This is a genomic window from Bdellovibrio bacteriovorus (assembly GCF_001592755.1).
Classification (GTDB): domain Bacteria; phylum Bdellovibrionota; class Bdellovibrionia; order Bdellovibrionales; family Bdellovibrionaceae; genus Bdellovibrio; species Bdellovibrio bacteriovorus_E.
Genome location: NZ_LUKF01000016.1, coordinates 1 through 115,343 on the forward strand (window position 1 = coordinate 1; position 115,343 = coordinate 115,343).

General features: G+C 45.8%; 111 protein-coding genes, 1 tRNA gene and 1 pseudogene. 50 read left to right on the forward strand and 63 right to left on the reverse strand.

Going from position 1 to position 115,343, the window contains the following annotated elements; all coding sequences use genetic code 11:
• Window positions 1-245 precede the first annotated feature (245 nt).
• The 12 genes from AZI85_RS17655 (at window position 246) to AZI85_RS09735 (ending at window position 14,302) form a co-directional block, all read left to right on the forward strand.
• On the forward strand, window positions 246-3,302 hold the full coding sequence (locus AZI85_RS17655; RefSeq protein ID WP_063243891.1) for a hypothetical protein: 3,057 nt from the start codon (window positions 246-248) through the stop codon (window positions 3,300-3,302).
• Window positions 3,303-3,321: 19 nt separating this feature from the next.
• The gene (locus tag AZI85_RS09685) at window positions 3,322-5,679 is read left to right on the forward strand and encodes a phage tail protein (protein ID WP_063243892.1); all 2,358 of its coding nucleotides are present in this window, start codon (window positions 3,322-3,324) and stop codon (window positions 5,677-5,679) included.
• 96 nt (window positions 5,680-5,775) lie between these two features.
• A complete protein-coding gene (locus AZI85_RS09690) occupies window positions 5,776-6,561 on the forward strand; it encodes an N-acetylmuramoyl-L-alanine amidase family protein (protein ID WP_063244329.1) in 786 nt (261 codons plus the stop codon).
• 24 nt (window positions 6,562-6,585) lie between these two features.
• Entirely contained in the window at window positions 6,586-7,317 is a 732-nt protein-coding gene (gene rph, locus AZI85_RS09695) for a ribonuclease PH (protein ID WP_063243893.1), read from the forward strand.
• A 1-nt stretch (window position 7,318) separates the two neighbouring features.
• Window positions 7,319-7,912 carry an RdgB/HAM1 family non-canonical purine NTP pyrophosphatase gene (rdgB, locus tag AZI85_RS09700; protein WP_063243894.1) on the forward strand — a complete coding sequence of 198 codons (594 nt, stop codon included), beginning with the start codon at window positions 7,319-7,321 and terminating at the stop codon, window positions 7,910-7,912.
• A gap of 183 nt (window positions 7,913-8,095) precedes the next feature.
• A complete protein-coding gene (locus AZI85_RS09705; protein WP_063243895.1) occupies window positions 8,096-8,698 on the forward strand; it encodes a hypothetical protein in 603 nt (200 codons plus the stop codon).
• Window positions 8,699-8,700: 2 nt separating this feature from the next.
• Window positions 8,701-9,228, forward strand: coding sequence for a hypothetical protein (locus AZI85_RS09710; protein WP_063243896.1), 528 nt, complete (start codon window positions 8,701-8,703; stop codon window positions 9,226-9,228).
• A gap of 132 nt (window positions 9,229-9,360) precedes the next feature.
• A complete protein-coding gene (locus tag AZI85_RS09715) occupies window positions 9,361-10,305 on the forward strand; it encodes a ribose-phosphate diphosphokinase (protein WP_172795332.1) in 945 nt (314 codons plus the stop codon).
• 67 nt (window positions 10,306-10,372) lie between these two features.
• Entirely contained in the window at window positions 10,373-11,020 is a 648-nt protein-coding gene (locus AZI85_RS09720; protein ID WP_063243897.1) for a 50S ribosomal protein L25, read from the forward strand.
• A gap of 72 nt (window positions 11,021-11,092) precedes the next feature.
• A complete protein-coding gene (gene pth, locus AZI85_RS09725; RefSeq protein WP_063243898.1) occupies window positions 11,093-11,656 on the forward strand; it encodes an aminoacyl-tRNA hydrolase in 564 nt (187 codons plus the stop codon).
• A gap of 43 nt (window positions 11,657-11,699) precedes the next feature.
• Window positions 11,700-12,800: a redox-regulated ATPase YchF gene (ychF, locus tag AZI85_RS09730; RefSeq protein ID WP_063243899.1), complete on the forward strand. Its 1,101-nt coding sequence runs from the start codon at window positions 11,700-11,702 to the stop codon at window positions 12,798-12,800.
• A 41-nt stretch (window positions 12,801-12,841) separates the two neighbouring features.
• Window positions 12,842-14,302 carry an amidase gene (locus tag AZI85_RS09735; RefSeq protein WP_063243900.1) on the forward strand — a complete coding sequence of 487 codons (1,461 nt, stop codon included), beginning with the start codon at window positions 12,842-12,844 and terminating at the stop codon, window positions 14,300-14,302.
• A 72-nt stretch (window positions 14,303-14,374) separates the two neighbouring features.
• Here the strand turns inward: AZI85_RS09735 and AZI85_RS09740 are convergent, their stop codons facing one another.
• The 3 genes from AZI85_RS09740 to AZI85_RS09750 form a co-directional block, all read right to left on the reverse strand.
• The gene (locus AZI85_RS09740; RefSeq protein ID WP_063243901.1) at window positions 14,375-15,199 is read right to left on the reverse strand and encodes an ABC transporter permease; all 825 of its coding nucleotides are present in this window, start codon (window positions 15,197-15,199) and stop codon (window positions 14,375-14,377) included.
• A complete protein-coding gene (locus AZI85_RS09745; protein WP_253720935.1) occupies window positions 15,196-16,041 on the reverse strand; it encodes an ABC transporter permease in 846 nt (281 codons plus the stop codon). The genes AZI85_RS09740 and AZI85_RS09745 overlap by 4 nt, the downstream gene beginning before the upstream one ends.
• An 83-nt stretch (window positions 16,042-16,124) precedes the next feature.
• Window positions 16,125-18,494, reverse strand: a complete 2,370-nt coding sequence (locus AZI85_RS09750; protein ID WP_063243902.1) for a transglycosylase SLT domain-containing protein — start codon at window positions 18,492-18,494, stop codon at window positions 16,125-16,127.
• 46 nt (window positions 18,495-18,540) lie between these two features.
• Between AZI85_RS09750 and radA the strand changes: the two genes are divergently transcribed.
• A complete protein-coding gene (gene radA, locus AZI85_RS09755) occupies window positions 18,541-19,932 on the forward strand; it encodes a DNA repair protein RadA (RefSeq protein ID WP_063243903.1) in 1,392 nt (463 codons plus the stop codon).
• Between the two features lie 15 nt (window positions 19,933-19,947).
• Window positions 19,948-20,340, forward strand: a complete 393-nt coding sequence (locus AZI85_RS09760; protein ID WP_063243904.1) for a Crp/Fnr family transcriptional regulator — start codon at window positions 19,948-19,950, stop codon at window positions 20,338-20,340.
• 53 nt (window positions 20,341-20,393) lie between these two features.
• On the opposite strand, the gene AZI85_RS09765 is transcribed toward AZI85_RS09760, so the two are convergent.
• From AZI85_RS09765 to glpK, 3 genes are all read right to left on the reverse strand, one after another.
• A complete protein-coding gene (locus AZI85_RS09765) occupies window positions 20,394-21,164 on the reverse strand; it encodes a beta-sandwich domain-containing protein (RefSeq protein ID WP_063243905.1) in 771 nt (256 codons plus the stop codon).
• Between the two features lie 83 nt (window positions 21,165-21,247).
• Window positions 21,248-21,967: a flagellar brake protein gene (locus AZI85_RS09770; protein WP_063243906.1), complete on the reverse strand. Its 720-nt coding sequence runs from the start codon at window positions 21,965-21,967 to the stop codon at window positions 21,248-21,250.
• A complete protein-coding gene (gene glpK / locus AZI85_RS09775) occupies window positions 21,967-23,451 on the reverse strand; it encodes a glycerol kinase GlpK (RefSeq protein WP_063243907.1) in 1,485 nt (494 codons plus the stop codon). Before glpK ends, AZI85_RS09770 begins: the two co-directional genes overlap by 1 nt.
• 35 nt (window positions 23,452-23,486) lie before the next feature.
• On the opposite strand from glpK, the gene AZI85_RS09780 reads away from it, so the two are divergent.
• Window positions 23,487-24,257, forward strand: coding sequence for a lysophospholipid acyltransferase family protein (locus AZI85_RS09780; protein ID WP_063243908.1), 771 nt, complete (start codon window positions 23,487-23,489; stop codon window positions 24,255-24,257).
• Here the strand turns inward: AZI85_RS09780 and AZI85_RS09785 are convergent.
• The 12 genes from AZI85_RS09785 to gpmA all read right to left on the reverse strand — a co-directional run bounded on the left by AZI85_RS09785 (window position 24,254) and on the right by gpmA (window position 35,392).
• Window positions 24,254-24,976 (reverse strand): phosphatase PAP2 family protein, encoded by a 723-nt coding sequence (locus tag AZI85_RS09785; RefSeq protein WP_063243909.1) that lies wholly within the window; start codon window positions 24,974-24,976, stop codon window positions 24,254-24,256. The genes AZI85_RS09780 and AZI85_RS09785 overlap by 4 nt on opposite strands.
• Window positions 24,976-25,536, reverse strand: a complete 561-nt coding sequence (locus AZI85_RS09790) for a phosphatase PAP2 family protein (RefSeq protein ID WP_063243910.1) — start codon at window positions 25,534-25,536, stop codon at window positions 24,976-24,978. Before AZI85_RS09790 ends, AZI85_RS09785 begins: the two co-directional genes overlap by 1 nt.
• A gap of 9 nt (window positions 25,537-25,545) precedes the next feature.
• Window positions 25,546-26,196, reverse strand: coding sequence for a hypothetical protein (locus tag AZI85_RS09795; RefSeq protein WP_063243911.1), 651 nt, complete (start codon window positions 26,194-26,196; stop codon window positions 25,546-25,548).
• Complete coding sequence (locus AZI85_RS09800) at window positions 26,197-26,820, reverse strand: DUF3943 domain-containing protein (RefSeq protein WP_063244331.1); 624 nt, start codon at window positions 26,818-26,820, stop codon at window positions 26,197-26,199. It abuts the gene before it with no gap.
• Between the two features lie 238 nt (window positions 26,821-27,058).
• Window positions 27,059-27,244, reverse strand: coding sequence for a hypothetical protein (locus tag AZI85_RS09805; protein ID WP_063243912.1), 186 nt, complete (start codon window positions 27,242-27,244; stop codon window positions 27,059-27,061).
• 13 nt (window positions 27,245-27,257) lie between these two features.
• Window positions 27,258-27,689, reverse strand: coding sequence for a hypothetical protein (locus AZI85_RS09810; protein WP_063243913.1), 432 nt, complete (start codon window positions 27,687-27,689; stop codon window positions 27,258-27,260).
• A gap of 103 nt (window positions 27,690-27,792) precedes the next feature.
• Window positions 27,793-29,034, reverse strand: coding sequence for an imidazolonepropionase (gene hutI, locus AZI85_RS09815; RefSeq protein WP_063243914.1), 1,242 nt, complete (start codon window positions 29,032-29,034; stop codon window positions 27,793-27,795).
• A gap of 92 nt (window positions 29,035-29,126) precedes the next feature.
• Window positions 29,127-30,269, reverse strand: coding sequence for an EF-hand domain-containing protein (locus tag AZI85_RS09820; protein WP_253720936.1), 1,143 nt, complete (start codon window positions 30,267-30,269; stop codon window positions 29,127-29,129).
• 35 nt (window positions 30,270-30,304) lie between these two features.
• Window positions 30,305-31,270, reverse strand: a complete 966-nt coding sequence (locus tag AZI85_RS09825; RefSeq protein ID WP_081110973.1) for a prepilin-type N-terminal cleavage/methylation domain-containing protein — start codon at window positions 31,268-31,270, stop codon at window positions 30,305-30,307.
• Window positions 31,267-31,758, reverse strand: coding sequence for a hypothetical protein (locus tag AZI85_RS09830; RefSeq protein WP_063243915.1), 492 nt, complete (start codon window positions 31,756-31,758; stop codon window positions 31,267-31,269). The genes AZI85_RS09825 and AZI85_RS09830 overlap by 4 nt, the downstream gene beginning before the upstream one ends.
• Window positions 31,755-34,508 (reverse strand): hypothetical protein, encoded by a 2,754-nt coding sequence (locus AZI85_RS09835; protein ID WP_063243916.1) that lies wholly within the window; start codon window positions 34,506-34,508, stop codon window positions 31,755-31,757. Before AZI85_RS09835 ends, AZI85_RS09830 begins: the two co-directional genes overlap by 4 nt.
• A 137-nt stretch (window positions 34,509-34,645) precedes the next feature.
• Window positions 34,646-35,392, reverse strand: a complete 747-nt coding sequence (gene gpmA / locus AZI85_RS09840; protein ID WP_063204622.1) for a 2,3-diphosphoglycerate-dependent phosphoglycerate mutase — start codon at window positions 35,390-35,392, stop codon at window positions 34,646-34,648.
• A 152-nt stretch (window positions 35,393-35,544) separates the two neighbouring features.
• On the opposite strand from gpmA, the gene AZI85_RS09845 reads away from it, so the two are divergent.
• The 4 genes from AZI85_RS09845 to lpdA all read left to right on the forward strand — a co-directional run bounded on the left by AZI85_RS09845 (window position 35,545) and on the right by lpdA (window position 42,002).
• Window positions 35,545-38,256: a 2-oxoglutarate dehydrogenase E1 component gene (locus AZI85_RS09845; protein ID WP_063243917.1), complete on the forward strand. Its 2,712-nt coding sequence runs from the start codon at window positions 35,545-35,547 to the stop codon at window positions 38,254-38,256.
• 22 nt (window positions 38,257-38,278) lie between these two features.
• Complete coding sequence (odhB, locus tag AZI85_RS09850) at window positions 38,279-39,544, forward strand: 2-oxoglutarate dehydrogenase complex dihydrolipoyllysine-residue succinyltransferase (RefSeq protein ID WP_063243918.1); 1,266 nt, start codon at window positions 38,279-38,281, stop codon at window positions 39,542-39,544.
• Window positions 39,545-39,636: 92 nt separating this feature from the next.
• A complete protein-coding gene (locus tag AZI85_RS09855) occupies window positions 39,637-40,266 on the forward strand; it encodes a hypothetical protein (protein ID WP_063243919.1) in 630 nt (209 codons plus the stop codon).
• 326 nt (window positions 40,267-40,592) lie between these two features.
• On the forward strand, window positions 40,593-42,002 hold the full coding sequence (gene lpdA / locus AZI85_RS09860) for a dihydrolipoyl dehydrogenase (protein WP_063243920.1): 1,410 nt from the start codon (window positions 40,593-40,595) through the stop codon (window positions 42,000-42,002).
• A 55-nt stretch (window positions 42,003-42,057) separates the two neighbouring features.
• Here the strand turns inward: lpdA and AZI85_RS09865 are convergent, their stop codons facing one another.
• Window positions 42,058-42,489: a hypothetical protein gene (locus AZI85_RS09865; RefSeq protein ID WP_253720937.1), complete on the reverse strand. Its 432-nt coding sequence runs from the start codon at window positions 42,487-42,489 to the stop codon at window positions 42,058-42,060.
• A gap of 109 nt (window positions 42,490-42,598) precedes the next feature.
• Between AZI85_RS09865 and AZI85_RS09870 the strand changes: the two genes are divergently transcribed.
• The gene (locus tag AZI85_RS09870; RefSeq protein WP_063243921.1) at window positions 42,599-43,132 is read left to right on the forward strand and encodes a hypothetical protein; all 534 of its coding nucleotides are present in this window, start codon (window positions 42,599-42,601) and stop codon (window positions 43,130-43,132) included.
• Window positions 43,133-43,199: 67 nt separating this feature from the next.
• Here the strand turns inward: AZI85_RS09870 and AZI85_RS09875 are convergent, their stop codons facing one another.
• From AZI85_RS09875 to AZI85_RS09895, 5 genes are all read right to left on the reverse strand, one after another.
• Window positions 43,200-43,616 (reverse strand): hypothetical protein, encoded by a 417-nt coding sequence (locus AZI85_RS09875; protein WP_063204628.1) that lies wholly within the window; start codon window positions 43,614-43,616, stop codon window positions 43,200-43,202.
• A complete protein-coding gene (locus AZI85_RS09880; protein ID WP_063243922.1) occupies window positions 43,586-45,016 on the reverse strand; it encodes a hypothetical protein in 1,431 nt (476 codons plus the stop codon). The genes AZI85_RS09875 and AZI85_RS09880 overlap by 31 nt, the downstream gene beginning before the upstream one ends.
• Before the next feature lie 121 nt (window positions 45,017-45,137).
• Window positions 45,138-45,692 carry a hypothetical protein gene (locus AZI85_RS09885; protein WP_063243923.1) on the reverse strand — a complete coding sequence of 185 codons (555 nt, stop codon included), beginning with the start codon at window positions 45,690-45,692 and terminating at the stop codon, window positions 45,138-45,140.
• Window positions 45,689-46,702 carry a hypothetical protein gene (locus AZI85_RS09890; protein WP_063243924.1) on the reverse strand — a complete coding sequence of 338 codons (1,014 nt, stop codon included), beginning with the start codon at window positions 46,700-46,702 and terminating at the stop codon, window positions 45,689-45,691. The genes AZI85_RS09885 and AZI85_RS09890 overlap by 4 nt, the downstream gene beginning before the upstream one ends.
• Entirely contained in the window at window positions 46,693-47,346 is a 654-nt protein-coding gene (locus AZI85_RS09895; protein ID WP_063243925.1) for a hypothetical protein, read from the reverse strand. Before AZI85_RS09895 ends, AZI85_RS09890 begins: the two co-directional genes overlap by 10 nt.
• Before the next feature lie 204 nt (window positions 47,347-47,550).
• Between AZI85_RS09895 and AZI85_RS09900 the strand changes: the two genes are divergently transcribed.
• From AZI85_RS09900 to AZI85_RS09910, 3 genes are all read left to right on the forward strand, one after another.
• Window positions 47,551-48,858, forward strand: coding sequence for a hypothetical protein (locus AZI85_RS09900; protein WP_063243926.1), 1,308 nt, complete (start codon window positions 47,551-47,553; stop codon window positions 48,856-48,858).
• Between the two features lie 9 nt (window positions 48,859-48,867).
• Window positions 48,868-49,575 (forward strand): hypothetical protein, encoded by a 708-nt coding sequence (locus AZI85_RS09905; protein ID WP_063243927.1) that lies wholly within the window; start codon window positions 48,868-48,870, stop codon window positions 49,573-49,575.
• 145 nt (window positions 49,576-49,720) lie between these two features.
• Window positions 49,721-50,101 (forward strand): hypothetical protein, encoded by a 381-nt coding sequence (locus AZI85_RS09910; RefSeq protein WP_253720938.1) that lies wholly within the window; start codon window positions 49,721-49,723, stop codon window positions 50,099-50,101.
• Here the strand turns inward: AZI85_RS09910 and AZI85_RS09915 are convergent.
• Genes AZI85_RS09915 through AZI85_RS09925 form a run of 3 tightly spaced genes read right to left on the reverse strand, consistent with a single transcriptional unit; the run spans window position 50,098 to window position 52,730 of the window.
• The gene (locus AZI85_RS09915) at window positions 50,098-50,898 is read right to left on the reverse strand and encodes an ABC transporter ATP-binding protein (RefSeq protein WP_063243929.1); all 801 of its coding nucleotides are present in this window, start codon (window positions 50,896-50,898) and stop codon (window positions 50,098-50,100) included. The genes AZI85_RS09910 and AZI85_RS09915 overlap by 4 nt on opposite strands.
• Entirely contained in the window at window positions 50,895-51,713 is an 819-nt protein-coding gene (locus AZI85_RS09920) for an ABC transporter permease (RefSeq protein ID WP_063243930.1), read from the reverse strand. The genes AZI85_RS09915 and AZI85_RS09920 overlap by 4 nt, the downstream gene beginning before the upstream one ends.
• 6 nt (window positions 51,714-51,719) lie before the next feature.
• A complete protein-coding gene (locus AZI85_RS09925; RefSeq protein WP_063243931.1) occupies window positions 51,720-52,730 on the reverse strand; it encodes an ABC transporter substrate-binding protein in 1,011 nt (336 codons plus the stop codon).
• A 197-nt stretch (window positions 52,731-52,927) separates the two neighbouring features.
• Here AZI85_RS09925 and AZI85_RS09930 point away from each other — a divergent pair, with 197 nt between their 5' ends.
• Window positions 52,928-53,284 (forward strand): hypothetical protein, encoded by a 357-nt coding sequence (locus AZI85_RS09930; RefSeq protein ID WP_063243932.1) that lies wholly within the window; start codon window positions 52,928-52,930, stop codon window positions 53,282-53,284.
• Between the two features lie 58 nt (window positions 53,285-53,342).
• Here AZI85_RS09930 and hutU read toward each other — a convergent pair whose 3' ends face one another.
• The 3 genes from hutU to AZI85_RS09945 form a co-directional block, all read right to left on the reverse strand.
• Complete coding sequence (hutU, locus tag AZI85_RS09935; protein WP_063243933.1) at window positions 53,343-54,989, reverse strand: urocanate hydratase; 1,647 nt, start codon at window positions 54,987-54,989, stop codon at window positions 53,343-53,345.
• Window positions 54,990-55,024: 35 nt separating this feature from the next.
• Window positions 55,025-56,560, reverse strand: coding sequence for a histidine ammonia-lyase (hutH, locus tag AZI85_RS09940; RefSeq protein ID WP_063204641.1), 1,536 nt, complete (start codon window positions 56,558-56,560; stop codon window positions 55,025-55,027).
• A gap of 298 nt (window positions 56,561-56,858) precedes the next feature.
• Complete coding sequence (locus AZI85_RS09945) at window positions 56,859-57,380, reverse strand: outer membrane beta-barrel protein (RefSeq protein WP_063243934.1); 522 nt, start codon at window positions 57,378-57,380, stop codon at window positions 56,859-56,861.
• Window positions 57,381-57,524: 144 nt separating this feature from the next.
• Here AZI85_RS09945 and AZI85_RS09950 point away from each other — a divergent pair, with 144 nt between their 5' ends.
• Window positions 57,525-58,022: an NUDIX domain-containing protein gene (locus tag AZI85_RS09950; protein WP_063243935.1), complete on the forward strand. Its 498-nt coding sequence runs from the start codon at window positions 57,525-57,527 to the stop codon at window positions 58,020-58,022.
• A 44-nt stretch (window positions 58,023-58,066) separates the two neighbouring features.
• On the opposite strand, the gene rpe is transcribed toward AZI85_RS09950, so the two are convergent.
• The 4 genes from rpe to lptG are packed head-to-tail and all read right to left on the reverse strand — an operon-like array spanning window position 58,067 to window position 61,383.
• Window positions 58,067-58,693: a ribulose-phosphate 3-epimerase gene (gene rpe / locus AZI85_RS09955; protein ID WP_063243936.1), complete on the reverse strand. Its 627-nt coding sequence runs from the start codon at window positions 58,691-58,693 to the stop codon at window positions 58,067-58,069.
• A gap of 1 nt (window position 58,694) precedes the next feature.
• The gene (gene fmt, locus AZI85_RS09960) at window positions 58,695-59,642 is read right to left on the reverse strand and encodes a methionyl-tRNA formyltransferase (protein ID WP_063243937.1); all 948 of its coding nucleotides are present in this window, start codon (window positions 59,640-59,642) and stop codon (window positions 58,695-58,697) included.
• Window positions 59,639-60,277, reverse strand: a complete 639-nt coding sequence (gene def, locus AZI85_RS09965) for a peptide deformylase (RefSeq protein ID WP_063243938.1) — start codon at window positions 60,275-60,277, stop codon at window positions 59,639-59,641. Before def ends, fmt begins: the two co-directional genes overlap by 4 nt.
• Window positions 60,278-60,303: 26 nt before the next feature.
• Window positions 60,304-61,383 carry an LPS export ABC transporter permease LptG gene (gene lptG, locus AZI85_RS09970; RefSeq protein WP_063243939.1) on the reverse strand — a complete coding sequence of 360 codons (1,080 nt, stop codon included), beginning with the start codon at window positions 61,381-61,383 and terminating at the stop codon, window positions 60,304-60,306.
• 35 nt (window positions 61,384-61,418) lie between these two features.
• Between lptG and AZI85_RS09975 the strand changes: the two genes are divergently transcribed.
• Genes AZI85_RS09975 through AZI85_RS09995 form a run of 5 tightly spaced genes read left to right on the forward strand, consistent with a single transcriptional unit; the run spans window position 61,419 to window position 65,240 of the window.
• Entirely contained in the window at window positions 61,419-62,519 is a 1,101-nt protein-coding gene (locus AZI85_RS09975; RefSeq protein WP_081110974.1) for a response regulator, read from the forward strand.
• A 48-nt stretch (window positions 62,520-62,567) separates the two neighbouring features.
• Window positions 62,568-63,392, forward strand: a complete 825-nt coding sequence (gene nadC, locus AZI85_RS09980) for a carboxylating nicotinate-nucleotide diphosphorylase (protein ID WP_063243941.1) — start codon at window positions 62,568-62,570, stop codon at window positions 63,390-63,392.
• A complete protein-coding gene (locus AZI85_RS09985; RefSeq protein ID WP_253720941.1) occupies window positions 63,392-64,141 on the forward strand; it encodes a biotin--[acetyl-CoA-carboxylase] ligase in 750 nt (249 codons plus the stop codon). Before nadC ends, AZI85_RS09985 begins: the two co-directional genes overlap by 1 nt.
• Window positions 64,142-64,150: 9 nt before the next feature.
• The gene (locus tag AZI85_RS09990) at window positions 64,151-64,699 is read left to right on the forward strand and encodes a thioredoxin family protein (protein ID WP_063243943.1); all 549 of its coding nucleotides are present in this window, start codon (window positions 64,151-64,153) and stop codon (window positions 64,697-64,699) included.
• Window positions 64,700-64,703: 4 nt separating this feature from the next.
• The gene (locus AZI85_RS09995; RefSeq protein ID WP_063243944.1) at window positions 64,704-65,240 is read left to right on the forward strand and encodes an AraC family transcriptional regulator; all 537 of its coding nucleotides are present in this window, start codon (window positions 64,704-64,706) and stop codon (window positions 65,238-65,240) included.
• A 129-nt stretch (window positions 65,241-65,369) separates the two neighbouring features.
• Here AZI85_RS09995 and AZI85_RS10000 read toward each other — a convergent pair whose 3' ends face one another.
• Window positions 65,370-66,074, reverse strand: a complete 705-nt coding sequence (locus AZI85_RS10000; protein ID WP_063243945.1) for an SIMPL domain-containing protein — start codon at window positions 66,072-66,074, stop codon at window positions 65,370-65,372.
• A 144-nt stretch (window positions 66,075-66,218) separates the two neighbouring features.
• Between AZI85_RS10000 and AZI85_RS10005 the strand changes: the two genes are divergently transcribed.
• Window positions 66,219-66,872: an OmpA family protein gene (locus tag AZI85_RS10005; protein WP_063243946.1), complete on the forward strand. Its 654-nt coding sequence runs from the start codon at window positions 66,219-66,221 to the stop codon at window positions 66,870-66,872.
• Between the two features lie 44 nt (window positions 66,873-66,916).
• On the opposite strand, the gene AZI85_RS10010 is transcribed toward AZI85_RS10005, so the two are convergent.
• A complete protein-coding gene (locus AZI85_RS10010) occupies window positions 66,917-67,492 on the reverse strand; it encodes a hypothetical protein (protein ID WP_063243947.1) in 576 nt (191 codons plus the stop codon).
• Window positions 67,493-67,672: 180 nt separating this feature from the next.
• Between AZI85_RS10010 and AZI85_RS10015 the strand changes: the two genes are divergently transcribed.
• The 5 genes from AZI85_RS10015 to AZI85_RS10035 all read left to right on the forward strand — a co-directional run bounded on the left by AZI85_RS10015 (window position 67,673) and on the right by AZI85_RS10035 (window position 72,505).
• Window positions 67,673-68,158, forward strand: coding sequence for a hypothetical protein (locus tag AZI85_RS10015; protein ID WP_063243948.1), 486 nt, complete (start codon window positions 67,673-67,675; stop codon window positions 68,156-68,158).
• Between the two features lie 78 nt (window positions 68,159-68,236).
• Window positions 68,237-69,847: an FAD-dependent oxidoreductase gene (locus AZI85_RS10020; protein ID WP_063244335.1), complete on the forward strand. Its 1,611-nt coding sequence runs from the start codon at window positions 68,237-68,239 to the stop codon at window positions 69,845-69,847.
• A 74-nt stretch (window positions 69,848-69,921) separates the two neighbouring features.
• Window positions 69,922-71,121, forward strand: coding sequence for a hypothetical protein (locus AZI85_RS10025; RefSeq protein WP_063243949.1), 1,200 nt, complete (start codon window positions 69,922-69,924; stop codon window positions 71,119-71,121).
• A 2-nt stretch (window positions 71,122-71,123) separates the two neighbouring features.
• Window positions 71,124-71,618 carry a hypothetical protein gene (locus AZI85_RS10030; protein ID WP_063243950.1) on the forward strand — a complete coding sequence of 165 codons (495 nt, stop codon included), beginning with the start codon at window positions 71,124-71,126 and terminating at the stop codon, window positions 71,616-71,618.
• A gap of 71 nt (window positions 71,619-71,689) precedes the next feature.
• The gene (locus tag AZI85_RS10035) at window positions 71,690-72,505 is read left to right on the forward strand and encodes a substrate-binding periplasmic protein (protein ID WP_063243951.1); all 816 of its coding nucleotides are present in this window, start codon (window positions 71,690-71,692) and stop codon (window positions 72,503-72,505) included.
• On the opposite strand, the gene AZI85_RS10040 is transcribed toward AZI85_RS10035, so the two are convergent.
• From AZI85_RS10040 to AZI85_RS10060, 5 genes are all read right to left on the reverse strand, one after another.
• Window positions 72,502-72,987, reverse strand: a complete 486-nt coding sequence (locus AZI85_RS10040) for a hypothetical protein (protein WP_063243952.1) — start codon at window positions 72,985-72,987, stop codon at window positions 72,502-72,504. The genes AZI85_RS10035 and AZI85_RS10040 overlap by 4 nt on opposite strands.
• 78 nt (window positions 72,988-73,065) lie before the next feature.
• Window positions 73,066-74,181 carry a hypothetical protein gene (locus AZI85_RS10045; protein WP_063243953.1) on the reverse strand — a complete coding sequence of 372 codons (1,116 nt, stop codon included), beginning with the start codon at window positions 74,179-74,181 and terminating at the stop codon, window positions 73,066-73,068.
• A gap of 142 nt (window positions 74,182-74,323) precedes the next feature.
• Window positions 74,324-75,430: an esterase-like activity of phytase family protein gene (locus AZI85_RS10050; protein WP_063243954.1), complete on the reverse strand. Its 1,107-nt coding sequence runs from the start codon at window positions 75,428-75,430 to the stop codon at window positions 74,324-74,326.
• 13 nt (window positions 75,431-75,443) lie between these two features.
• A complete protein-coding gene (locus AZI85_RS10055; protein ID WP_063243955.1) occupies window positions 75,444-76,352 on the reverse strand; it encodes an ADP-ribosylglycohydrolase family protein in 909 nt (302 codons plus the stop codon).
• A 96-nt stretch (window positions 76,353-76,448) separates the two neighbouring features.
• Window positions 76,449-78,710: an aconitate hydratase gene (locus tag AZI85_RS10060; RefSeq protein ID WP_063243956.1), complete on the reverse strand. Its 2,262-nt coding sequence runs from the start codon at window positions 78,708-78,710 to the stop codon at window positions 76,449-76,451.
• A gap of 86 nt (window positions 78,711-78,796) precedes the next feature.
• Between AZI85_RS10060 and cobB the strand changes: the two genes are divergently transcribed.
• The gene (cobB, locus tag AZI85_RS10065; protein WP_063243957.1) at window positions 78,797-79,504 is read left to right on the forward strand and encodes a Sir2 family NAD+-dependent deacetylase; all 708 of its coding nucleotides are present in this window, start codon (window positions 78,797-78,799) and stop codon (window positions 79,502-79,504) included.
• A gap of 143 nt (window positions 79,505-79,647) precedes the next feature.
• On the forward strand, window positions 79,648-80,790 hold the full coding sequence (locus AZI85_RS10070; protein WP_063243958.1) for a hypothetical protein: 1,143 nt from the start codon (window positions 79,648-79,650) through the stop codon (window positions 80,788-80,790).
• Between the two features lie 76 nt (window positions 80,791-80,866).
• On the opposite strand, the gene AZI85_RS10075 is transcribed toward AZI85_RS10070, so the two are convergent.
• Both AZI85_RS10075 and msrB read right to left on the reverse strand, forming a co-directional pair.
• Window positions 80,867-81,196 (reverse strand): hypothetical protein, encoded by a 330-nt coding sequence (locus AZI85_RS10075; protein WP_155723984.1) that lies wholly within the window; start codon window positions 81,194-81,196, stop codon window positions 80,867-80,869.
• 108 nt (window positions 81,197-81,304) lie between these two features.
• Window positions 81,305-81,781: pseudogene (gene msrB, locus AZI85_RS10080) on the reverse strand (peptide-methionine (R)-S-oxide reductase MsrB); the annotation flags it as partial.
• 138 nt (window positions 81,782-81,919) lie between these two features.
• On the opposite strand from msrB, the gene AZI85_RS10085 reads away from it, so the two are divergent.
• On the forward strand, window positions 81,920-82,459 hold the full coding sequence (locus tag AZI85_RS10085) for a hypothetical protein (protein WP_155723986.1): 540 nt from the start codon (window positions 81,920-81,922) through the stop codon (window positions 82,457-82,459).
• Between the two features lie 113 nt (window positions 82,460-82,572).
• Window positions 82,573-85,245 (forward strand): tail fiber domain-containing protein, encoded by a 2,673-nt coding sequence (locus tag AZI85_RS10090; protein WP_063243961.1) that lies wholly within the window; start codon window positions 82,573-82,575, stop codon window positions 85,243-85,245.
• 22 nt (window positions 85,246-85,267) lie between these two features.
• On the opposite strand, the gene AZI85_RS10095 is transcribed toward AZI85_RS10090, so the two are convergent.
• The 7 genes from AZI85_RS10095 to AZI85_RS10125 are packed head-to-tail and all read right to left on the reverse strand — an operon-like array spanning window position 85,268 to window position 92,757.
• Window positions 85,268-87,232, reverse strand: a complete 1,965-nt coding sequence (locus AZI85_RS10095) for a BatD family protein (protein ID WP_063243962.1) — start codon at window positions 87,230-87,232, stop codon at window positions 85,268-85,270.
• Window positions 87,216-87,956 carry a tetratricopeptide repeat protein gene (locus tag AZI85_RS10100; protein WP_155723988.1) on the reverse strand — a complete coding sequence of 247 codons (741 nt, stop codon included), beginning with the start codon at window positions 87,954-87,956 and terminating at the stop codon, window positions 87,216-87,218. Before AZI85_RS10100 ends, AZI85_RS10095 begins: the two co-directional genes overlap by 17 nt.
• Window positions 87,953-89,017 (reverse strand): vWA domain-containing protein, encoded by a 1,065-nt coding sequence (locus tag AZI85_RS10105; protein ID WP_063243963.1) that lies wholly within the window; start codon window positions 89,015-89,017, stop codon window positions 87,953-87,955. The genes AZI85_RS10100 and AZI85_RS10105 overlap by 4 nt, the downstream gene beginning before the upstream one ends.
• Entirely contained in the window at window positions 89,017-90,027 is a 1,011-nt protein-coding gene (locus tag AZI85_RS10110) for a vWA domain-containing protein (RefSeq protein WP_063243964.1), read from the reverse strand. Before AZI85_RS10110 ends, AZI85_RS10105 begins: the two co-directional genes overlap by 1 nt.
• Complete coding sequence (locus tag AZI85_RS10115; RefSeq protein WP_063243965.1) at window positions 90,024-90,914, reverse strand: hypothetical protein; 891 nt, start codon at window positions 90,912-90,914, stop codon at window positions 90,024-90,026. Before AZI85_RS10115 ends, AZI85_RS10110 begins: the two co-directional genes overlap by 4 nt.
• Window positions 90,914-91,783 (reverse strand): DUF58 domain-containing protein, encoded by an 870-nt coding sequence (locus tag AZI85_RS10120; RefSeq protein WP_063243966.1) that lies wholly within the window; start codon window positions 91,781-91,783, stop codon window positions 90,914-90,916. Before AZI85_RS10120 ends, AZI85_RS10115 begins: the two co-directional genes overlap by 1 nt.
• Window positions 91,783-92,757, reverse strand: a complete 975-nt coding sequence (locus AZI85_RS10125) for an AAA family ATPase (protein WP_063244337.1) — start codon at window positions 92,755-92,757, stop codon at window positions 91,783-91,785. Before AZI85_RS10125 ends, AZI85_RS10120 begins: the two co-directional genes overlap by 1 nt.
• Window positions 92,758-92,901: 144 nt before the next feature.
• On the opposite strand from AZI85_RS10125, the gene AZI85_RS10130 reads away from it, so the two are divergent.
• The 5 genes from AZI85_RS10130 (at window position 92,902) to AZI85_RS10150 (ending at window position 96,390) form a co-directional block, all read left to right on the forward strand.
• Window positions 92,902-93,714, forward strand: a complete 813-nt coding sequence (locus AZI85_RS10130) for a M56 family metallopeptidase (RefSeq protein ID WP_063243967.1) — start codon at window positions 92,902-92,904, stop codon at window positions 93,712-93,714.
• A 48-nt stretch (window positions 93,715-93,762) separates the two neighbouring features.
• Entirely contained in the window at window positions 93,763-94,011 is a 249-nt protein-coding gene (locus AZI85_RS10135) for a DUF1844 domain-containing protein (RefSeq protein WP_063204676.1), read from the forward strand.
• Between the two features lie 12 nt (window positions 94,012-94,023).
• Window positions 94,024-95,457: a trypsin-like peptidase domain-containing protein gene (locus AZI85_RS10140; protein WP_063243968.1), complete on the forward strand. Its 1,434-nt coding sequence runs from the start codon at window positions 94,024-94,026 to the stop codon at window positions 95,455-95,457.
• A gap of 293 nt (window positions 95,458-95,750) precedes the next feature.
• Window positions 95,751-96,074 (forward strand): septation regulator SpoVG, encoded by a 324-nt coding sequence (spoVG, locus tag AZI85_RS10145; RefSeq protein ID WP_041872822.1) that lies wholly within the window; start codon window positions 95,751-95,753, stop codon window positions 96,072-96,074.
• Window positions 96,075-96,314: 240 nt separating this feature from the next.
• A tRNA-Gln gene (locus AZI85_RS10150) sits at window positions 96,315-96,390 on the forward strand.
• 37 nt (window positions 96,391-96,427) lie between these two features.
• Here the strand turns inward: AZI85_RS10150 and AZI85_RS10155 are convergent.
• The 4 genes from AZI85_RS10155 to AZI85_RS10170 all read right to left on the reverse strand — a co-directional run bounded on the left by AZI85_RS10155 (window position 96,428) and on the right by AZI85_RS10170 (window position 100,925).
• Window positions 96,428-98,146: an ATP-dependent nuclease gene (locus tag AZI85_RS10155; RefSeq protein ID WP_063243969.1), complete on the reverse strand. Its 1,719-nt coding sequence runs from the start codon at window positions 98,144-98,146 to the stop codon at window positions 96,428-96,430.
• 261 nt (window positions 98,147-98,407) lie between these two features.
• Window positions 98,408-98,770, reverse strand: a complete 363-nt coding sequence (locus tag AZI85_RS10160) for a hypothetical protein (protein WP_063243970.1) — start codon at window positions 98,768-98,770, stop codon at window positions 98,408-98,410.
• 88 nt (window positions 98,771-98,858) lie between these two features.
• Window positions 98,859-99,305: a redox-sensitive transcriptional activator SoxR gene (gene soxR / locus AZI85_RS10165; RefSeq protein WP_063243971.1), complete on the reverse strand. Its 447-nt coding sequence runs from the start codon at window positions 99,303-99,305 to the stop codon at window positions 98,859-98,861.
• 60 nt (window positions 99,306-99,365) lie between these two features.
• The gene (locus AZI85_RS10170) at window positions 99,366-100,925 is read right to left on the reverse strand and encodes an FMN-binding glutamate synthase family protein (protein ID WP_063243972.1); all 1,560 of its coding nucleotides are present in this window, start codon (window positions 100,923-100,925) and stop codon (window positions 99,366-99,368) included.
• 406 nt (window positions 100,926-101,331) lie between these two features.
• On the opposite strand from AZI85_RS10170, the gene AZI85_RS10175 reads away from it, so the two are divergent.
• A complete protein-coding gene (locus AZI85_RS10175; protein WP_063243973.1) occupies window positions 101,332-104,547 on the forward strand; it encodes a kelch repeat-containing protein in 3,216 nt (1,071 codons plus the stop codon).
• A 73-nt stretch (window positions 104,548-104,620) separates the two neighbouring features.
• On the opposite strand, the gene AZI85_RS10180 is transcribed toward AZI85_RS10175, so the two are convergent.
• The 5 genes from AZI85_RS10180 to AZI85_RS10200 form a co-directional block, all read right to left on the reverse strand.
• Entirely contained in the window at window positions 104,621-105,616 is a 996-nt protein-coding gene (locus AZI85_RS10180; protein ID WP_253720942.1) for an extracellular solute-binding protein, read from the reverse strand.
• Window positions 105,617-105,771: 155 nt separating this feature from the next.
• Complete coding sequence (locus AZI85_RS10185; RefSeq protein ID WP_081110978.1) at window positions 105,772-106,923, reverse strand: cytochrome c biogenesis protein CcdA; 1,152 nt, start codon at window positions 106,921-106,923, stop codon at window positions 105,772-105,774.
• On the reverse strand, window positions 106,920-107,618 hold the full coding sequence (locus tag AZI85_RS10190; protein WP_063243975.1) for an ArsR/SmtB family transcription factor: 699 nt from the start codon (window positions 107,616-107,618) through the stop codon (window positions 106,920-106,922). The genes AZI85_RS10185 and AZI85_RS10190 overlap by 4 nt, the downstream gene beginning before the upstream one ends.
• Before the next feature lie 92 nt (window positions 107,619-107,710).
• Window positions 107,711-108,550: a GNAT family N-acetyltransferase gene (locus AZI85_RS10195; RefSeq protein ID WP_063243976.1), complete on the reverse strand. Its 840-nt coding sequence runs from the start codon at window positions 108,548-108,550 to the stop codon at window positions 107,711-107,713.
• Window positions 108,489-109,439: an arginase gene (locus AZI85_RS10200; RefSeq protein WP_063243977.1), complete on the reverse strand. Its 951-nt coding sequence runs from the start codon at window positions 109,437-109,439 to the stop codon at window positions 108,489-108,491. The genes AZI85_RS10195 and AZI85_RS10200 overlap by 62 nt, the downstream gene beginning before the upstream one ends.
• 109 nt (window positions 109,440-109,548) lie before the next feature.
• Here AZI85_RS10200 and AZI85_RS10205 point away from each other — a divergent pair, with 109 nt between their 5' ends.
• Window positions 109,549-110,256, forward strand: a complete 708-nt coding sequence (locus AZI85_RS10205; RefSeq protein WP_063243978.1) for a lysophospholipid acyltransferase family protein — start codon at window positions 109,549-109,551, stop codon at window positions 110,254-110,256.
• A gap of 55 nt (window positions 110,257-110,311) precedes the next feature.
• Here the strand turns inward: AZI85_RS10205 and AZI85_RS10210 are convergent, their stop codons facing one another.
• Window positions 110,312-110,812 (reverse strand): hypothetical protein, encoded by a 501-nt coding sequence (locus AZI85_RS10210; protein WP_063243979.1) that lies wholly within the window; start codon window positions 110,810-110,812, stop codon window positions 110,312-110,314.
• 114 nt (window positions 110,813-110,926) lie between these two features.
• Here AZI85_RS10210 and AZI85_RS10215 point away from each other — a divergent pair, with 114 nt between their 5' ends.
• The 3 genes from AZI85_RS10215 to AZI85_RS10225 all read left to right on the forward strand — a co-directional run bounded on the left by AZI85_RS10215 (window position 110,927) and on the right by AZI85_RS10225 (window position 113,155).
• Window positions 110,927-111,544, forward strand: coding sequence for a phosphoribosyltransferase (locus tag AZI85_RS10215; protein WP_063243980.1), 618 nt, complete (start codon window positions 110,927-110,929; stop codon window positions 111,542-111,544).
• A gap of 154 nt (window positions 111,545-111,698) precedes the next feature.
• Window positions 111,699-112,625, forward strand: coding sequence for a hypothetical protein (locus AZI85_RS10220; RefSeq protein ID WP_155723990.1), 927 nt, complete (start codon window positions 111,699-111,701; stop codon window positions 112,623-112,625).
• Between the two features lie 14 nt (window positions 112,626-112,639).
• A complete protein-coding gene (locus AZI85_RS10225; protein WP_063243982.1) occupies window positions 112,640-113,155 on the forward strand; it encodes a hypothetical protein in 516 nt (171 codons plus the stop codon).
• Window positions 113,156-113,197: 42 nt separating this feature from the next.
• On the opposite strand, the gene AZI85_RS10230 is transcribed toward AZI85_RS10225, so the two are convergent.
• From AZI85_RS10230 to AZI85_RS10240, 3 genes are all read right to left on the reverse strand, one after another.
• Window positions 113,198-114,208, reverse strand: coding sequence for a zinc-binding dehydrogenase (locus AZI85_RS10230; RefSeq protein ID WP_063243983.1), 1,011 nt, complete (start codon window positions 114,206-114,208; stop codon window positions 113,198-113,200).
• Between the two features lie 216 nt (window positions 114,209-114,424).
• Window positions 114,425-114,736, reverse strand: coding sequence for a hypothetical protein (locus tag AZI85_RS10235; RefSeq protein ID WP_063243984.1), 312 nt, complete (start codon window positions 114,734-114,736; stop codon window positions 114,425-114,427).
• A 276-nt stretch (window positions 114,737-115,012) separates the two neighbouring features.
• Entirely contained in the window at window positions 115,013-115,336 is a 324-nt protein-coding gene (locus AZI85_RS10240; protein ID WP_063243985.1) for a hypothetical protein, read from the reverse strand.
• Window positions 115,337-115,343 lie beyond the last annotated feature (7 nt).

Below are 115,343 nucleotides of genomic sequence, written 5' to 3' on the forward strand. Positions count from 1 at the left end.
CAAAACCAATCAAATGCGCTTTTGTGTATCTTGCGCTGACTAGTCTTTAGACGATAACTGACAATTGCGGGCCTCTCTTTGAGACCATTTCTCGCGTAACCTTAAACAAAAAAATTTTCTTAAAAACCTAGATAAATGTCTCGGCGTTAGACAAGCGTTTCAGCTTGAGACATAAATTTCTGTAATCTCTCCAGGTTTTTAGCGGAATTGCTCATATTAATTGCTCCGCTCTCCGATAGATAAATATGGTCACACTTCGGAACGTATTTATTATTGTGCTGTCCATATCAATTTGGTTTTTACCCGGGGAAAGCTTCGCTTCGCCTCAGAGTTTAAGCTATCAAGGACGTATTCTAAAATCTGACGGGACACCGTTAGAGTTTAACAATGTCAGTTTTCTTTTTGAAATCACTTCGGCCGACGGAAGTTGCGTCTTGTATCGTGAACAAAAAGATGGCGTGAATATGCAAAACTCTAACGGTGTGTTTGATGTTCCTATCGGAACGGGCACGCGTCTTTACCCAACAGCCCCCGTCTTTGAACTTTCTGAAGTATTTGTAAACGGCAAGTCCCATAATTGTTATGGCAGTGGCAACTGGAGTGCGAGCAACATCTCGGAACGTTTATTGAAAGTTCAGTTCCATGACGGACTGGGATGGAAAGTGATCTCGCCGGCGAACACCATTCGCTCGGTTCCATTTTCTTATACATCTTATAGCGCACAAAAGATCTCTGATAAAAGCGTCAACGACTTGCTATTAAAATCGGCGGCCCCCGCAGCCACCTGTCTTTCGGGTGAAGTGCTTAGTTGGAATGGAACTCAGTTTGTCTGTGTGACTGACGCCGGGGGCTCCGGCGTCATTTCCGATGTAACGGCTGGCACAGGAATCTCTGTTTCTGGAACAACAACGAAAAACATCAGCCTTACAAATACCAGTATCGCGGCTGGTAGCTACGGTTCGCCAACTCAGGTGCCGACTTTCACCGTCGATGCCCAAGGCCGATTAACAACAGCAAGTTCTGTGACGATCACAGGTGTTTCACCTGGAGGCAGTGCCGGCGGAGATTTATCAGGATCTTATCCAAACCCTACTGTAGCAAAATTAGCTGGAAAGAATTTGGCAGTAACATCACCTAGTGGCGGGCAGTTTTTGAAGTACGATGGCAGCGAGTGGGAAAACGCGTCTCTTTCATCTGCAGACTTAACAGATGCAGGTTCGCTTTTAAAGTCATCTCAAATGCCTGCCACCTGTGCCGTGAATCAAACGCTTACTTTCGTTTCACCGACAGGAGCGTGGACATGCTCTAATATCGGATTGAATTGGTCCCAAATCACTGCGGGAAAACCAACTACACTTATCGGTTATGGCATCACCGACAAAGTCATTAATAATGCAGGCACCGACGCAGGAACGGATATCACGTCCCTGCAATCAGGTTTAAATTCTTCCAAGCCAGCGGCAAGTGCTGCTGGAAGAATCTATATCTCCACAGACACCAAAGAAATTTATCGCGACAATGGGAGCACTTGGATTCGTGTCGCTACGGAGTCCGGAACCAGCACCGCGACATTAACCGGAGTCACCGCGGGCACAGGACTTTCTGGTGGAGGAACCTCTGGAACAGTCACTCTCAATCTTTCTAACACATCGGTGACGGCGGGTTCTTATGGATCCAGCACTCAAGTTCCTACATTCACTGTCGACGCTCAAGGCCGCTTAAGTTCTGCTTCACAAGTCACAATTTCTGGCGTGGCCCCCGGAGGAACTGCGGGGGGAGATCTTTCAGGAAGTTTTCCCAATCCCACGGTTGCAAAAATCCAGTCTACCAATGTATCTGCAACCGCGCCGTCTATAGTAGGACAAACACTTCGCTATCAATCGAGTCAATGGACGCCGGCGTTTTTAAATATTGCGGATATTCGCTCGACGATAACTCCCTTTGGTGGAGTTTTTGCTGCGACCGCGTGTGGTGCCGACCAATCTATGTATTACGAATCTTCGTCAGACACTTTTAAATGTCAAAATATCACTCTGGCCGCTTCGCAAATCACGAGTGGTCAAATTGCCTCGGCGCGATTACCTGCAAGTGCGAACTATTGGCAAGATGGAGGCTCAGGCAAAATCGTCTATAGCGGTGGTGCCGTTTCCGCAGCCGGTCTTATTGAATCTACCAGTGGTGGTTTTAAATTCCCTGATGGCAGCACCCTCACCTCTGCCAATGGAATCAGCGCTGCGGGAAGCGCATTTATCGGATCCGCAAGAACTGTCGCGACAGCGAACTGTAGTTGGGGCCTTGATAGCACGACATTCGCGACGCTCAATACGGCCAATGCAAACTGTGCTTTACCCACATTGGAAGGGTCTGCTCTTATACCAAGTGAAGGTAAAATCCCAGCCGTGCGTTTTGCGAATTTGAAAGCAGGTCGATATTTAGTTTATGCCTATGGTGCCTTCTATTCAAACACCGGCAGTTGCTTCTTTCGCATTACTGATGGCACTCAAACATCTGAAGCGACAAACACCCATTCCGCAACTACGGATCGAACAAGTCTGATCGTTGGCGAGTTCAACTACACTGCAGACCAACCCACAATCACTTATAAAATTGAAATACGCAGATGGACGGGCTCGGGTCCTTGTAACATCAGCAATGCGGTCGATTATGGCGCTGGACAGACTTTTAAAATGAGTCTGTACCGAGTCGAAAAACCCGCAGAAGCTTCTGATAATTTAGGTGATCATGTCGCCACAAACAATCTTGTCTTAGGCAATCACTACTTGTCCGGCGATGGCTCTAACTCAGGAATTGGAATCACAGCTTCAGGCAATGTGGGCGTGGGTACCAACGCGCCTGTCACAACTTTAGATGCTCGCGGCGAAGTTCGTATTGGCAATACAGGAGCAAGTTGCAGCGGCGCGATTGAAGGCGCCACTCGATATAATAGCACCTCAAAGAAATTAGAATTCTGTGACGGCAGCACTTGGCGCCCCGTCACTTCAACCACCCGCAGAACTGTGTGCACCTATGATAACTCCGCCTACAGCACACAAGTGAATGGACAGAACTTAATAAACTGGGGAGCCGGTCATTGTGACAACGGTTACCCTAGCAGTGGTTGTGTTGGTTATCTTTCTAAAGCCGTGGCCTGCGGAAGTGATAGCGATTGGGCCGCATTAGGTCCAAATGAAACACCTTACGGCGGAGGCGTGGCGGTCGGAGCCAATGGCGGTATTTCATGGTCGATGGCGACTCCATGTACCGGAGTCTGGGTGCGCGCGGTGTACGAATGTTCTAACTAGGAAAGGCAGAACGCTGGTTATGAAGACCTTCTTGTACGTTTCAAAAATAACGATGCTTGTCTTCATCATCACTTATTCACTAGTGGCGAATGCATCGCCACAAAGCTTAAGTTATCAAGGCCGTATTCTAAAAACGGACGGCACACCCTTGCAGTTCAACAATGTCAGTTTTCTTTTTGAGATCACATCTGCGGATGGAAACTGTGTTTTGTATCGAGAACAAAAAGATGCCGTGAACATGCAAAACTCGAATGGCGTCTTTGACGTACCTATCGGATTAGGCACTCGCTTGTTTCCGACAGGTCCCGTGTTTTCTCTTTCGGATGTCTTTGTTAACGGCATCACTTATTCTTGTGCCGGCAGCGGTTCTTGGATTGCCAGCAATGCGGCGGAAAGACTTTTAAAGGTGCAGTTCCACGATGGCTTGGGTTGGAATGTCATTTCCCCCGCAAACATCATTCGTTCCGTGCCATTTGCGCACACAGCCTACAGCGCGCAAAAGATTGCAGATAAATCTCTGAATGATCTCGTACTAAAATCCACCATCCCTGGATCCTCTTGTACCGCAGGACAAGTCATTACTTGGGACGGAGGTGTTTTCAAATGTGTCACTGATGCCGGTGGAGCCGGCGTTATTACCGATGTCCTTGCAGGAACAGGAATCAATGTCACCGGCACAACATCCAAGACCGTAGGACTGAATAACACAGCCGTCACACCAGGAGCCTATGGGTCTTCTACACAAGTTGCTACTTTCACTGTTGATGCTCAAGGCCGATTGACCTCGGCCTCGAACGTCACCATTACAGGCATCACTCCCGGTGGCGCCGCCAGCGGAGATTTAACCGGCAATTATCCGAATCCTTCTGTAGCGAAAATACAGGGCACAACGGTATCGGGATCCTCCCCCACTGGAACGGGTCAGGTTTTGCGTTATCAATCTAGTCAATGGACTCCCGCCTTCTTGAGTGTCGCCGACATTCGTTCAACTATAGCTCCCTTCGGTGGCGCTTTTGCTAATGCTACTTGCGGCGCAGATCAGTCGATGTACTACGAATCCTCAACGGACACCTTCAAGTGTCAGAACATTGGCCTTTCCGCATCGCAAATCACGAGTGGCCAGATCGACGTATCACGACTGCCTTCCAGTGCGACCCTTTGGCAAGAAAATGGTGCCGGCACAATTTACTACAACGGAAATAAAGTTGGGGTTGGCACAAATACTCCGCGAGTCGCTTTGGATATCGGGAGTAAAACAGATGCCTTGGCGGTTCCCGTAGGCACGACAGCACAGCAGCCCGCGACTCCTGCCATGGGCTTTATTCGATTCAATACGACACTGGCCGCGTTGGAAGTCTTCGATGGGACAACGTGGGTGGTGCTTGATAACGGCAATAACTATGTCAGTCCTGCCGGTCTTATCACTGCATTTTCACGTAACACTTGTCCTGCGGGATGGCTTGAGGCCAATGGCGCCGCTATTTCGCGAACGACTTATGCATCTCTTTTTTCTGCTATTGGAACAACATTTGGAACAGGTGATGGAAGTTCCACTTTCAATCTGCCTGATCTGCGCGGCGAATTTATCCGGGGCTTCGATAACGGGCGTGGTGTCGACTCGGGCCGCGTATTTGGTTCAAAACAAAAAGGTTCGCTTCTTGTCGGTGACGATGGTAACGGCGTGAATTCCGTTTCCATGTCGGGCACTTTCGCGGCCACCACTCAATCAGATCCTATTGTTGCTACGGACTATCCTGGCGTAGCCGCTTCAACCACTGCGGCAGATAGCGTAAATTATTACACAACATCGGCTGTTCCTAATTATTACGGCGTGTCACGACCTCGCAACGTGGCCTTAATTTATTGTGTGAGTACGGCCAGTAGCTCGCAAAGAACGGTGGCGAGCGCGGGATCAGGAACGGCGAATACAGTTCCTGTTTGGACAAGCACTACAGCCCTGGGTGACAGTCCCCTCACGGTCTCTGGTGGAAATGTCGGCATCGGCACCAGCACACCTTCAGCAAATTTAGAAGTGAATGGAACGATTAAGTTTGGCGGACAGAAGATTGCACGAGTCACAACTTGTAAGCGCACCGGAAGTGTCTCGACATTCAATGCAAATTGCTTTTACTGGAAGTGGGCCGCGGGTGACTGTGATAACGGTTTACCTGTAGGCAATTGCACGGGCTTTATGGTGAAAGCCGCTCATGGAGGCGAAGATCAAGATTGGGAAGTATGGGTGCCCGGCGAGACTATGACTCCCGCGACCTGCAGTCCAAATACAACAGCGGCCCCTAATGGCGGTATGTCGTGGTGGTGCACAGGGTGCGCAAACTCAGGACTGCGCGTATCGGCCACGTATATGTGCGATCAATAATTCCGCGACGAATAATTGGCCGCGATTCTGACAAAGCGCCAGCCCTTGGTCGGTTACGGACTCGACAGGGTTCGCATGCTTTTCTATTCTAGAAAAATGATTCTACTTAAAACCAAAAAGCTTTTGGCGCTGGGACTTCTTTCTTGGAGTCTTCCCGCCTCTGCCTTGCACATCATGATCGATCCCGGTCATGGAGGTGTTGATACGGGCGCCGTGCATGGAGCCGCAAAAGAAGCGGATTTGGTTTTAAAAGTCGCTCAACGTTTAAAAACCATCTTAGAAAAAAACACGGACTTCAAAGTCAGCATCACACGCACAACAGATCGCAACTTGGGTCTTCCTTCGCGGGTGAAGATGGCCGAGGATGCCAAAGCTGATTTGTTCGTCAGCCTTCACGCCAATGCGGCTTCTGATCAGCGCGCCAAAGGTGTTGAATTCTTTTTTCAAAACAATCTTCCCCCTGATGAAGAAAGTTTATTTCTAGCCAGCCAAGAAAATCAGATGGTTCTTAATAGCAAGGAACTTCACGATATTTCTGGTGGTGACGAGCTTTCAAAAAAAGGGGACGTTGCCGCGATCGTCGAAGATCTGCGTCGTCAGAACCGCATGGAAAGCAGCTTGCACTTGTCAAAGACACTGACGCAAGTGTGGAACGCTGACAGCAGCGCCACGCACGCGACAATCAAACAAGCTCCGTTCTATGTCATTTCAAAAACATCGATGCCGTCAGTACTTATTGAAATCGGTTTTTTGACGAATCCTCGCGAAGCTAAAAGACTTTTGACGTCGGAATACCAGAGTGATCTTGCTCAAAAAATCTACAGCGCCCTGCTCTCTTACAAAGAAAAGATGGACAACCGCACAGCGAAGACATTAGATTAGCCCCATTCCCACCTGGAGGTTATCATGCGCGTCGACGGCCGTCTTTTTGATCAATTAAGACAAGTTAAAATCACTCCTCATGTCTCTGAATATGCCGAAGGCTCTTGCATTGTTGAGTTTGGCAAAACCAAAGTTCTTTGCACAGCGACTTACGAATCGAAAGCTCCACAGTGGTTGATGGGCACGGGTGCAGGCTGGGTGACGGCGGAATATGGGATGCTTCCTCGCTCGACTCACACGCGTATTAAACGTGAAAAATCAATGACAGGTGGACGCACGCAAGAGATCTCGCGCTTGATTGGTCGCTCTCTTCGCGCGGCTGTGGATTTAAAACTTCTTGGTGAAAAACAAATCATCGTCGACTGCGATGTTCTTAATGCTGACGGCGGAACTCGCACGGCTTCGGTCACAGGCGGCTTCGTTGCTTTGGCCTTGGCTTGTAAAAAACTTGTAGAGGTGAGCGAGATCAAAGCCTTCCCTTTGATCAACTATGTTTCTGCGATCAGTGTCGGTCTTCATAATAACAATGTTCTTTTGGATCTAAACTACGATGAGGACTCTGCGATCGGAACAGACATGAACTTCGTGATGACCGATAAAGGTCATTTCGTTGAAGTACAAGGCACTGCCGAACACACTCCGTTTTCTCGTGAACAGCTTTTCACGATGATGGATGTCGCAGAAAAAGGGTGTCGTGAACTTTTCATTCACCAGGCTTCTGTTGTAAATGAAATCTATCGTTTGGCGGGAAGATAAGATGGAACTTTGGATTGCCACTGGGAACAAAGGAAAGCTGACTGAATATAAGCAGCTTCTGCGCGAAATCGCCGAACTAAAAATTTTCTCTCAAAGCGATATTCCGTCTTTCACTCCTCGTCCCGAGGATGGAAAAACTTTTGAAGACAATGCTCGTATCAAAGCCAAAACTTTGCGCGCGGTGAAAAACAATGTGTGGGTTTTAGGTGAAGACTCGGGCCTAGTTGTTGAAGGTCTTAATGGTCTTCCGGGCATTCATTCCGCAAGATACGCGGGTCCTAAAGCTTCAGATAGCGAAAACGTCGCTAAGCTTTTGAAAATGATCACATTAAAACCAATGCCGAATAAGAATGCGAAGTTCGTGTGTTCGACAGTGGTTTACACGCCAGCTGGCGAAGAGTGGGTTTTCACGGGCGAGATGAAGGGCACGATTGCTCCAAAACCCGCCGGCCTTCATGGCTTTGGTTATGACCCCGTCTTCATTCCTGAAGGACAAACTCAGACTTTGGCGGAATTGGGAGCTGGTTATAAGAGCCAGCACTCTCACCGTTCTCAAGCTGTGAAAGCGTTCTTAGAGAAACTTTTAAACGGATAGTAACTCACATATTTGTGTTTACACGATAGACTTTCGTAATCTATTGTACACAAAATGAAGTACTTGTTTTTCCTTATTAGCGTAACTATCTCTCCCCCCAGCTACGCTCAGACCTGCCCATCCAACGAACATTGGGTCTCGCCCCATACACGCAGCTCATATGTAACCGCAAATGGAAAAACCGTGCGACCCGCTTTCATTAAGGGCCATTGCCGGAAAAATCCTGAAGGTTATACCACATGGCTCCCCAAAATTCAGGACAATTTACCTTCAAACTGGCCACATAAAAATGAGAGTTCAAGAACGTGGAGTACCGAAGAAAAAGAAAAAGTTCTAGAAGCAATGGCCACGATTCCTCCTGAATTATGGAGTCCCAAAATAACAGGTATACACAGAGCAAAACGATCAAAAGATCATCCTAATCCGGCAACTTCTGCCGATGGGATTATTGTGGTTTATGATAGTGCATTTGAAAGAGAACGAAATCTCGCCCGAATTTTCACCCATGAACTGGCGCACCAGAAGTATTATGATATGACTCTTGAGCAAAGAGAAAGCTATTGGTATCCTATGAACTGGCTTCCGATTAATTCTCCGAAGAATATTTTCATATCCCGATCGGAAGGGTTTGTACAAGACGATGGTCGGGAGTCTCCAGAAGAGGACTTTGCAAACAACGTAGAATACTTTCTTTTTGATCCAAAAAAGTTAGAAAAAACTACACCCCATGCGACAAAATGGATAAAAAAGTACTTCGGTGATAAATTTAAAATAAGGGAGAAATAGTAATGAAAAATATCCTATGTTTACTCCTCACCGCTCTCCAACTTTCAGCCTGCGCTCTCCTAGAAAAGCAGCATCGGGAACTCCCGGCTTCGGTTCTGGGTTTGCTTTCTCCCGGCCAATCCACTACGGGTGAGGTTACCGCAAAATTAGGCTCACCGAATATGAAGGTGAGCCTTCCTGATAATGAAACAGCTTGGATTTACTTGAACAAAGAATCTAAAAGCACGCGTCTGTCCATAATTTTTGACACCCCAAAGAGTGTTATAAAATCTATACACTGGTTTGCTTCTTCGACAGATCCCGAAGTTCAATTAAATACAGCCAAAAAACAGTTTGCAAATGACACCTTCACGGCAGCATCCAGCTCTTGGATTAATCCACATGCCTCCCCTGACGAAGTTATATATAACAATGCAGACTCTACTGTTCATATTGCTCTAAGAAAGAGTAGAAATGAAGTCAGCGCTATAAGTAAAAGCGATGGCAGTGCAGTCGCAGACCGTAAACCTGCTTCCAAATTCGAGCTATAGCAGCCTCCTTTTTCTTACAGGCCTTTTAAAATTCGCCAGCAACATTCATTGGCAAGTGCGAAAAAGTGGACAAAGCCCTCTCCACTTGCTAGTTTCTTGCAAACGCACTTTTAACTCAGGAGACTACGAGTGATGAAGGGCCTAAAAATCTTTACCGCCAATGCCAATCCGACCCTGGCTAAAAAGGTGGCCGAAGCTGCTGGAGTAGAGCTCGGTTACTGTGAAGTCAGCACCTTTGCCGATGGGGAAATCCAAGTCGAAATTCACGAAAGCGTACGGGGACAACATGTGTTCGTTGTTCAAAGTACCTGCCCTCCCGTGAATCAAAACTACATGGAGCTTTTTGTGATGCTCGATGCTTTACGCCGAGCTTCCGCAGCCTCCATTACCGCCGTCATCCCGTATTACGGGTATGCCCGCCAAGATCGTAAGGTCGCTCCGCGCGCCCCGATTTCGGCAAAACTTATGGCCGACTTGATCACGACCGCCGGTGCCGACCGTGTGGTTTCCGTGGATTTGCATGCCGCTCAGATTCAAGGCTTCTTTAACGTTCCTGTGGACCACTTATTCGCAATTCCGACTTTGGCTCGCGCTTGGCGTGAAGCCTATGGCCAAGGCACCGAGTTTGTCGCGGTGAGTCCAGATGCCGGTGGGGTTGAAAGAACCCGCGCCTTTGCTAAACGCATCGAGTCCTCCATGGCGATCATCGATAAACGTCGTTCCGGCCCTAATGAGGCCAAAGCCCTGCACCTGATCGGGGATGTTACGGGTAAAACGGCTGTTATCGTTGACGATATGATTGATACGGCTGGAACTCTTACACAAGCAGTTGACAGCCTTCTGAAAAATGGGGCAAAACGTGTGTTCGCCGTTGCTACACATCCCGTTTTATCGGGTCCTGCGATCAATCGTTTGAAAGAAAGCCCTATTGAAAAAGTATGGGTCACTGACACGATCCCGCTATCTGAAGCGGCGAAAAACTGTGGAAAAATTGAAGTGGTTTCTGTGTCGCCGGTTTTGGCTGAAGCGATTAAGAGAATTCACGGAAACGATTCTGTCAGTTCTTTGTTTGACTAAATTTAAACTGCTCTCTGCCAAGGGAGCTTATTATTAACATCCTCTATTGGACTAGAAGGAAGATAAAATGAAAAACAGAATCGAACTCTCTGTTGGAACTCGCGAAACTGGTAAACACAACAGCCGCGCACTTCGCAACTCTCGTAACGTACCTGCAGTTATCTACGGAGCTGTAGAGCCTATCAACGTATCCGTTGGTGAAAAAGAAATCGTGAAATACAACACTCGTGCTTACGAGAATGCTCTTTTCACTTTGAAATCTGAAGACAAAAAAGCAAACGGCATCGTTGTGCTTGTTAAATCAGTAGACGTTCACCCACTTTCTCGTCGTCCTCAACACGTTGACTTCTTCGCTTTGGATCTTAAGAAAGCAGTTCGCGTTAACGTTGAAGTTCGTCTTGAAGGTAAACCAATCGGTCTTTCTGAAGGCGGTTTGTTGAACGTTGTTCTTCGTTCTGTTGAGGTTGAAGTATTGCCTACAGATATCCCAGAGTTCATCACTGCTGATATCTCTAACTTGGGCGTAGGTGACGCTCTTCACGTTTCTGACTTGCAAGTTTCTGGTTCTGTTAAAGTTATCACTGGTGCAGAACAAACTATCGCGGTTGTTAACGCTCAAGAAGAAGAAGTTGCTGCGACTCCAGCTGCAGCTCCTGCGGCTGCTCCTGCTGCTGCGGCACCAGCTGCTGCAAAAGCTCCTGCTGCGAAAAAATAATTCGCTTCGAGCCAAGTATGCATTTTCAAAGGCAGCTCTCATCGAGCTGCCTTTTTTATTTGAGGAAGAACTATGTGGTTGATTGTTGGTCTTGGTAATCCTGGCGGAGAATACAAACTCACTCGTCATAACATCGGCTTTATGGCCGTTGATTATTTCATGCAAGGCCTGGGCAATCCTCCGATAAAGAATCAATTCAAAGCCGAAGTGGCGCAAGTAAAGTGGAAGGAACATCAGCTTCTTTTCTGCAAGCCTCAAACTTACATGAATCTTTCTGGTGAGTCGGTTCAGCCTTTGATGGGCTTTTATAAAATCCCTCTTGATCACTTGATTGTGATTCACGATGAAATCGACATTCCTTTCAACGCCATTCGCATTCATAAAAATCGCGGGCATGGCGGCCATAATGGTATCAAAAGTGTTTCGGGACTCTTGGGCTCTGCCGACTATGTTCGCCTAAAAATGGGCGTAGGACGCCCCGAAAACCCGCACATCCCGGTCCCTGACCATGTGCTAGGGAAATTCTCAAAAGACGAATTCGACAAACTTCCTGATTTCCTCAATCGCGGTATAGACGCGATCGAGAGCATTATCCTTGATGGAGTTCAAAAAGCTTCGACAAAATTCAACGGTTAAGCTAGAGTCAGTTGATTTTTGACTCTCGAAAAATGAGGTTTTCATGGCTTTACAGGTTGGTATCGTTGGTTTGCCCAACGTGGGTAAAAGTACGCTTTTCAATGCGTTGACTTCAGCAAAAGCAGAAGCAGCGAACTACCCTTTCTGTACAATCGATCCAAACGTGGGAGTGGTGACAGTTCCAGATCCTCGCATGGATAAAATCACGGGCTTTATCAAACCTCAAAAAGTGATTCCAACAACGATGGAGTTCGTGGATATCGCGGGTATCGTTAAGGGAGCTTCGCAAGGTGAAGGTTTAGGTAATCAGTTCCTTTCACATATCCGTCAAACTGATGCGATTGTTCACGTGGTTCGTTGTTTTGACGATCCAAATATCGTGCACGTTGCAGGTTCTGTAGATCCACTTCGTGATATTGAAATCATCAATACAGAGCTTTTGCTTGCTGACTTGGACTCAGTTGAAAAACGTCTTCAACGTACTGAAAAACAAGCGAAGAACTCGACAGATAAAAAGCTTATCAAAGAAGTGGAAGTTGCTAAACGCGTGAAAGAGGCTTTGGGTAAAGGTCTTCCGGCTCGTTCGGTGACTGTCGATGAATTAGAAGCTCCGATTCTTCGTGAGATGCATTTGCTAACAGCAAAACCTGTTCTTTATGCGATGAACGTGTCTGACACAGACTTCGCAGCAGGCGGCAATGACTGGACAAAATCCGTGGTTGCGCGCGCATCTGAAGAAAACAATAAAACAATTTTGATCTGCTCTGCGATGGAAGCCGAAATCGCACTTCTTCCACCTGAAGAGCGCAAAGACTTCCTTGAAGCTATGAACGCCGAAGAGCCAGGCTTGAACCGTTTGATCCGTGAAGCTTACGCTTTATTGGGTCTGCAAACTTACTTCACTGCTGGCGAAAAAGAAGTGCGTGCTTGGACAATCCGCGCAGGAACGAAAGCTCCTCAAGCAGCGGGTGTGATCCATACGGATTTCGAAAAAGGTTTTATCCGTGCTGAAACTTATCACTGTGAAGACTTGTTCTCTTACAAATCAGAACAAGCTGTTAAAGAGGCAGGTAAATACCGCCTTGAAGGTAAAGAGTACGTCGTGAAAGACGGTGACATCTTATTCTTCCGCTTCAACGTTTAACATCTTTTAGGAGAGGGGCCCACAAGGCCCCTTTTTAGTTTATGAATGAACTGCTGAAACTTTCCGCCACAGAAATCGCCGCAAAAGTCGCTCGTCGTGAAGTGACTCCGTCTGAAGTTTTAGAAGCGCACATCGCGCGTATCGAAGCGGTGAATCCATCACTCAATGCCATGGTTGAAAAAGACTTTGAGCGGGCTCGCAAGCTTGCTAAAGAGCAAGACGAACGCGTTGCTCAAGACAACACCAACCTTCCCGTCTTTTTCGGCGTGCCTTTCACCGTCAAAGAGATGTTTGCCTATAAAGGCATGAAGCGCACCGGTGGCAGCATTCATAAAAAAGAACTGATTCTTGATTGGGATGCAACCGTCGTAGAAAGAATGAAAAACGCAGGCGCCATTCCTATGGGAACGACCAATGTTCCAGAGCTGGGATTTTGGTTTGAAACTTTCAATCCGGTGTATGGTCGTACGAACAATCCTTACGATGTCACTCGCACTTGCGGTGGCAGCAGTGGTGGCGAAGGAGCTTTATTAGGAGCTGGCGCATCCCCAATGGGACTTGGCAGTGATATCGGTGGCAGCATTCGTATGCCCGCTTTTTTCTGTGGAGTCTCTGGTCACAAACCTTCACGCAAACTTGTTCCGTTGACAGGACACTTTCCTTTTGAACGCGAAGAGCTTTTGGGCTTGAGTGAGGAAAAATATCCTTACACATCCATGGGACCAATGAGCCGCAAGGCTTCGGATCTTTATCCGATGTTAAAAGTGATGATGGGAGCTGATGGACTTGATCCTCATACGATGGAAAAGCCCGTCTTGGAGGAGAGAACTCAAGAGTGGGCTGGAAGAAAAATTTTAATCTGCCCTGAACCTATTTTCCATCGCACGCGCTCGACCGACTATGAACTTGCGCAAGTGGTTCGCAATTGCGGAAAATTATTTTCTGAATTAGGTGCGGATGTTCAGGAACTAGATCCAAGATTTTTCGTGCACGCAACAAGTCTTTGGTTTTCGGCCTTGAAGAGTTCAAAGAACCGTCATCTTTACGAAACACTGATGGGTCCCGAAAAAGATTTTTCTATCGGCAAAGAACTTCTGAAAGTTGCTTTGGGTCGTGGCGATTACACTTTCCCAAATCTGCTAGTGTCCTTGGGAGAAAAACTAAATATCGGAGGCGAAGACTTCGCTGAAGACATGCAAGCCTTAGCAAAAATGAAAGCTGACCTTGATGAGATGCTGGGCGAAGAAGGACTTCTGCTTCTGCCCCCACATCCAAGAGTCGCACCCAAACACCGAGCGCCTTTATGGTCGCCATTTGATTTTATCTACACGGCGATCTTTGTTACCACCGGCCATCCCGCAACAGTAACACCGACCGGCCTCAACTCCGAGGGCCTTCCTCTAGGAATCCAAATCGTTGCCGGCCACATGAAAGATCACCTTACTCTTTCCTGCGCTGAATTTATCGAAACCACCTTCGGCGGCTGGCAACCCCCGAAATAGAAAGGTGCCTGCTTCTTTTTTGCACTTCAGCGCGGCAATGCCGCAGCGAAGTGCAAAAAAGAAGCAGGCACCTTAAAGACGGAACTTGGATTTTAGGGCGTCTAGGATGATGTGGAAACTCCAGACTGTTAAAAATAAAATCAATGATGGATACAGAATAAGGTGTGGGAAGCTTGAAAGAGTTTTCCAGCCTTCGCGCACCAGGATGCCCCAGCTTGTGTAGGGCGGATGAATTCCTAGGCCGATGAAGCTCATGAAACTTTCGTATAAGATGTTTGTGGGAATTTGCAGAGCCACTAGGATGAGTAATGTTCCTAGCATGTTCGGGAGTACGTGGCGCAGAAGAATGTGCGTTCTTGTTCCACCCAAAGCCATCGCGGCTTCCACAAAAGGTTTTCTTTTTATTTCTAGAACCATGCCGCGTGTGACTCGCGCTAAGCTCATCCAGTGAGTGGCGGAAATGCCCAGACATAATGTTGCTAATGATTTTAAAAAGATGTCGTCAAAAGGCAGAATCACCTGCAAGCTCATGCACAAAATTGAAACTAGGATGAAGCTTGGGATCGCCATTAGAATATCTAAAAAGCGCATCAATACGCGATCTGTAATACCTTCAAACCATCCGGCGATGGCGCCGTAAATAAATCCAAAAATAAAAGATAATAACGAACACAAAAGTCCCACTAACAAAGATATTCTTCCGCCTAAAAGAACGCGAGAAAGAAGTTCGCGACCTAGGGTGTCTGTGCCAAAAAGATGACTCTTCCCTGCCGGCAATAGAATATTATCGACGTTTTGTTCTAGGCCTGTGCCGAATCCCAACCATGGATAAAAAATCGTCAGCACCGTCAACACGACTAAAAAACTCACGGCGAAAATCAGAAGAAGCTTTTTCATGCTTCCTCCCTTAATCGCGGATCGGCCATTTTAATCAGAACATCGATGAATGAATTTACTAAAACTAACAAAGCACCATAGAACAATGTTAGACCTACGATAAGCGTGTAGTCGCGGTCGTTTAATGCAGATATAAATTCTGTTCCCAATCCAGGAACGGCAAAAAGAACTTCTACTAAGAAAGAACCTGAAAGAAGAGAGACGATCAAAGGCCCGACATAGCTTAAAAAAGGAATCAAAGAGTTCTTAAGAACGTGGTGAAAAAGAATATTCCAAACCTTTACACCTTTAGCGCGCGCGGTGCGCACATAGTCTTGTTGTAAGTTTTCATTTAAAGAATTTTTCAAAAGACGAATTAGTACCGCTAACGGACGAAGACACAATGTCAAAAGCGGCAACACATAATGAGAAGGCCCCGTCAAAAAGGCCACAGGGAAAACATTCCAGTAAAATCCAAAGAAATAAATTAAAAGAGGTCCCCAGAAAAGGCTGGGTAAAGAAAGAAACGCGATCACCGTTTGATCGATCAGATGTTCAACCCAGGTGTCTTTGAAACGAACCGCGACCAAAGAAATCACAAAGGCGCCGATTAAAATAAAAAGCAAAGCCAAGGCGTTTAAAGTCAAAGTATTGGCAACACCTTGAGAGATAATCTCGGTCACCGTGCGCTCAGGTCGAGTCATAGACACGCCCAAATCACCTTGAACTAAAGAAGTAAGATAAGACGTCGCCTGCCCGACCCAAGATTGATCGACTTTCCAGTGCTCTTGAAGTTTTTCTTTTACGAGAGGATTGAGGGCCGTCTCTTCATCAAAAGGGCCGCCAGGAAGTGCTTTCAGCAAAAAAAACGTTAGCGCCGCTAGGACTGCTAGCGACGCTATAATTTCGAATATTTTTTTACAAACGAACCGAAAAACGTTTCCGCTCAAATGTCATCCCAGTTTTCTTTTCCTGCAAGATCGGCCATGTGTTTTGCTGGCACTGAACCCGCCATGTAAGGGAAAAGATCTTTTTTGTTGCCGTACAAGTTAGAGTAAATATAAGCGTTTGAAACCACTCGCTTCACGTAGTTGCGAGTTTCCAAAAACGGAATGTGTTCGATGAACTCATCTGTTTCTAAGTTACCAAAGCTTGCTAGCCAGTTCTTCACACGGTGAGGTCCTGCATTGTAACCGGCCGCCACCAACGGAATCGCATTTTCAAAACGATCCATCAAGCGCTTCAAGTAACGAGAACCGACTTTCACCGAAGTTTCTGGTTGCAATAACAAAGGCGCCTTGAATTCTTTTTCACCTAAAAGAACTGCTACTTTATGTCCTGTGAAAGGCATCACTTGCATTAAGCCCAAAGCTCCCACCGGAGAAATCGCATCGCGACGGTAGTTTGTTTCCGCACGCATGATACCCCAAACAAGTTCTTCAGGAACGGTGAACTTCTTTGTGTATTTTTCTACATATTCACTGTAAGCACGTGGGTAAGCAAATTCCCAAAGATAGCGAATGCCATCAAGACCGTGAGCAGCTCTTTGACCGCTAAAGTTGATTTGCGCGATGTAAGAAGAGCGATTGAAGTGTCCTGCCGTATTGTACTCCCCCATCAAAGTGCGAAGGTACTCACGGTTGGACGTCTTTCTTTCGATATCATAAAGATCCCAACGAGCCCATTCGTACTCGCCTAGAATCATCATATCGCGAGCGCGTTCAAAGCGCTTCATCAACACAGGGTTTGAGAAAGTCGTCACTTTTTCGCCACTGACGTCAGGTATGGTTTCATCCGTCACAACTTCCACAGATTTCAAATCGGGATTGTCGACGGCGTCAGCTTCTTCATCTTCACTCTTTTCATCATCTGCAGAATATTGAGTCAAGACCAGCGTCTCTTCAGACTCTATTTCATCACTGCGATACTCTTGAATATTTGAAGGCATCAAGAACTCACCGGCCGAGAATCGAGAAATCACGCGAGGTTGAGTTGGAAGCGGCGACGCCGCCAACTTTGGAGTTTTAATTTCGGCCATCTTTTTAAGACGCGCTTGCGCCGTAATGGAATAATAACCCATCAACGGATCATTCGAAAGATCTTCCATCATGGCTTTGGCTTGATCGACTTTACCTTGACGGAAAAGACTCATCGCCATCCAGTATTCCAAACGATCTTGCGGCAAGGACTTCCACGCTCTTTTGTTTCGGCGTTTTAATTCGTTTAAACGAGAAAACGCTTTATAAGAACCTTGATAGTCTCCTTTGAGATATTGCAACCAAGCCAAGTGCCATTGGGCATCTTTATTAAGACCTGACTTCGGATACACTTTCATAAACTCTTGGAAGCGACGAGCGGCTCCATCGTAGTCTTGAAATTGATAGCTTAGGAAAGCTGATTGATAAAGAGCCTGACGACCTGTCTTCGAACGAGGGCTTAACTTATAAGCCGAGTAATAAGAACCCACGGCCAATTGAACTTCCCCTGCTCGGGCCGCAGCCGAAGCAAAAAGAATCAAGTAGTCGAAGTTTCTTTTATTCGTTTCATAGTAAGGCTTTAAAATATCAACGGCCTTATTCACTTCTCCTTCTTGCAAGAAGAACTGAGCTTGAAGTTTGTCGGCAAGATATTTATCCGTCTTTGCCAACTTCTCTTTCATGATATTGATTTCGCCTTGTGCTTTTTGATCAAGACCTGCCCACAACAAATAACGAACGCGCGTGCGGAAATCTTCCGTCGTCACGTTACAATCTGTCGGCTTTCCTTCGAATTCATTCTTGGAAAGATCCACTCCCCAGTCTTGAACTTTTGGATAAGCTGGATAGCGTTCATAAAGTTTGACCAACCACTTGCACATTTGACCGTGACGATTCAGACCTTTTTCGGCCACGGCCAAATTATAGATCACGTCCGGGTAGTCTTCCGTGTTGCGGGTTCTTTTTTCAAGCTTCACGAAGTAATTGCTTGCGAGCTTAAAGTTCTTCTTTTCAAGTGCGACTTGTCCCAGAAGATTTGACGCTTCAATGGACATCTTCACATTCGGAGAGAGATTGAGAACTTTTTTAAGCTCCACTTCGGCTTGATCCAGCTTGCTGGATTTCATGAACGACTGCGCCAAATAAAAACGCGCGTATTCTTCCAGAGTGGTTTTTTCTTTTAAAATACCTTCGAAGCCAGTGATGGCTTCTTCGTATTTCGAGGAGCGGAACTGCTCCAGCGCCTTTTTAAAAGAGTCTAAATCGGATTTTGGCGTTTGCGCTCCGGCCATGGAGCCCACCAACAAAGAAACGGCTAAGCACGCATGTGCAATCTTCATATGTACAGTCCTTGTATCTCTCATCCAATAATGATACCGAATAACTATGGCAAAATCGAAGGCGAAAAGTATCTATACCTGTCAAAATTGTGGAGCCCAACGACCAAGGTGGGAAGGAAAATGCTCGGACTGCGGCGCGTGGAACTCCTACGTCGAAGAATTGCAGCTTCCAGAGGTGAAAACCAGAGGTTGGTCTACGGGAACCTCTGAAAAAGGCTCCCCTTCGGCGAAGCCGATTTCACTAGACCAAAGCCTTGAAGAAGTGAAATTGGATCGTTTTGATACAGGGTATGAAGAGCTCAACCGCGTTTTAGGCGGCGGACTGGCACGCGGAAGTTTCGTGCTGCTGGGCGGCTCTCCAGGTATTGGTAAGTCGACTTTGCTTTTGCAAATGGCTGGCGGCCTTGCGAAGAACAAGCACAAAATTCTTTATATCTCGGGTGAGGAAAGCGTTTCGCAAACCGGATCGCGTGCTCATCGTTTAGGCATTCGCTCCCCGCTGATCGAAATTGGCTGCGAAAGCAATCTTCATAGCATCATGGAACTAGCACGTCATAAAAAACCCGATGTGCTTGTCGTCGACTCTATCCAGACGATGTATCTTCCAGATTTGCAGGCAGCACCTGGCTCCGTTTCACAAGTGCGCGAGTGTGCGGGGCATCTGATGGGTCTTGCAAAACAAGACAACATCACTGTGATCCTCATCGGTCACGTCACAAAAGATGGAAATATCGCTGGTCCTAAAGTGCTTGAGCACATGGTGGACTGTGTTCTTTCTTTTGATGGAGACGCCTCTTACAACTTCCGCCTTTTACGTGCTTTAAAAAATCGTTTTGGTGCCGCTCAAGAATTAGGCGTATTTCAAATGAACCAAAAAGGATTGGAAGAGGTTTCTAACCCTTCCGAGCTTTTCTTAGAAGAACGTGGCAACCAACTTATTGGTTCGGCGGTTTTTGCTTCGATGGAAGGCACTCGTCCTTTGCTGTGTGAAGTGCAAGCGTTGACATTATCTAGCCCCATGGCCATGCCTCGCCGCACAGCTTTGGGTATTGATGTGAATCGTCTGCATTTGTTGACGGCAGTTCTGGATCGCCACTTGGATATTCGCTTAGGCCATAATGATATTTTCATCAACGTCGTTGGCGGACTGAAGCTGATCGAACCCGCGGCGGACCTTGCCGTCGCGGCCGCCATTCTTTCAACGGAAGGTCGTCGCGATCTAGATTCGAAAACATGTTTCTTTGGTGAGATAGGTTTAACTGGTGAAGTGCGCGGAGTTTCTTTCGTAGAAAACCGCATTAAAGAAGGCGACAAGTTGGGTTTCCAACACTTCGTCATTCCTTATTCGAACAAACGCCATCTTGCGGATTTAAAATTATCCAAAGATAAGAAAATTTCTTTTATACGAAACGTGCAAGATTTGAGTAAACTGATCTAAAGAGGTTTAGCAACTATGACAGACGCACTCAGCGCAATTCAAAAAGAAACTTACAAGCCCGGGGATTACATCTTCTTTGAAGGCGACATCGAAAATCACTTTTACATCGTTGAAACCGGCGTTGTGAACATTTTCACTAAAGATCAGATGGGAAAAAGAATTCCGATCGTCGATATCGTTGATGGGGAATCTTTCGGTGAATTTGCGCTGATTTCTAAAATGCCAAGAAGTGCTTCTGCTCAAGCTGTCACGGATGTGGTGTTGGTGAAAGTTTCTGAAGACGGATTCAAGCAGCTTTTAGAAGAGCTTCCGACATGGGCCGAGTGCATGCTGAAGTCTTTCGTGGATCGTTTGCAGAACATGACCGAAAAAGTGCGAGAGCTCGAACAATTTAAAAAACACGAATAAAAAAAAGCCCCAAGAAAACTTGGGGCTTTTTGCTTTTTATCTCATGCAATAGCTTACGGGTAACGAACTGCATAGATTTGTGGAGTTCCATTGCTAGAACTCACTGTCAGACGAACGTCACCGTAATTGCCGTAAGATTCCAAACGAAGATCAATGGCTACGATTCTTTCTCCGGCTGTGATGTATTCAGAAGTGTACGAGTTTCCAGGGTACAACATCTGAGACGCCAAGTTACGGATCACCAATTGACGACCGCTTTGAGTATGAAGAATCGCTTCATGCACCATGATAGAGGCTGATGAAGCGTAGGCGCGAACATGATCTACGTAAGAGGCGTAGCTGAAGTTCACGCGAACCCATTCTCCCCCACTGCGACGAGTGATATCGCTGAAGTACACGCTGTTGTCATAAGATGACGGTGGCGTTGGATAAGTTGGGTAATTTGGATAGTTCGGGTATGTTGGATAATTTGGGTGCGACGGATATGTCGGATGTCTTGGGTAATCCGGATATCTTGGCGGAGGATTTGGATCACGACGAGGAGGATTGTGACGATGGCGGTCACGTTCTTCTTTTTCGCGACGGTCGCGCTCTTCACGGTCGCGACGATCTCTTTCTTCGCGATCACGGCGGTCTCTTTCAATGCGGTCGTTATCACGACGATCATCGTGGCGATCATTTCTATCATGACGATCATTGCCAGGACGGTTGTCTCCAGGGCGTACAGGCCCGTGATTGTCACGGCCACCGCGGTCTTGAGAGAAGGCTGCAGGTGCTTGCAAAAGAACCGCAGAAACTAAAAGACTTGTTAAAAGTGGTTTCATAAAAACTCCTTGTTAAATCAGACAAGGAGGCCTTATTCCAAGATCCGTGCCGGACAAGATGACACCAGCCGGATCTGGTTGATCTATTTTTTAGGGTATTTAAGGAAAATTTCGCGTTGCAAATCCATCATCAAGCTTAAAAGACGGCTTTCAAGAAGGTTATCAACGTGTAGAAATTGCAGCCCGGCCATCTGCGTGGGCGGAGCGGCCCCAACCGGGTCTTTCTTTTGGGCAAAACGCACTTCCACTTCAAACTCGATCGCGCGACGCACTCCTAGGCGGAGATTGCCTTTTAAGATGTCCCCGATTTTAACTTCAGGTGCGTTCGCGGGAAGTTCGATCTTAATTCCACCCGCACTGATATCTTTCACACGGCAATCTAAAAAATAGGCCTTGCCCCCAGCGCTGGTCAGAACAAAAACACCGTCGTACTTATCTGGTAAATCAATGCGCGCATTCGCGCGACGCTGCAATTGAAATAAGTCGGTATCAATTTTTAATACAGCCCATCCCGATTCAAAATACAGTTCCGTTTGAAAGAAATAACGCTCGCTCTTAAACGCAAAATTCACCACACACTTTTGTGCTGTCGTGATGCCTTTTGAATCCGCTGTATGATGACATAAAAGAGCTTCATCTTTTTCTGTCTGCACTGCGATTAGATGAAAAATGTCTTCCTGAACAGCGCCCTTCACTGACACTTGCATCTTGTCGTGAGCCACCTCGCGAAAAAGCATTTTCTTTTCTGAATGCGCGACCTTTTTAAAGATCATTTGCGGAGCATTGGGATTATTCGAATTCATTAAACTTTCTCCAACGCCTTTTCCCAGCGCTGCATGCGCTCTTTACGTTTTGCAGAAGTCATTTTCACTTTGAACTCTTTATTAATCTTCCACACGCGGCGAATTTCTTTCAAATCCTTCCACATGCCGCAACCCAAGCCGGCGATGAAGGCGGCACCTAAAGCGGTCGTCTCCAGGTTTTGAGGGCGCACAACATTGACGCCACAATAGTCTGCTTGCATTTGCATCAAAAGATCATTCGCAGCCGCGCCTCCATCGACCCGAACACTGCGAATTTTTTTACCTAAATCTTTTTGCATAGTAACCAAGATATCGACGTTCTGAAGTGCCATCGCTTCTAAAGTCGCACGCGCCACATGGGCCTTCGTCGTTCCGCGAGTCAAACCACTGATCACGCCGCGAGCCTCAGGCTTCCAGTGAGGAGCCCCCAAGCCTGTAAGGGCTGGAACAAACTCAACACCTTCAGTATCCTCCACAGTTTTTGCTAAAGCTTCGATGTCAGAAGATTGTTGGAATAATCCCAATCCGTCACGCAGCCATTGAACAGCGGCTCCGCAAACGAAAGCACCGCCTTCAAGAGCGTATACCAGATCTCCATCTTTCAGCTTCCACGCGATCGTCGTCAGAAGTTTGTTCTTCGACTTCACGGCTTTTTTTCCTGTGTTCAACAAAAGGAAACTTCCGGTGCCGAAGGTGCATTTCGAATCTCCGATATCAAAACACGTTTGCCCAAAAAGGGCTGACTGCTGATCCCCTAAAATTCCCGTGATAGGAATACCGTCCGGCATGAAACCCAGACCTTGTGTAAGACCGAAGTCGGCATTGGAGGGACAGATTTCCGGCAAAATGGACTCTGGAACATTGAACAGTTTTAAAAGTTCGTCATCCCACCACCCGGTGTGGATATTCATTAGCATAGTGCGTGAAGCATTGCTGACATCTGTTTTGTGAGACTGACCATTGGTGAGTTTCCACAAAAGAAAAGTGTCCACCGTCCCCGCAAGAACACTTCCTTCACGTGCCTTCTTCATTGCGTTCGGGACATTTTTAAACAGCCACTGAATTTTTGTCGCCGAAAAATACGGGTCTAATACCAGCCCCGTCTTGGCAGTGATCATTTTTTCTTTTTTGGCTTTTTTTAAGCGTTCGCAAATTTCCTGTGTACGACGGCACTGCCAGACAATGGCGTTGTGAAGGGGCTTTTTCGTTTTTTCATCCCAAAGCATCACAGTTTCGCGCTGATTTGTAATACCGATAGCTTGAATTTGCGAACCTTTAATACCCGCCTTTTCCAAAGCTAAGCGCATGGATCTTTGCGTAGAGTACCAAATGTCCTCAGGATCATGTTCCACCCACCCTGGCTTTGGAAAAATTTGTTTGAAAGTTTCGCGGGCCTCTGCGACAAGACCTCCGGCTTGATTGATAATGCAAGTCCGAGAGCTCGTTGTACCTTGGTCAATCGCCATGATAAAAGTAGAAGACATATTCACCCCAGATTTCAGATGGACGTTATTACATCATGAAGAATTTCTTGCAGAAACCCAACGAAAAAATTTTTGGTCTTCGGAACCTTGACCGAGACACATTGATTTTTCGCGTGCTGCCAAGATTCCTTCTGGAGATTCTGCGCAAGTACTTCCGCCTAGAGATCACCGGCGCTGAAAACATTCCTCGCCGCGGTCCTGTAATTATCGCTCCCAATCATTCGGGGTACACCGGCTTTGACGCTTTTCTTTTAGGTCACATCGTGCAAGAGGAAGCTCGCCGCGTTCCCCGCGTTTTGACCCATCACTTTTGGTTTTTAACGGAAACAACGGCCATTCCCGCGCAAAAGATGGGATTCACGGAAGCCACTTTTGAAAATGGAATGAACGCGCTAAAAAAAGGAAACGCCATCGTGCTATTTCCTGAAGGAGAGCAAGGCAACTTCAAACCGACTTCCGAGCGTTATCAGCTTCAAGAGTTCAAGCGCGGTTTTGTGCGCATGGCCCTAGAAAGCCAATGCCCTATTGTACCCGCAATCATCTTGGGTGCAGAAGAAACTCACATCAACTTGAAGAAATTGAAATTTACAAAATTTTTAAAGGGCAGCGTCATTCCGTTGCCGCTAAATATTGTCCCGCTACCAGCAAAATGGCGCATTCATTTCTTAGAGCCCATTTATCTTCCCTACAAACCAAGTGCTGTGAATGACTCGGAGCTTGTGCATGAAATTGCGCAAGATATTCAAGAAAAAATGCAGGTCGCAATTAAGGAAGAACTTTCTAAACGCGGGAATCCATTTCTTTAAAATTCCATCGTAAAACTAAGGCCTTTGGTTTCCCCATCTAAAATCGGCATGACAGTCATAAAACTTTTTCCGGTATTAAGAGCCGCGGCCCGCCCCCAATAAATTCCTAAGACAGCTCCCGCGACAACATCGCTCGCCCAATGGATGTTTTCATTTACGCGCGATACTCCAATGAATGTAGCAGCCAGATAAGCCGGAATCCCCGCTTTATAACCATAGGCGTATGCTAAAGACGTCGCTGTCGCAAACGCCGAGGAAGAATGTCCTGAGGGAAATGACAGTCGATCGCGACCACTAGGACGTTCCCGATTCACGATGAAAGCTGTTGTGATATGCGTGGCTGCAGTAAGCATCAACGCCTTGCTATGAGCAACGCCATTGATCGGATCCAGCGCCAGTTGCAAAACAGCGATGGCGATGCCAGGTCCCCCACTGCCCAGGTAACCACCCATATCTGCGACGTTGGAATCCATCCATTTATCGTCTTCTCGAAGATTGTGCAGATAAATCGTGCGGTCGTATTGCTTAGCCGCGGCGACAGACAGAGCCCCACTTAAAAGAATCATCTGCCCGCCGGTATCAAACGAATTCACGATAGTGGGTTTCAGTTCATTTTCCCAAAAGTTGCGCGGCTCTAGCACTTTGAGGTTTTCTTTAACATCTTGCCCATTTGATAGGGAAGCCGTGAAGAACACTAACAGAGAAAGAAGGTATCTCATCACACACCTCTAGCTCTTTTGCTAATGAATCGAATAAGAACAGAGAAAGCTTTTCCGAGCAAAAGACCAAGAAGTGCCCCCGCAATCACATCCCCTGGAAAATGAACACCGCAATAAATGCGCGAATAACCCATTAAGATCGCCAGAGGATATAGCAAGTACGCCGTTCGGGGATAAAATGAAGTTACAAAAGCCGCGACGGCAAAAGCATCAGCGGCATGACTAGATGGAAAAGAGAATCCTCCGGCCGCGGGGCCTCGTAAGATCACCTCTTCAAAAAGATTTGAATTTAAAGGCCGAGCTCTTTCGAAAATATCTTTTAAGAACGATCCCGATAAAAAGTCAGCAGCACTGGCCGCTACGCCAGAACCCAGAAGAACGCCAAGTCCTCTCCATCTTTCTTTATAAAAAATCGCGATCAAAAGAAGTGGCAACACAATGTAATAAAAAACCGAGCTCTTAAAAAAGTCCGTCCACACGGGAAAGAAGGCATCAAACCACGAGTTCGCGGTCGTGTTGTTGATCAGATGAAAAAGCGCGTGATCTAATTTTTCCAACATAAGCGCTCCTTAAAATGCCAAAATTCCGACGGTCCAACTCAAACTGTAGATGTTTGAGTTGTCCGTCCTGGAGCTAGAAGAAACAACCACAGGCACGTCTCCATCCATGCGGACGTCATCTTCTTGCTCTAAAGATTGAATCGTGAAGGAAATCTCTGAAAACCAAACTTGGCCTTTTTGGGTTTTATTTAATAATCCCCAACCAATGCCCGCCACGGGCCCGTCAAAATGGATTCGGCTGACTGAAGGATCCGACACATTCGCGGGAGTATCTCCGTTTAAAAAAATCACCGTCGGCGCTCGTCCGATAAAAAGGCGTGCGTAAGGCATTCCCCACTCGGGAGTTTCAAGATCTGGAATCTGTGCTCTTAATCCCAAGGTGAAAAGCGTGTCCCACACTAAATAACTGCGCACACGATTGAATTTAACGTTCGCACTCCACTCCACCGCCCATTGGGGATGAAAGACGTAAAGCAAATCCGTTTTTAGGTTGAGTCCTAAACCGGCGTCATCGCGCTCGTGCTTTGAGATATACACGGAAGAATTCAAACCGCCACCCGCAAGAAGATGAATCCCTTCACTCCAATATGACGGAGTGAATTCGTCCGCGAAGCTGGGAGCAGAAAATAAAATCGTGAAAAGAAAGATCCACTTTTTCATCTAAAACCCCACAACAACTTGCAAGCCGACAGAGCGATCTGAGACTTGCGGAAGGGCTGCGATGTTTTCGGGATGATTCGGCAGCAAAGTGAACGGATTTAAAATGTAGCCTAAAGACTTTAAAGCGACGGAATCTTTGGCGCGGAAATAAGTACTTAAGCGCTCAAACCCCATTCCCACCAAAGTTCCATAGATGGGAGTTTGATAGATATCTTGAATGCTGGGTTTTTCAGTGTAAGTTTCGACGGCAAATTCAAAAGCGAGTGACGACAAAAACGTCCACAAAAAGGCGTCGGTCTGTTCGTAACCTCGATAGCGATAATAAAGATAATAATAATTTCCCGAAAGTGCGTGCTTAAAGATATTGAAATCAAAACTGTCTTTATCAAACTCGGGATGCAGAGGATAACTGAAGAAATTATCCCAAGACCCATGATCCGTGATCGTGTCTTTCTGAGTGATCAGATAGACCGTCCACTGCGCACCATAGACAGCGGAAAAATCTAGGACCTTCTGCTGGAAAGTAATTCCAGCAGAGGTGTTATCTTGCGAGGGATTGGCGAAAACCAAAGACGCGCTGAAAAGAACCGCGAACAAACTAAGAACATGAACTCGGAAGTTCATAAAAAGCTCCACGAACCACATGAAAAACAAACTCGTGGGCCGAACTAACTATTTAGAACCTCTAATATTTTCGACCTCTAAGTATGTATGTGATTACTTACTTATATGTCCGCAGATTACACCCAGTTGAAATAAGTAATCAAGCAATTACTTAAAAATTAAGCAGTGGGGGCCGAACTAAAGAAAGAAATATCGAACGCAGGAACGACTGTGTTGGGAAATACACGAAAAGATAAGACTATTGCTTACGTTTATCCGGAACGTCTTGAGCGACGACGTTAAGAATGTTGTGCCATTTTGAAACAAGCACACCTGGCTCATCAGAGTTGCGACTCGCTAACTGCTTCACTAGCAGCGCCGAGAGTCCGACGGCGATGGTGAGGAGGAGCACGTACTCCACCACGATTTGACCACGTTTATTCATGAATTAGATAGTATCACACTTCCGCAAGAGCTAAAGCAGGAGCTGTGACAGCTGGACGCCAGTTTTCCATTGTGAGACGCAAAGTCTCTATCAAAAGATCTAGGTTTTCATCCTCGATAGGTCCGCGAAGCCCAATGACAACATCATCGTGCCACTTCTCTACTTCCAGTGGGCCTGGCTTTGCGACGGCGCCTTCGAAAGAAAGAACAAAGCTATCTACCGTGGGATAAACCATCACGAGGATGTTCGCTCCCGATGCTTTAGAAACTTCTTTGGCTTTAGTCATCTCCGCACCCAACTTCTGTTGAATCAGGAAATAAATTTTCAAAGCCAGAGCTTCATGAAACTGAGCAAAATAAATGCGAACGGGACCATCAAAGATGGCACTGTTAAAAGCAGGATTAAAATACTTCGACTGCATTAAAGTGGTGTATGACGATCTCATGTTGTAGCTTCCCCTCCACGACACAGCTCAAGACTAGGAAGAAATGCAGTGTTTATTCAAAGGAAATTTTAAGAATCTTAAATTTTCTGACGCAGCAGATTATTTAAAGACTACTAAAAACCTTCTTTCCTCTCGAAAAAACCATCTTCTTCGGCGCATCCCCCACGCTGTAAAATAGGGTTCGCCAATCCTTCTCGATGCACAAAATATCAGCAGACTTCCCGACTTCAATAGAACCCACCTCTTGCTGCAGATTCAAAGCATGAGCCGCTCCGACGGTGTACGCCCCAATGACTTCAGGAAGTGTCATCTTCATTTCTAGGCGTGCTAACAACCCCACAAGATTCAAATCCTGCGTGGGTGAAGTCCCCGGATTAAAATCAGTCGCTAAAGCCACGCGTGCCCCTGCGGCGATCATATCGCGGGCGCGTGGATAATTTGTTTTTGTATATAGATCGGCTGCGGGCAAAAGCACGCAGGTCACTTCTGATTTCGCCAAAGCTTGAATTTCTTTGTCAGTCACTTGCAAAAGATGGTCACCTGACAAAGCTCCTAAGCGAACAGCCACATCACTGCCTCCACTTAAAGACATCTGATCTGCGTGAATCAGAATTTCAAATCCCATCTCTTGAGCTTTGCGCAAGTACGCTTCGGATTCCGCTTTCGGGAAAAATCCTTTTTCAATAAAGACATCCACGCGACGAGCGAGCTTCTTCTTTTTAACCATCGGCAAAACTTTATCGCCCAAGAAATTTAAATACTCTTCATAGGTTTTAAATTCCGGCGGGAGTGCATGCGCTCCTAAAAATGTGCAAACTGTGCGCAGATTTTTAATCGCGTTCGCCGCTTCCAGCATTTTTAGTTCATCTTTTAAGTTCAAAGCATAACCGGATTTGATTTCCACCGTTGTCACACCTTGAGAGATGAAGTGGTTTGCTCTGTCCTGCCCCTCTTTCGCAAGTTCAGAAACTTTCGCGGACCGCGTTTTCTTCATCGTCGATAAGATACCGCCACCGCGCGCAGCGATTTCTTGATAACTGACACCTTGATTGCGCATTTCAAACTCTGCGGCGCGATCGCCTGCAAAAATCAAATGCGTATGACATTCCACAAAACCTGGCAGGACCGTGAGTCCCTTCATGTCGATTTCTTTTAAGTTCTTTTTTCGGGACCATTCTTTTGGAAGTTTTTTATGCGGCCCCACCCAAGCGATACGGTCCTTTTCAAGCAGTACGGAAGCGTTCGTTTGGATACTAAGATCTTCTTCTTGCACGTGACGCCCGCCTTTTGCGGAAGCCCCTTGCAATGTCAGAAGTGTGGAAATATTTTTTAAAAGAATGCCCATGGTTTATTCAAACACATGCACGCCTAGGATCAAGCAAAAATAAAAACGGCGCCCGTAGAGCGCCGTTTCACCATCTTAACTGTAATAAAATATTATTGCGGAGAGAACCACATATCGATGATGGATCCCTGCTTCTCTTTGCCTTTTTCTACAAAGACAAAGGTGCTGCGCTCACGCGCCTCTGCTCGAGAACCAAACGGTGTCTTCGCGGTGTCGTCGTATTTCAATGAAATCGACTTGATGCGCGACTTCAATGGCACAAGCTCGGAAGCTTGCGATTTACCATCACCGTTCTTATCAAACCACAGAAGAAGTTTTGCAAAGTCTTTGTCGTTTTTGTCGATCACGCCGTCGCCATTAGAGTCAAACTCTCGCAATGCTTCGAAACCGTTTTTAAACTTCTCACCTTCGTTACCAAAAAGCTCGTCGGCTTTTGAGATCTTCTTATCGCCATCACGATCAATAGCCACGAAAGCTCCCGGAGCCTTCTTTTCCGGCCATGATGTTTTGCCTGAAGGGTTCAGAGGGAACTCTGAATGACCTTCAAAACGAGGACGATTGTCGTCGAAGAAGACCATTAATGGAGAGAAATAACCACCGCAGTACCCGTTTTCTCCAGGGAAGAAAGCAGAAATACTGTATTGGCGACCGTCTTTAGATGAACTTGTATAAACGCTCGCAGAAAGAGGACCGTCAGTCCCCATGTATTCTTGTCCTGCTTTTGGTGCATGCGTCTGCCTAAATGCAGTACTATGAAGCTTCACATCGAAATCTTCACTGATATTCCCCTGTTCATCCACTGTCGTAGTCACGGAGATTGGAACCACCATGCGCACGCTGTTGCCGGCAAAAGAAGCCGTCACGCCTGGAGAAACATTCGCTCCGGTAATATCAGTAACCGTGTCATTCCCCGCATTAGAGACAACATCGGATGGATATTTTACGGTGAAAGTTTTAATGGTTCCCTTGTCATTGATAGCGACATTGAACTCAACAGTTGCGCCCCTTGCAATCGGATTTGAAACCGAGCGAAGATTTGTACCAAAACAAGTATTCGTAATATTTATGGTGATGGAATTTTGTGCCGCTCGAGTCACTTGCCCGGAAAGCACGACACCTTGGAAACCGGCGGTGCCACCCACGCCGGAATTCACGGCTGCGGGTTCTTGTTCCGCATGTGCGTAAACCCCGATGCCGAATAAAAGTGGCAGTGGTAGCCATCTTCTAAGAAACATACAAGCCCCCTTGTTTTCCCCTTAACGAGCCCCTACTATTTACCCACGTCTTGTGGGCGAATAATTTGGTAATAAATCAAAGAATCACGTGCGTTGTTTCTAGAGAAGACAACTCTAGTCACATCGGCTGCGAACAACTGACCCTTGGAAAACGTATTATTCATATAAACGGATCGCAAAAGATTGACTGTCTTCGTTTTCGGGTCTCTCTCTAAATAATACTTGATAATATTCACGGCTTTCAAGCGCACAAGAGGAGCGGCTCCCCCCATCGGCGGTATATCTCTTAAGAACTTATCTTCGTCGTTAATCGTCTCATTCGGATACAAAGGATGAGTCTTATTTAAGAAGCCCGTGAGATTGAAGGGAGTCAGTCTAGATTCCCCTGGCGCGTTTACAATTCCCACGAAAATCGGTGACCGGGCTGGCACATTGTAATTAGGTCCCGTCGGTGTCATTTCGCGAACGGCCGCTGGAGAATCCAACATCAAAATTGTGCCCACTTGCCAGAAGCCTGGATTCGATTTTAAAACTTCGTTTCCTTTATTCAAAGATCTGAAAATCAAAGCCGCTTCTTGATTGGCACTTGTCGGAAGAGCCCCTAGGTCATAAGCCAATGCTGGCGTGTACATCATAGTCCCCAGCTTGTCGTTGGACGTCATGAAGACAAATTCATTTCGACGGCCAAACTCTAACGTCAACTTTCTGGGAGCATCAAACTCTTGGTCTCCACCAGAATCCGAAACATAGTCGAAGAAGCGAAAGCCTGTATCGTCGGGAATCAACACATTATTGAAAGAAGGCTCAGAGTATTTGAGATCCTTCAGAATCATACGCTCCGCGATGATGTTATCAACCTTGTCTTCGATCTCATTAGTGATTTGATCCTTCGTCTTTGCCGTGAAAACAAAGAAAGAGGCTGCAACCATCCCCATGATCCCGAGGAGGGCAACACCGACGACCATCTCTGCTAATGAGAAACCTTTTTGATTTAACTTCATTGTGAGTTCACCACGAACTGATAATCTTGAAAACCATAGTTTGCCGGATTGCTAGGAAGGCTGCCATCACCTTGAGCCTGAGACCAATCTTTATGACTCATTCTTACCGTTACTAAATACAATCCCTTAAATTCTGGTGATGCTTGAACTACGAAACCATATCTCCCCGGGCATTCAGAGCATTCTTTCGCCGGCAAAATCTTACCATTTCCCCAGGCCATAGGAAGTTTATCCAAAGCCAGAGCCTCACTGCGTGACTTGTCTGACGTGGAATAGTTAATCTGATACATACGAACATTGGGACGGATATTTTCAATCACGTCGTTAATTTGTTTGTACAAGGAATTCTTGGTTCCACTTTCTTTCGCAACCTTACGCATGTTGATTGTTCCTGAAATAAAGAAGGAACCAACCAGAGTGATCATAGCCATTCCAAGCAGGGATTCTAAAATAGAGATACCTTTTTGATTCTTGAGCTGCGACATCATATGCCGGACTCCCGCGAAATTTCTAAGACATAAAAGTGAACAAGACGGTTTTTACAAGTCGTCGCTGTTCCGGTCGAACTTGAAAGACCACAGTCTGGGTCTATGGAAGTCCAACGGAATGGATCAGCCTTCGAACGAAGAGCGATCGAGTTACAGCGATATAGATTTGCCACATTCAACATCGAAGGATAGGGATGCCATACGGGATAACGAGCAATCGTCGAACAATCCTGCCCGTTCACACCTTTAAGCACACGCGCTTGGCGCAACTCATAAGTGGACATCGGATGATAAATCGTGCTCCAACGAATTCCTTCGTTGTAAGCCGTGTCGTCGATTTCGATACCATTGGTTACTATAAAGCTGCCGATAATGCGAAGGGCTGAGTTGCGTGGTTCGATAACTAACTTTTCACAAGTGAAAAAGCCTGTTACGAAATTCGCTGTGTTCTTAATAATACAACGACGAGCTATGGACTTCACGATGAATTCTACTTTTGAAAAACTCCCCGACTTGTACGAGTTATTACCATCTAAAACAAGGTCGGCCCGCTCTTCATACTTGTCTGTGAAGGCCCAAGAGAATTTCGAATTCGGCGCAAATGAAAGCCCCCAGTCACTCAATCCGAAGGCTGAGTTTTCTGGAGTTTTGCATATTATGTCGTAGTTTTTATAAGCGTTTTCATTCGGAAGTTCCCCACGCCATTGACCATATTGGTCACCAAGATACTGAGATCCCTTAATTGCCGTACCCTCACGATTGAATTGCAAAGTACCTACGTTATTATTAGACCAGGGTCTCAGAGAATACTTTTTATAATAAGAAACGTCGTATGCCTCTAAGCGCATATTCAAAGAAAGCGGATTGCCGTTACTATCAAGCAGCATCTCTTCATTTTCGAAAGACACTTCAAGATCGCGGAATGAAGCATTCCCTGTGTTTGTCGAGTTCGGGTTGTTAGGGTCTTGAGGATATTTTAAAGTGATATGGACTTTGGGTTGAATACCTTCTTTAGATTTAACCGCCGCCAACTGTCTTTCGTAAGTCGTAATTTGCTCTGTGGCGCGAGCGAGATCGATGTTTTTAAGCTCTTTCGCGCGATTGAGCTCACGAATCTGTCTTTTGATGTCTTCGATACGATCTTCAAGACGAGCTACACGGTCTCGATCTTTTTTATCACGCGCTTCCCGTAAATTATCTTCTGCTTGCTCAAGATCTCTGTTTGCACGAGCCAACGCATTTTCAATGTCTCTGATATCCTGATCCACTCTTTCTTTGGCAAATTGAGCGTCTGCTAATTTACGTTTGATAGTGTCTTTTAAACCGGAAAGATCAATTTTAGGCTCGAGGGTCACAGTTCCGTTATCTGGAAGCTCACCCAATACAACAACCGACTGCCCAAAACTCATTGTGAACTTCGCGACCGCCTCTTCTTTCTTCGTCAAATTGAAGGCATTCAAAATACCACGGATTGCGTTCGGCGCATCGACCTCACCCGTTTGCGGATTGAATCGGTTTTTATCCGTCATACCTAGACGGTATTGGTGTTTACTCCCCGTATTTCTAAGAATCTGACCACGTAGCTGACTATTGATCGTGCTTTTCAAATCATATTTCGAAAGATTGTACTGAACACACTTTTTAAGGTCTGAAGGATCCACAGTGTCGCCACTGGTTTGAAAGCCTGACAGAAAGTCTAAACCGATGTCGCGCGCGCCATCCAGCTCAACCCCTTTTTGAAAGCCACCAAACTGGCGGATGTTAGCCCAAAACTGATCTGAGTCGGCTCCCGCGCTTCGAGGTTGAAACTCGGCATTCTTACGAAGTACCGGACCTTCACCTAAAATGATCTTATCTTTGAATGTCACCGGAGTATAAACCGTATCAACACCTTTTTCGTCAGATTCCAAGTCGGGTGCCGCAGGTAAGCGAACCGCTCCATTTACAAACACCGGACTTTCAAAAATAAGTCCTGGAAATCTTAAACGATCATTTCTAGAAGAAAATTGCTTTAGCGCTGCATCCCCTTTTGCTTCAGGAACACCGGATCTATTCTCTTTATCTAAGTGAAGATCACCAGCAACGAGCAAAGCAAAGCTTCCCACTTCGCGAGGATATACACCGATTTTTGAAGTCGTCGTTAATTCACTGCCACCGACAAGAATCGGCTTTCCTGAAGCATCCAACAAACTTATTTTGACCGTCAGATAAAGCTCACGGCCATATTCAGGAATAACGCCCCGATTATCACGAGCAATGTCGATGCGAATCGCTTCCGTCTTATAGCCCTTCAACTCAGACACGATTTTGTAAACAGGATGAAGAGCACTGAAAGTTTTTAAGTTGATCGTCTCACCAAATCGAATCAAGGGAGCTTTTTCTGGATTTGTAACACCAGCCAAACGCAAAAAGTTCACCGTCTCGGACTTCATCAACATACGCTCGATAGAGCGCGGATGCGCAAGCACTCCGTTCATATTATCGCCGCATTTTTCCGGCATCCAGTCTTTAGAAAAACACCAGCGCTGTTTGATACCAAACAACGTAAAGTCCATCATCGAATGCAATGCCAAGCGCGCGGTGATGATGGAAGCGGTCTTTGTAACTTGTTGACGATGTTTGATGACTTGAGGAGATAAGAAATAAAGCATAACACCCACGACACCAACGGCGACGAGGGCTTGGACAAAGGCGCTGCCTTTGTTATTCGGCTTCAAGATAGAACGTTCTAGCCAGAAGAGTGGTTTCATGGCGAATCTCCTATCTGTCCATATCGACACACAGGATATCAAACTTAAGATACAAAAGTCCGGTAGGTCCTCAGTTTTACCTGACTTTCACTCTTAGTGATTCACTCTGAAACACTCCCCGTTTCGATTCGGGAATGCTACTTCGCTTTCCCTTGGTTGGCGACGGCTTCGATAGCCGCTTTCACTTCTTCAGGGTCCCCGATGAACTCCTTTTTCAGGACCTTAAAGTTTGCGTCCAACTCGTACATCATAGGAATACCCGTCGGCATATTCACTCCCATGATTTCATCGGGAGTCATACCTTCAAGATGTTGCATCAAGGCACGCAAGCTGTTTCCGTGCGCCACGATCAAAACATTCTTTCCCGATTTGATCGTTGGAGCGATCGTGTTGTTCCACAAAGGTAAGAAACGCGCGACCGTATCTTTCAAAGACTCTTGGCTTGGCAGAATTTTTGGGTCCACATCTTTATAACGCGGATCATGAGAAGGATGGCGAGGATCGTTCACATCCATTGCTGGAGGCGGAACATCATAACTACGTCTCCAAATTTTCACTTGGTCTTCACCATGACGAGCCGCGGTTTCAGCTTTGTTCAAACCTTGCAGAGCTCCATAATGACGCTCATTCAAACGCCAGTCTTTGTGTACTGGAAGCCACACTTGATCCACTTCATCCAAAACGAAGTTCAGAGTTTTAATCGCTCTTTTGAGCATACTTGTGTAAGCGATATCAAAGCTAAAGCCTCTATCTTTGAGTGCTTTCCCGCCTTTTAGAGCTTCGGCTCGACCTTTTTCTGAAAGATCTACGTCTTGCCATCCGGTAAAACGGTTTTCCTGGTTCCACACACTCTCACCGTGTCGAATTAGAACTAACTTATACACAGTTTAAACTCCTTCAATTTACATAGAAAAAGAGCTATCATGGCAGGGCCTTCTTTTACATCAAAAGCTTGTGATATCGCCGCGCATTAAGGCGTGTCAAACTCCCAAGATTTTGAAAAATTAGCAGGCGTCTAAAACGTGGAGAAAACACCGTGAACAATAGCAGTGGCATCAATCGCGCCAACCTTGAATACATTGAACAGCTTTACGCAGATTTCAAATCCAATCCGGATTCGCTTGCCGTTGAGTGGAGAAGTTTCTTTGAGGGAGTCGAGTTTGCTCAAGAAGGCAAATTCGGAATGTCCGACAAAGAGCTCGCGGTTTTTCAATTGATCCAAGCTTATCGCGCTGAAGGCCACACAGAAGCGAACTTGAATCCTCTTTACGCTCCGAAAGAAAGCGAATTGCTTTCTTTGAAACGTTTTGGTTTGAGCGAAAAAGATTTGTCAGCAAAATTCCAAGTCGGATCTTTGATTGGCAAACAAGGTGCCACACTTTCAGACATTATCGCGCAACTTAAAAAAATCTATTGCGGCACTTTGGCTTTGCAAGCTGCCGATGCTTCTCCCAAAGAAGTGCAATGGTTGCAAACAGAGTTTGAAACGGCGAACGCCGGCAAACTTTCTTTGGATGACAAGAAAAACGCTTTGTCTTCTTTGACGAAGGCCGAGACTTTAGAAAAATTCGTGCACACACGCTACGTGGGTAAAAAACGTTTCTCTGTGGAAGGGGCCGATTCCATCCTTCCAATGATGGACACTTTGGTGAACAAAGGCACAGGCCTGCAAGTTCAAGAAGTTTTCGTCGGCATGGCTCATCGTGGTCGCGTGAACATTCTTGTGAACTTCTTCGGTAAAGGTGAAGAGTACGTTTTCGGTGACTTCAACGGACCGCTTGAGTTGGCGGAACCGGTTGAAGGTTTCGATGGCGACGTGAAGTACCACTTGGGTTATGTCTCTGAAAAGAAAACAGCCAATGGAACTTGCAAAGTAACGATGGCTTACAATCCTTCTCACTTAGAAACTGTGAATGCGGTTGCTGTCGGTATGGCTCGCGCGGCTCAAGATACTTTGGGTGACAACACTCGTAAAAAAGTAGTTCCTGTTCTTATTCACGGTGACGCGGCTTTCGCCGGTCAAGGTATCGTGCAAGAAGTTTTGCAGATGGCGGGAGTCAAATCTCACACTGTCGGCGGAACTATTCACGTGATCTTGGATAACCAAGTTGGTTTCACAACAAACGGCTTTGATACACGTTCGACTCGCTATGCTTCTGATGCGGCGAAGATGACTTTCACACCGGTTCTTCATGTGAATGGTGACGATGTTGAAAGTGCCGTGCGTGCGATGGACATCGCTCTTCGCTATCGTCAAGAGTTCGGCAAAGACGTTGTTATCAACCTTATCTGTTACCGTAAATACGGACACAATGAAGGTGACGAGCCTGCGTTCACGCAACCACAAATGTACGAGCTCATCAAAGCTCACCAAACAGTGCGTGAAATCTACGGCAAAAAACTTGTCGCTGAAGGCAGCTTAGATCAAAAGTTTATCGACGATCTTTACCAAAAAGCGATGGATCGTTTGCAGTCTATTTTTGAAGAAACAAAGAAAACACCGCCGAAGCTTAAAAACTTCAAATTCGAAGGTCCTTGGAAAGGTCTTCGTCGCGCGACGGATGCGGACTTTGAAAAACCAGCGAATACAAAATTCGATATCGGCACTCTGAAAAAGATCGGTGAAAAAATCGGTTCTTTCCCAGAGGGTTTCACTCCTCATCCTAAATTGATCAAACTTCTTGAGGCTCGTAAAAACATGGGCACAGGAAAAGATCCTATCGATTGGGGCATGGGAGAACTTCTTGCTTACGGGACTCTTCTTCACGAAGGTTCTAGCGTTCGCTTGACCGGTGAAGATTGTGTGCGTGGTACGTTCACTCACCGTCATGCTGGTATGTATGATTTTAAAACGGGCAAAGCTTACTTCCCGCTGGCGGATTTAAATCCAAAAGCCAATTTGCTTGTGGCTGAAAGTATTCTTTCAGAATACGGCGTACTTGGTTTTGAGTATGGCTACTCAAACCAAGATCCTCGCTCGCTGGTTATGTGGGAAGCGCAGTTTGGTGACTTCGTGAACGGTGCCCAAATCGTGATCGACCAATACATCGCGGCGGCTGAATCTAAATGGCAACAAATGTGCGGTCTTGTGATGCTTCTGCCTCACGGCTATGAAGGGCAAGGACCAGAGCATTCTTCCGCACGTCTAGAGCGTTTCTTACAACTGGCAGCGCAAAACAATCTGCAAGTATGCAACTTAACGACTCCAGCGCAGATCTATCATGCTCTTCGCCGTCAAATGCACCGCGATTTCCGCAAACCACTTGTCGTGATGTCACCGAAGTCTTTGCTTCGTCACCCACGCGCGGTTTCCACTTTAGAAGAGCTGGCTAACGGTCAATTCCAAGAAGTGATTGCGGACACTGTTGATAAATCCAAAGTGGATACAGTGGTGTTTGTTTCCGGCAAACTTTACTACGAGCTGTTGGAAGAAAGAGAAAAAACGAAAAAGGACAATATCGCTTTAGTTCGCCTAGAGCAGATCTATCCTTTCCCTGCAAAACAAGTCACTGAAGTTTTGAAGTCTTATCCAAAGGCAAAAACTTTGATCTGGGCCCAAGAAGAACCTAAGAACATGGGGGCTTTCCAGAATGTGTACTTCAAGTTTGTCGACGTGGTTGGTAAAGCCGGCATGAAGCTGGGCTTTGAATATGCGGGTCGTCCTGAGAGATCTTCTCCGGCGACAGGTTCTACGTACCGTCACGCGATTGAGCAGGCTGAAATTATTAAATCCATTTTTGGCGCCTAAGGCGCAGTTTAGGACTTTGTAAATGAAACAAGAGATTAAAGTTCCTACGGTTGGGGAATCCATCACAGAAGCAACCATCGGTAGCTGGACAAAAAAATCCGGCGACTTCGTAAAGCGCAACGATGTTTTAATGCTGCTTGAAACAGACAAAGCCAGTGTTGAAGTAGTCGCTGAAAATGACGGTGTCTTGACTATTCTTCCAGGCAGCGAAGCTGGTGCCGTTGTAAAAATCGGTGCGACAGTAGCTACTTTGGATACTGATGCAAAACCTGCAGCGGGTGCTGCGGCGGCTGAGCCTGCGAAAGCAGAAACAGCTCCGGCGCAAACTCAAGCGGCTCCTCAACAAGCAGCTTCCACAGGTAAAGATGCTTCTGCGCACCTTTCCCCTGCTGTGCAAAGAATTGTGACTGAAAAAAATCTAGATCCTTCTTCTATTCAAGGAACTGGTAAAGACGGTCGTTTGACGAAGGGTGATGTTCTTGAGGCGCAACCTCAAGCAAAGGCTGCTCCGGCAGCAGCCCCTGCGAAGTCCGCAGCTCCGCAAGTTTCTGCAGCTGATGTGATGGCTGCTCGTGGTCCTTCAAAACAAGGTGATAAAAAACTTGTGGCGATGACGACGATCCGCAAACGTATCGCTGAAAAACTAAAAGAAGCACAAAACACGGCCGCTCTTTTGACGACTTTCAACGAAATCGACATGACGAAAGTGATGGAGCTTCGTGGAAAATACAAAGACAAGTTCAAAGAGAAATACGGCTTGAACTTGGGCTTTAACGGCTTCTTCGTAAAAGCCGCGGTTGAAGCATTGAAAGCTTACCCTGCAGTAAATGCTTGGATCGCGGGTACGGACATCGAGTACCACAACTACTACAACATCGGTATTGCGGTATCGACGGAAAAAGGCTTGATGGTTCCCAACGTGAAAGATGCTGACACTCTTTCTTTAGCGGGAATTGAAATGGCGATCCGTGATTTAGCAACAAAAGGTCGCGATGGAAAAATCACTCCAAATGATTTGGGTGGCGGTACCTTCTCGATCACAAATGGTGGTGTGTTCGGATCTCTTCTTTCAACTCCGATCCTGAACTACCCTCAATCCGCTATCTTAGGACTTCACAAAATCCAAGACCGCCCTATGGCGATCGACGGAAAAGTAGAAATCCGCCCTATGATGTATGTGGCATTAACTTACGACCACAGAATCATCGACGGGAAAGAAGCCGTCAGCTTCCTTGTTAAAATCAAGGAACTTGTCGAAGATCCAGAAAGACTTTTACTAGAAGTATAATCAAACAAAAAAGGCCCGTCTCAAAACGGGCCTTTTTTTTATTTACCAAAATTTGTTTATAGTCAGATAAAACAACATCCGATTTATCTGACATGAAATCTCTTTTTCAATCTTCACTGAGTGTCTTCTTCTTGGCTTGCGCAGGTTGCACCGGAGAACTTTCCACAGCGACATACGGCTCGATTCAGAGCATTCACGGAAACTGGACAACGGGATGTAAGGCCGAAGGAACCGTCTTTGTTAAAATCAACGCTTTGATGAACGAAGACGCCACTTATAGATTGGAAACTGTCACTTACTCCGACCCAACGTGCACAACAAAGCTTCTTGCTGTGGATGAAACCGGCACATTTCAAATCACGCGCATCACAAACACAAAGCTAGACTATTCGGGAGACCTTACTTGGATACTTTCTTTGGCGACGATCACTCCCCTTTCCGTCGATGCAGAAACTATGTTCAACACATCCGCCTACTGCGGATTCACGGACTGGCAACTCGATACACCCAAAGATATCATGGGTCAGACATGCGACGGAAAGGCCATAGGAACAGTTGGTAACAAAAACTATGACCTGTTCGACGTAGCAACAACAGACAATCCTTACATAGGACGTAAAACCGGCGATCTCAGATTCGGCTATCGATCCACAGATCGCGACGGAACTTCAGAATCCCGAAGACCCAATTCCTTAAATACCAACCTCATTTATCGAAAATAATACGGCCATCAAATCGCCCCATAGCCCTATGGCATAACACAACAAATCGCCCCATAAGCAGCGATAGCCTCGTCTACAAAAAACAACAATAATCCCCCCAAAGAAAACCCAAAACACTAGGACCGTTCAAAAAGACCCAGCCGCAAGGCGGAGGGCCCCTTCTGTCGCGGAGGCGTGCTCATAGCACGTTGGAGCAGAAGAAGGGACCCGACAACGCAGCGGATGGGCCTTTTTCAACGGTCCGGGTAATGCGAAGCTTCTTTGGTGACCCTTATGCTACTATGGCGTATAAAAGCTTAAGGTGCTTTTCACTAAAGGATGCTTCTATGAGCGAGACACAATTTGATCTAATCGTTATTGGTTCTGGACCCGGTGGTTATGTGGGTGCGATTCGTGCGGCACAGTTGGGATTAAAAACAGCTGTTATCGAAAAAGATAAAACTTTCGGTGGCACGTGCTTGAATGTGGGTTGTATTCCTTCAAAAGCTCTTCTTGAAAGTTCTGAAAACTACGTGGCGGCTCAACACGATTTTGCGGCTCACGGTATTAAAGTTTCTAAAGTGGATTTAGATCTTCCAACGATGTTGGCTCGTAAAGACAAAGTCGTTAAACAAAATACAGAAGGTATCAACTTCCTCTTTAAGAAAAATAAAATCACTCCCTTCACAGGCTTCGGTAAAATTGTGGGCCAAGGAAAAGTGGAAGTGAAAGCAGACGATGGTAATACGCAAGTTCTTACAACTAAGAATATCTTGATTGCGACGGGCTCTGCACCCGTTGAACTTCCCTTCTTAAAGTTCGATGAAAAGCGCATCGTCTCTAACACGGGGGCCTTGGCTCTATCACAAGTGCCAAAAACAATGATCGTTGTTGGTGGTGGCGTGATTGGTCTTGAACTAGGTTCTGTGTGGCAACGTTTGGGTGCCAAAGTCACAGTGATTGAATACGCAAATCGCCTTGGTGGCACTATGGACCAAGACTGCATGAACGTGCTTAAGCGCGGCTTAGAAAAAGAAGGCATGAGCTTCCTTCTTTCGACGAAAGTGACAGCGTCCAAAACATTGAATGACGGCGTTGAAGTGACTTATGAATCTTTGACCGATGGTAAAACAGCTTCCATGAAAGCCGATGTTGTTCTAGTAGCAACAGGTCGTAAGCCCTTCACTAACGGAGTGGGCTGCGAAGAAATGGGCATCCAAAAAGATCCTCAAGGTCGCATCGTCGTTGATAAACACTTCCAAACAAATGTTCCGGGCATCTATGCTATCGGTGACGTTATTGCCGGCCCAATGCTTGCGCACAAAGCGGAAGAAGAAGGCGTGGCTTTGGCCGAGATGTTAGCAGGCCATGCAGGACACGTGAACTACAACACAGTTCCAGGCATCATCTACACACACCCTGAGATCGCCGCTGTCGGTTTGACAGAAGAGCAATTGAAAGAAAAAGGCATTGAATTCAACGTTGGTAAATTCCCGTTCATGGCTAACGGTCGTGCGCGTGCAAAAGGCTTCACAGAAGGTTTTGTGAAAATCATCGCTGATAAAAAAACAGATCGCATCTTGGGTGCTCACATGGTCGGACCCAGCGTTTCTGAAATTATTCACGAAGTGGTTGTATGTATGGAATTCGGAGGCAGCAGTGAAGATCTAGCTCGCTCTTTCCATGCGCATCCAACCCTCAGTGAAGCGGTTCGCGAAGCGGCCTTGGGTGTAGAAAAACGCACAAGACAGATGTAATTTTTGAACTTCTAAAAACTAAAAAGCCTTCAGGGATCCTGAAGGCTTTTTTATTTTATCGACAAAGAGATTGAAGTACATCCCAACCCGGTCGCACCGCAGGCTCAATCGGAGCCTCTTCGGCAGTGGGTTCAAACTGACTGACCAGATCGTTTTCATACTTATAACAGTCACGACGTTTGAAATTTTTCTGCTGAGGCAGGCTTTCTAGCACGGTCACCATCAGATCCATATGAGCTTCATCAAGAGCCCCTTGCGGAGCACTGTTATCGCGAAGAGTTTTGATTTGCCCAAGAACTCTATGCACAGAGCTGAAGCGTTCTTTATTGTTTCGAGCTTTGACGACTTCTTTTTGCAGAAGTTCCGCGTAACTATCCACTTGTTGACGAAGACTGCGCTGGCTTTGAATGGGAACTTCTTGGCGGATCGCTGCCGAAGCATCCAAGACTAAAAGCCAAGTAAATGCCGCTAAAAAGATACTTTTCATGCTCGCCTCCAACATTTTTATCGTATGACTTCCCGTTTTTAGCAATCTCGACTGTGGGGAAAGCCTAAATGCTGATACTTTTTTAATTAAGAACGTTTGAGGAACCACAATGAAATGTCTATTTACCATCAGTATTATTCTTTTTTCACTTGCATCAGCCGCATCAAACAAAATGGATATGGCTTGCGTTACAGAGTTCCCATCTACAAGCTTCGTTGTCCGCGAAGCTGCCGACACCGTGATTGTTGAAATCTTCAATCACAATGGTCCGCAGTACCGTCCCGTCTATGACGGCGTCGTCACTCCGAACGACCTCGGTACTATTGCAAAACGTGCGAACGTTGTCAGCAAACTTCCGACGATTTTACGCTTTGAATGGCCAAGAACGAAGTGTGAATACCATGGTCCATTAGTAAAATCGTGCATGGGGACCACCGACGAACAAGATGTGAACGGCTTCAAAGTCAGCGGTTGGTCTTTCACTTCATCAGAAGTGACGGAAAAAACTTTCGCGGGAGACTTTAAATCACATAAGGTGGCTGTGCATTTCAGCGTCGATGGCAGCAGCTATTCCGTGCCGATGACGTATCAGGAACATGACTGCGAACCGAACAGGTACTTTAGGAAAAACATCCTACAGTAGTTGAAGCTTTAAAAACGAAAAAGCACGGTTCGTCACCGTGCTTTTTTTATTTGCAGTAAGAGGACTCTTACTTGCAGATAAGATCCACGACTTGGAAGGCCTTATCCACATAAGCCTCTTTCTGGCTTTTATCGTAAGACTTCATCATGGACGTCACTTCTTTCTTATACTCAGGACACTTCTTAGCCTGAAATTCTTTTTTATCTGGCATGTAAGACAAAGACTCCATGAAAAGACTCATGTTCAATTCTTTTTCTTCAGATTGACGTGGATTCTTTGCACGCAAATCACTTAAGTCTTTGTAGCTTTTTAAAAAAGCATCAAAACGTTTGTTCACGTCTTTTTCTTTTTTCAGCTCGGTTTCCAAAGCGGCTACTTTTTTATTGAACTCTGAAAATACATCCACTTTCGCGGCAGCAACCGGAGTTCCTGCCGTGAATAGAGAAACAGAAATTAAAGCTCTAAGAATTTTTGTTCTGTGCATGTTCCTGCTCCTAAACCTTTATCCAACACACGGGCTTGCGCTTTCACGGCTGGGATGTAAATAGAATCTTTGTAAGCAAACAAGTATTGCGCCAAAGTTAAAGGCTTACCGCCCTTAGAGATGGCTTTTGCACGAGCTTCCCCGGCCTTGAATTTACCCTGGCCCGGCTCATACCAATAGTTCATGTCAAAATCCGCTTTCGTGATCGGATACTTTTTCAAAGTCGCGATACGATACTTCAACCACTCGCGGAAGAACATCGCCGGACGACCTGGGCCTGAATTGTAGGCCATTACGAAAAGCATCTCTTTGATAGTCTCTTTGTCAAAGCTATCAATTCCCGCATCCTTCATCAACTGCTCAGCCCCTTTGAAGTTCGGATCTTTAGTGTCTTTAGAACGAGCAAAGGCGTTGTTCGCATTGCGTTTTGTCGCATGATAGAAAATTCCGTAATACACAAGGCTGCGCAATGGATTCGGAGGAGACGAAATCGCGTGACAGCGATTGGCATCATCCGCTTTGATATCTTCCGCACTCTTAGGAACGGCGCCAGGGATTTTCATCAAGCGTTTGCAAGACTCTTTTTCGCTGTTCGTAATACGACCTTTGAAGTTCGGATAGTTTTGCTGAACGTCCACAAGGGCTTGATCTGTGAATTGACCAATACCACCGTCGTTCACCAGACCAAATGCATTTACGTGCAAACCACTTTCATTTGAAAGTTTAGGCGCAATGAATTTCGCAGGCACATCAAGACAGTCAGCCACATCAATCAAAGAGTTATAGACCAAGTTAACGTAATCTTCCGTTACACAGGCTTTGTGCCCATAGCGCTCTGGTTTACCTTCAGGATCCTTATCACACTTAGAGAACAAGTGCGGATCATGCTTATAATCCTTAACGTCCTTCACTTCACGTTGTTCCGTAGGACCTTTGGTGCGATTGTAAGCAATGTCGGCTTCCCTTTTTTCTTCTGGAGTCAACGCACGGTCTTTCCAGAAGCGTCTCATGATATAAAGCGCGCATTTGCGAGGCAGAACTTCTGCAGTCTTAGAATAATCACGAGTTCCAGAAAACAATCCTTGTGGATCTGCCTTCTTGAAAGCTTCGAATTTGTCTTGAAGATAGTTACGGTCTTTGCCGCAATCTTCAGGTTTTTCAAAGCTCAAAATATTAGGTGTGCTGCCAAATTGACAGTTGCAAGTCATGTCTTCTTGAGAAGCCGTCATCGTTGAAACGGACTGATTCGCCAAGTTGATTTTTTGAATGACTGTTTCTTCTGCTGAAGAAGCGAAGTCGCCTCCGTCAGGTCTGTAATACAAGCCATACCAGCCGAAAACTGCAAAGCAAGTAAAACAACAAAACGTGTAAAGCCAGAAGGATGTCCTTGATTGCTTCACCCTACTCTCCTTTTTGATAGTGCATCAGCTTCTTATCTGTTTATTCAAAGCAAAACTAAAGGTACGAAAGTCCAGATGCTTCCACAATTCTTGAAGAGTTCTAATTTTGAGACGGTGAAATTTAGAAACTGTAAGAGATGGCAAGGACGGCGTTCGCCCCACCTAAGAAATAAAAAAGACCGCGCATGTCTTCATCTTCGGATTGGCTGGCGCTATAAATATTCACAGCCGCAATCAAAGCATGAGTCGCGACTCGAATCCAACGGCGATTTTCACGCAATTCGTTTTGTTTCAAAAGATATCGTTGCAGCACTTCATTCTTCTGTGCGAGCGAGAGCGATGAACCCTCTAACGCATAATAAAAAGATGAGGTCTCGCTTCCCGCCCAATAGTAGCTGGCGCCGACACCGATCGCTGCCAGTCCCACATTCGATGTGATCGCAAAAAGTGTCTGACTGAAAATCTCTTCAGAGTGAAAGTATCCTACCGTTCCACCGACAGCCGCCACCGCGCCTGAAATCATGTAACTCAAGCCTTTTATTTCCTGCGCTTTTTCTTCTTCTAAAACATGTTTACGAAATTCGTTCCATTGAACGGGACCGTCATAATGTCCGTCTTCAGAAAATGATTTCAATGGGCTTAAAAGAAGAATGAGCAAGAAGAGACCCAGCTTCATAGCGTGATTCCCATCTGAATAAAGACGCCTCGACTGACTTTTTCGCTCCAGTACGTTAAACCACTGGTGAAGTTTTTAAATGTTAAAAGAAAGCCGGCAGAATGATCGTATTCTGACACACTGGCCACCGCATGAAGAATACCCAATTCATAAGCCGCAGCCACGCGGAAAGCATCCCGCGCATTTTCAGTTTTTGAATGTAGATGAAATTGCACTCCCAATTCGAAAAGCCCCAATGGCACCAGAGGTTTTACAGAAGCCCCTAGAAGACCTTCTGGTTTAATTGGATATTCTTCTGTTTTTCTGTCAGAAAAACCCCATTGACTTAACATCGCTGAAATCTGTGGCTGCCAGGCTAAATCTTCCCACGCATAAAGAAGACCGGGTTCGACGTAAACCAGCTCTTGCGTCTCCGGTGCTAATATTTCTTTCGAGTTCCCGGCAAAAGCTTCGCTCAAAGCGAAATACTGCCCAATAAATCGCACATGCGTGTAGCGCACCTGAAGACCCGCATAGAGATTGTCGTACAAATAAGTACCGACTTGTGCTTTCACGCTTTGCTCTTCGGCCAAAAGTAAATCAATCATCGGCAAAGAGGGATTTTCCATCCGAGAGATCGCAACGATACGATAGGGCTCAAAAGAAACGCCCCATTTCGGAGCCTGAAAAGAGGCTTCAAAAGAAAACTCCCCTTCAATATTTTCTCGACGAGAAAAAAACTTAGCCACGGCGGCTTCGTCTTCGTTGCCTTGCAAAAGGTCTTCGGCTTCTTTGATGTACTCAAGATTGCTTCCCATAAAAATGTCAGCGTCAAATCGACGAGCCCGATCTTTGGCGACAGCGGCGGGATTGCACGGAAGACCTTTTTGAACACTGTCCATGGTATAACAAGAACTGCCCAACGAGCGCGCCAGGAAACGAGTGGATCCATCACGCAATGCTGATGGCAATGTATTTGCTGAAGCCAAGCAGGAAACAAAAAGTAAAAACAAGATGAGCCTTAGAAGCATACACGCTCCCGCGGCCAGGGCTTCGCCAAGGCTTCTGCTTTTATCTTTTCAATTTCGTTTTCAAAACGCTCGCAGTCTTTTTGTTTTTCAGGAAAAGATTTTTGCACATCTTTCACTAACAACTTCACCACATCTAGAATATTTAAAGACCAAGTAAAGAACGGACGTAAATCTTCAGTACATACCTTGCCTTGAGTGGTGATGAGATAATTCTGCAGACCTTCGCTCACAAGGGATTTGATATATACAACTCTTAAAGTCGCGGAATACAACGCTGCTCCTGGTTCTGTGACGTCTTCAAGAACTTGCAGCGCGCGCGAAATATCTTCACGCGGAGCCGAAGAAAGTTCTGGCACTTTTTCCCAATGCGCAGACACCTGGCGAAGCACGCTTAAAAGTCCCGTGGTTGGCTCCCCCGTCTTCGCATGTGCAATCTCAATCTGCGGAATTTCCTTCACAACGACGAATGAATAAATCTTTTCGATCTTCACGCCGGCTCGGGCAGCATAGGCCGAGGCTAACGCCAGCTTCACGTGATAGTGCGGATCTTTTGCGGATAGTTCCGCGAAATAAGAAATGGCCTCATCCGTGCGTCCGTCATCCAACAAAGAAAATCCCCTAGAAAGTGCTTTTTCTCGGGTCATGGGATCTTCTTTTGACTGGCACGACGAAAGTCCTAACAGTAGGACGAGTGCTAATTTAAGCGGGTTTCTATGCATAGGACACGGATGTTAACGCCTTGCATTGGAAAATTCGACAGGGCACGCGACGCAGTAAAAATTATTCATTGATCCTTACTTCGCCGCAATATACCCCTGCCACCGTGTAACACTTCTAAGGATGGTGTCATGTTTCGTCTACTATTAGTAACAACGACTTTTTTTGCTAGTTTTTCTGCGTCTGCGGCCGTTTGGACGTCCGTCAACGATTGGTCTTCTGCCTGGGAAGATCGTTACGCAGAGTGGGTTCGCACAGAATGGCGCACGGACTTCTTTTCTCGTCGCACTTTAGCCAATGGCCAAAGCAATCCTTATTATGGATTGAAAGTGGATTGTGCCGACACGGTTTATTCTATGCGTATTATCTTTGCGTATGAAAACCGTCTGCCTTTCGTCGCGCAAGACCCGACAGCTTCAGGAAAAACAATTTCCAATAAAATGAGTCGCTGGGACAGCCAAAGCGAGACGAATCGCGTTCGCAATTTCTTGTGGTTCATCTATGAAACGATGAGCACACGCTCTCTTCCGAATGATACTTACCCTGTCGCGATCAACCGCAATGTGATTCGCTCAGGTTCGTTGATCTTAACGACGAAGAAAAATCATCACTCATGGACGGTAAAAGAGATTTTGCCTATCGGTGTACCTCACCTAGTTTACAACTCTGTTGTTGGTGCAACGACGGGTTTGGGTTTGCAAGAACGTCAATCTTGGCCCAATCCTGAATGGGTTTTTGAAGGTGAATACGCAGCTTCAGGACACGCGGGCTTCCGCGCTTGGAGACCGGCTTCTGCTTTGAACATCCCGGTATGGCAAGTGCCTGGCTATAGCGAAGAACAGTACCGCATTCCATTGAACAAATGGGTTCGTTACGTGCAAAACCGTTTGGCTCTTCGTCAAGAAACAGACGATCAAATGGTGGCGCGTATGTTGAAAACGATCTGTGTAGGCTTTGCTGATCGCGTGAATTATGCGCGTGAGGGTATCGACTATATCAGAAAGAATCCGCGTTGCATGAACTACGCAACCTACGACAATTATTCGACACCTAATCGCGATCAACGCGTGTTTGACGATATGATGTCATTGCGTCGCGCTTACCGCGAAATCTTGCAAATCAATGGTGGCAATCAATTGAGTGCGGCTTCGGTTCAGCAATTGAATAAAATCTTCCCATTCATCCAACAAAGTGCGGCTTACGAAGCTTCTAAAATGACATCTTTGGGTATCAGCAGCGCCTCTGTTTGCGTTACTGAGTACTATCCAGGGCGCAAAATGGATTTGGCTGAGTTCAAGCGTCGCATGTTTGCAGGCCTCATTTCCAACAACCCGCACGATGACCTTGAGTATCGCTGGGGCGAAGCGCGTGGACCTTCGCAGCGTGCAAGATCATGTCAATCGTGGGATTCTTGGAGTCCGGATCTTTCAAACAACTAGATAGGAACTATGAAACCGATCACTCTTAAAGTATGGATTCTGTGGGCGCTGGTGTTATTCATCCTTGGCGTCCTTGCAGATTATTATTTCTTACACATTCTTTTTCACGAAAAACAAAATGGCAACGGAACCCAAATCGAAGCGATGGGGACGCCAGCTGAAACGCCAGCGGCCCAACCGACTCCAGAGACGGGGGTTGACTCTTCATTTCTTGACCGCAATGCCAGCGACGAATCAGCAAACAGTTTGCCTCAACAGGACAACTTCCTAGCGTCTTTGAAAGCTTGTGCTCCTGAAATTGCAGCCCAAGCTATCGCAACCCCCGAGGCTTTGCTTGAGTACTTGCAAAAAAGCGTGGGTGTGGCTCGCGAAGAAATCGCCGTTGAAAACTATCACCTGACACTGAAAGACGGAACTCTTCGTCGCGTTCACGTGATCGCTTCTGACAATACGAACTCCGCTGATAAAAAAGAAATCCGTTATTTCAAATTGGATGCGGAAGGTTACCCAGAACGTCTTCCGCTAAAAGGCGACGAAACTGTTGAATCCTTGATCGCTCAAGGAACGGTGACGAAGCATGAAGTAAAATCAAAGTTAGATCTTAAAGATGGATCTAGCGTCAGTCTTGAAATGCACGACCAGCGTGCCTTTGAATTCCAGTACGACAATCACGGAAAAGTGCTTTCCTGCCGTCTGCGCGCCTGCCAATGTCCTTAGGACCTTCCTTGGTCTAGGACCGCATTAAGTTGCTGTCACAGTATTTCAAATCACAGTCCCTCTGATACAGTAAATGTTAGAGGGTCTTTGATCTATGCCAAATGCGCAGTCCTTTTTACATACTAGAAGTTTGTGGACGTACTATGTGCTCTTTTTTTCAGGCTCTACGGTACTGCTTTATCAAGCTTTTGGATGGAATGTCTTTGGCGACTCGGTCAACTTTTTGTGTCTGCTGTTTCTGATTCATGGATTTGCCGCAAAAAAATTCCTACACATTATTGAAAACTCTTTGCTGGTAACATTGGGCTACATTCTTCCCCTGCTCATTCGAAATTCACTGAAGCTTTCTTATTCCGAAGCCCCTTCGATGAAAGATTTCTTACATCTAGGTTTGATCTCTACAGTGACGACGTTGGGTTTTGGATTTGCGTTTTCACTTCTGGGCTATGTTCTGCGTTGGGCTCGTCACAAAATTCTGCGCATGTCGCGCGGTAAGATCAACACCCGCGCTTTGCAAGACGATTAATCTCCGGTCGTCCCGCGCAGTTGAGCTTCTTCAAAGCGGTTTTGTTCTGCCATCACTAACTCGGACAATTCTTTTTTAAGCGCATTGAATTCGGGCGAGGCTGGGTTGCGTGGGCGTTGAATTCCCACATGAATATCTCGCTTCACCGTTCCCGGTCGATAGCTCATAACGATGATTCTATCCGCAAGATAGATCGACTCTTCAATCGAGTGAGTCACAAAGACAATGGTCTTTTTAAACTCACTCCAAATTTTTAAAAGCTCATCTTGCAGACTTCGTCGAGTGAGGGCGTCTAAGGCACCAAACGGTTCATCCATCAACATAATCGGCGAATCCAAGGCCAGGACCCTTGCAATGGCCACACGTTGCCTCATTCCTCCGGAAAGATCTTTAGGGAAACGTTTTTTGAAATCGGTCAGTTTTAAAATTCTTAGAAGATCATCCAACTTCTTGGTGATTTTATCTGGATTCTCTTTACGAATCTTAAGACCGAAGACGATGTTTTCTTCCACCGTCATCCATGGGAAAAGAGCATACTCTTGAAAGACCATACCGCGGTCAGGACCGGGTTCTGAAATCAGCTTTTGCTCAACTTTGATTTGTCCCTCGGTCGGCAAAGAGAAACCGGCAATGGCGTTGAGTAAAGTACTTTTGCCACAGCCCGACGGTCCTAAGAGGCACACAAACTCGCCTGGTTGAATATCAAAGGTGATATCCTTTAAGGCCACGACGTCGCCGCCGTCACCTTTAAACACCTTATGAACATGTTCGATTTCGATATGGGCTGAAGGTCTCATTCAAGCCCCCGATGCCAGCGCAAAAGATAGTTATTTAATTTGCTAACGGCAGAGTCGATGGCGAGTCCCAAAAGACCGATAGAAAACATACCGGCAATAATTTTGTCGGACCAAAAGAATTCGCGCGCTTCAAGAATGCGATAGCCCAGGCCATTATTCACCGCGATCATTTCAGCGACGATCATACAGATAAATCCCGTTCCAATACCGATGCGTACACCGCTTAAGATGTACGGCATGGCTGCGGGCAAGATCACCTTCATAAACATGACTCCGGGAGTGGCTCCCAGATTCTTGGCGGCGCGAATGTAAATGCTATCGACAGCACGCACACCCACAATCGTATTCATCAAAACAGGAAAGAAGGCTCCCAAGGCTATCAGAAAGACAGCGGGAGGATCGCCCAGACCGAACCACAAAATCGCCAGCGGAATATACGCAATCGGTGGAATGGGTCTTAACACTTGAATTAAAGGATTGAGGTAATCATAGACGTGAGTGCTCGCCCCCATCATAAGACCCAATGGCAAAGCTAAGCCCGCTCCGATCAGAAATCCCACGGCGACGCGATAGGTGCTTGAGATCAAATCGCGAATAAGTTCCCCTGAAAACATCCAGGAAAAATAGGATTCCTTGGCGGGATCATAGGGTTCATAAGGTAATAAGTATTCATACCATTTGATAAGAACGGATGACGGTGCCGGAAGAACTTGAGGGTTGACCCAGCCCGCGCGCACCACCAGCTCCCAAAGGGCGATGACCAAAAAAGGAACCCAAATACCCTTTAAAGATGAGGACCAATTCTTCAAAATGATCTCCTACTATTTAACACCGACGGCTTTTTTGGCGTCAGCCAACAGATCCAACTTCACCCAGTCCGCCGCCTTCGGAGGATTTTTCATGCGACCCACACCATACTTTGCCATCATGTCCGTTGTGATTTGCATGTGTTCGACAGTCAGGTCATAGGTGTAATCAGCGTTGTCCATGGCATCTTTAAAGTCTTGGGGCGTGATTTGGCCTTTGAACATTTTCTGAATAACAAACTTTTCGGCCACCTCTGGTTTATCAATGAAAAGTTTCGTCGCTTCGACAAAACACTTCATGAATCTTTCTGCCACGGGTCTTTTTTCTTTGTACATCTTTTCGGTCATCACCATGGTACGAATCGGTTCGCCCATCGCCGTGTCGTAAGGTTTTAAAAGCTCTACGCCAAAGCCTTTATTGATAGCTTGTGAAGACTGCGGTTCACTTTGTGACATCGCCATGATGTTCTTAGATTGCAACGCCTGATTTAAATCGGCAAAAGCCATGAAGACGATCTGCACGTCTTTCCCAGGTTGATCAGACCAAGTCAGATTGTGCTTTGCGAGTTCCGCATAAAGTAATAATTCTTGAGCTCCCCCACGGGCGACCCCGACTTTTTTTCCTTTAAGATCTTTGACTGTTTTTATTCCCGAATCTTTTGCGACAACGATGCGGGCTCCGCCTTTAGAGAATCCCGCCACCGCATACACGGGAGCTCCACCTGCACGCCCTGCGATCGCGGCGTCAGCGGCGCTGGCTGCCACATCGATTTCACCGGCGATAATTGCCGGCACGATGTCTAAGCCTTTTGCAAAGATACGCTCTTGCACATTCAAATTATATTTATGGCAGTATTCGGAAAGATAGCTGATGGCGCCGTAGTGTGCGAACTTAAGGTTGCCGACTCGAACTAAGTCGGGAGCGGCCTTTGCATCTAGATTAAAAATGCTTAAGAGTAAGAGGAAGAAGAAACCCAAAACCAATTTCGAATTCTTACCGTTCTTCTTAACACCAAGATGTTGCATAAACGAGCCTCCGTGAAGTACGCCGTACTTTTGTTGTCGGATGCACCGTGAGCACGGCCATTTCAGTAAACGCTTCTATGACCCGACTCGCAATAAGTCTTATGACAGGCCTTTTCAATGTCGGCCTACAGATGTCATTTCTGAAACTTTGTTAAATGAAGGTCTTCCGTAATAATGCAATCAACTAAGGAGTAGTCATGGCACAAAGAACAAGATCGGCTACGGCGGCTGCAAAAAAGAAAACGGTTTCTCGTAAGAAAGCAAAATCCGCTTCTGCGAAAACTAAAAAAGCGCCAAAGCTAACTCAAACAAAAATGGAAATGAAAAAAAGTCGCGCGACTCAAAAAGCCCCTCCCGCATCGCCTAAGAAGTCTCGCGCTAAAGCCGGAGTTGAAACCACAATGGATTCTCCGCGCGAACCCGCACGTGAACTTGAAGAAGGTTTCACGGCGCAACCGAAGATGAAATTATCTAGAAAAGGCAGCGGTGATTTTCGTGAAAGACAAAGATCTGTTTCACAACCGAATGCTGTCAATCCCGCAGGAAGACGATAGTACTGACTAAAGATTGAAAGAAAAAAAGAGCCTTCTTATTCAGAAGGCTCTTTCTTATTTATAACCAAAGACTTTTCACACCGCGCTCTTCAGCGACTTCTTTTGCAAGCTCATAGCCTGCATCCAAGTGTCTGAATACGCCCATTGCGGGATCAGCAGTTAAAACGCGCTCTAAACGACGAGCGGCTTTTTCAGTTCCGTCAGCCACGATAACTTGTCCTGCGTGTTGACTGTAACCCATACCAACGCCACCGCCGTGGTGCAAGCTCACCCAAGTTGCCCCGCAAGCTGTGTTTACAAGGGCATTAAGAAGAGCCCAGTCACTGACCGCGTCTGAGCCATCTTTCATCGCTTCTGTTTCACGATTTGGACTTGCGACAGAACCGCAATCCAAGTGGTCACGACCAATTACGATCGGTGCTTTCACTTTTCCTTCAGCCACAAGCTGATTGAATATCAAGCCCGCTTTGGCGCGTTCGCCATATTCAAGCCAGCAAATACGCGCTGGAAGACCTTGGAATGCGATACGCTCTTCAGCCATATCCAACCAACGAAGAAGATCTTTTTTGTGAGGGAAAAGCTTTCTCATCGCATCGTCTGTCACTTTGATGTCGTTAGGATCGCCTGACAAAGCCACCCAGCGGAAAGGACCACTGCCTTTACAGAAGAGCGGACGAATGAACGCCGGCACAAATCCAGGATAGTCAAAGGCATTCGTTACACCCGCTTCATAGGCGCGCGCACGAAGATTGTTGCCGTAATCAAAAGTCACAGCACCTTTGTCTTTCATCGCCAGCATGCCGCGAACGTGTTTTGCCATAGAAGCATAGGCCGCATCCAAATAAGCTTTTTGATCGCGTTCACGGAATTCTTTCGCCGTCTCGACCGTGTAACCTTCAGGAATATATCCCACCAATGGATCATGCGCTGAAGTTTGATCCGTCAAAAGATCCGGAGTGAAACCTTTTTCAATCATTTGATGAATGACGGTCGCCATATTGCCTAGAAGAGCGATGGATTTTGCTTCGCCAGACGCTGTGTATTTCTTCACGCGTGCTAAAGCATCATCAAGATCCGTGGCGACTTCATCGACGTATTTTGTTTCAAGACGTTTTTGAATACGAGTTGGGTCAATTTCAACCGCCAAAACTGTGGCACCGGCAAACACACCGGCAAGAGGTTGCGCTCCACCCATTCCGCCTAGGCCCGCCGTCAAAATCACGCGACCTTTCAGGCTTCCGCCGAAATGTTGGCGGCCGGCTTCAACGAAAGATTCGTATGTGCCTTGGATAATACCTTGAGTTCCGATGTAGATCCATGAACCCGCTGTCATCTGACCGTACATCATCAGACCTTTTTTATCGAGTTCGTTAAAGTGTTCCCAAGTCGCCCACTTCGGCACAAGGTTCGAGTTCGCAAGAAGCACGCGAGGAGCATCTTCGTGAGTTTTCAAAATTCCAATGGGCTTACCGGATTGAACTAGAAGTGTTTCGTCGTTCTCTAGATTTTTAAGAGCTTCAAGAATTTTATCAAAGCTTTCCCAGTTACGAGCCGCTTTACCAATACCACCGTAGACAACCAGATCCTCGGGACGCTCAGCCACGACTGGATCCAAGTTGTTTTGAATCATTCTGTAAGCAGCTTCTTGCAACCAGCCCTTACAAACCATCTTATTCCCCGTAGGAGCCTTTACAACACGAGACATTTTCCCTCCAAAAGGTGCCAAAATAAAAAATTAAATTACCATTCCATCGGACCGACGGCTTTTTCAGCCACAGTCACTAGCTCGTTTGAAAGCATCATCGCTTTAATAGCTTCGATGTCCTTGTAGAAGATACGATCTTCTTTAGCGTATGGAACTGTTTTACGAATATGATCGAACACGGCCTTTACTGCTGCGTTCGGTTGAAGTGGTGCCAACATGTCAATGGCCTGACATGCTGACAACAGCTCCATGGCAACAACGTGCTCTGCGTTTCTAAGAATTTGCGCGAACTTTCTTGCGGCGATCGTGCCCATAGAAACATGGTCTTCTTTTTCCGCCGACGTCGGAATGGAATCCACAGACGCTGGGTGCGCCAAAACTTTGTTTTCGCTGACCAAGGAAGCCGCCGCCACTTGCACAATCATGTGACCTGAGTTCAAACCACCATTCGGAGTTAAGAACGCGGGAAGCTCACTCATCTGGGTTGAGATCATTTTAGAAATACGGCACTCACTGATACTAGCTTGAGAAGAAATGGCGATACCGGCGAAGTCCATCGCATGCGCCACCGGCATTCCGTGGAAGTTACCGCATGAAAGAACCTTGTTTTCATCGGCGAACACCAACGGATTGTCTGTCGAAGAATTGGCTTCTGTTTCCAAAACTTTGACAACGTAACGAAGAGCATCTTTGGCGGCTCCATGAACTGCGGGCATACAACGAAGTGAATACGCATCTTGCACGCGAGGGTCATTGATGGAATGGCTTTCGGAAATCTGGCTGGTCTCGCCCAAAATCTTCATCAGGTTGCGCGCCGTTTTCGCTTCGCCTGGATGAGGACGAGTGGCCGAGATCAAGGGATCAAAAGCTTTGCGTGTGCCACGAAGGCCTTCTAAAGACATCGCACCTGCGATATCCGCAAGCCACAATAAACGGCGTGCTTCCCACAATGAAAGAAGACCGACAGACGTCATCACCTGACAACCGTTGATCATTGAAAGACCTTCTTTGGCTTTCAACTCTAAAGGCTCGATGTTTTTTTCTTTCAATAATTCACGAACGTCGACAGCTTGACCGTCTTTACCCCACGCCAAACCTTCGCCGATGATTGTTAGCGCTAAATGCGAAAGCGGAGCCAAGTCACCGCTCGCCCCCACAGAACCTTGTGAAGGCACAACCGGAATGATGTCGTTGTTTAAGAACTCCAGGATTTTATCTACGACAAGAGGACGAATACCACTGTGTCCTTTAGCCAAAGCATTGGCACGAAGAACCATCATCGCACGAGTTTCTTTTTTCGTGAAAGGAGTGCCTACACCCACTGAGTGTGAACGGATCAGATTTCTTTGCAGCTGTTCAATTTCAGCGTCAGAGATACGAACGGAAGAAAAAGCACCAAAACCTGTATTCACTCCGTACATCACTTCGCCACTAGAAATGCGGCCTTCAATATACGAACGAGATTTCTGCATGGCTGCTCTACCACTGGCAGCCAACTCCACCTTCATGCTAGGCGTAGTCGCGATTTGGTAAAGGTTTTCCAAAGTGATGTTTTCACCGTTAATTTGCATAGAACTGACTCCCTTAAAAACGACCCGCATCCTAGCGCAAGGACTCTAGTTTAGGTACTTTCTGTGTGGTTTGCGCCTTGCGTAATTTGCAGCTTTTTAGGCTCAGGATAAGGGGGAGTCTTGAATGTTTCTTTAAAGGGAACAGCCCTTTGCTGAGTCGTTAAAATGGGTTTATCTGCGTTAGACCTAGCTTAGGTAGCTGATTTGGGCTGTGTTTGGGTGCCCGCGCCTGGAAGTTGTTCGAAATAAAAAAAGGAGTTGGTTGACCAACTCCTTTTAGTTTTGTTTCTAGATTTTATTAGAACTCAAGAGGCAAAGAAACTGAAAGAACGTAAGAGTCATTTTTAGCATCAACGTCTACGCCGTCAATCTCGTCGAAGCTTTCATTTAAATATTCAAGATTCAATGAAATGAAAGGCAAACCTGTGAACGCAACCCCAACTTTATAGTTAGTTCCCTTTAACTTACCAGAATCTTCCAACTTGATTTCGTTCATGAAACCATAACCAACCCACGCTCTAAGCAAAATTGGAAAGTCGATCCCAACAACACCATAAGCTGTGCTTCTTTTTGCATCTTCGTTTGCCGCATTATCTGGTTTTGATTCCGCGCTAACTCCTAGAGTGTAATCAAGTCCCGCCCAGAACATAATTGGCGTTTTGTAGGCCAAACGAAGTCCTAGTTGAGTACCGTCCAATTTACCATCTGGATCTTTAGTTTTACCCATCTCATAGCCAAGATAAGGCTCCACTAAAAGATCGGCGTACGACACACTTGTAAAGCCAAGAACTAAGGCAAAAACCGCCATGAGCTTTTTCATAAAATTCTCCTTTTGTAATCCAAAACACTTAGGATTCGTCTAAAATTTTGAAAGGACTCGGCGAAGAGGTCAATGACACTTCTACTGCGTACACGACCTTCTAAGGGTTCTTCTGGTTGAAAAACCAGTCCAGAGGAAACGCTTATGTTACGAACCTTCAAGGATGACAAAGAGTTCTATGCTTCCCTGTCCAAAAAGCGTATTGGCGTGGGAGTTTTACTCTTCTATAAAGGCGAACTGTTAATAGTGCAGCCAACTTATAATCCAGGATGGATTTTGCCTGGCGGCACTGTCGAAGGAGAAGAGTCTCCGCTAGAAGGATTGCATCGCGAAGTCCGCGAAGAGCTGTCGATCGCCATTGATCCCCGCGATCTTATTTCTGTCGATTATATTTCAAACAAAGACGTCAAAGGCGAATACATCCAATTTCTTTTTACCGCCAAAGAGCTGACGGAAACGCAAGCGCAAAGCATTCGCTTAGATCCGTATGAACTTCGCGATCACAAATTTGTCGACATTGAAAACGCGCTAACGCTTCTGACGCCTTCGGTGGCAAAACGCGTGGGGCACAGTCTGATTGCGATGGAAGAAAAGAAAGGGGCTGTTTACTTAGAAAATGGATCGCCATTTGTGAACTTATAAAATCACGATTTAACAGCGCTATTTTTTCGGCCGCGATAAGGAAGTTACTTTAAAGCCGCAATCGCCGTCTTATAGTCTTTACTGAAAACATAACTGCCCGCTACAAACACGTCAGCCTCATGACAAAGCTTTGCGGTTTCGGCGTTGATGCCACCATCGACTTCAATCAGACAATTCAAATTTTTCGTTTTGATTTCTTGGCGCAGCTTCGAAATTTTTTCGATTTGATCGTGCATGAAAGACTGTCCACCAAAACCGGGCTCGACAGTCATCACTAGCACCAAGTCACATAAAGGCAAAAGTGGCAGAACGGTCGCTAACGAAGTTTTAGGTCGCAAAGTAATGCCGGGTTTAGCACCCAACTCACGAATACGACGAAGAACCGCCGCAGGATCTTTTGTAGCTTCCACATGAATCGTTAAATAATCACTGCCCGCTTTGATAAAATCTTCGACGTAGCGTTCAGGTTCTTCGATCATCAAGTGAACATCCAAGGGAAGTGGTGACACTTTCTTTAAAGACTTAACAACAGGAATCCCGATTGTGATATTAGGAACAAAGCGCCCGTCCATCACATCCACGTGAATCCAGTCTGCGCCCGCCTCGGCAACGGCCTTGATTTCTTTTTCAAGATTTGCAAAATCCGCCGACAGAATGGAGGGAGCGACCATTTTAGACACCGAGCTTGTCTCCTACTTTAAGATCATGACCTTTTAGGAAATCTGCAACCTTCATGCGATTGCGAGACTCTGGTTGCACTTCGTATATTTTTAAAATGCCATCACCTGTCGCGACGGACAAGTGATCCGCGTTGATTGTCGTAATGCTTCCCGGTTCCGCACTCACCGAACCACTCACGGGAATCGCTTTATGTAGCTTTAACTTTTTGCCTTGAAGCAAAGTGAAAACTCCCGGCCCATAAACGAAACCACGGATTTTTCCATCAATCGCTTTGGCAGAAAGATTCCAGTCTACTTGTGATTCATGCTTTTCAATTTTTTTAGCAATGGTGACTTGCGATTCATCTTGCGGCGTCGGCGCCAAGTTTCCGCGCACATAGTCCATCAACTCGACACGCAAAAGATCTGCGCCCAATTCAGCAAGCTTGTCGTGAAGTTCTAAAGCGTTCATTTCGGGAGTGATTTTCACGCGACGAATACCAATGATGTCGCCAGCATCGAGCTTCTTCACCATCTTTTGCAATGTCACGCCACTTTCAAGATCCCCTGCTTCGATCGCGCGTTGAATCGGAGCCGCCCCCCGCCAGCGCGGAAGAACAGAGCCGTGAACATTCACACAGCCAAATCGAAATGAATCCAAAAAACTTTGCGTAAGAATTTGTCCAAAGGCGACAACGACGCCGACTTCAGCTCCCCAGCTTGCGATTTCTGCAACCGCAGCCGCGTCGGCCTTTAAAGACTCGGGAGAAATAACTTTCAAATTATGTTCTTGAGCTAAAACCTTCACCGGGCTTGGTGTCAGTTGCAATTTACGTCCTGCGGGACGATCGGGTTGAGTGACAACTCCGACGACCTCAAAGTGCTCATCCTTCAGAAGAGCTTGCAAAGAGGTCACGGCAAATTCAGGGGTTCCAAGAAAACAGACGCGGACCTTACTCACACTTCCAACTTTTCTTTGCCTGGTCCTGCTCCAGCTTTCGCATCCGCTCCAGCACTGCCGGCGTCCGCCGCTTTATCTTTGTCTTTCACAGGGTAGCCGTATTTTTTGATTTGGTTTTTAATTTTGTTTCCTTTAACGAAACTCAAGTGATCGACGAAAAGAGTTCCCTCTAAGTGATCAAGCTCATGCTGCATGCAGATCGCAAGAAGACCATCGGTTTTCACAATGAACTCTTTGCCATTCAAATCGAAGGCTTTCATTTCGATATAGTTGTAGCGCTCCACAGTTTCGTAATAACCAGGGATAGACAAGCAACCTTCGTCGAAAGTTGTTTTGCCTTCGCCTTTAACGATTTCTGGGTTGATCAAAATCAAGGGTTGAGGAACGGCTTTTTCAAGATCCGTCATGTCTTCGTACTTATAACGACGACCTTTATCATCTTTAGGGCGAGTGTCGATAACAACCATACGCACCAACTCACCCACTTGCGGAGCCGCAAGCCCGATGCCATTCGCGTCGTACATAGTTTCGATCATATCCTCGGAAAGCTTTTTTAGCTCAGGACCAAACTCCGTGACAGGTTTAGAAACTTCACGCAATTTCGGATCTGGAAATGTGAGGATTTTCATGATCATAGGAACCTCCGAGAGGCCCCATTATATCAGCGTTTCAGCCTTTTGAGAAGGACCAAGGCCACGACCGTCATGACAATGTTGGGCATCCATGAAGCCACATAGGGAGGCAAAGTCCCGTGCTGCCCTAAAGTGATTCCGGACGAATAGAAGACGTAATAAGCGAAAACCAGGCCTAAGCAGATCCCGACATTCAGCATTGTACCGCCTGAACGGGCTCTACCGACGCTGAAAGGGATGCCTAAAAGACACATCACAAGGCCCGCAAAGGCAAAACTGACCTTGGCGTGATAGTCGACCTCATAGGCCACCGTATCTAGCCCCGCGTTTTTATTCTTTTCGATAAAGTGCTTCAGCTCTGCCTGCGACATCATATCGGCCGTTTGACCCGCGCTTTGCAAGTCTTTGGAGTCCTCGGCCATAACGATGTTTTTCTTTTTAAATTGCGTCGTTAACGGAAAGCTGGAGTTTTTAGTAAAGACCGTCACAGCCCCATTTTCGAGCAGCCACTGCGACCCCTGAATGATGACTTCGCGAGACGTGATCATCTGCACCAGATCCCAAGCATCGTTAAAGAAGTACATCGTCAAACCTTGAGCGCGGTCTCCTTTGGCATTCAAGGTTTGAATATTGAAGATTGAATTTTTAGAGCGGTACCAGATCTTATCAGTTTTGATGGTAGAAAAACGGTGCGGCTCTTTTTTTAGATCGTAGTAAAGAATGTAGTTCTTTTCTTTTGTCGCTTTTGGAATCAGGCGATCCGAAGCGTAATAACCCAGAACAGAAATAAAGATCACGCAAATCAGGATCGGCGTGGAAATTCGCAGAAGACTCATTCCGCTTGCAAATAACGCAACGAGTTCATTTGCTTTATTCAAACTTGAAAGCGTCAAGATTGTGCCCAACAAACAGGCAACAGGAAGAAGCTTCGAAATGATTTCAGGGAACGAATACAGATAGTAATTTAAGAGTGCCGAGGGAGCCACATTCTTATAATTCACCATCGTAGACATGGCGTCGACAGCGGTGAAGATCGTCAAAAACACCAAAAGACCACCCAGGAAATATCCCCAAAACAGCCATGTTGTGTATCTGTCGATTCTGTTCACTTGACTACTCCCGGTTTTCCTATTCTACTTTCCATATGGCTTTACGCGTCTTGCTTGCAGATGAGAGTTCCACAATCAAAAAAGTAATGCAACTGGCATTGTCTGACTTCGGTGTCGAAGTGAAGGCCGTACCCGTGGGACTTGATGTATTAGCCGTCACCAAAAGCTTCAAACCCGACATTGTGTTTGCCGACGTACTTTTGACAAAGCGTTCGGGTTACGAAGTTTGTTCTGATCTTAAGAACGACTCTGAAACAGCCCACATCCCTGTTGTGTTGATGTGGAGTGGTTTCATGGAAATCGACGAAGCCAAAGCCACGCAATGCCAAGCCGATCGCCGCTTGGAAAAGCCCTTCGATGCAGATCTTTTGCGCTCTATCGTCACAGATTTAGTGCAAAAAACGAAGTCCAATCCTATCAGCAATTTCTTGGCGTTCCCAGATATGCCAGAGTTTGAAGAAACTCCTTCGACCCCTCAAGAACAGCAGGTCGCAGAAGTCACGTCTTCAAAAAGCGGCAATATCTATGCAATTCCTGAAGCTGGCGAAAACGAATTCGATCACATTCCTGAAATTGAAAATCCAGATGTGAATCCTTTGGAGTTGAACGACGAAGAATTTTCTTCAGTTCCATTGACGAATCCAAAAATGGCGGATGAGCATGACGAAGGTGGCTGGGCTCATCAGGATTTGACGAAATTTAAAATCAATTTGCCTGAGAATGAAAATAACGATTTTGCCTCTAAATTTGTCATCCCGCAGGATGATGAACTGTCGCAAGCTCATATTGAAGTTGCCGGTGATTTCGAAGAAATCAGCTTTGAAAAGCCCGCAGCACAGACAAAGACGAAGATTCCTTTAGAGTCTGATTCTTTTATCAACAAAGTTGAAAAATCAGTGAAAGAGCAGATGATGGAAACATTGTCGAAGGGGCCACAAAAAGCGGCACCTTCTAATGCTCAGCCCAATTCTCAATCCAAAGTAGACTTAAACGGCAATATGATGGAAAAGGTTATTCGTGAGGAAGCTCGCGAAGTGATTGAATCCATCTGCTGGAAAGTCCTTCCAGAAATCGCGGAAAGAATCATCCGCGAAGAGATCAATAAAATCCTACGCGAAACCGAGAAATCTATTTAAGCATCAGCCTTTTTCAAAGCCTGGTGCTTTTGAAAGAGGTCGACTGCTATGACACTGTTGGAGCTCATCCGCGCTGCCATCAAAGAAGACATGCCTCAAGGCGATGTCACTACTGAATCTTTAGCACTTAAACCACGCATGGGCCGTGCTCGCTTGAAAGCGAAGGAAGACATTGTTCTTTCGGGCGCTATGGCTTTTGAACAATCCATGCAAGCCTTAGAACCCAGTGCCCGCGTGAAATGGCATTTCGAAGAAGGCGATGAGATTTTAAAAAATCAAATCATCTGCACGATCGAAGGTGACTTAGTGCAAATCTTGAAAGCCGAACGCGTGGCTTTAAACTTCTTGGGTCACCTTTCTGGAATTGCCACCCACACTCGCCGTTTTGTGAAACAAATTGCCGGAACTAAAACTAAAATCCTGGATACTCGTAAAACGACACCGGCTTTCCGCGAACTGGAAAAGCGCGCGGTAGTTCATGGCGGTGGCGTGAATCACCGCATGAATTTAAGTACGGCAATTTTAATCAAAGACAATCACATCTCTGTGATGGGTGGAATCACGGCGGCGGTGAATCGCGTGCGTGAACACTCTCAACTTCCAATCGAAGTGGAAGCCCGTACTTTGGAAGAAGTGAAAGAAGCTGTTGGCCTGAATGTGCAACGTCTTCTTTTAGACAATATGGATAACGAGACTTTGAAAAAAGCTTTAACTATGATTCCCGCTGAAGTTGAAACGGAAGCTAGCGGCAACATGAATTTAGAACGCGTGCGTTCTGTGGCTGAAATCGGCGTGAACTTCATTTCTGTCGGTGCACTGACTCACTCAGCACCATGCGCGGACGTCAGCCTTATCTTCCATTGGGAGGAATAGTGGATACACCTTTAGCAGACATCCGTATTGGACAAGTGACATCACAGTGGGCGGAAAGCAATCACTTGTATGTCTCTTACAAAACACAACAAGACAGCACAAACACGCTAGCTAAAGAAGAAGCCTTTGAAGAAAATCTTCTGGAAGAGTCTTTGTGTCTTTACGTGACAGATCACCAAACGGCCGGTCGTGGCCGCGGAAAAAACACTTGGCTTGATGCCCATCACGGAAGTGCTTTGTTAAGTTCATGGTCTTTCCTTTTGGGGATTAAACCTCAACCGACGACATCGTGCTTGGTGGGTCTAGCGGTCTACCGCGCGTGTTCGACGACGTGGCCGTTTTTACCTTGGAACTTAAAAGCTCCAAATGACATTTACATCGGCGATAAAAAAGTGGCCGGCATTCTTTTAGAAAGCCTGGTTCAAGGAAGTGACGTGCGTTTGATCATTGGCCTTGGTTTTAATATCACGGCGTCTCCTGAAGAGGTTGAGACGGCGACAAGCCTGATTGAATCCTTGCCTCAGGGGGCTCCGCTCTTGGGCCAAGACTATATGGCCTTCTTGGACCGTTTGTTGTTTGAATTAACAGACGCGGTTTCTCACTGTGACGAGGCCTTAAGTCCGACAGACCAGCTTTCTTTGCTGACAGCTTTGAATCAGCATCCTTTGCTGAAAGAAAAGTACACGGGTATGGAAGCCGATGGCAGTCTGCTTATTGGCGATAAAAAAATCAGTTGGACGAATCTTTAGGAGGAAATCATGGCTTTGACATTCACTCCGTTCCCCGATTTAGGAAATGCGTGTCCTGAGTTTAAACTTCCGGCAACGGACGGAAAAACTTATGCCTTAAAAGATTTCCCGACGGGACATCCTTTGGTTGTGATGTTCATTTGCAATCATTGTCCGTATGTTCAAGCCATTGAAGACCGTCTGATTCAACTAGGTCAGGATTTGAAAAAACAAAACGTGTCGGTTGTCGCCATCTGCTCTAACGACGCGAAATCTCATCCTGAAGACTCTTTTGAGAATCTTAAAAAACGCGCAGAAGAAAAATCTTACCCGTTCGTTTACCTTTATGATGAAACTCAAGAAGTCGCTCACAAGTTTGGCGCTGTGTGCACGCCAGATTTTTTTGTATACGACAAAAATCACAAGCTCGCTTACCGTGGTCGCCTGGACGACTCTTGGAAAGACGCTAGCAAAGTGACGAAGCGCGAGCTTTACGAAGCCGTGCAAACCTTATTACAAGATCAAAAAGTTTCTGAAGAACAAACGGCCTCTATGGGCTGCTCAATCAAATGGATATAACAGCATGAAGTATATTTTATTTTTCATTCTAGTGGCGATGGTTTCATTCGGTCTTTTCCTCTCGAACTACTTGGGAGCTTGGAAGGGCGTCGACATTTCTGAATCACAACAGGGTCCTTTTAAAACCGTGTACCTTGAGCACGTAGGTCCTTATCACAAAGTAAATAAAGTGATCGAAAAAGTCGAAAAGTACATGGCTTCTCAAGGCGCTCCGTGTGGTCGCACTTTCGGTGAATACATGGATGATCCACAAACAACGGAAGAAGCACGTCTGCGCTCGAAAGTGGGCTGCATCGTTGCGGAAGTTCCGGCAAACCTACCTGAAGACTTTAAATCCGGCGAAATCCCAGCCCGCAAATACGTTGTCGCTGTCTTCACGGGCTCCCCAGGCATCGGCCCCATGAAAGTCTACCCACGTGTGAACGACTACATGCTAAAACAAAACCTAAAACAAACTGAAGCCGTCGTCGAAATCTACGAGATCCACTCGATTACTGAGAAAAATGCGATGACCACGACGTACTTATTCCCAGTCCAATAGGTACCTGCTTCCCTTCGTGTAAAAAAGGAACCAGGTTAAAAAAAAGAGGAGCTTATCGCTCCTCTTTTTTTGAAAGTGCCTGCTTCTTTTTTGTACTGCTCTGCACGACAAAAAAGAAGCAGGCACCTTTTAATTGATTTCGTATTCGGCGGTGACTTCTACGCGGACTTTGATTTGGCCTGAAGCTACGTCTGTGGATGCGGCTTCGGCGATGGCTTTATTGAAAGTGGCATAGAACGGTTGCGGTGGTGATTGAGATTGATTGCTGGTGATTTTACCAACGGCTTTAATTTTGACCCCGGCAGCCTTGGCGATTTCTTCCGCTTTTACCTTCGCGGCGCGAACGGCGTCACCCAAAGCGGCTGTTTCGACTTGCATTCTTTTGTCTGAATCCCACGTCAAAGAAGAAACATTCACACCAGAAGTTTGAGTTTTCTTGTCAGAGACTATTGCGTCCAAGAAATTTCCAGCATCGTCAATTTTACGCAAAGTCACTTGCAGGCTTTGAGTCACTCTGAAGCCGGTCATTTTATTTTGCTGCGTTTTTTGATCGTATTCGTATTCCGGGTTCAAACTGTAGTTGTCTGTTTGAATGTCTTCTTTTTTGATTTTGAAATCTTCAAAGACTTTCTTTACGTTTTTAAACTGGCTGGCTGCCATTTGCTGAGCTTGCTTCGCAGCCGGAGCTTTGGCCCACACGCTGATCGAGATGTTCACAAGGTTCGGGTCTAAGCCTCGCTCGGCCACACCGTTGACCACAATCAAGTTGTCTGCGTGAGCCACAGACGTCACTAAAGTAAGTGCTAAAAGAGCACAGCTTAAAATCTTACTCATAAATTCCCCTTTCCATGGGCTACCTCAAAATTCTAATCCAGGCCCTAGGTAAGGTAAACTTCTTCGCGAGGTCCAACGCATTGATTCTAATATTGCGCTTCATTCCGCTTTGTTTTGATAATAGATCCCTAGAGGAGTTCATTCATGAAAAAGTTAATTTTAATTGGAACAGCAGTGGCGATGATTGCTACAGGCTGTGCAACAGCGAACGAAAACCCGAACACAGCAAAAGGTGCTGGTATTGGTGCGGGTGTGGGCGCCGTTGTGGGAGCCGTGATTGGTCACCAAACAGGTCGTCGCAATGAAGGTGCGTTGATCGGTGCAGCCTTGGGGGCAGGTCTTGGTGGAGCTGTTGGTCACCGTTTGGATAAGCAACAAAAAGAACTAGCAAAAATTGCTGAGACTAAAAGAACTGAGCAAGGCCTTATCACGAAACTAAAAAGTGATATCTTGTTTGACACAGGTAAAGCAGACCTAAAACCGCAAGCCAAAGAAAACATCAATCAATTGGCGGCGATCATGAAGAAGTATCCAGAGAATATTTTGACAGTTCGTGGTTACACTGACGATACAGGCAGCCAAATGGTGAATAACCCGTTGTCTCAACAACGTGCGGAAGCTGTTCGTAATCAACTTGTAGCTTCAGGTGTTCCTGCCAACACAGCGACAGCTGTAGGTATGGGTGCGGCTAATCCGGTTGATCCAGGAAAAACAAAAGAAGCTCGCGCGAAAAACCGCCGTGTAGAAATCGAAATCACGGTGGATGAATCTAAAGTTCCTAAGAACGCGCAAAAGTAATTTGCTTAAGCAAATTAAAAAGGCATCCCGAGGGATGCCTTTTTTTATTTCATAAGATTGCGAGCTATTTCCAAGAAGCGCGCCTCTGTCACTTCCGGCGGCCACGGGATGATGGGGAATTCAAAAGGCTCATCCTCCCCGATATTCCAAGAAGCTAGATCCTTCGTGATAAGATCGCGAACTTCCGTCGCTAACAAACGGCGATCAATTTGCTTTACCACTTTAGGAAGTGGAAATTCCAAATTGAATTTCTGCGAAATCGCCCAGTGAATGCGCGACTCGATAATTTCAAAATCAGGAAGAAGGGCTTTTACCGGAGACACCAAATCCCCGACATAAGCTTCTGTCGCATCATGAAACAACATGTGCAAGGCGATTTCTTTTGTTGGAGAAACCTCTGCACCTAAGCAAGAGTGCTGACCTACGCTATAGAAAAAACGTGTGTGACCGTTAAAACGTGCCTGACGAGCTAAGGCACAAGCGATGTCTTCCATACGAACCGCCGCTGGATCTGGATCCAAGATATTAAAGCGTGTTCCGGAAAGAGTGATCACCCAAGATTTTTTGATGATTTCAGGTTTATTGAGCTTTTCGGTAAGTTCAGGCATCGCAATATTCATGAACGAAGTCCTTACCCGAAAGGATTCCGTGTTGCATGAGTTTTCTCGTGATTCAAAGCATCATTTTGGCCTCAAATGAAATCTGTTGGATCAGTCATAAAACAAAAACCAGTGTTCCAGAGTTGAGAACTTTCAAGCAACAGAAATAAAACCATCATCACAACTTTTAAAGGAGACCGTATGAAAAAAATCATCGCACTATTTTTAGGAATTCTTTCTACATCTGCGATTGCTCACGCTTACTCGGCTGACATGTCGTGGGACGAAATCAACCGCTCTAAATACCTTCACCCGAAGGCACCGACGGTGTACATGGGCCGTTCTATTGACTACATGTTCGTCTGCCAAGACGGCGACCGTTTGCGCACCCAAAAGCCTGTGGATATCACAGAAACACGCAGCTACGGTGGCGACCGCATGGAAGTCGTGGTTGTCGGACGTGAGTACTTGTCGACTCCGATTGACTATGTTCACACGGTGGAGGACTGCTTCTGGAATACAAATCAACGTATCTGCAAAGATGTGGACGTTTATGGCTCGTATCCTTTGACAGTGACGATCCCGGTTTACAAGCGCATTTCAAACCGCAACGTTGAACGTGAAGAGCTTCTATTTAGAAAATCTTACACGGTTCCTTCGTGTAACGACGTGGTACAGCCGCACTAGGATTTCAATTACTTCTCAACTAGAGAAGCCGCCGCTTCTCTAGTTGTGATTTTCAGTTGGAAAACTTATTTAGACGCCATGCAAAGACGTGATTTTTTAAAGACGACAGCGACATTAGCGGCCCTTTCTTCCCTTCCTACGAAAACCTTGGCTCAAGGTTCTTCTTGGGTGTCCAAAAATCTGACTGACGATTGGCCGATTGCACGCCTTTCTGACAACGAATCTTCAAGCATCGACTTTAACGGCGATAATATCGATCGTCCGCACGACATTCTTTGGAATATTGATGGCTATATCGAAAAACAAGGTGGCGAACCGAAGGTTTCTGAAGAGCTGGATGTTGTGGTTGTCGGCGGTGGTATCGGTGGCCTTTCCAGCGCCTATTATCTTCGTCACAAAAAAATCGCACTTCTTGAACAAGACTATCGCTTAGGTGGAAACACGAAAGGCGAAATGTACAAAGATGCGATCTACAGCATTGGTGCTGCTTACCTTGCAGAACCCGACGCGGAATCTCAGTTAGGCATTCTTCTTCGTGAACTTGATATTCACGACAAAGCCCGTCGCGAAACGGGTGATGAAACAACGGTGTTTTATAATAAAAAATTCGCCCGCCCTTTCTGGGAAGGCGCCAGTGCTGACGCGCACGCGGATTTCAAAAAATTCCACGCACGTTTAAAGCAAATCTTCAACGAAGCGGATTTTGGTTTTGAAAGTGATTTCGCCAAAGAATACGACCAAATGACGGCGGAACAATGGGTCGATAAAGAATTCCCGAATATCCATCCGCATATCAAAGAGTACATGCAGCTTTATGGCTGGAGTTCTTTCTGCGGTTCCATCGATGAACTTTCTGCCTTCCAATACTTGGGCTTTATCAGTTCTGAGACCGGAGCTCTTTTAGCATATCCAGGCGGGAACTCTTATGTTGCGCAAAAGATGGCTATTCAAATCCGTAAAGATGCTGGCAAAGAATCCTTGCGTTCAGGCTGCATGGTTTTACGAGTGAAAGCCGAAGGCGGCGGAGCCACGGTGCTTTATGTGGATGGCATGGGTGTGCTTAAAAAAATCAAAGCCAACCACGTCGTCATGGCCTGCCCTAAATTTGTCGCGCGTCGCTTGCTTCCGCAAATGCCGAAGCAACAGGATACGACCATTGACCTTCTTCCCTACCGCGCTTACTTGGTCGGCAATATCATCACGAAAAAACCGATTCAAAGTCCAAGCTATGAGCTTTACTGCTTAACGGGAAAGATGCCTCCTTCTCCGACGCCGATGAAGCGTGGCGATCGCAGCTTTACGGACATCTGCTTTGGAACGTGGGCTCAGGAAGAAAAAACACAGCACAGTGTTCTGACTTTGTATCAAGGTATCGCTTACGATGGCGCTCGTCAGTTCTTGTTCAATCCCGCTTCGCATGACAAATACAAAGCGAAGTATCTAACCGATATCGAGCCGGTATTAAATGCGATGGGTTTATCACAAAATGATATTCACGGTATTCGCATGACTCGTTGGGGACATGCTCTTCCGGTTGCGGCAAAAGGTCTTCTTGCCGCAAGAACGGCGCAGATCGCATCTGCATCTATTCACGACGTGATTCACTTCGCGAACCAAGATAACTGGATGACTCCGTGCTTTGAAGCCGCCCACCAAGCAGCGATTGAAGTTTCCTCGCTTATTAAATAAAAAACTTCTGTCTTAATTTGAGAATGAAGACAGAAAATCCTTAAGCTCACAGGCAATAAATCGATAAAGAACTTATGCGGTTTATTGCCTTTTTGTTTTTATTCATCTTTGCGAGCGGCAACCTGTGGGCGAATGGAAAAGCCTTCCTAGACCTTGAAGACGGTCAGATTGTTTCCGTATTTAATCAACCCGGCATGAACTGGAAAAATTGTGCGGGTGATGCAAAATGTAAATCTGTTGCATGGCCCGATAGCTCAGCCCAAATCGAAGTCGTTTCTCCCGTTAAAAAAATGAAGGTTGAAGATCCCTACACCGGTAAACTTGAAATGGAAGAATATGTTCAAGTGAAGTACCGTTACAAGCGCACAGTGAACGGCAAAGTTTATACCCAAGAAGGCCAAGGCTGGATTGATGCGGCTTACGTGACTAATGCCAAAAAGAGTTCTTTCTATGGAACCGCCGCGACAGGAAAAGAAGAGTGTCCTCCGGGCACGAAAACTCCGGCGAAAGATATTCAGAAAAGTTTAGAGCCTTTACAAAAGTCATTATCGAATCTTTCTGTGACGGATACGGCAAAGGCACTTTCTCCGTATGTCGGCGCTTGTGTGATCAATCCCAAAAATCCTCCGTCGCCGTATGCGGGAGGAAATCCTTATGATGCTTACGTGCTTCCGGCATTAAAAAAACAAGGCGTGCCTAAAATTAAAAAAGAAGATGGCACTTTGATGACGGAAAAAGATTTGATTGAGGTCGATGCTTTAGCGCGCACTCTTTATGCCGAGATGGCTCGCTGTTATAAGCACGGTCTTCACTACCCGATGACTGTCGCTAAGATCTCTATAAATCGTGCCGAAGCCACTCATCGCAAAGCAGAGTTTATCAAGGGCGATCACGCGGCGATTAAAACTCCTTTGGCAAAGGTTGTAACTTCGCCTTCTCAATTTTCACTATGGCTTAAAAAAATTGACGGGAAAGACAATCCAAGCCTTCGCCACGGTCTTTGCCCTCCTTCGAATAAAGACAAGGCCTTCTGGACTGGAGCAAAGCCCCCTCCGTTTGAACAAGATATCTGGGAAAATACGATGAGGATTGCCACCGAAGCCGTTTTATTTCCGAAAAAATTCAATGCACGTACGAAGCAGGTGAAGCAGTTTCATTACACGTCCGGGATGGATGGGTTTTATGGAATGAAACAAGTCTTTCCTTGGATTGAAGAACGCAAAGTTTCTAAAAATGCTTGTGTACAGGTCTGGGACGACAAAGTAAAATCCTAAACATGAACAATTCAACATCCAATTTCGTGTTCCTGATGGATTGTGCTGATTTTTCTGAAGCGCAAGTGGTGAAATCGTTTTTAGAATCTCAAGGATTTCATCCGCGCGTGCGCGATGAGCAGACCCGCAGTGTAGCTCCGCACCTAGGACAGCTTCTGGGAAAACTCACTTTAGAAATCCCCGAACATGAATATATGGAAGCTTCTTTAGAGCTTGAACGACGGGAACCCCCGCGTATTCAGATCGTCCACGAAAATGATCTTGAAACAACACAAGCCATGGCGAAGAAAGCTCTTTGGAATGCGATTCTCGGGTGTATTTTTATCCCTCTGCTTTGCAACTTCTATTCGATGGTGTTGGGTTATAGAGTCCTACGCCAGGAAGTACCTTTGACTAAGACCAGTCGCAATCGACTGCTCTGGGCCATCGTATTTAATTCGTTTGCCTTCTATGTTTGGCTGACAATTGGTCCAAAATATTTCTTTAAAAATTATTAGCTCACTTTTTTTGAAGCTGTTTTTCAGCATGAAGTGAGCAATAGCGATCCCTTTTCAGTTATGCTGAGGGCATGAAAATCATTCTGCCAGCCTTTTTAATATCTGTGGTGCTGGCTCTCTCTGCTAAGGGCCAGTCTCATGTCATCGTCGGTCATGATTTTGATCCCTTTTATTATAGCGATGCCGGTCCCGGAGTTCAGGGTGCTTGCTATGATATTTTAAAAAAGCTCTGCGATGCCACTGAAGAAAACTGCAAATTTAAAATCGCTCCTTTGCGCAATATGCTGCGAATGTTAAAAGAAGGCGAAGCCGATATCGGATGCCCGTTAGGCCCTTCTCCGCAAAGGGGACGCGTTTATTATTATTCAGAAAAAGTCTTCGACACGCGCTATTCGTTTTTTGCACGTCCGGCCGTTGCTAAGAAAATCAAAGACTATGATTCTCTTAGCCAGTTGAAAGTGGGAGTTTTTTCTCCTTCAATGACCGAGGTGAGTCTTCAACAGGTGCACGAATACATGGATAAGAAATTTAAAATTTATCCTGAAAAAACCGTCGTTAATACTTTAAGAAAAGTAGAAAATAACAGCTATGATTTAGCTTACGCCAATGCCGACGTCGCAAAAACGTGGATTAAAAAAAATCGGAGCAAGCTCGTGGAAGTCACGGGACTGGGTGAGCCGACCGAATACTCCATCGTTTTTTCCAGAAAGAAGTTTTCTCCAGCAGAATTCCAAAAGTTTCAGACAAAGCTTCGCGAACTGCAACATTCCCATGCATTGGATGAGATCGCTGCCAAACACAATCTAAAAATTTCGCTTAATGACGAGCCCGAAGAGGCCAGAAACAGCCGAGGTTCAAGACGAACTCCCGCTACTAAGAATCCCTAGTAGTACTTATCCAAAAAACGGAAGTATTGATCCCTAAAGACGTCTAAGTCCATGCGGTTTCCCTGGGAATCCTGCATTTCAGGAATACTGAGAACAATCTTGTCTTTGACTTTTTTGTATTCAAGAAACTTTGTAAAAAGAACCTGCGCATCTTCACCGCTTTGTTCAGAAAAGTAAGGTACAAAGAAGCTTTCGATTTCCGCTTTATCTGGCAGAAAACCCTCAACCATATTTATCTGATTCACAAACACGCGAGGGCAATAGAAAAGCTTCAACCGCTGACAGCGGACACGTTGAATGAAACTGTGAAAGTTGCGAATACCTAAAGAGTTAATTGCCTGCAGATCTTTAAGATCGATGTTCAAATCAAAGTTGGGATTCACTTCAACCCCATCAAGGGCGGAAGAGTACTCGTTCAAACTGCCTTTAAGCAGGATGGTCGTACATTTGTCGCTAACACTAAAAGAAAGTTGCAGAGCCATTAGGTTCCTTTGAGATCACCTATTATGCTCTGAACTTTCCTAAAAACAAAGTCCAGGGGTCACCGCTTCACAAAAAAATTAACAGCGCGGACCTTCTCCACATGTCAGGATGGCGGCCTCTTTGATTTTGAGGAGGTTTTTAATACGCTCTTCGTTGGTAAAATGCGTCGCAGAGTCGCCTTCATGCGCATCCGGAATATGGCATAACCAGTTCATAGCCAAGGAAATCCTGTCTTGCTTCGTCTTCAGATCTGTTACGGCTTTCAAGTGAGCCATTAGAATACGGCCTGCGGTCATATCTGCCATTGCCTCTCGTTCGCGAGTTTCAAAGTATTTATTGTCGTGCTCGGGCATTGAATTGCGCAGGCACTTCGATGCCTCGGCATCTTGAACATCGACGCGAGCCTGGAACTGAAGCTGATGATACATCTCGTGCGCAAGGAGCATCACTAAAGAAGTGATACGATCGTCTTTGTCCTTACCTGCTAGCTTAAGAAACTGTCCCGGGCATATGAGGATCACTCCCGCGGAAGCTCCCGGAAGAAGCGACGAATGAGCTCTTAAACCTAGACCATCCCCTTCACAGTTGCTTGTCGCAAGAATGGTCATTGCGTTTTTGCCTGGATAAGTCGTTTCAATAATTTGGGAGATGGACATCACATCTGTGGAATTGATCACACTTATCTGACGCTTTTTTTCTTCATCCGAAAGTGTGCTTGCTTGAATGTGTTCAGCGTAAAGCTTTTGAACAAGGGCTTTGGTTTCTTGGATGTCCTTGTCATAGTCGTAGATCATGCGATAGGCCGCGTCTGATAAATGTAAAAAGCGCAGTTCTTCCTTATACAGCTTTCCTGCTTGAAATTCTTCACTGGTTCCTTTGAATTCAGCCGACAATTGCGGGAATTCTTTTTTAAGCTGAGTCAGGGCTTTTTCGCGACCTTCTTTGCGAATCGTTTCCGCGATCGGAGCCTCTTGAACCGCGCAGACAGTTTCTTTCGGCTTTTCGCAAAGATTCGTTGCTATTTTCTTTTCGTTCTTAGGAACGCCATCTTTGTGATTCGTCGCCGTTTGACCTACTTGTGCGCCGGCATTTTTTTGACGCATTTTCGCTGCGTATTCTGAATCCTTTTTCGCACAAGCGGCTAAAGTGAATACGGCTGAAATCACAGTGATTGTTAAGAATGCTTTTTTCATGGACTGCTCCTAAGTTCGACACCTGTTGGGCGAAAAAAGGCGCGCGCCCGTGCGAGCTCCCTTTAGATCGACCTTCAGCTGTCGAAGATCTTAAAAGCAATTTAAAGACCAAATGAGCGTCTCAGAATGAGACACTCAGAGATTATTCACCATCTACGGCAAAAACAATGAACTCTGTCAGTTCGGCTTTTGAAAAGTTATTATCGACCATCACTAAAAGGCTGCGACGGCCATCGGGAAGATTTGGTCCCCACGCCATGGCCTCATAGTTTTGAATGACCTTTTCACCGCGCACTTGAACAAGATCGGTTTCAAAGTCGACGAGCTTCACTTTATCGACCGGCTGAAACGTCCCCGCTTCAAGTTTTGATGACTCATGAACACTTTGCGCTTTTGATAAATCTGCCAAATAGATAGCGACTGTTTGTGCCCATTTCTTAGGACCAAGTACGCGCACGCCTCTTTCCATCACCAGCATTTTAGTTTCTGAAAGAGCAAGCATTTCAGAAACTCCTCTCATCACTTCTTTACCTGCAGGAAGTACATTGAAGGCGTCGATGTGATAAGCGTATTCCGCGATGGGCGCATATCCCTTTTCTTTTTGATCTTCAAATTTCAGAATGCGAACGGTGTCCCCATCAGCTTCTTTGCCAGTCACAAGATCTTGAGTCAAAGCGGCTTCCGTCGTCGTGAAAACGTACTGACCGTCATTCCAGGTCGTCAAACTTTCAAAGGCCAGGTTTCCTTGAATGCCTTTGGTCTCTACACCTGTCGCTTCGGGAAGAAATTTATCTGGCATTGGAAAATCAGATTTCCAAAGACCTTCAGGTGACGTTCTAAAAATACGTGGCATCGCGCGAGGTTTTGCATCGCTATTGCCTTCTGAAGAAATAACTAAATCACCCGATGACAGACGGACAAGTCCTTCTGGATCTAACATGGCTTTACGATCGCCATCCATAGGAAGGCCCGTCACAAAACGAACAGCCTTCGGTGTCAGCGTCACTTTTTTGTCGGAAGTGATCGCAAGATCAAATTCGTAAAAGCGTGGGTCCCCGGCGCGACCCTTGTCATCTGAAAGAGCCGTCAAAGTTCCGTTATTAAAACTGATCGCAGACAGTCCCCCGATCGTGGTTTTTTGAAACTTTGTTCCGGTGGGAATAGATGTTTCAGCAAAGTATTCCAAGCTTAATGCCTGAGACTCGACACTGATCAAACTCAACACGAGTAAAGATAAAAGCAGCTTCATTCTAAAATTCCTCTCAATTCTTAAAGAAAGCGGCGCACAGTTTTTCAATCTCTTCTTTGTATTCCAGAACTTCAAGCCAACGCGCAGGAATGGCTTTCGGTCCATAATAAGCTCCACATAAGACGCCCGCGACAGCTCCGCAAGAATCCGAATCATCACCGCGATTGACGACCGCAACCAAAGCGTCTTCTAACGAATCAAATTTCATAAAAGCCCACAATCCCGCACACAATGTATCTACACAGAATCCAGAAGTGGAAAGATCTTTCCACTCGGTTTGCGGGATGGTTTTCAGCTTTTCATAAATAAAAGAACTGACTTTTTCGGCTTCATTCAAAGCTGTAGCAAAAATTTCTGCTTTGTTTTTTCCAGCAAGGACGGCTTTCACCGTGGGAACAAAAATCAAATCCGTATCGACACAGTGATGATGTCCATGAGTCATCTTGGTTTGTGTGACCATGATTTCGTGCAGACCTTGAATAGCTTGATCTTGGTAATTCCCATGAGCAGTGTCATGAAGAAGCGCGAGCGGTGCCACACGCATGATGGAACCATTACCCTGGAACTCATTATTCACATAACCACAGTCTTTGAGCGGCAGACCGTCTTTAAGGTTTTGCAGTCCTTTGATTGTTGTGGTGCCAATATCCGGTGGATTGCTGGCATACCACTTCAACATTTCTGATTTAAGAATATCAAATGAGATTTCTTGGGGGCTCTTTAATGCGCGCAAAAGACAAAGCATCAAATCCGTGTCGTCCGTCGCTTCGCCGGCTTTCCAGTTGAATTTTCCACCGCCGACGATTTCGGTCTTCGTGTTCCAAGAGGCTTGCGGAGGCAAGAATTCCCACGGGGCTCCTAAAGAATCCCCTGCGTGCAAACCCCATAACATTCCTAGAACGCGCTCTTGATAAGACAACATGCCACAAAGTCTTAGCGGCAAAGGGTGGCCTTGTCGACAATAAAAAAGCCCTCGTTTGTGACGAGGGCTTTCCCAATCAAATCTTAAAGATTTAAATTAAAGTCCGCGAATCAAGTTCAACGCACTTCCCGCGCGGAACCATTTCAACTGTTCTGCGTTGTAAGTATGTTTCAACTCGATAGCTTCAGAAGAACCATCCTTGTGTTTAAGGATCATCTTCACGTTTTTACCTGGAGCAAGATCTTTAAGATCTACTAGGCTTACAAGGTCTTCCTCTTGAATCTTGTCGTAATCTTTTGGATTTACGAAAGTCAAAGCTAACACACCTTGTTTTTTCAAGTTGGTTTCATGGATACGAGCGAATGACTTCGTCACAACCGCCGTGGCACCCAAGAATCTTGGAGACATCGCCGCATGTTCACGAGAAGAACCTTCACCGTAGTTTTCGTCACCGATGATCACCCAGCCTTTGCCGGCTTTTTGGTAAGAACGAGCGACTTGAGCAAACTCAACACCCGCTTGACCTGTCATCAAGTTACGACCTTTACCGATTTCACCCGTGAATGCGTTATCCGCACCCAACAACATATTGTTAGAGATGTTGTCCAAGTGACCACGGTAGTTCAACCACTTACCGCCCGGAGAGATATGATCCGTTGTACATTTGCCTTTAGCTTTCGCCAAAACATAGTTATCAACGAAGTCTTTACCATCCCATTTCGTGAATGGAGAAAGAAGTTGCAGACGCTCTGAAGTTGGGCTGACAGCCACTTGCGCCTGAGCACCCGCTGGTTTTTGGTAACCTTCCGTATCAGGGATGAAACCTTGAGCGGGAAGTTCTGGAGCTACCGGAGCTTGCAACTTGATTTTACCTTTTGGTCCTTCAAGTTCGTCTGTCGCTGGGTTGAAATCCAAACGACCCGCAAGACCCAATGCCATCACGATCTCTGGAGAAGCGATGAAGGCCAAAGTCTCTGGGTTCGCATCGTTACGAGCGCGGAAGTTACGGTTGAAAGAAGTCACAATCGTGTTCTTCTCTCCCGATTTCACGTCGTCACGTTTCCATTGACCGATACAAGGACCGCAAGCATTCGCAAGAACCGTCGCACCCACTTCGTTGAAGGTCGTCATTTGACCGTCACGCTCAATGGTCTTTTGGATTTGTGTTGAACCTGGAGAAACCAAGAACGGTTGATTCATTTTCACGCCGATATCCATAGCTTGTTTTGCTACGAAAGCGGCGCGACCGATATCTTCGTAAGAAGAGTTCGTGCAAGAACCGATCAAGGCTGAAGAGATCTTCGCTGTGTAACCTTTTTCTGCCACTTCTTTTTTAAGCGCAGAGATAGGACGAGCCAAGTCTGGAGTGTGAGGACCCACAAGGTGTGGTTCCAAAGCAGACAAATCGATTTCGTAAACTTCGTCGAAGTATTTACCAGGATTTGCAACAACGTCCGCATCCGCAGACAAGATGTCTTTGTGAGCATCAGCAATAGACGCCAATTGATCACGGCCTGTGGATTTCAAATAAGCACCCATGCGCTCGTCATACGGGAATACAGAACATGTCGCACCCAACTCGGCACCCATGTTTGTGATCGTCGCTTTACCAGTACAAGAGATGGAACAAGTGCCTTCACCGAAGTACTCCACGATTTTATCCGTTCCACCTTTTACGGTCAGCATTCCGCAAAGTTTTAAGATCACGTCTTTTGCAGAAGCCCAGCCGCCCAACTTACCTTTCAAGTGAACACCGATAAGTTTTGGATTTTTAACTTCCCAAGGAAGTCCGACCATCACATCAGAAGCATCAGAACCACCCACGCCGACCGCACACATACCCAAACCACCCGCATTCGGAGTGTGAGAGTCTGTACCGATCATCAAACCACCTGGGAACGCGTAGTTTTCAAGGATCACTTGGTGAATGATACCAGCGCCGGGTCTCCAGAAGCCGATGTTGTAACGAGAAGATGTTGTCGCCAAGAATTCAAAAACTTCTTTGTTCGACATATTGGAAGCCGCCATGTCAGCGTCTTTCCCTTTGTAAGCTTGGATTAAGTGATCGCAGTGAACAGTTGAAGGAACGGCTGCTTCATCTTTACCCGCAAGCATAAATTGCAACAATGCCATTTGCGCTGTCGCATCTTGCATCGCTACACGGTCTGGTCTTAGAAGAAGAAAACTTTCTCCACGAACCAACTCTTGATTTTGTGGATCATCCAAGTGACCAAACAAGATTTTCTCCGCCAATGTCAAAGGGCGGTTCAAACGATTGCGAACTACAGCCAATCTTTCAGCTGTCTTCTTGTAAACGTTCTGTACCATTTCTGGTGACGTTTCGATTTTCGAAGCCATTGTTATTGCCTTTCTTTGAAGAACGCCCGATCATAATGAAAATCAGTTGAAAGCTCAACGAATCCGCGGCTTTGCGCGAGGCATAAATGGACTTAAGACTATTTAAGAACATCGTCATCCTAACCGGGGCTGGAATCTCGGCTGAGAGCGGGATTCGCACGTTTCGCGACCAAGACGGGCTGTGGGAAGAGCACCGCATTGAAGACGTCGCCACACCTGAAGCTTTTGCTCGAGATCCGAAGCTGGTTCAACGCTTCTACAACCTGAGACGGGCTCAACTGAAAGACCCCAAAATCCAGCCCAACCCGGCTCATCTCGCATTAGCTGAATTAGAGCGCCAGTGGGAGGGAAACTTTCTGCTCGTCACCCAAAATGTCGACAACCTCCACCGTCGGGCCGGTTCGCCCAATTTGCTTCACATGCATGGTCGCCTGGACAAAGTTTTCTGCCTTCATTGTGATGAGCACTACGAATGGAACGAAGATTTAGCCGTCGATCAAAGCTGCGAGGCCTGCGGGCGTAAAGGAGGCGTGCGCCCCGATATCGTATGGTTTGGGGAAATGCCACACCATATGGAAGAAATCTATGCGGCTTTGGATAAAGCCGACTACTTTATTTCCATCGGCACCAGCGGGAATGTATATCCAGCAGCTGGCTTTGTGCGCTTGGCGTGGAAAGCGAAAAAGATTGAGATCAACTTGAAAGACACCGAGATCTCTCCCGCATTTGATGCGCATTTCGTGGGTCCGGCCTCGACGGAGGTTCCGCGTTTTATTAAAGAACTGTTAGAGTAAAAATCTCCCGTTCCAGCAATTCCTAAGAGTGAAAACTGTCTGAAGTTTTGACTGTTTTTGGTAAAAAACTTCGGGCCCTGAATACGCGTAGCTATTCTCATGTTTGTGCTTTAACTCTAGTGCCACTTTAAAAAGGTGGTTTTATGCTGCACAAAGCGGTTCTCGCTCTTTCGCTTCTTATGTCTCCGTCGGCCTTCGCCGAAGAGAATTCATTTTGGCAGCTGCCCTCTTCAAGTCCCGACCATTACTGGCAAGTTCCCTTCGATCAGTCGAAGGCGTACGACGCCAGTATGATCAAATCCCATCTGTATGTTCAAAAAGAAAGCTTGAACACGATTTTGAAAATTGATTTTGATGACTTTCGTGATGTCCCGGATCTTTTTAAAAGCTACTTGCCTGGTGAAAATTTTGATCGCCCTCGCAAAGTCAGCATCTATTTAGCTTTAACAAACGACTACAATGTATTGAGTCCCGTGGGTGTCGAGGCCGAGACGGACGACAACGGTTACACGCACGGCTCAAAAATCGTGATCGGTGGATTTTTACCACAAGGTCACTACATGAGTTTTGAATACTCGTCGGACCTTTACACTCAGCCTATCGATGGAACGGCTTACAAACTTCCTGATGGAGGCCGTTACGTCTGCCAGCATTTTACGAATGAAAATGTTCTTAAAATCGTTCTAGATAATATCGATAAAAATCGCGGTAAAACTTTTTACTGGAAAGCGGAAGCTGGTTGGCAACAACTTAAATCGGACTCTCCGGGTGGGTATCTTGAAGGCGCCACTCAACAGGCGAAATTTCATGCGCTGATCAATAAGGCCCAGAATGGCAAAATGAAAACGCCCATCAACGTAGATAACGGCAAAGACACTCGCAATGGTGCAATCTTGGGATTGTACGTTGGTATCGCTAAAGAGTATCTGATGGCGAAAAATATGTGCCGCGTGCGAGCGTTTGCTGAAAGTGGTGGTCGCGGCTCGACAATCAATGAAGCCAGCTACGTTGCAGCGAATGTCGGTGGTATTTTATGGTGCCAAAGCTCTCCGTCATCACTGACTTATCGTGCGGAGCTGGGGCATGAGTCGAAGCTTTATAATACAGGCTACGAAGGCACTGGATATGCTGATATCTCGACAGGAAAAAACAACTGGAGAGTCGGTTTTAGAATCATGCAAAAGCATGGAAAACTTTTGAACTATGTCGATTACAATCTTAAGAACATCAAAACTAATAAAATCGACATGATCTTTATGCTCTATTTCCGTTACGAATTTAGATAGTTCTTTAAAAGCACATCTGAAAATAAAAAAAGGAGTCTTTCGACTCCTTTTTTATTTCTAAATCTGTTTTCAGAAATTAGAAGCCAGAATAGCAACGACTTGATGTGATAGTTTGTGATTCATCACGAACCATGTACAAGCAGCTATCTTCAGCTCTGTGAAGTTGAACGCGCGTGTGAGGGATTTCTTGGTACTCCCCGTTTACAAGTTCAATCGTGTGAGTAGGTGTTGCTTCCACGTCCAAGATCATTGGGTGGTTGCACATTTCTTGGTAACCCCATTGAGTGTGCTTAGCTACTGTTTTGATCGCTGTTGTTAAACGTTCGTTGCGGATGTATTTATCGCAGCCTGCTGCCAATGCAGAAGACGCCGACAACACCATAACAAGTGCAAGTAAGATACGCATAAGAATGCCTCCGTTATTTAATTTAGCGAAGGCATGTTTAGGTGTTTTTATCAGGAATGCCAACGACAAAGCCCTGACCTTTTCAAAACGAAAGCGCATTGAGAATGCTTAATAACCTGGCGCGCCAGCCTCAGTCTCGCGGTCCTTCTGCTTTTTAAATAAAGGCAGATATTCTTCGTAGCCCTCTTTTTCTAAATCACGGACCGGAATGAATCTGAGCGCTGCGGAGTTCAAACAGTAACGCTTGCCTGTGGGGGCCGGGCCATCATTAAAGATATGACCTAAGTGACAGTCCGCAAGTTTGCTGCGCACTTCAATGCGTGGCACAGAAAGACTGCGGTCTACTTTCGTTGTGACATAGGATTCATCCAAAGGTTTGGTGAAACTTGGCCATCCGGTGGAAGAATCAAATTTATCTAACGAGCTAAAAAGAGGCTCGCCAGAAACGACATCGACGTAAATACCTTCTTCGTGGTTGTCCCAATATTTATTTGAAAACGGTCGTTCCGTGCCTTCCATCTGCGTGACTTCGTATTGTAAGGGATTGAGTTTGTGTTTCAATTCCGACGACGTGGGTTTATGGTAGTGAGAGAAATCTTTCATAACTCCTCCGATATCTTTACATCCTTATTCTACTCTTCTGAATTTGACGAAACACAGTTTTGACCGATGCCATGGGCTTTTTGTCTTGTTATTTTCGGGATTCTTAATAAGCTCGATTTCATGAAAACACTTATTATTGTGCTGACCCTTGTTTCAAATGTTGTTCTTGCAAAGACTGTCAACCCACAGGGAAACTTTGTACGTTCTTGTTACGAAGACGACACCGACTTTTTGGCATCGGTAATAACTATTGAAAACGCAAATTGGACTTTCACGCATACAGGTTATGAAGATGAAAGCTGCGCAAAGCCTTACATCATTTATGAAGAAAAATTTTCGGCGGTGATTGATGGCACTCATTTAGATCTTCAAGCCACGGAAGCCTCTTACACGACTTTGACTGACACCGTGACAGAGGCCTTGAATATGATTGCCTACTGCGGATTTCAAGACTGGAAAACGGGAGAAAAGAAAACCGTCACCGACATGATCTGTGATGACTATGCTCCGCCGCGCGTTGGAGAAACCCGTTTCACGATTTTTCAGGTGTCTGAGGACGGGTCCACGCTGGCTTTAGGGAAAAAGTCTTTCGGCAACGAAGGAACTTCTTCAGAGCGTCGACACAAGGAAGTTGGCTCAGATCACTACATCAAAAATTAAATGGGATCGCTCGCAAAGAGAACGGCCTAAGCAATATACGCTAGCAGTCCTTTAAGCGATCCAAAAGTAGACAGCTCAGTTAAGAGTTCTTAATAACATACCGAAACGTCAACATGAGATTTTTAATCCTTCTGAACGTTTCACTCTGGACACTCATTCCGTCTTTCCTGTTGGCCGCGCCTAATTCTTTGAATTACCAAGGGCGCATCCTGAAAGACGATGGCACTCCTTTATTACACAATAATGTCAGTTTCAGCTTTGAAATCACGAACGCGGCAGAGACTTGCATCATGTACCGCGAACAAGTGAACGGCGTGAATCTTTTGGCGACTAAGGGAGTATTTGATATCTCTATTGGCAGTGGCACAAAAATCTACCCAACCACAGCTTTTCAACTGAGTGAGGCTTTTCAAAGTGGTGTTTCTATCAATTGTGATGGCACAGCTCCTGTCACACCAGCGGCTATTGAAACACGTAAACTGCGGGTACAGTTCTTCGATGGCTTGACGTGGAAGTCGATCACGCCTGCGTTAGAAATTCATTCTGTGCCTTTTGCTCTTTCTGCAGCGAAACTAGAAGGTAAATCAGCATCGGATTTTGTCATTAAAACAGGACTTCCTATTTGCGGAGCGGGAACATTTCTTTCATGGTCCGGGTCGGCTTTGACCTGTGAAGGCGTGACGGGATCTAATGGCGGAACCGTCACCAATGTGACTTCGACGAATTCTTATTTAAGTATTACCAATGGAACTTCGACTCCCGCATTGACTTTGAATGTCGGCACGACGGCGAACACGGTCGCTGCGGGGAATGATACTCGCTTTACTGACTCTCGAAATCCTACGGGCGCCGCCGGTGGCGATCTTGGTGGGAATTATCCAAGTCCTGATGTCGTTAAACTTCGTGGCGTGGCCGTGGCTTCAACAACACCTACAGCAACAAACAATCTTTTGAAATTTGATGGCACAAGCTGGGCTCCGGGGTTTGTGACAATCTCAGATGTGCGATCGACCGCTGCCGGCAATACGACCTTCTTTCCTACAACGTGTACGACAGCGCAGACTTTGAATTGGGAGTCAGCGACAGATAAATACATTTGCGCCGATATTGCGATTCCGGATTCTAAAATCACCTATGCTTCGCAAACAGCAAAAACATTTTTTGCAGCGCCGACAGCAGGCGGCGCTCCGAGTTTTCGTGCGATCGCTTCTTCCGATTTACCGACAACGGGAGTTGATGGTGTTTTGATTAATGGAGGAAATACATTTTCTGCGAACTCTTCAATGGGTTTAAAAGATGCTTTCAATCTTAGTCTTCTAACAAATAATTCGGCGCGATTGAGCATCCTGGGCACAGGGCAAATAGGAGTGCAAACTTCGGCGCCGCCGGCTCCATTTACTGTTCAGAACTCATTGCTTGCTACAGCCTCGTCAACGGCCGCAGCCCTCACTCCGACGCAGGTTTTAGTGAATGATGCCATCGATTTGCCCACGGGCCGTCAAGCCAGTCTGTTGGTCCTTAACCAACCGACACAAACTGCAAATGGCACGGGTCAATATAACGCCGCTGTCTTTGATATTAACTCCAACACGGGCGCATTCAATCTGCAGGGGACGCGTGGCCTTATGGTTATCAATACAAAGAATGGGTCCGGCACCGTCAGCAACCAAGTGGGCGGCATTGTCGGAAGTCTCTTGAAAGAAGGCACAGCAACCAGTCAGGCAGGGTTTCAGGTGACGGCTTCGGCAAGTGCAAGTACAACTCTTGGAAACCAGTATGGAACAAGCTCCTCTGTGACAAATACATCTTCAGGGACGGTCACCGTTCAAACGGCCTATCAAGGGATCGCCGTCAATTCAAGTGGCTCGACGGTGACGAACCAATACGGACTTTTTGCTTCCTCAACCAACTCGGGAACGGCGGCGTCCCAATACGGAATTTTATCAAAGACGACCCATGATGCCGCTAACACTTTGCCTACACAGTATGGGACTTACACTGTGGCCTCCAATAATGGTTTAGGAACCATCACGAATGCTCACGGTAATTTCAATCAGGTCTTTAATGCCGGAGCTGGCACCACCACAAATGCTTACGGTACTTTCAGTCAAATTTGGAATGACGGCACGGGAACGATTGACAAGGCCTATGGATATTACGCCGATGTCTACAATCCAAATGGAGGAACTGTTACCACTGGCTATGGATTGTATTTGGGTTCTGTCAGCGCCACTGCGAAATGGTCCATTTGGGCGAATGATGTCACTGCACCGTCGTATTTTGCAGGCAGGATCGGCATTGGAACCGCAACACCTACACACAATCTTCAAGTGGAAGGCACGGCGGGATTAAGCACGGGAACTGCTTGGACGAATACGTCAGACATTCGACTTAAAGATATTCAAGGCGATTACGAATACGGTTTGAATGAAATTTTAAAACTTCATACCGTGCGTTTTACCTACAAAAAAGGCAATCCGTTAAAGCTTTCATCGAGCCATAAGATGACAGGCTTTATCGCGCAGGAAGTACAAAAAGTAATTCCGGATGCCGTCAAGGTTCGTCCCGACGGGTATTTAGAATTAAACGTCGACCCTATTCACTGGGCCACCGTCAATGCCGTGCAAGAACTCAATGGCAAATGTGAGATGTCTCAAGAGCAACTGTCTGCATTGAAACGCGAAGTCGCTTCTTTGAAAGAAGAGAATACTTCACTGAAGATACAACTGGAAAAACAGAATCAAGATTTAGAGCTGATTAAAAAGAAATTGGGGCTTGCTGATTAAGCAAACCCCTTTTTTGAGATTCTTATTTTACTTCCACGGCCGAAATCACTGAGCTGATAACTTTTTTTGCTTTCTCGACATTGGTTTTCATTGTCGATGGATCTTTAAGTGATCCCAGCATTTCTTCCGGTGCAAAGCTCATGGTTTGAAAGATCTCAAAGTTCTTAGCAATATCATCACCGTGATCGCGGCGCAGACTTGGTGGCATTAAGCCCAAAAGTCTTTCAATTTCCTGAGAGGCGCCACCTTCACCCGCAACCTCCCCCAAAACCATGTAGAAGATATTGGTCATTTCCACGCCCACTTTGCGGTAGTCATTTTTGCCAAGGGCACTGTCGACTTGTTTGTAGCGTTGGTGAACAAGTTCTTTCAAGGTACGACGACGGCGTCCCCAGCCGAAATCTCTTTGCGCTTTCACTAACAAACCCAAGCCCATGGCGCCGTAGACAATCGCCCACAACCAAGGACGATAAAGAACACTGGCCTCTGTAGAAGGTTCCCAATTCATCACCGGATCGGGAAGTTTGTTTTCAACAACCGTCGGTTTCGCCGGCGTCTTTCCATCAGCTAAACGCGATGAAGAACCTACGGGCGCATTGGGATTATTCACGACTTTTAAAGTGATCGGTTGAGTCGTACGCGTGTAGTACTTCCCCGACTGCGGATCAAACATACTGACACTCAATGCGGGGATGACCATGTCGCCTTCTTGACGAGGAATGACCAGCACTTCAAATTCTTTGTAACTGCGACCGTTTTTAAAGAACTTCGATTCTGATTTAGTGTCGTATTGCTCAAGACCCGTCGGCCAGGCAATCGCGGGAAGATCAATGACTTTCGCATTCCCCGCCCCTTCAAAGCGCACTTTCAGACTGACGGGTTGATTGACCGGTGCCGTCTGATTTTCAACGCTCGAGTGAACTTCAAACTGCCCGACGGCGCCCGTGAAATCTTGCGGACGTCCTTCCGTCGGAAGAGGTTTTACCTTGATGTCGACGCGAGCCGAACTTTTTGTGTACTCGTAAGGCTTTCCGTAAAAACCACCGAACTGCGCTAAGGTTCTTACGCGAGATTTGATTTTATATTCATCAATCACCGCGCGACCTGGTTTGATCGGAAACAACGCATGTGATGCGAGCAAAGCTTTCTTCCAAGCCACTCCATTCACGACTTCTTCAGTGAATTGAATGGAAGGGACTTCTTCAATGATCTCTTTCCAGAAGCCTTTTAAGCTTGGGAACTTCAAACGATCTAAAGTTTCCATCTGGCCGCGCGTATAAATATACCAGTTTACAGTGACTTGTTCGCCCTCATAAACTTCGGTCTTGTCCACTTCAACAGAAATAAAAAAGGCTTCGTTGGGATTTGTTGGCAGACTTCGGAATGCTGCTTCGGGAAGTCCTGTGTTCGCCGAAGGCCAATTAATATCATCTGGAACTTGCCCCATCTGTTGTTGCAAAAGTCTTTGGCGCTGTCTTAAAAGCTGATTGAAGATCTCTTCATCGGCCTGATCCATAGCTTCAAACGGATCGTCGAAACCAGGCTGGGTCGGACGCTTCTGAGGTCTACCTGCTGAACCTTGCCCGCTCACCGTGACAAGGATAGGTTTTGTGCGATGAACTTTCCCATCTACCACGACTTCAAAGGCATCCACACTGAGCTGCCCCGTGCGCTTCGGTCCCATAGTGTAATGGAATTCTTTACGTCTTTGAGTTTGGAACTGCATCCCTTGGGGCGTTCCCACAAGCTTCTGCGCCACCGCCGTGGACTGAGAACTATTTAATAGATCAAAGCCATCTAAGTCCGGAATGCGCGGCTCTGCGATATCATGATCTTCCGTCGATACGACAGAAACAGTCACCGTAAACGTGTCCGTAAGGCCGACCTCATTGCGGTCGACGGTCGCTTGCACTGTCGGTGCGGCATGCGCGAAGAATCCAAAAATAAGGAAACTTAGAAAGAACAGAAAATTACCAGTCTTTGTCACGAGGCTGCTCCTTCACTTCTTTGCGATTGTATTCAGCACGGATTTTTTCTTCCTGCTGTTTCAACTCACCCAGAATTTTTTTAACATCAGCTTCTGAAAGTTCCTTTCCTTGGAAAGGACGAGGCTTGTATTTCGGCGACTGCTGCACTTGCTTTTTATCATCTTTCGGCTCTTGATCTTTTGGATCTTTATCCTTTTGATCTTTGCCATCCTGATTTTGCTGTTGCTGCTGGTTTTGATCGCCTTGCTGATTTTGTTGATCTTGTTTGTTTTCTCCACCCTGTCCTTGTTGGGATTGGGTCAGAAGTTCGATATTGGTTTTTACTTCATTTGAAGACGGAATGATTTCCAAAGCCTTTTGATAAACGGCCAAGGCTTCATCCACCTTTTTAGCTTTTCCTAAAAGTTGAGCGCGGTTAAAACGCGCCATAAAGACAAGCTCTAACTTTTCTTCTTTTAAAGCTAAGTTTTCGGCTTCTTGATAAGATTGAAGCGCTTTTTCAGCTTGTTGCAGACCTTCAAAGCTCAACCCTAAATTCAAATGCAGTTGCCCCACGAAGGGATCAAAGCGCAAAGCTTCAAGATACTTATCCATCGCGGGCCCGTAAGCTTGCGCTTGAACCTGCTTATTGCCTTCGCGGTTTAATTCCAATGTTTTTAGATGCGGCCTTCCCGGCCCGCAACCCACAAACACTAAAGGGGCAAGAATGAAAAGCTTCTTCATTGCGGTGGTACCTCATAGCGTCCTTTCCAGAAACGGAAAGAATGTCGGCGTTCGCCTAAGAAGATTTCTAAAAGGGCTAATAAAATACCAATGAATAAAATCATCTGGAAACGCTCTTCGTATTGGACAGCCATCGTCGTATCAAATTGCGTGCGCTCCAATTTTCCAATGTCTTCAACTAAGAGCTTCGTTTGATCACCACCAAAAGTGGCAAAATAGAAACTTCCTTTACCCGCTTCTGCTAAAGCTCTTAAAGCATCGCCCTTCACCGTAGTGATAATGGTTTGTCCTTGGCGGTCTTTCTTGTAGCCTTTTAAAAAGCCCATGCCGTCACGGACTGGGATGGCCCCGCCTTTTTCAGTTCCGTAAGCAAGAGAGAAAATACGAACACCTTCATCGGCCATTTTCTTAGCTTCATCTAAAGCGCCTTGTTCGTGATCTTCCCCATCAGAGGCAATCAGAACTACGCGTGTCACCTTAACGGTGCTATCCGTAGAAACCCCACCGCGCTCAAAAGCTTCTTTTGAAATTCGAAGAGCTTCTGTGAAGTTCGTTCCTTGAGTAGATACTGACGAAGGCTCTAAAGATTCTAAATACATTTTGATCGCGCCAGGATCGTTCGTCAGCGGAGACAGCAACGCCGCAGAACCGGCAAACGCCACCACGCCCACTTTATTTCCCGGCATCAGATCGATCAAACGACTGAGTTCTGATTTTGCCTGCGCTAAACGCGAAGGTTTTACGTCTTCTGCTGTCATACTTTCCGAGACGTCCACGGCAAAGATGATTTCTACACCTTCGCTTTTCACCTCTTGCTGACTTTCACCCATTTGCGGGCGAGCTAAAGCCAAGACGAAGAAAAAGACGACTAAAAGCTGCAGAATATTTTTAATAGCTCTTTTCTTTGACGATACGGAGCTTGAAAGAAATGGATAAAGTCTTTTACCAATCGCACTTTGCAAGACCTGGCGCGAGCGACGGTCAAAGAAGAAGCCAATCACGATGATAACTGGAATCAACCAAAGATAGTTAAAGGCGGCGATGTTTTCAAAGCGAAACATTATGGCACCCTCCTTAACCAAGATCGACCTAATAAGATAGCCACGAGATAAGTGATTAAAGCGATCACGAGGTAAGGCGGAAATTCTTCCGTGTAACTTGTGAACTTATTCACGTCGATTTTTGTTTTTTCTAGATTGTCGATATCGTTAAAGACTTTCTGTAACGCGCCTTCGTTTGTCGCGCGATAATATTTACCGCCGGTTTCTGAAGCCATGCGACCTAAAAGATCATCATTCACGGCACTTTCAAATGGCTGATAAGTTTTGATCTTTTGGCCGAAGATGTCTCGAGTATAAACCGGGATTCTTGTCGGTCCGTCTTTACCGATACCGATAGAGTAAACCTTAATGCCGTAGCCTTTGGCGATCTCTAAGCCCGTTTCAGGATCAATGGTGCCTGAGTTGTTTTCACCGTCTGTCATAAAGATCATGACACGGCTTTTTGCTTGAGAATCTTTTAAACGTCCCGCCGCGTTTGCCATTGAAACACCTAATGCGGTTCCGTCTTTGATTTTGGCGCTGGAGGCACTTGTAATTTCACCTACGCGCTGAAGGATTAATTGATAATCTAAAGTTGGTGGAACCAACGTGAAAGACTCTCCGGCAAAAACCACCAGACCGATACGGTCGGAAGTTCGGGCTTCGATGAACTTTTTAATCGTCTCTTTAGCCGCTTCCAAACGATTCAAAGGCTTCATATCTTCGATTAACATACTGTCAGAAACATCTAGACAGATGACGATATCGATACCTTCGACGTTCTTACGGATCTTTGTGTTCGTGGTTTGCGGACGAGCTAAGGCGATGATGGCAAAAATGAGGGCGACCCCTTTAAGCAACATCGGAACATTCATTAATCGAGATCGCAAACTAGGACTGACTGACTTCAGAAGCTCGACCGAGCCAAATTGCAAAGTCGGTGTCTTCGTTCTTTTTTTCCAAAGAACCCAAGCCAAAATTAAAACCAAAGGAAGGATCAACCAAAAGGCCGCTATGGAATGAAAAGTCATGGCAATCTCTCCATCTTCTCAACCAAGAGGCGACAATGAGTGGTGATGTTTAAAACATCTTGTTCGTTTAGTTTCTCTTTGTCCTGAATAGCGCGATTGTATTCTTTAAATAAATTCTTTAAGTCTGGACCGTATTCAACATAAACCGCACGGTGATACTTTTTAAGATCTTTCAAAATAAGACGATCACTCCACTCCATCGCAGGCATCTGATAGCGACGAGTCAGGAAGAGCTTTAACATATCGTACGTCGAAGTGATCGCTTCTGGAATATGATTCGGATCGGCTTTGCCGCCAAAGAACACCGTATTCATTCTTTGCAGACGACGCAGACTTTGGTGGAATTGCGCTAAAGGCGACATCGCAGAGTCATGCTCTTTCAGCTTCGCCAGCATGTTACGACGTTGAACCACGCGAAAGACTTTTCCGGCAAGCAAAAGAATGACCAAGCCAATCACACCAGCCAAAAGAGCCCAATACAACATGGGCACCGGTAAAGACGCAGGCCCTATCGGTCCAAACGGTTCTTGCTTCACTGGTGGCTGACCGGGTTGTTGTTTTTCTAGGACGGACTCCACTTGATATTGGACAGGTCCCAGATTCAACGTTGTTGTACCGTCAGTGAGTTGCAAATCTTGGTATTGAAAATTTCCAGCTTTATAAGCCGTGACTTTGACATCGGCTTGAGTCGTAGATCTAAACTCAAAACCCAAAAGATGGATTTGATATTTCTCTTCTGGTTTTAAATTGAAATGCAATTTTTCCTGAGCAAGATCTTTCGGGAATTCCCCGTCACAGACTAAAAGAAACTCGCGACCCACCGTTAGTTGGTTGTCGTTCAGTCCTTCTACGGAAGGTATTTCTGTCTTGCACTGAATAGCTGCCATTATTTTCTCTTCTTAAAAAACGCCACCAGCGGATTGACGTAGTCTTCGCTGGATCTTACATCGACACGTTCCACCTGCGACAAACGCAGCAGGCGATCGCGCTGTTCCTTGTTTTTTTGAACAGCTTCTTCATACTGAGTGCGAAACGCCTCAGACGAAGTGTCGACCGTGAGGACTTCCCCGGTTTCTGCATCCTGAACCTCGATGACTCCCATTTTGGGAAGCGAGTATTCAGCGGCGTCGTTCACCACGCAGGCGACGACGTCATGCTTTCGACCTAGAAGTCGTAAACTTTGATCAAATCCTTGATCCATAAAATCGCTGAACACAAAAATCGTCGCGCGTTTTTTCAAGACTCCTTGCAGATAGCTGAAGCCTTGAGAAAGTTTCGTGCGATGACTTTTGGGTTGATAATAAAACAAATCGCGAAGCAGGCGGTGCACATGACCGCGCCCCTTTTTTGGTGGCACAAAGTGCTCGACCTGATCACTGAATAACAATAAACCAATTTGGTCGTTATTTTTCACTGCCGAAAAGGCCAAGAGAGCCGCCATATGAGTCATCACTTCGCCTTTAAAGTAAGGACCCGTGCCGAAGTCACTCGATCCGCTGACATCAACCGCTATGATCAACGTCAACTCACGCTCTTCTTCAAAAGTTTTGATGTACGGTTTTCCCGTTCGCGCTGTAAGGGGCCACGAGATACTGCGTACATCATCGCCCGGGACGTACTCACGGAAGTCTGCAAAGGTCATCCCTTGGCCTTTAAAAGCCGTGTGATATTCGCCCGCAAAAAGATTGTTCACAAGTTTCCTTGTGTTGATCTCTAAGAGCTTAACCTTTTTTAAGACCTCTGGAGGTAAACTCACTAGGGAACCTCAACCTGGCTTAGGATTTCTTTGATGATGTCGTCCGACTTGATATTTTCCGCTTCCGCTTCATAAGTCAGAATCAAACGATGTCTCATCACGTGATAAGCAATCGCCTTCACGTCTTCCGCCGTCACATAGCCGCGACCGCGAATAAACGCATGTGCCTTCGCTGCACGATACAGACTGATCGTCGCACGCGGCGAACCGCCGACGTTGACTAAGTTGGCAATACGACTCAAACCGTATTCACCCGGCTTACGTGAAGCCATGATGATTTCTACGATGTAGTTTTTAATTTTTGCGTCGACGTAAATTTGGTCAGCACGTGCAGAAGCTCTTAAAAGATCTTCTTTTGAAATCACCGGATTCACGACAGGTTTTTCGTTAGAACCCATGCGGTTTAAGATCTCAAGCTCTTCGCCCTTACCTGGGTAAACGACGTTGATCTTAAACATGAAACGGTCCATCTGAGCTTCTGGAAGAGGATAAGTTCCCTCTTGCTCTAGCGGATTTTGGGTCGCAAGAACCAAGAATGGATTAGAAAGTTTGTACGACTCTTCACCGATCGTGACTTGTTTTTCGGCCATGGCTTCAAGAAGCGCTGATTGCACTTTTGCGGGCGCACGATTGATCTCGTCGGCCAAAACGATGTTTGTGAAGATAGGCCCTTTACGAGGAGCAAATTCTCCCGATTTCGGATTGAAGATCATCGTACCGATCAAATCCGTCGGCAATAGATCCGGAGTGAACTGAATTCTTTGGAAATCCAAAGAGATTGATTGAGATACCGTGGCAATCGTCAGAGTTTTCGCCAAACCAGGGACACCTTCTAACAAGATGTGTCCACCAGTTAACAGACCCATCATGATGCCTTCCACCATTTCCTTTTGTCCGACAACGACCTTGTTGATTTCGGTCATCATTTTTTCAATAAATTGGCTTTCTTGTTTGATGGCAGCATTCAGAGCCATGATGTCAACTTCGCTCACCTATTCCTCCTCGGAAGATAACCTCTATATTTCACAATTTTCCCATTAAGTTCGCAAGCTTGGACTTTCTAGGACAGTGCTTCCTCTACCCTTGCCAAGGACGACAGAAAGTGGGACAAAATTATTATGATTAACAACAATACAAAAGTCTGGATCTTCATTCTTACAAGCTGCTTAGCACTTCTTGTCGTCGGTTATCAGTTGGGCGAACGCCTAGGGTTGTTAATCGGATTTCTGCTATCGCTGCTTTTAAACTTCTTCGTTTTCTTTTACGGAGAAAGCCGCGTGCTTGCGAAGCTCAATGCAAGACGTCTGAAAGGCCAAGACTCTTGGGGTTTGATTTCTAAAGTAGAAAAAATTTCGGCAGAGTTGGGAATGCCGGCACCCGCGATCTACATCACTCCGCACACTTCAGCTAACGCCTTCTGCGTGGGTCACTCTTGGAAGCGCGGCTCTTTAGGTTTCACTGCGGGACTTTTACAAAAGCTTGATGAAAAAGAATTAGAAGCCGTGGTGGCCCATCAGATTTGCCACATCCGTCGCTTAGATACTTTTGCTTTTGGTGTCAGCAGCACACTTGCAAATTCCATCGTGGGCTTGGGGCAATTCTTAGACAATCTTCTGCCGTACAATTTGCAGTTTTTCATGCCTTTGCTTTCACCGGTGGGTTGGCTGATTATCAAGTTTGTCGTTGGTGAAAAATCTTTTTTTGAGAATGATTTGATGGCCTCAGAACTTCTTGAAAATCGCGGAAGACTGGGCGAAGTTTTGTGGCGCATGGAAGGTTTGGCGCAGACCAATCCTTTGGAAATTCCACCCTGCACCAGTCACCTTTTCATGGTGAATCCCGAAGGTTTTAAACAAAAGAATTTATTTTTAAAATCCCACCCTGCCATTGAAGTGCGTTTGCAAAAATTGATGGGTTATTACCCCATCTAACTTGACAGAGGGATTTCACAACTCAAGTTTTTATAAGGTGGTTTAATTATGGGTGAAAAATTAGAAGCCTCTTTTTCCGTTCTTATCATGTCCATTGCCTCTTCAGCCGTGATGGCCATGGGTCTAGCTCCGAACCCGCAAACTGGCGAAACATCCAAAGACAAGAATATGGCTCGCTTTAATATCGACCTTCTTCTGGTGCTTCAAGAAAAGACCAAAGGAAATCTGACTGGCGATGAAACCAAATTTTTGGAAAACTTAATAAGTGATTTGCAAATGAAGTACGTGTCCATCTAAAGGAGACTTTGTATGAAGAAGTTCTTAGTGTTGCTTCTTGCGGTGTCCATGGTTGCACCAGTGACTGAAGCACAAACAGTTTTACCAAAAGACGCACCGAAATTAAAACTCAGCGATCCTCTTCCGGGAAATCTTTTTGTTGAGTTGGCAAAAGCCGTAAATCCTGCGGTCGTAAATATCTCGACCACCGCTTTACCGAAAAACATGCCAGGCCGTCGCGATCCGATGTTAGATATGTTGGAACAGCTTTATGGCTTCCGCATGCAACAACCTCAACAACAACAGCGTCCGCAACAAATGGGCTTGGGAACAGGCTTCATCATTCGTGAAGACGGTTTGATCATCACCAACAATCACGTGATCGCAGGTGCTGACGTTATCAACGTTCAGCTGAGCGAAAAATCAAAAGACGTCTATGAAGCGACTTTGATTGGAAGCGATGAAAGAACAGATATCGCGCTTATCAAAATCACTCCGAAAGCCGGTGAAAAACTTCCTTACGCTGTGCTTGGCTCTTCGAAAGATGTCGAAGTCGGCGAATGGGTGGCCGCTTTCGGGAATCCATTTGGTCACGGCCACTCGATGACAAAAGGTATTGTCTCTTCAAAAGGTCGCGACATCACAGAGATCAATAAGATTCCTTTGATTCAAACCGATGCCAGCATCAACCCGGGGAACTCAGGCGGTCCGCTTGTGAATACAAAAGGGCAAGTGATCGGCGTGAACTCGGCAATTGATGCCCGTGCGCAAGGTATCGGCTTTGCGATTCCTATCGATGAAGTTAAATCCATTCTTCCTATTCTTGAAACAAAAGGGAGGATTGCGAGAGGTTACATCGGTGCCGCGTTGGGCGATTTGGATCCTGATGCTGCTGAGTACTTGGGCCTTGGCGATGTTCGTGGTGCGGTTATCACCAACATGGATCCGAAAGGACCTGCTTTCAAATCAGGAATGAAAACTTACGACATCGTGACAGAGTTCAACGGTAAAACCATCCGCAACTCTTTAGACTTGATGGATGCCGTGGCTGATTCTCCGATTGGCAAACCCGCTAAAGCTAAAGTCATTCGCAATAACAAAGAAATGTCATTGTCCGTGAGCGTGGCAGAGCGTGCCGAAGACAAACGCATCGTCAAAGCACAGGCGAAAACTTACGAAGGTCAAAAAGCTCCATTTAATTTAGGATTCTCTGTGATGGATCCAACTCCAGAACTAAGAACAGAATGGGGTCTTCCTTCCGACATGAAGCAACCTGTAGTAATTGAAACCGAGCGCTCAAGTGCTGCTTCCCGCGGCGGCCTGCGCGTCGGCGACGTAGTTCTAGATGTGAACAAAAAGCCTGTGGACAACACCAAAGATGTCCTCAAACACCTCAAAAAAGGCGACAACACCCTCAGAATCGCCCGCAACACCCGCATCCAAATCATCAACATCACCGCCAACTAAAAGGTGCCTGCTTCTTTTTTGAAATCCGGCGCGTTAAAAGCCCACTTTTTGAAGTGGGCTTTTTTATTTTAAGCGCGTCAATACGCATACGTAATATGGGATTTCTTTGTTTACATGCTATACAAATGGGCACTTTGTCTCACTCCGGGACAAGGCGGCCGGGGCTTTAAATGTGAACTAAAAAAATCCTCGACCTAGGTCTTTAGTTTTTTTCGGGTCTTCCGAGAAGAATAACGGACCATAGTATGGCTCCAAAGTTTGCAACAAGAACGACACCGCGAAAGGGACACTACATGAAAGTCACCGAGGTCAAAGTATTTCCAGTCAATGAGGACCGCCTTAAGGCCTACGTGTCCATCACTCTCGACAATTGTTTCGTCGTCCGCGACCTGAAAGTGATTCAGGGAACTAGCGGCCTTTTCGTGGCGATGCCCAGTAAAAAACGCAAAGATGGTCAGTTCCGCGATATCGCACATCCGTTAAATCAGGAAACGCGAACAATGATCGAAGACCTGATCTTTGAAGCTTATGAAAAAGAATTAAAATCCATGGGAGAAACCCTAGTAAATCTCAAACGCCAAAAGGCGCCTAACAGCGACTACGGCGACGATTACTAAGGTTGAAGTTCCCTGCTCATCGCCAACTTGTTTTCTGGTGTGGAGAAGACAAGGGAGGCGGCTTCAAATAAAACCCATGGAACCTTTAAAGCCCGTCGATCCCGACGGGCTTTTTTTATCCAAAAGGTGCCAGGGGACTTTTGGTTTGCGTCCCCTTCTTAACGATCTGTTGACGCATTGAATCTTTTCTTGCTTTTGCAGGGCAAAATCCGTAATTTAGCGATTCGTAAGTCTTCTAATTGGGGTATCGTCAAGTTGGTAAGACAACAGATTTTGATTCTGTCATTCGCAGGTTCGAGTCCTGCTACCCCATCCATTTTCATTTTTCATCAATAAATTCAAATACTTATGAATTAGGAAAATTGCCATATTTCTTCTTTTTCATAGCCATTTTTCTGCACCCATTCCTTTAATTTTTTTTCCATATCAGAAAAGCTAGCTGTGAGAATGGCCGTGTCTTCTTTAAGTATTCCTTCTTTAAGTTTTTGCATTTTTAAGTGGCCTTGTTCTTTTTTAAATTCTTCCGAAGTCATTTTTTTATGTGCGAAAAAAGGTTTATCTTCGGAGATCTCCTCATCGAAATAAGCTCTCTCAAAATCTGGAATACTAGATATTACTTCGGCCAAAACACCCAGCGTTTTCGCATGTTCAACTATCTCAAATATTTTCTCATTCTCTCTCCACATTGCATTGGCAATTGGTTTCTTTTTTCTAATTGCTTTAGGCGCGTCAGTATCGTGCATAATTATATATGGAGTTCCAAATTGATTTAAGATTTTCGCGAACAATACTAAATTTGCTTTTCCCATACAGTTGATTATCACGAGTTCATGTCTATGAAGTTCATCTTGAAATAGGTGACTAAAGACAGTAGCTTCTGTCTCTCCTTCAACAAGAATTACTTTTCTTGCGAAAAAGAATTCGTTAATCGTTGGATGACAACTTCGAATAATTCTTAAATTTTCTCTTTCGTCATCGGTAAAAGTATTTTCTTTTACTGAAAATGCGCTTGTTTCAGCATTGTTTTTAATAGCAACAATTGTGGTATGAGGCTTGGATACATCGATAAAAACCGGCGAGTGCGTTGCAGCCATTACTTGCCATCCATCCACCGAAGCAAGGCTATAAAGTGCCTCTCTTGCAAGTCTTACTAACGGCGGGTGAAGAAATGACTCTGGTTCGTCGATGAGTAAAATTCTTGACTTATCTGCTTTAACTACGCTCTTTCCTTTTTTTAATTTTCCCTCTTCGGCCAATGCTGAAATCGCAGACCAAAGAAAAGTACGCTGAACTCCACTTCCCTGATTCGCCAATGCTATTCCTGTATTTTTATCAGACGTTATTGTTAAGTAAGATCCCGTTCCAATAACCTTTTCGGCTTCAAACTTACCAGATCCAGGACTTAATTTAATTCTATAACCAGGAAAGACATTTTCTACTTTGGAAGAAATCAAATTACATACTTTATCAGCCTCTTCTTTTAACTGTTCCCCTAGTTGGTTCGTTAACGTATTTATTTCCTCTACGATCTTACCAACATTAGCGGCATCAGACTTTATGGCAGTCTTGATAGCTTCAGTTAATAGACCTACAACAGCTTCCTCTATTTTCTCATGACCATCTGTTGCTTTAATCCTCAAAGGAACAGGTATTCTACTTACTAAAAGTGAATCCCATCCACCAACGCCTCCATCAATCCAGTCATTTTTTTTGGGGTCCCAGCTTTGCTTTTTTCCTGAAGAACCAGGGGTCTCCCAGATCCACCGTACTTTAATGCTATCATGTCCATCCTCATCCTTATATTTCCAGTTATCGCCAAGAGTTTTTAAATCTTCAGTCGTAACGTGCGAGAACTCACCAGCAATTATCACTGGAGAAAGGGGTTCTTTATTAAAAAATTTTTCTTTAGCTATGCCTTGTCCTGAAGATGCAAAAGCCTCATAAGCATCTAATATCGTAGATTTCCCCACGTTATTCGGTCCGACTAGAACCACAATATTATCGATCTTTATCTTGCATCCAGTACTTCCGATTGGACCATAATTAGATATTTCCAACTTACTAAGTCTCATACAATCTCCCAAACATATGTGGATAAACAGATTTGTATGTTATTAAAAATAATAATTTGTTTGCATCAATTTCAGAAAAGACTGGCCCTTAACTAGACATAGTTTAGTCATTTAATTTTAAAACTTTGCAGGCCCCGGCTTCGGGACGAAAAAGCGTGACGCTTTTTCGTGGGAGGAGCCGAGCCGGCGGTGATAATTCAGAGGAGATTAGAATAAGGAGCTTCTGACTCAAAGCCAGAGATCTAAAATCTATTTTCAGAACTAAAAAGAAGGCTTAAGAACAGCAAGCCCAATAGCCACTGACGAAAGAATCAAAATTACTCCGTAGTGAATCGCGACGAACTTGGGCTTCTTCTTAATAGCGAACGCAACCAATCCAAGAAGAATCCAACATGCCGTCTTTGCTTGCGCCCAGTTGGGAAAATTCTCGTGCATACCTAGAACTCCAACCAACTTGAACGCTGTCACAAAAACTAAGATCCAACTAATGCCGTGGGTGATGAAGCCCCATTTGCGAAGAGCGTTTTTGCCGCCGATCCAGCATCCGCCGATTATAAATCCCAGGCTGACAACAAGGGCCGCGATACTGATGATATGAAGTGTTTTATACGTTAAATATTCCATGAAGGACCTCTCTAGTTAATGAAGGTCCACTCTAAAACCTCAGGTTAACTTGAGGTCAAGATACAAAAAGCTGCGGTGATACGTTCCTTTAGAGAAGAGCGGCACCGGGACCTTTTTTCGCTAATCTGTCTTTTGGATTTCTTAAGGGGCATTCTTTTAGAGACAAACATCCGCAACCAATGCAACTATTCAGCTGATTTTTCAGCTTCGTCATGTGCGTGATTCTTTCTTCAAGATCTTTTTTCCATTTCGTTGATATCTTTTGCCAGTCGGCTTGGGAGGGTGACCGATCTTGAGGCAACAGTTTCAAGGTTTCTGCGATTTCCAGAAGAGAAAATCCAACACTTTGCGCCGCTTTAATTATGGCAACCACGCGCAACATGCCTCGAGGAAAGCGTCTTTGATTGCCTTCCGTGCGCCATGATTTGATCAGGCCTTTTTCTTCATAAAAATGAATAGCAGATACAGGAACGCCGGATCTTTTCGATAGCTCTCCAACACTCAGTGTTTGCCCTAATTCATTTGCGCCAGACATGCCAACCTCAACTTTACTTGAGGTTTAGCATGCTCGCCCTGGTTCCTCCAGCAAAAACGCTTAAACAGTTTCCGGCTTAAGACTTATCTCTCTGGCTTCCTCACCGTGACTCGAGTTCAGGGGCGTCGGTTCAGGGTAAAGATCCTGATAGGTTTTAATGTGATTCTCATCGATGCGCTTGTACAAGTCCGCGCGGCTGAGATCTTGATGTCTTGAGAATCCCATCGCGCCGATAATATGCGCCACTGTTCCCAGGGTTTCGCCGTGGAAATTCTTAACACGTTCGCGCTTCGTGGGAACGTGAAGACCTTTTACCAAATTTGGATCTTGTGTTGCTACTCCCGTCGGGCATTTGTTGTTGTTGCAGCGAAGGGCCTGAATACAACCCAAGGCCAACAACATCGAGCGAGCCGCATAAGTGGCATCAGCACCAATACAAAGAAGCTTCACGATATCAAACGCCGTCGTGATTTTTCCTGTCGCCAATACTTTTACTTTATCGCGCACGCCAAATTTTTTAAGAGTATCTACGACAATCACCAAAGCGTCGATGCCGGGCATACCCATGTAGTTTGAAAATTCCAAAGGCGCAGCACCCGTCCCACCTTCAGCTCCGTCAACGGCGATGAAGTCAGGATAAGAATTCTTTTTCGCCATTAGCGACACCAGCTCTTCAAATTCTCTGCGATGCCCTAAGCATAGTTTAATACCGACGGGTTTTCCGCCGGAAAGTTCGCGCAAGGTTTCAATGAAGGTCAACATCTCTGCGGCATCGTGGAAAGCACTATGTCCCGGAGGAGAAATCACGTCTTTCCCTAAAGGAACGTTACGAATATTTGCGATCTCTTGCGTGACTTTCTTTCCCGATAAGATCCCGCCATGCCCCGGCTTAGCACCCTGAGAGAGCTTAATCTCAATCATCTTCACATGAGGGTGTCGCGAATTCTTTTTGAAAAGCTCGGGATCAAAAACGCCGTCATGAGTGCGGCAACCGAAATAACCTGTTCCAATTTGCCAAATGAGATCTCCACCCATTTCTAAGTGATACGGAGAAATACCACCTTCCCCCGTGTTATGAGCGAAGTCGCCATCTTTAGCGCCGCCATTCAAAGATAGAATCGCGTTCGTCGAAAGAGAACCAAAGCTCATTGCAGAGATATTTAGTAAAGATAATGAGTAAGGCTGTTTACATTTTTCTCCGCCCACCATGATGCGCAGATCTTTTTCACTGACATGTTTGGGATACATGGAGTGAGTCACAAACTCATAACCTTGTTTATAAACATCGTGCTGAGTTCCAAACGGAACAGTGTCTAAAACTTTTTTGGCGCGCTGATAAACCACCGAACGTTGTTCACGACTGAACGGGCGGCCGTCTGTATTTGACTCGATAAAGTACTGATTGATCTCGGGGCGAATCGATTCCAAAAGATAACGAAAATGCCCAAAGACCGGAAAGTTTGACTTGATCGCATGACGAGTTTGACGAATATCGCGAATACCCAAGGCGAAAAAGGGAACGAAAAAGAAGAGAGATAACAACCCGATCGTCCAATAGAAATAAAATAAAACGTTCAACGCACACACGACCACAAGGGCGATGTAAAACTCTTTTCTCATTATTGAGCCTCGAAATTATGTATCTCTAAAACAATTGCGAAATCTTCAAAGCCCAGTATATAAAACTTTGGCGGATAAAGACAGTCACTTGGACTTAGGCTGTGCGCAGCGCCTTCGGATCCGAACTTCATTCAAGAATTCGCAGTTTACGTCGTGCTGCACCACCACCGCACCATATCAGTTCATCAGTTTTCTGTGGTGTTCCAGATCCAGTCTATCGCGGAACGCAAAATATCCTTTCCGCAGCGCTATAAGATTTCAAACGATGACGTCCTATTTTGAGACGTAGAAATTACCAAATTAAAATCCCCTTTCCCCACCTATTGCCTAATAAGGCCCCCATAACTACCCGATAAGTAATCATATATTTATGAGGAACGTATCCGGTACCGTCCTTGGGACAATCATGTTGGTTCTTTTGCCGCTGTTGAGTGGTTGTACTTTGGAAGTCCAAATCGACTCCGCTGATGAAGTCGTTTTTCCTAGTCTTGATACAACAATAAACTCGTCTAAGCCTTCCAGAAATCATTATCCTTCGATTAAAAGAGCTTTAAATACCGCAACCACTTTATTGAATAAAAAAATTCTTGTAGCTGGTGGCGCCTACGATACCTCTCCCATCCCGGCTACGACTGCACTTACTAGCGTAGAGCTTTATGATCCAGAAACAGGAGTTTGGTCACAAGCCGAAAATCTTCCGCAGGCAAGATTGAACCACACCGCCACTTTACTTCAAGACGGAAAAGTTCTGCTAATTGGTGGAACTACGGCTAACGACGGCTCCGCTTGTCTAAACACCACGGCCATATATGACCCGACTTCAGGCACCTGGAGTACGGCCGCATCTTTAACGACCGGCCGTTGTTATCACACGGCGACTCTTTTAGAAGATGGCCGTGTTGTCGTTATGGGTGGACGAACGACCAACACCAACGTTCTTACAACTTCGAATTACAGCAGTTCTGTCGAGATTTATAATCCTGGAACCAATACGTGGACGTCGGCGGCGGCGATGTCGGCGGCGCGCGCTTATCACAGCGCGGTTTTACTAAAGAACGGAAAAATTCTTGTCGTCGGAGGACGAAACACTTCTACTCTTCTCACAACGGCACTTTACAATCCGAGCGGCAACTCGTGGGCTGCAGGCCAGTCGCTAACTAAATCCAGAAAAGATCACACGGCCACCCGGCTTCCAGATGGAAAGGTTGTTATTATCGGCGGAGTCGATGGCACGACCGCACTCACTGACACTACGATCTTTGATCCGACATTGGGGGTTAATGGAACTTTTTCAGACGGGGCCCCGTTAAGCGTCGTTCGCAAATCTCACACAGCGACTCTTGTCGGGGATAAAATTTTTGTTGTCGGTGGAGGAACAGCTACCACGGCTTACAAAGACACGCTGATGTATAATCCATCGACGAATCAATGGAGCACTTTAGATGATCTGGAAGTTGGCCCCCGCATTTTCCACACAGCGAATATTGCTGGAAAATATTTAGTGGTTCTAGGCGGAATTCCCTCACCAAGCACTACCGCATCTGTTCACGCCACACCTGAAAAATTGGATCTTTCTGCTTATGTGTGGAAATCAGAAGCCTCAATGTCGGTGGATCGCTTCATTCCTGCTGCGGCACTTTTGAAAAATGGAAAAGTATTAGTCGCTGGTGGTTTATCAACGGCTCCAACGTTTGTGTATCAAGCCTCCAGTGAAATCTTTGATCCTTCTACCAATACTTGGAGTGCAGCGGCTTCCCTTCCCGCAGCACGTGTGCGCAGTACAGCCACTGTTCTTTCTAATGGCAAAGTCTTGGTAGTTGGCGGTCAAGACGGCGCAGGTACTTTTAATTCGAGTGTCATTTATGATTCCGATTCTGATACTTGGAGTTCAGGACCCTCCATGTCTCACTATCGCTCTGCACATACCGCGACACTTTTACCGAATGGAAAAGTTCTGATCATCGGTGGTACTGGCGATATGGGTGGTACGTCCCTTCCCGCCCCCGCTGAAATTTACGATCCCACGACAAACTCGTGGAGCTTAACTCCGAATATGCCCACTCCTAGTTACTTCCACACCGCGACGCTGGTACCTGATGGGACAGGTGGAAAAGTTTTTGTCATTGGCGGATCATCGACCACCTTTTTAGCGTCATTGCAAATTTACGATATCGCTTCGAACTCTTGGTCCGTGGCAGCCTCTCTGACGGAAGCGCGATCGGGCCATACTGTGACATATTTAAATGGAAAACTTATTGTGGCCGGGGGTTACAGTCCTTCGGGCGCCTTAAGCTCAGTTGAGATCTATGATATCGCAAGCAACACTTGGAGTGCAGGCGCTTCGCTTTTAGTGGCGCGAAATGCCGCAGGAGCTATCGCACTGGCGAGTGGAAAAGTATTAGTGATTGGTGGTCAATCCACAACTGGTGCCGGCCTTGTCAGTTCTGAAATTTATGATCCTGCTACTAACACATGGACGATGGATCAAAGAACTCTCAATGAAGGCCGAGCGATGTCTCCTATTTTCACGTTGAATGACGGCCGTCTTCTTCTCGTCGGTGGCGCAGATCCAGCAAATGCCATGGCCACGGTTGAGTCTTACAGTCTTAGCCCGATGACTTCTCCAGAATGGAAAGCTCCATCACTTTTAACAGGCAGATCTTATCACACGGCGACCTTGCTGAACGATGGCCGAGTGTTCGTCGCTGGCGGAGTTGAAGGCGCAAATCCTGCAACAAGCACGAGGATATATACGCCTTCTTCGAACACGTGGACGACGGGACCGAATCTTTCCACGTTCCGCGGATATCACACGGCGACACTTTTAACTTCGGGAAAAGTATTTATCGCGGGCGGAATGAATGCGAACAACGATGCAATCCAGACTGCTGACGTGTATGATCCAAACACGAACTCGATCACAACGATAAACATGGTCGTACCTCGCATGCTCCATTCGGCAATCCCTTTGCCTGGAGGGAAAGTTCTTGTTTCGGGTGGGACCAACAATATCACATCTATAACTACCAAAAATGAAATTTGTGATCCCGCTCTAGGCTCCTGCACGGCTTCCTCGGATCGCCCTAATGGTTCTTACGATCTCGCCGTTGCCTTAAAGACAGGGGAATATTTATTTGTAGGCCCTTTTGGAGTTAATCTTTATCAGCCTCTTACTGATACGTGGACTGCGGCGGCTTCAATGACCTCACCGCGCGCTTACCATACGGCAATCACATTGGCCTCTGGAAAAGTTCTGGCTCTGGGAGGAGTGGATGTGAGCACCGGCAACCCCACAACCACGACGGAGATTTATGATCCTACCACAAACTCCTGGAGTGCTGGTCCTTCCTTGGATGCGGCACTGCTCTTTCCGGTAGCAAATCTTCTGTCTTCCGGCGAAGTCGTGCTTACGGGCGGCTTGGTCGGCATTTCAACGACGTCCGATAAAAATGTTCGCGTGTATGACCCAGTAGCAAATCGGTGGACGTTAGCGCAGCCATTGAAAGAAGCTCGCAGTCATCACACGGCGACGCTTTTAAAAAACGGACATCTGATGGTCTATGGAGGAGAGAATTCCACCTTTGGCGCTCTCCCCTTCTGGGAACAAGTTTTTGAACCTTAGCCAATGCACAAGACAAATAAAAAGCCGCTTCTTTTTCAAGAGCGGCTTTTCCAAGCTAGCAAAAAATGAATAATTATTTGTAACCGACTTTATTCATCAACTCTTTTGCTTTCGGAGCTTTTTCAGCGATCGTTCCAACGTTTGTTGTATCTTCAACGAATGCGCCGAAGTTGATCAATGTTGGAGCAATTTCAGCTGTGCGGTTCGATGGGTATTGGCTGAAACCGTTAGCTACAACTTCTTGAACTTTTTTAGAAGCAAGGTACTCAAGTAGCATGTTGGCTTCTTTCAAGTTTTTGGAAGCTTTCGTGATACCGATACCAACGCCGTTGATATGCGCACCAACGTCTTTTTGGTTTGAGAAGAAAGGTTTCACTGGGAAACTTGGGTTGTCACGAACAAGAGGAGCCAAATAGTAAGTGTTCGCAATACCTACAGAGCAAGTTCCGCTCGCGATAGCGTGGATAAGATCTGTATCACCTTTGATTGGATCAAGGGCTAAGTTATTCACCCAACCCGCAAAGATCTTTTCAGTTCTGTCTTCACCTAAGTGGTGAACGAATGAAGCACCCAAGGCTTCGTTGTAAGAGTTGTTAGAAGTTCTTAGGCAAAGGTGCCCTTCCCATTTAGAATCAGCCAAGTCTTCATACGTTGACAAGTCTGCTGGGTTTACTTTGTTCGTGTTGTACATGATCACGCGGGCGCGATAGAAAATCAAAAACCATCTGTTGTTCGCATCAATCAAGTGAGCAGGGATGTTTTGCGTAACATACGGAGCATTGAAAGCTTGCAAAAGACCTTTGCTGTCCGCTTGTCCTAGGTAAACGATGTCTTTATCAAGATATAAGTCCGCTGGTGTGTTCGCGCCTTCAGCGGCAAGACGATTTACAAGATCCGTTGAACCAGCATTTACCACTTCCACTTGGATACCAGTAGCTTGAGTGAAGGGAGCAAAGATAGGTCCCAAACGAGCACCGTCGTAAGAAGAGTAAACGACCAATTTATCAGTTTTAGCGAAGCTGACACTTGCAATTAGGGACAAAAGAACGCCAACAATCAATTTTGACATGACAGATTTCCTTTCACTTTGTGTTGGCGGGTTGTCGGCCATATAAGCGTGAAAGTCAAAGAATGAGAATTTTGTATTCAGTAGGTTTTCAACTACTGGGTGTTTAGGCTGCTAAGTAGATTCTTTTGAATATGATCCCTGTATCAAAAAGGGTTCTAGCACGTAAGTCCATTCCCACTATCGTCACAACTTTGTCCTTCATTGAACTCACTTGGCGGAGTCACCGCAGGCGGAACTTTATGCTTCTTCATGCAAGTCGTATGCGGAATCATATCTAATCCTTGGCGAAGTTTGGTTTCACTTTGGTATCCCACCGAGTGAGCCAGTTCTTTACCTTCAGGTGATATCAAACTCACAGTGGGCACCGCACGTACGTTGAAGAGATCCGCGATTTTCTGATTTTCAGCTTTCCCTACATTCACCCGAACAATTTGTACATTCTTGGAGTTACATTCTGCTTCGACCGCTGGAAGATAGGACTCCATTGCGTGACAAACGGGGCACGTATCCGTATGGAAGAACAGCAACTTGTGCGGGGCAAGTTTAGAATCGTTTAAAGTTAGTTTTTCGCCCGTTGAACTCACGAACTCAACTTCAGTCACCGCGGTTTCCTTTTCAAAAACAGCAGGAAGATTGCTTTGGGTTAGTATAAAAACACCCAAGATCATTAAGCCGTACCCCGTCGCTTCTTCAATTTTTGGAAGATATTTGCGGATAGCTTTAAGCTTTTCAGACACAACTTCGCCCCCGAAAGCCAAAGCTACAAAAGGCGCTACGACTCCGGATCCAAAAGTTAGCATCATCAAAGCACTCTCCCACAGCGTGCGATCCTTTGTTGCCACATAAGCCAAGACGCCACCAAGGATTGGTCCTACACACGGTGTCCAAGCTAATCCAAAGGTCGCGCCAAATATGAACCCATGAAGTGACTTTGGAAAATACTTTTTAATATCTGGCAAATAAGCGGATCGTGACATCCAAGAAAAAGCCTTAGAGTCATCACTATTCTTTAAAACAAGTCCCGACATTTTAAGGCCGTAAAGTAGGATGATAATTCCTGAGATTATCAGAAGATAAACCTTTGATTCGCCCAAGAAATCGGTGACGAAAGGAAGGCTCATTCCCATCAAAGTAAAGGTCAAAAGAAAACCTAGAGAGAAAAGCAATGTCGCACGAACTCGTGCAAACTTCGATGTGCCTTCGGTCATAATATAGTTCGCTGCCACAACAGGAACCATAGGCAATACACACGGTGATATAAAAGTACCTAATCCTGCAGCAAAGAGACCTAACCATGTGAATGTCATATTTTATCTCCCTGAATCAATTGAAGTTGGAAGGGGCTATCTCTTAATCGATAGGCTTTATAACCGTGTGCACGTAAGTGGCGGACAGCTTCAGTCGCATAGGAACAATACCGTCCTCGACAATACACATACACAGGTTTTGTTTTCAGCAAACCCAAAGTTTTTGGATGAGTGGATTTAACAAGAATTTCTGCAGGAATCGCTAAAGCTCCAGGGACTTTTGTCATCGCAGATTCTTTAGCTGTGCGAGCGTCCACAAGCAGAGCCTTGCCCTCTGCTACCAGATCAAATACTTCACCCGGAGTTTCATCTGCAAGCAATGTTGAGTCCGTCAAAAGATCTTCTTTGTGATTTAATTCCTCATCCACTTCGTGAGCTAGATTCTGAAATCCCTCCCATAGTTGAAGAACCATGGGATTGGTGACTCGATAGATACGACTGAGTTTGCGACGCTCACAACTCACGATTTTCATTCGAGCAAGTCGTTGTAAATGTTGCGAAACATTTGCGACTGATTCGCCCGTTTCAATGGAGAGTTCTTCAACACTACACTCGGCTTGCGCCAAAATCTGAACGATTTTTAAACGCGCTGGAGAAGCAAATGCAGAAACAATTTGACTGATGGTCTCATAGACACCTTTGCGAAGGTCTTTGGGATTTTGCGTATCAGTCGAAGGGTGAGTTGTTTTCGTCATGTATTCAAGTGTTCAATAGATTACTTGAATAGTCAATGGGTGAAAATAAACCCCGTAAATACAAGCATTTACGGGGTTTACGAGTGAAGTCGCTACTTCGAAATCGAGAATCGAGACGCTAAACTTTGCGCCAAATCCTCTTTACGCAAAACTGTTAATAAATCAATACAATCAAAATTTTCATCAAAAGCCGGTTCGCACGCAACCTGCGCCCCCAACTTCAAATAAGATTTTAAAAGAGAAGGAATAAGCTCTTGCGCTTCTGCGGATTGCTCTTCCGTCAGTCCTTTGTCGAAGTACTCATACCAGTTTCTAAAATCCTGCATCGTGAACTTCTTCGTTGGTTTGCAGGGATACTTATTGGAAACCAAGCCCTGGTCGACAAGATACTTCTGAGTCAAAGCAGCTTCGCGAGGTGAATTGATTTTTAAACTAGAACAGCCAAAAAGAACTTTGGCTTCACTTAAATTCATGTATTCCGCAATCCCTCTCCATAGGAGCGAAATGATCGAGCCTTTGCGATAGTCTTTATGAATGCAAGCACGGCCTAGTTCCAAAAAAGGACCTTCGTTTTCGCTGAAAAACTTTTGCAGTTCAAATTCTAAGGCCGTGTAGGACTCTTTAGAAAACTTCGAGCAGTTGACACGGTACGTACCGATGATCTTTTTCAATTCCTTATGAACGATGATCAAATGATCGAAGTAGTAATCGAATTTATCAAAATCAAGTCCCGCCCCCGTCATTCCGCGGAATTCCTGATTGAACACTTCATGGCGCAGACGAAAACTTTCGATCAATTCTTCAGGAGTCTCGGCAGTTTTAATCACATAAGAGCCGACTTCAATATTCATATTGATTTTGGCTTTGAATTTATGGACTCGATTCCAACGAAGCTGCGTAGTTTGCTTTAATTGATCGACTAATGCCATCATGGATTTCCCCCGGGTGAATCAAGGACATTAAAAATTGAAGAGCTGCAAAATAGGTTTTAAAGACATCGTCAGCGCTTCCCAACGAGGGATTCACCTCTACGATATCTACAGAACTCAAAGATGGGTGCTGTGAAAGGCTTCGTCCTAACGTCGTCACATCATCCAACGTCAATCCTTGAGAAACAGGAACGCCGGTGGAAGGCGCTACTTCAGGACTTAAGCTGTCGATATCAAAACTGACATGCAAGGGTCTTCCTTGAACTTGAGAAAGAACTTTGCGAGAAATCGTTCTCATTCCTTGAGAGCGAACATCCGACGCGGTGAACGCGGTAATTCCTAGTTCCCGCACGATTTCTTTCTCAAAAGGATCTAGATCCCGTACACCCACATAAATAAGACGGTCTGCCCGCACGACATTCTGAATCCAAGAAAAATGAGTGGAAGCAATTCCCTGCACGTTTAACAAGATCGAAAGAGGCATTCCATGCAAGTTTCCGCTCAAAGAGGATTCGGGAAGATTCACATCCGTATGTGCATCAATCCAGACAATATAGCCCTCAGGATTCTGAGAGGCAAAGGCACCGACCGTCGCTAAAGCCACGCTATGATCGCCACCCCAGTTTAAAAGAACTTCGGGTTGTTTTAAGAGATACTGAATTCTTGCGTAGGCTTCTTTATAAGGAAGCCAATTAAAAAGAGAAATGTCGTCAACAGAGCGAATCTTTGTTCCGTAAGGCTCGTTGCTTAAGACTTCTCCACAATCAATCAGGCTATATCCCTGCTTCTTCAAGAAAGGAAAGTACTGACGAAAATATTCGTGAGAACTCTTAAGTCCGTTTTGCTCCTGGCCCACTTCAAAGCCCAGGCCCAGAAAATTGATTTCCTTCATTAAGTAAAGGGTGAAAGCAAAAATACATTTTGTCGTGTCATGGTTTTGTCAGGTCGTCTTGACTTAATCAAAACATGGATTCTTTCATCAATGCCTCTATGATCAGGGCATGAAAGCCATTACATCATTGACTGATTCTGTGGGACTCTTCGCAAAAACCTATCACTACTTGCAAAAATCAAAACATCCCGAAGCCAGCGTGGAGGATCTAAAACTTCAATGGGCGCAAGACATGCTTTCTCGCTTGCGTATTGATCTTGCAGTATCAGGGAAGGTTTCAGAGCAAAAGTCGCTGCTGTTCTTGGGAAATCACGTAAGCTATCTCGACATTCCCCTTCTTATGAGCACCGTACGAGGTCTTTCTTTCGTCGCGAAAGAAGAAGTCGGTTCTTGGCCCATCATCGGATCGGCTGCAAAAAAAATTGATACTGTGTTTGTGAGGCGCGAAAGCGGATCTTCTCGACAGCTCGCAAGGCAATCTGTCCAGGAAGCTTTAAGCAATGGTCAGCGCATAGCCATTTTCCCTTCAGGGACGACTTGCATGCACGAAAAGAAAGTATGGCGTCGAGGAGCTTTTGAAATCGCTTACGAAAAGAATTTTTTCTTTCAACCTTTTCGTATTACTTATTTACCCTTAAGAGCCGCAGCCTATATCGACGACGACTTTTTGCCATCGCATTTGTACAATCTTTTTGGCTTAGAACGAATTCACGCCAAATTGGAATTCCACGAACCGGTGCAAATTAAAGATCCGGTCGTGGATTGTGAATACTGGCAGAAATGGACCAAAGACTTCGTCACTGCCAGCCAAAACTAAAGCCGCACTCTGCTAAAAAGCAGAACCCGGCGCAGACTTGAACGCGGATGCGTTTTTACTTTCGATTTTTCTTAGCAATAGACAAAAGAAAAGCGTTCTCGCCCTTCTTACTTATCTTCGTTTTTTGTGGGGAAGGCTTCTTCGGCGCTCGCTCGACTTTTTCGGGCTTGGATAACTCGGAAGATTTCACAGGAATTCCGAGCAACATATTACCCCGCGATATTTCACGCATCATCTGCTTCACTTCGTCCTCAAAATTTTCAGACTCTGCCGGGATATAAAGCCAATCTTTATTCGCGGGATGGTTTTCTAAAAAAAGATATTTTAGGAAGAACGCATTCTGAGCTTTCTTTTCAACAGGAAAAATACACCCGTTCCAAAGTTCGAAAGGATAGCTGACACCTTTATGCTCATAAAGTCCGCGGCGCTCGACCAAAATAAGGACAAGCTTCATGTCGACATAATAAGCCATGCCCCCATTTTTAGGGACACAGTCGTAGCCAACAGGCAAAAGCTCTTCGATCCAAAGAAGATTGTGAATGGGTGATTGCTCCATGTTCCAAAGAATACATTAGAAATACCCCCTGGACACCTTTATATTTAAAATTAGATTTGGAGGTGTCCCATCAAATTTATAAAATATAGAGACCGTAAAGATGCCGGTCACCGCTTGGCCACCTTCCTAAAACAGAAAGGCCATCCTCTTAATCGCGATTCTGTTTTGTTAGCTCTCCCTCGAGGTGGGGTGCCTATTGCGCACGAACTATCTCATTCTCTGGACATCCCGTATGATGTTCTTATCGTACGAAAAATTGGTCATCCCGAAAATGAGGAATTTGGTATCGGGGCCCTGACAGAAGGAAACTTTTTTTTGATCAATCCAGACATACCGGCAGAATTTAGACCTTCCGAAACGGCCGTGCAAAAAACAATAGATAAAGAGAAGAAAGAACTCGAGCGGCGCAGACAGCTATACCGTGGCGGCAGAGACCTGAAAGAGCTTAAAGGTAAGACAGTCTATCTGGTCGATGACGGTCTTGCGACGGGAGTCACGGCGCGAATTGCCGCTAAGTATGTGCAAAGCAAGGGAGCTAATGAGGTCTATCTTGCCGTGCCTGCAGGTTCCCTCAGAGCGGCGCAGGAAATGCGCGAAGAAATAGATGATGTTCTTTGTCCTTTAGAAACCGACGCCTTTGCCTTCGTGGGGCAATTTTATGAAACCTTCGGGCAGGTCTCTGACGAAGAAGTGATTCAACTTCTTCGCTTACGACAGAAGACACATTCATAACCACCTTCATATTCCCTGTTCAAAAGTTTTTCACAAAAAATCGTTTTATCTGGATCGAACATCTCTATTTAAATCAGCGTATCAAGCTGAAATCATTATATTCTAGGCGGCGTTTCTTCTGTTTAATATTGTCCGAATTTTTATAATGACGTCTATGGAACTATTACGACATCTTGTTGTCTTCAATGTATTCCTGCTGGGTTTTTCTTCTTATGCGCATGCAGAGTGGAGTTCAAGAAACAGATTGGAAGTCGGGATGACGGACAACGCACTACGAACGGATTCGGAAAAAGAGGGCGATTTTTTCTTTTTGGCGGGAACGTCGAATAAATTTTATTCCGTTTCGGGGCACACATTGGGACTTCGTCTTCAATACCAGGACTATAATAAAACGGACACCAACGACATGCTTTCATTTGGTGTTTCCGATGAACTTGATTGCTTGGGTAACAGAACTTGCGAGTTTGAATTGAAAGGTCAAGAATACGTGCACGGAGAACCGGCAACAACGGACTCTTCTTTCAATAACTACGCATTTGCTGCGGCGGTAACCCAAAGCAAAAACCTTCGTCAAAGTCTGACTTTGGATTTAAGCGCGGGATATGAAGCGCGCAGCTTCTCGTCATTAAGCCGTTTTGATAATTCGATCTTCGGCAGTGCCACTTTGGGCTACGATCTTACATCGCAAGTCTATATAGAGGGTTATGGCGAAGCTGGAGTGATTCTTTCTTCAGCGAGCGAATACAGCGCCTTTTATATCGATATGTCCGTCTTAACGGACTATACACTGAATAGATTTTGGAATATCAGTGCCGAACTTGGACTAAAACAAACAAGTTTTTTAAGTCGTGATTTAACGACTGAAACTCAAGTCACCCGCAAAAATGGCAAGGTTGTCAGTCAGGTCGACACCTCGAAAGAGACCTACAGCGCGCTCTATCTTTCCGCCGAAGCGATGCGACGTTTTACAGCAAACTCGTCCGGCAGCTTCGTATTACGGTCTTACCAACAGCGTTCGCGCAGCGGTTATCAAGATTATAAAGAAAACGAAATATTGGCAAAGTGGCTTATCACTTTCTAACGAAGGAGTGTTAAATGAACAACAAACTAATTCTGTCAGTCCTAGTTCTGGCTTTGACGAATCCGATGCTGGCTAGAGCCGAAGACGAAATCACTGCCGCTGAAACACAGATCACCGAAGAGGCCACTCAGCCTGACTATGAGGCCCGACTTAAAGAAAAATACAGTCTGACCGACGAACAAATTCAGGCCATGAAGGATTCCAAAATATCTGAATCCCAATTTGCCGTTGTTGGAGCTTTAAGCAAAGAATCCGGTAAAACAGTGGATGAAATTTTGAAAATGAGAACAGAAGACAAAATGGGCTGGGGGAAAATCGCTAAAGAGCTGGGTTTGCATCCGAGCACTATCGGTCAAGCTGTCTCTGGAATGAACCGCCAAGATGCCAAAGCTCATGAGAAACATGAGTCTCGCGATAGCAAAAAAGAAATGCGTGAAGCCAGAAAGGAAGAGCGTAAGCAAATGCGTGCCGAAAAAAAGGAGGAACGTAAACAAGCTAAGGCTCAAAGAAAAGATAAGAAAGTTCAGTAATCGATGAGACTATTTCAGGGGGCCCAGCGCCCCCTTTTCTTTTTACATTTGTGCCGGCAATAACGCCATTCGCGATTTGACTCTCCCCGCCTCTAGCTCTTCAAGCCAGTGATTCACATCTTTCATCGGTGCCGTTTCGACTTGAGGTTTGATTTTTCCTTCAGCAATCAATTGGAAAATTTCATGCATCTCTTGGTGAGTTCCCCAGAATGCGCCTTGCACTCGCACCTGATAGCTGATTAGCGGTGTACTTATTACGGGAACATGCGAAGAGCCTAAGCCCACCAACACAATCGTACCCCCGGGGCGTACCAAAGTTTGCGCTTGAGTGAACGTGGAATCACGACCGACAAAATCCACAACCACATCAAACGAAGCGGGCTTGATTTTTTTCTCAATCTCTTTAGAGTTGACCGTTTCAGTAGCGCCAAATTTTTTCGCAAGCTCTAAGCTTGATTCGCGCAAATCAGTGGCAGTGACTTTGGCACCTAAGGCAACCGCCACTTGCACACCATTAATTCCTAAGCCTCCTAAACCGATCACTAAAACTTTCGAGTTGGTTTGCACTTCACCTAAAGTTTTAATTGCGTGATAAGGAGTCAATACCGCGTCCGTCGCAACGGCCGCCACTTCGGGAGAAACTCCTTTCGGAACTTCGACAACGTTTCTAGCTGGCACGACTAAGAAGTCCGCATAAGCGCCATCTTGTCCTAGCCCTACAAAGGTTCTGCCGGGACCGTTACACAGGTTATCGTGACCGGTGCGGCAGTAGGAGCAGTCACCACAAGGATTGGGACCGTGAACCGCATAAAGACCACCGATCTTTATATCCGCAGTGACTTCATTTCCCTTTTCTACAACTTCGCCACAAGCTTCATGTCCCATGGTGAAGGTATTCGGATAAGGAACTTCTCCCGCAAGAACATGAAGATCGGAGTGACAAATTCCAGCGGCGCGAACTTTTAGCAAGACATCTCGTGCGCCAGGTTTAGGTTTAGGAATATCCGTGAGTGAAAGTTTTTTTTCGCCAGGTACGTAGCGAGCTGCAAACATAGAGTCCTCCTCAGTGAGAACTCCTAATTTAACTTTTAATTTCTAAAACAAAAAGCTGTGTAGAAAGAACTGTTAAAATACTGCAGAACAATGTACAGCTCGCTTGTGAACTACATAACGTTGGGTCCAGTAAACCGTCCCCATTTATCGCGATATAGAGTAAAAAAAAGCCCAACTTTTATTGTTGGGCTTTTTTCAGAAATAAAGGATCTGCTATTAGCGGTTAGCAACTTCTTTAACAGAAAGAACTTTGCATTTTCCCGCTTTGTCTTGGATTTGTACTTCGTAGTCCACTTCCCAAGTTTCGCCATCTTCGTTGTTGTCAGCAATTGTCACAGTGTAAAGATAAGGATTGTTCCAACCTTCTTCTTTAACGGAAGAATATTGAATGCCTTCAGAACCTTGAACAGTTCCTACAGCAGCTTTGTAAGTGCGAATTGCCGCGGCTTTTGCGTAGTTTTCGCAAGGGTTTGCTGCAAACGATTGAGCAGAAAAAAGAAGAACAAAAAGAGCTAAAATAGACTTCATGGTTATCTCCTAATAATTTAAATCGATGGGAAGTCTTATAGCGCACTTTACGAAAAAGAATTGTCAAGATTGGGTGGGCATGAAGAAATTATCCTCTCTGAGCGAGCATCATCAGGCTGGCGTGAACGGTGGTAAAGCCTAGCACGGCACGACCACCCACCCGACTTTGATCCGAGAAATTCCACGTCAACAGTCGATTTTCTTGGAAACTATATGTCGAGCCCAATATTCCGATTAAAAGCCTGCCTGCGAGCCGAGTTGTAAAAATATTCTAACTCAACCAGGAAACGAAAACGTTCGTGCAAAAGAGTTCCAGAAATAACAATTCTGCATGTAATAAGTTTCGGCATCGGTTGAATACCCGTAGTGCCAACCAGCGATTTCACCATTAACGAAAATCCCTAAGCGCAGTCGATAGCGAGAATCCTGAATTCTTCTTTGCTTGATTTGGGCTTTGGCTTCTTCGCTAATTTCCGGAGTGACTGCAGCATCCGCTTGATTTTCAAAGGCCTTATTGAAATGACTTTCAAGAATTTGAGTTAGTTCTTCAAGTGAAAGTTCTTTTACGAGAATGCCAGGTTCAATTTCTTGCGAAAACATTCGAAGT

Excerpts from the sequence above, each read along its gene's own strand:
- AZI85_RS17655 (WP_063243891.1), top strand. The coding sequence starts at position 246 with ATGGTCACACTTCGGAACGTATTTATTATTGTGCTGTCCATATCAATT.
- AZI85_RS09685 (WP_063243892.1), top strand. The coding sequence starts at position 3,322 with ATGAAGACCTTCTTGTACGTTTCAAAAATAACGATGCTTGTCTTCATC.
- AZI85_RS09690 (WP_063244329.1), top strand. The coding sequence starts at position 5,776 with ATGATTCTACTTAAAACCAAAAAGCTTTTGGCGCTGGGACTTCTTTCT.
- rph (WP_063243893.1), top strand. The coding sequence starts at position 6,586 with ATGCGCGTCGACGGCCGTCTTTTTGATCAATTAAGACAAGTTAAAATC.
- rdgB (WP_063243894.1), top strand. The coding sequence starts at position 7,319 with ATGGAACTTTGGATTGCCACTGGGAACAAAGGAAAGCTGACTGAATAT.
- AZI85_RS09710 (WP_063243896.1), top strand. The coding sequence starts at position 8,701 with ATGAAAAATATCCTATGTTTACTCCTCACCGCTCTCCAACTTTCAGCC.
- AZI85_RS09715 (WP_172795332.1), top strand. The coding sequence starts at position 9,361 with ATGAAGGGCCTAAAAATCTTTACCGCCAATGCCAATCCGACCCTGGCT.
- AZI85_RS09720 (WP_063243897.1), top strand. The coding sequence starts at position 10,373 with ATGAAAAACAGAATCGAACTCTCTGTTGGAACTCGCGAAACTGGTAAA.
- pth (WP_063243898.1), top strand. The coding sequence starts at position 11,093 with ATGTGGTTGATTGTTGGTCTTGGTAATCCTGGCGGAGAATACAAACTC.
- ychF (WP_063243899.1), top strand. The coding sequence starts at position 11,700 with ATGGCTTTACAGGTTGGTATCGTTGGTTTGCCCAACGTGGGTAAAAGT.
- AZI85_RS09735 (WP_063243900.1), top strand. The coding sequence starts at position 12,842 with ATGAATGAACTGCTGAAACTTTCCGCCACAGAAATCGCCGCAAAAGTC.
- AZI85_RS09740 (WP_063243901.1), bottom strand. The coding sequence starts at position 15,199 with ATGAAAAAGCTTCTTCTGATTTTCGCCGTGAGTTTTTTAGTCGTGTTG.
- AZI85_RS09750 (WP_063243902.1), bottom strand. The coding sequence starts at position 18,494 with ATGAAGATTGCACATGCGTGCTTAGCCGTTTCTTTGTTGGTGGGCTCC.
- radA (WP_063243903.1), top strand. The coding sequence starts at position 18,541 with ATGGCAAAATCGAAGGCGAAAAGTATCTATACCTGTCAAAATTGTGGA.
- AZI85_RS09760 (WP_063243904.1), top strand. The coding sequence starts at position 19,948 with ATGACAGACGCACTCAGCGCAATTCAAAAAGAAACTTACAAGCCCGGG.
- AZI85_RS09765 (WP_063243905.1), bottom strand. The coding sequence starts at position 21,164 with ATGAAACCACTTTTAACAAGTCTTTTAGTTTCTGCGGTTCTTTTGCAA.
- AZI85_RS09770 (WP_063243906.1), bottom strand. The coding sequence starts at position 21,967 with ATGAATTCGAATAATCCCAATGCTCCGCAAATGATCTTTAAAAAGGTC.
- glpK (WP_063243907.1), bottom strand. The coding sequence starts at position 23,451 with ATGTCTTCTACTTTTATCATGGCGATTGACCAAGGTACAACGAGCTCT.
- AZI85_RS09780 (WP_063243908.1), top strand. The coding sequence starts at position 23,487 with ATGAAGAATTTCTTGCAGAAACCCAACGAAAAAATTTTTGGTCTTCGG.
- AZI85_RS09785 (WP_063243909.1), bottom strand. The coding sequence starts at position 24,976 with ATGAGATACCTTCTTTCTCTGTTAGTGTTCTTCACGGCTTCCCTATCA.
- AZI85_RS09790 (WP_063243910.1), bottom strand. The coding sequence starts at position 25,536 with ATGTTGGAAAAATTAGATCACGCGCTTTTTCATCTGATCAACAACACG.
- AZI85_RS09795 (WP_063243911.1), bottom strand. The coding sequence starts at position 26,196 with ATGAAAAAGTGGATCTTTCTTTTCACGATTTTATTTTCTGCTCCCAGC.
- AZI85_RS09800 (WP_063244331.1), bottom strand. The coding sequence starts at position 26,820 with ATGAACTTCCGAGTTCATGTTCTTAGTTTGTTCGCGGTTCTTTTCAGC.
- AZI85_RS09805 (WP_063243912.1), bottom strand. The coding sequence starts at position 27,244 with ATGAATAAACGTGGTCAAATCGTGGTGGAGTACGTGCTCCTCCTCACC.
- AZI85_RS09810 (WP_063243913.1), bottom strand. The coding sequence starts at position 27,689 with ATGAGATCGTCATACACCACTTTAATGCAGTCGAAGTATTTTAATCCT.
- hutI (WP_063243914.1), bottom strand. The coding sequence starts at position 29,034 with ATGGGCATTCTTTTAAAAAATATTTCCACACTTCTGACATTGCAAGGG.
- AZI85_RS09820 (WP_253720936.1), bottom strand. The coding sequence starts at position 30,269 with ATGTTTCTTAGAAGATGGCTACCACTGCCACTTTTATTCGGCATCGGG.
- AZI85_RS09825 (WP_081110973.1), bottom strand. The coding sequence starts at position 31,270 with ATGAAGTTAAATCAAAAAGGTTTCTCATTAGCAGAGATGGTCGTCGGT.
- AZI85_RS09830 (WP_063243915.1), bottom strand. The coding sequence starts at position 31,758 with ATGATGTCGCAGCTCAAGAATCAAAAAGGTATCTCTATTTTAGAATCC.
- AZI85_RS09835 (WP_063243916.1), bottom strand. The coding sequence starts at position 34,508 with ATGAAACCACTCTTCTGGCTAGAACGTTCTATCTTGAAGCCGAATAAC.
- odhB (WP_063243918.1), top strand. The coding sequence starts at position 38,279 with ATGAAACAAGAGATTAAAGTTCCTACGGTTGGGGAATCCATCACAGAA.
- AZI85_RS09855 (WP_063243919.1), top strand. The coding sequence starts at position 39,637 with ATGAAATCTCTTTTTCAATCTTCACTGAGTGTCTTCTTCTTGGCTTGC.
- lpdA (WP_063243920.1), top strand. The coding sequence starts at position 40,593 with ATGAGCGAGACACAATTTGATCTAATCGTTATTGGTTCTGGACCCGGT.
- AZI85_RS09865 (WP_253720937.1), bottom strand. The coding sequence starts at position 42,489 with ATGAAAAGTATCTTTTTAGCGGCATTTACTTGGCTTTTAGTCTTGGAT.
- AZI85_RS09870 (WP_063243921.1), top strand. The coding sequence starts at position 42,599 with ATGAAATGTCTATTTACCATCAGTATTATTCTTTTTTCACTTGCATCA.
- AZI85_RS09875 (WP_063204628.1), bottom strand. The coding sequence starts at position 43,616 with ATGCACAGAACAAAAATTCTTAGAGCTTTAATTTCTGTTTCTCTATTC.
- AZI85_RS09885 (WP_063243923.1), bottom strand. The coding sequence starts at position 45,692 with ATGAAGCTGGGTCTCTTCTTGCTCATTCTTCTTTTAAGCCCATTGAAA.
- AZI85_RS09890 (WP_063243924.1), bottom strand. The coding sequence starts at position 46,702 with ATGCTTCTAAGGCTCATCTTGTTTTTACTTTTTGTTTCCTGCTTGGCT.
- AZI85_RS09895 (WP_063243925.1), bottom strand. The coding sequence starts at position 47,346 with ATGACCCGAGAAAAAGCACTTTCTAGGGGATTTTCTTTGTTGGATGAC.
- AZI85_RS09900 (WP_063243926.1), top strand. The coding sequence starts at position 47,551 with ATGTTTCGTCTACTATTAGTAACAACGACTTTTTTTGCTAGTTTTTCT.
- AZI85_RS09905 (WP_063243927.1), top strand. The coding sequence starts at position 48,868 with ATGAAACCGATCACTCTTAAAGTATGGATTCTGTGGGCGCTGGTGTTA.
- AZI85_RS09915 (WP_063243929.1), bottom strand. The coding sequence starts at position 50,898 with ATGAGACCTTCAGCCCATATCGAAATCGAACATGTTCATAAGGTGTTT.
- AZI85_RS09925 (WP_063243931.1), bottom strand. The coding sequence starts at position 52,730 with ATGCAACATCTTGGTGTTAAGAAGAACGGTAAGAATTCGAAATTGGTT.
- AZI85_RS09930 (WP_063243932.1), top strand. The coding sequence starts at position 52,928 with ATGGCACAAAGAACAAGATCGGCTACGGCGGCTGCAAAAAAGAAAACG.
- hutU (WP_063243933.1), bottom strand. The coding sequence starts at position 54,989 with ATGTCTCGTGTTGTAAAGGCTCCTACGGGGAATAAGATGGTTTGTAAG.
- hutH (WP_063204641.1), bottom strand. The coding sequence starts at position 56,560 with ATGCAAATTAACGGTGAAAACATCACTTTGGAAAACCTTTACCAAATC.
- AZI85_RS09945 (WP_063243934.1), bottom strand. The coding sequence starts at position 57,380 with ATGAAAAAGCTCATGGCGGTTTTTGCCTTAGTTCTTGGCTTTACAAGT.
- AZI85_RS09950 (WP_063243935.1), top strand. The coding sequence starts at position 57,525 with ATGTTACGAACCTTCAAGGATGACAAAGAGTTCTATGCTTCCCTGTCC.
- rpe (WP_063243936.1), bottom strand. The coding sequence starts at position 58,693 with ATGGTCGCTCCCTCCATTCTGTCGGCGGATTTTGCAAATCTTGAAAAA.
- def (WP_063243938.1), bottom strand. The coding sequence starts at position 60,277 with ATGATCATGAAAATCCTCACATTTCCAGATCCGAAATTGCGTGAAGTT.
- AZI85_RS09975 (WP_081110974.1), top strand. The coding sequence starts at position 61,419 with ATGGCTTTACGCGTCTTGCTTGCAGATGAGAGTTCCACAATCAAAAAA.
- nadC (WP_063243941.1), top strand. The coding sequence starts at position 62,568 with ATGACACTGTTGGAGCTCATCCGCGCTGCCATCAAAGAAGACATGCCT.
- AZI85_RS09990 (WP_063243943.1), top strand. The coding sequence starts at position 64,151 with ATGGCTTTGACATTCACTCCGTTCCCCGATTTAGGAAATGCGTGTCCT.
- AZI85_RS09995 (WP_063243944.1), top strand. The coding sequence starts at position 64,704 with ATGAAGTATATTTTATTTTTCATTCTAGTGGCGATGGTTTCATTCGGT.
- AZI85_RS10000 (WP_063243945.1), bottom strand. The coding sequence starts at position 66,074 with ATGAGTAAGATTTTAAGCTGTGCTCTTTTAGCACTTACTTTAGTGACG.
- AZI85_RS10005 (WP_063243946.1), top strand. The coding sequence starts at position 66,219 with ATGAAAAAGTTAATTTTAATTGGAACAGCAGTGGCGATGATTGCTACA.
- AZI85_RS10010 (WP_063243947.1), bottom strand. The coding sequence starts at position 67,492 with ATGAATATTGCGATGCCTGAACTTACCGAAAAGCTCAATAAACCTGAA.
- AZI85_RS10015 (WP_063243948.1), top strand. The coding sequence starts at position 67,673 with ATGAAAAAAATCATCGCACTATTTTTAGGAATTCTTTCTACATCTGCG.
- AZI85_RS10020 (WP_063244335.1), top strand. The coding sequence starts at position 68,237 with ATGCAAAGACGTGATTTTTTAAAGACGACAGCGACATTAGCGGCCCTT.
- AZI85_RS10025 (WP_063243949.1), top strand. The coding sequence starts at position 69,922 with ATGCGGTTTATTGCCTTTTTGTTTTTATTCATCTTTGCGAGCGGCAAC.
- AZI85_RS10030 (WP_063243950.1), top strand. The coding sequence starts at position 71,124 with ATGAACAATTCAACATCCAATTTCGTGTTCCTGATGGATTGTGCTGAT.
- AZI85_RS10035 (WP_063243951.1), top strand. The coding sequence starts at position 71,690 with ATGAAAATCATTCTGCCAGCCTTTTTAATATCTGTGGTGCTGGCTCTC.
- AZI85_RS10040 (WP_063243952.1), bottom strand. The coding sequence starts at position 72,987 with ATGGCTCTGCAACTTTCTTTTAGTGTTAGCGACAAATGTACGACCATC.
- AZI85_RS10045 (WP_063243953.1), bottom strand. The coding sequence starts at position 74,181 with ATGAAAAAAGCATTCTTAACAATCACTGTGATTTCAGCCGTATTCACT.
- AZI85_RS10050 (WP_063243954.1), bottom strand. The coding sequence starts at position 75,430 with ATGAAGCTGCTTTTATCTTTACTCGTGTTGAGTTTGATCAGTGTCGAG.
- AZI85_RS10055 (WP_063243955.1), bottom strand. The coding sequence starts at position 76,352 with ATGTTGTCTTATCAAGAGCGCGTTCTAGGAATGTTATGGGGTTTGCAC.
- AZI85_RS10060 (WP_063243956.1), bottom strand. The coding sequence starts at position 78,710 with ATGGCTTCGAAAATCGAAACGTCACCAGAAATGGTACAGAACGTTTAC.
- cobB (WP_063243957.1), top strand. The coding sequence starts at position 78,797 with ATGGACTTAAGACTATTTAAGAACATCGTCATCCTAACCGGGGCTGGA.
- AZI85_RS10070 (WP_063243958.1), top strand. The coding sequence starts at position 79,648 with ATGCTGCACAAAGCGGTTCTCGCTCTTTCGCTTCTTATGTCTCCGTCG.
- AZI85_RS10075 (WP_155723984.1), bottom strand. The coding sequence starts at position 81,196 with ATGCGTATCTTACTTGCACTTGTTATGGTGTTGTCGGCGTCTTCTGCA.
- AZI85_RS10085 (WP_155723986.1), top strand. The coding sequence starts at position 81,920 with ATGAAAACACTTATTATTGTGCTGACCCTTGTTTCAAATGTTGTTCTT.
- AZI85_RS10090 (WP_063243961.1), top strand. The coding sequence starts at position 82,573 with ATGAGATTTTTAATCCTTCTGAACGTTTCACTCTGGACACTCATTCCG.
- AZI85_RS10100 (WP_155723988.1), bottom strand. The coding sequence starts at position 87,956 with ATGAAGAAGCTTTTCATTCTTGCCCCTTTAGTGTTTGTGGGTTGCGGG.
- AZI85_RS10105 (WP_063243963.1), bottom strand. The coding sequence starts at position 89,017 with ATGTTTCGCTTTGAAAACATCGCCGCCTTTAACTATCTTTGGTTGATT.
- AZI85_RS10110 (WP_063243964.1), bottom strand. The coding sequence starts at position 90,027 with ATGACTTTTCATTCCATAGCGGCCTTTTGGTTGATCCTTCCTTTGGTT.
- AZI85_RS10115 (WP_063243965.1), bottom strand. The coding sequence starts at position 90,914 with ATGGCAGCTATTCAGTGCAAGACAGAAATACCTTCCGTAGAAGGACTG.
- AZI85_RS10125 (WP_063244337.1), bottom strand. The coding sequence starts at position 92,757 with ATGGCTCTGAATGCTGCCATCAAACAAGAAAGCCAATTTATTGAAAAA.
- AZI85_RS10130 (WP_063243967.1), top strand. The coding sequence starts at position 92,902 with ATGATTAACAACAATACAAAAGTCTGGATCTTCATTCTTACAAGCTGC.
- AZI85_RS10135 (WP_063204676.1), top strand. The coding sequence starts at position 93,763 with ATGGGTGAAAAATTAGAAGCCTCTTTTTCCGTTCTTATCATGTCCATT.
- AZI85_RS10140 (WP_063243968.1), top strand. The coding sequence starts at position 94,024 with ATGAAGAAGTTCTTAGTGTTGCTTCTTGCGGTGTCCATGGTTGCACCA.
- spoVG (WP_041872822.1), top strand. The coding sequence starts at position 95,751 with ATGAAAGTCACCGAGGTCAAAGTATTTCCAGTCAATGAGGACCGCCTT.
- AZI85_RS10155 (WP_063243969.1), bottom strand. The coding sequence starts at position 98,146 with ATGAGACTTAGTAAGTTGGAAATATCTAATTATGGTCCAATCGGAAGT.
- AZI85_RS10160 (WP_063243970.1), bottom strand. The coding sequence starts at position 98,770 with ATGGAATATTTAACGTATAAAACACTTCATATCATCAGTATCGCGGCC.
- soxR (WP_063243971.1), bottom strand. The coding sequence starts at position 99,305 with ATGTCTGGCGCAAATGAATTAGGGCAAACACTGAGTGTTGGAGAGCTA.
- AZI85_RS10170 (WP_063243972.1), bottom strand. The coding sequence starts at position 100,925 with ATGAGAAAAGAGTTTTACATCGCCCTTGTGGTCGTGTGTGCGTTGAAC.
- AZI85_RS10175 (WP_063243973.1), top strand. The coding sequence starts at position 101,332 with ATGTTGGTTCTTTTGCCGCTGTTGAGTGGTTGTACTTTGGAAGTCCAA.
- AZI85_RS10180 (WP_253720942.1), bottom strand. The coding sequence starts at position 105,616 with ATGTCAAAATTGATTGTTGGCGTTCTTTTGTCCCTAATTGCAAGTGTC.
- AZI85_RS10185 (WP_081110978.1), bottom strand. The coding sequence starts at position 106,923 with ATGACATTCACATGGTTAGGTCTCTTTGCTGCAGGATTAGGTACTTTT.
- AZI85_RS10190 (WP_063243975.1), bottom strand. The coding sequence starts at position 107,618 with ATGACGAAAACAACTCACCCTTCGACTGATACGCAAAATCCCAAAGAC.
- AZI85_RS10195 (WP_063243976.1), bottom strand. The coding sequence starts at position 108,550 with ATGATGGCATTAGTCGATCAATTAAAGCAAACTACGCAGCTTCGTTGG.
- AZI85_RS10200 (WP_063243977.1), bottom strand. The coding sequence starts at position 109,439 with ATGAAGGAAATCAATTTTCTGGGCCTGGGCTTTGAAGTGGGCCAGGAG.
- AZI85_RS10205 (WP_063243978.1), top strand. The coding sequence starts at position 109,549 with ATGAAAGCCATTACATCATTGACTGATTCTGTGGGACTCTTCGCAAAA.
- AZI85_RS10210 (WP_063243979.1), bottom strand. The coding sequence starts at position 110,812 with ATGGAGCAATCACCCATTCACAATCTTCTTTGGATCGAAGAGCTTTTG.
- AZI85_RS10220 (WP_155723990.1), top strand. The coding sequence starts at position 111,699 with ATGGAACTATTACGACATCTTGTTGTCTTCAATGTATTCCTGCTGGGT.
- AZI85_RS10225 (WP_063243982.1), top strand. The coding sequence starts at position 112,640 with ATGAACAACAAACTAATTCTGTCAGTCCTAGTTCTGGCTTTGACGAAT.
- AZI85_RS10230 (WP_063243983.1), bottom strand. The coding sequence starts at position 114,208 with ATGTTTGCAGCTCGCTACGTACCTGGCGAAAAAAAACTTTCACTCACG.
- AZI85_RS10235 (WP_063243984.1), bottom strand. The coding sequence starts at position 114,736 with ATGAAGTCTATTTTAGCTCTTTTTGTTCTTCTTTTTTCTGCTCAATCG.
- AZI85_RS10240 (WP_063243985.1), bottom strand. The coding sequence starts at position 115,336 with ATGTTTTCGCAAGAAATTGAACCTGGCATTCTCGTAAAAGAACTTTCA.